Origin of the sequence: Vibrio sp. M260112, from assembly GCF_036533775.1 — a bacterium.
Classification (GTDB): domain Bacteria; phylum Pseudomonadota; class Gammaproteobacteria; order Enterobacterales; family Vibrionaceae; genus Vibrio.
The window spans coordinates 1-115,343 of sequence record NZ_JATABH010000006.1 but is presented as its reverse complement, the minus strand read 5'-3'; the positions used below and the strand labels follow the sequence as shown (position 1 = coordinate 115,343).

Here is a 115,343-nt window from a genome sequence, read left to right as displayed (position 1 = left end):
GAAGTAAAAACGCTGTCACGGTTCGAAAGGTACACGCTCGCTATGCCCTGCTTGGCTAGCGCTTCTTTAACCATGCGACCTTCGCTACCTGTGCGAACTAGAACCGCTATATCACCGGCCTGTATCAGATGCTGCTTATCGCCATCAACGAAGTAAGCCCTCTGCTCTTGCGCCGCCGTTAGTACTGACTGTATCTGGTCAGCCGTCGCTCTGGCCATAGCTTGCAAATACTCACCTTTCGGTAGCGGTTTATCGTCAGCGTCTTGCAGCCAATAGGTCAGCGCAGGTTGCTTTTGGTCACCGATGAACCAAGTGCGATTTTGAGCATTAGGACTATGATTAACCGCAAGGAACGGAATGTCCTCATCATAAATAAATGGACTGGTCGGTAGTTCAAAAATCTGGTTTACAGCCGCCACCATATCTGCGCTTGAACGCCAGTTGGTTCCGAGGGTAAAGTGAGACGAAACCTGCTTACGAGCCTTGATGTATGTAAAAATATCAGCGCCACGGAAACCATAAATGGCCTGCTTAGGATCGCCGATCATGAACAACCCACATTGTGGATGGTTCAAATAAATACGGCTAAAAATACTGTATTGCAGAGGATCGGTATCCTGAAACTCATCAATCATCGCAACCGGATATAGCGTCCGAATACGCTCCGCAAGCAATTCTGATTCATCGCTATCAATGGCAGCAGAGAGATTAGTTAACAGGTCATCAAACGATAACCACTGTTTTTGCTGCTTCGCTTTTGCCAGCATAGAACGGCAATGCTCTATTGCATGAGCAAGAATCGGCGCTTTAAGAGTGATCGGATTGGCAACAAATTCTTCGATCGCCGAAAATACAAGATGCTCTGGCGCCCGCCCTTTTGGCGTTTTATCAAACAGTACCTGCTGAGAAAAACGCTCCAGCTTGTCTGGAGAGTCATAGCCCGTGGTATCGGACGCAGCCCAATGGTTGACCTCTTCCAGCCACGCTGGCAGGGATTTTTTGGTGTAGCTGCGTTTATTCACATCAGAATCATTGATGATGGCAAAAAAGTCATCCTGATGGCTTCGCCACAACTGTTTCAACTCATCAATACGTTCAAGATTTTGCTTATGCAGATCCGCCAGCGTGCCACTCATCGCTTTAACCGAAAGGCTTAACGGTGCTCCCGTTAAATAATTACTGATATCGCGCAGCAGGTCAGAAGGAGCGTTCCATAGTCGACGAACTTCACCCGCCAAGTTCAGTGGCAGTGGATAAAAATTTCGCCGCCAATAGTCAGCAACCACTTGTGCTTTAAGGTGGCTTTCATCCGTGACAAACTCATTATTAAATCGACTGCCTGACTCAAACGCATTTTGGGTCAGCATACGCTGACAGAAACCGTGAATGGTATAGACCCCGGCTTCATCCATTTGCCTCTCGGCTTGAAGCAAGATATCAGCCGCCTGCTTATGATCATGAACCTCTTCAAGCAGAGGTTGGATCACAGGGTCATGACTTGTCCCTCGAGCAAACGCCAATCGTGCATCATGAATCCTCGCTCGGATACGATCGCGCAATTCTGCCGTAGCCGCTTCCGTAAAAGTGACCACTAAAATCTGATCAACAGTTAAAGGGACTTGGTGCTTGGTTTCTGGATCACCATGACCCAAAAGCAATCTGAGGTATAAGCCAGCGATGGTAAATGTCTTACCCGTACCCGCCGATGCCTCGATAAGCCGGGCACCGTGCAAAGGAAAAGTCATGGCATTTAGCGGGGTCACCATCGACGTTGCTGTCATAAAAATTCTACCTTTCTAATCAAAACCCAAGATCCAAGTGTGATCTAGACTTAAAAATGATTGTAATTACGTTAAACGCCTAAATAGTTAGGACTTTATGGGATCTTTCTCACGGCAGAAGATTGTTCTAACCGCTAGTATCCGCGAAATGTGTTGAACAAGTGACGTTAACTTTGGATTTAACCGCACTTGTGAACAACCAACCGAATCATGGTCCCTCTGACCTGTGGCCGTACAGCGAACGCCCTACACAATAATGATTTACTGGCGGCCACCTACTTTCCTCATACTATCAATCACTCAACATCTTCACGATTTTTTGCGGTTAAGCGCGGAGCCTGAAGCACCAATGCACTCATCATTCGTACTTGTGCTGCCAGCTCGTCACTCCAGTTCGGCCAAACTCGCGCGATATAAGGATTATTACCTTCACCAGCAGCCATAAAGCTGTCATTAAATGTTTCCGCCATTTTTTTCAGCGACTTCTCTTCATCGTCTACCCAATTACCACGGCTAAAACCCGCTTCAACACACGCTAAGGCGGTTTTAGGGAAATAGCACAACGGCTGCGTCATACCCTGATAGAACAGACGGATCAATTCAGCTAATAGTGACTTAGCATATGTCGAATCATTGACGGCTGGGTAAACCAGATGAACCACGCCCTCTTTACGATCGTAGCCAATCATGTGAGTGGGCTTATTAATACCCATCGCTGACATTGAGAGATGATCAATCCACGCGGCGAGGTAGTCTTGAGCACGAATGCTTCCGCTACGGTAGCGAATCAATCCAGATTGATAGTGTTGGGTCAGCCAGCCAGTAAGGTTGACGAGTTTATCCTCTCCCAGCACATCGAAGCTGAGTTTGATTTCCAAATCCTCCTGCTCAGCACCACATAAGAAAGTTAATTTCTCGACCAATTCTTCAGCCTGAACGCGATTGGTTTCAAATTCAATATCACCGAACGCACCTACTGGCAGCTTGCCTTGAGCACGTTGTTGTTCAACAAAGCGTTTTATAACGGTTTGTGAATCTTGTTCACCTGCCAGTCGGTGCTTCAGCAAACTATCGAGCAGACCATCACGCATCTGATAGCTTTGCAGACCATTCAGTACGAAAGGCTCGTCATCTTCCATAACAGGCAGTGGCGGTTCAAATATTACTTTCAAACGGCGATTGAAAAAATACTGAACAGGTAAACGCCAAAAACGCTGCAACTCAACCAAATCCAATTCCAACGGATAAGTGGCATCGAGCAGATAATCCTCAAGCTGACGGTTAAACTCACCACCGCTTTGACCTTGTCTATTTGCAGCGGGCAGCCACTCTTTGGCATAGCTTGGCTGTTGACCGACAAATGCACTGGCGCTAAATGGCACCATAGAATGGCGGTGAATCAACCGACGAAGTAACCCATCTCCAGACGCATCACTAGGCAACGACTCATCGCCCTCCAAACAATAGTTTTGCTGACAATATTCTGTTAACTCAGACACCAATACCGACGGGACGCGCTCAGTATTGTCCTGAATCGAACGGCCAACGTAGCTAATGTAAAGCGTTTGCTGCGCTGAAAGTATTGCTTCAAGGAACAAATAGCGGTCATCGTCACGACGAGAACGATCGCCTGGTTTGGTTCGACCATTCATTAGATCGAAACCTTCTGCGGGCATTGAACGAGGATAAACACCATCATTCATCCCCAACAAACAGACAACCTTAAATGGAATTGAGCGCATCGGCATCAAGGTACAAAAATTGACTTGTCCAGCTAAGAAGCGCTGACTGACTCTCGTCCCTGCGAGTTTATTGTGTAGATACTGAGCCACGATCGTTGGCGCTAAGGTTTGCTCAAAGGCGGCATCAGTAAGTTGCTCTTTAAGATTGGCCAAAGTATCTCGAATCGATTTCAATGCTGCCTCACCTTCCAACTCGACCAAGAAAAAATCATCGAGCAATAAGGTGAGGACTTCACGCCAGCGATCAATTGACTGGGTGAGTTGCAGTTGTTGGCGATAATCGCTGATGGTTTCAATAAAGTGTGCCAGCTTACCCGCTAGCTCGGCCCCCATGCCCTGAACTTCATTATAAGGGGCGATCGTTCCTGATTGAGATTCAAACAAACCAGCGCTATTCGGCATCGCGTAACCAAGTAACATACGCTCAATGCCGAATTGCCATGTATTTTGTTCGGTTGCCGGCAATTCAAATTCCTCACTCGTTGAGGCGTTCAATCCCCAACGAATACCTGATTCCTCAACCCACTGCTTAGCTAAAATAAACTCATCTTCGCTTAATTCAAATCGTGCTAGTACTGCTGGAGTTTCGAGTAATTCCAACAGCTCTGACGCCAAACAACGAGTATTCGGTAAGTTAACCAACTGCATAAAGGCATTAAGGATTGGACTTTCTTGATCTGCGGTTCGGTCGGATATTGAGTAAGGAATAAATCGTTCGCCCGGTGCATTCCCAAATACCGCCTGTATCGCAGGGCTATAGGCATTAATGTCCGACACCATAACAATAATATCGCGTGGTTTGAGCGCCGGATCCGAATCGAACATCGCTAATAGCTGGTCATGAAGCACTTCTACCTCACGCATCGGGCTATGACAAGCATGCAAGGTCAACGACTTATCTTCCAAAACAATGACTTGCTTGTGTGTACTGGTCTCTAGTTGCTGGTCATTCTGGTGTTCTTCCAGATTGAGAATATCCGCTTGTAGATGGTGAAGTAGGCTATCTCGTTCGATATCAACAAAAGCTTCGATCTCGTTCGATTCAAGCTGTGACAACAAATACATGTTATCGCGCCCCAACTTACCCATAGAAGCCAACAGGCTATTGCCAACCGCGTCGGTATGCAGTTCGTCGATGACGTTCTCTTCTAAACCGCCTTTTAACTGTTCGCTTTCGCCATGCTGTTCGGAGTGATCCTGATTCCATACCACATGCTTACGATGCTTAGCCGCTAAACGAGCAAGGAATTTTCTATCTCGCACTTCTCCCCAGTAGTAACGACAAGGATTGGTAAACATCAGATGAACGTCGATATGCTCACCAATAGCTTTTAACGCATCCATATAGCGCGGAGGCAAAGAAGTGATACCAAACACAAATAAGCGTTTTGGCAGATGATCAAAACTCGCCTGGCTGCTCTCTAAGGTATCAATAAAGTGCTCATAAAGATTGGCACGATGGTAAGGCGACTGACCAAGAGCGACCGTATGATCATAAAGTGCCTGCCATAGGATAGGCTGCCACGGATGTTCGTCCTCGAGTTCAAACACCGTCTGCCCAGCCTCCCAAGCGGCTATCCATTCTGGACGATAGACGAGATAGCCATCAAAAATATCGGCTATTTTTTCAGACAACTGATAGAGCTTAGATTTGTCATCATCTTGCTCTAAATAGTGTTTGAGTGGTTCAAACTCCTCGCGCCCGAGTAACTCAGGCAAAATCAGCATCAATTTCCAAGTCATTGACTCTTTGTTGAATGCACTGCGTTTGGGTACGTCAGGTAGAACCTGAGTAAACATATTCCAAATAAAAGTAGCTGGCAGAGGGAACTCGATATTCGCTGCCACTCCAAACTCCTTGGCTAGCTCCATCTTTAGCCACTGAGACATCCCCGGGCTCTGAACTAAGATCTGCTCTTGCTCAAATGGGTTTGACAAAGGGTTAAGCCGTACAAGCTCGACAAGTAAGGATTTTAATATATCCACTTGATTGGAATGGTAGACAGTAAACAAAACACACTCACACTATTAATGCCGCAACTAGGGTGAGACTAGCACATGCAGCTAAATTTCGAGAGTGTTATAAGCGTATGATTTGGCTCGAATCAAAATACCCGCTCAAGCCTTAGACAGACAAGAGCGGGTAGGAGGGAGAAATTATCAACTCATTGTTAGAGAGCTAATTATTGAGCGATGAGATCTTTGTAAGCGATCGTTTTGCCTTGTGGCTTTTCATTGGCCAGCTTGGCTTTAGGCGCACCAGGTTGCGACAACCAGTACTGTGGATCTTTCTTCTCATTCAGTTTCGGACCACACTCACCTTGTGCACCACTACGCTCTAGACGCTGTAGTACACGGTCTTGTGCTTGCGCTAGACCATCCAATGCTTCCTGAGGCGTTTTCTCGCCACTTGCCGCTTCAGAAACGTATTGCCACCATAGCTGTGCTAGCTTCGGATAGTCAGGAACGTTGGTTCCCGTTGGCGTCCACTGCTTACGTGCATCACTGCGGTAAAACTCAACCAAACCGCCGAGTTTCGGCGCAACTTCTGTCATAGCATCAGAGTTGATGTCTGATTCACGAATTGGAGTCAAACCAACCAGCGTTTTCTTCAAACTCACGGATTTCGATACCACAAACTGAGCGTATAACCACGCTGCCTGACGGCGGTCAAGTGGTGTGCTGTTTAGGAATGTCCAAGAACCTGCATCCTGATAACCCAGCTTCATGCCTTCTTCCCAGTAAGGACCACGTGGCGAAGGTGCCATACGCCATTTTGGCGTACCATCTTCATTCACGACCGGTAGTCCAGGTTTGGTCATGTCAGCAGTAAAAGCGGTGTACCAGAAGATTTGCTGAGCAATGGAACCTTGCGCCGGAACTGGACCTGCTTCACCAAACGTCATGCCCTGAGCTTCTGGTGGCGCGTACTGCTTGAGCCAGTCTACGTATTTGGTTGTCGCATACACTGCGGCTGGGCCATTGGTTGCACCGCCACGAGCGACATCTGAACCGACTGGTTTACAGCCTTCAATACGAATGCCCCACTCGTCAACCGGTAGACCATTTGGAGTACCCTTATCGCCAGCACCAGCCATTGAGAACCATGAGTCAGTGAAACGCCAACCTAGAGAAGGATCTTTCTTACCGTAATCCATGTGTCCGTACACAGGCTCACCATCGATAGTCTTCACTTTATCGGTGAAGAACTCTGCAATATCTTCATACGCAGACCAGTTCAATGGAACACCGAGTTCATAGCCGTACTCTTTTTTAAACTTGGCTTTTAGATCTTCGCGCTCAAACCAGTCCGCACGGAACCAGTATAAGTTCGCAAACTGCTGATCAGGAAGTTGATACAATTTACCGTCAGGCCCCGTTGTGAAATCCAAACCAATAAAATCAGGCAAATCCAAATATGGGTTAGTAACGCTTTTTCCTTCACCAGCAATGAAGTCTGAAATAGGTACAACTTTTCCGTAACGAACGTGAGTACCAATTAAGTCGGAATCGTTAATGTAGCCATCATAGATGTTACGGCCAGTCTGCATCTGAGTTTGTAGTTTCTCAACGACGTCACCTTCTTGAATTAGGTCATGATTCACCTTAATTCCGGTAATTTCATAAAATGCTTTCGCCAAAACTTTCGCTTCATACTCGTGCGTTGTGATGGTTTCAGAGGCAACATTAATTTCCATACCTTGGAAAGGCTTAGCAGCATCAATGAACCACTGCATCTCTTGCGTTTGTTCCTCTTTCGACAGTGTCGAAGGAGTAAACTCTTCACTCATCCACTTTTTCGCTGCTGCTATATCAGCCAATGCAGCTGGAGAGATTGCAGCAAGCGCAAATGTCAGCGCCAAACTACGTGCAAGGTAAGACTTTTTGATATCCTTTTTCATTCTTGTGTAACTCCAGTTATGAGTATTCTGTCTCTTACGTTATTGATTACGCTCATGACCCTGTGACTATGACTTACTGTCAGCTTGGTCAGGAGCACATGTCAGTCAGTTGTTGTTATCCCCATTTCAAAACCGTACCCAGCCAAACTACGCAGATCGTAAATGGCACCCAAATTGTCAGTTCAGTAAACCCAATAAATCCCAAGTGGATAAAAGCGGAGCTTAATAAACCGATAAACAGCCGATCACCACGAGTGGTTGTGATCGGAAGGAATCCTTTGCGCTCAATACATGGTGTACGAATTTCTCGAACCGTCATCGTGAGCAAGAGCAGAGCTATTCCTAGGAAGAACAGTGCTGAAGGTGTAGTCCATGCCATCCAAGCCATAATGTTTCTCCTATACTCGACCTAACGCGAAGCCTTTCGCGACATGATTTCTAACGAACCAGATAACCAAAATACCCGGTAAGATGGTCAGTACCCCAGCCGCAGCCAACACACCCCAGTCAATACCCGACGCGCTCACGGTTCGAGTCATAACGGCTGAAATTGGCTTGGCCTCTACGGATGTCAGCGTACGAGCAAGCAACAGCTCGACCCAACTGAACATGAAGCAGAAAAAAGCCGAGACCCCAATCCCCGAACGGATCATCGGCAAAAAGATTTTGATGAAGAACTTAGGAAAGCTGTAACCATCAATGTAAGCGGTCTCATCGATTTCGCGGGGAACACTCGACATAAAACCTTCCAGAATCCATACCGCAAGAGGCACATTGAACAGACAGTGCGCCAATGCGACCGCAATATGGGTGTCAAATAAACCAACCGAAGAGTAAAGCTGGAAGAATGGCAGCAAGAACACGGCTGGTGGTGCCATACGGTTGGTTAACAGCCAGAAGAACAGGTGCTTATCACCGACGAACTTAAAACGAGAGAACGCATAAGCAGCAGGCAACGCAACCGTTAAGGTAATAACCATATTCATCACTACATAGATGATCGAGTTGACGTACCCCATATACCAACTAGAGTCGGAGAAAATGGTCTGATAGTTCTTAAACGTCCAGTTCTCAGGAAAGAAGCTCAGGCTTCCTAATATCTCTTGGTTTTCTTTAAAAGACATGTTGAGCAGCCAGTAAATTGGCAGCATCAAACAGATGATGTAGAACGCTAGCCCGACGATCTGTGTGTATCGGGTGTATGTTGATTTTGTCATCGCCATTGTTGTTTCCTTACTTGCTTTCACCGTGCGTCATTGCGGTGTAGAACACCCAGCTCACCAATAGGATGATCAGGAAGTAGATGATCGAGAATGCCGCAGCCGGACCAATATCAAACTGACCAATCGCCATTTTGGTGAGTGTCTGACTGAGGAATGTGGTTGAGTTACCAGGGCCACCGCCAGTTAAAACAAACGGTTCGGTGTAAATCATGAAGCTGTCCATAAATCGGATCAGAATGCCGATCAGAAGAACGCTCTTTAACTTAGGTAGCTGAATGTAACGAATGATTGACCATGTCGATGCTCGGTCGATATTCGCAGCTTGATAGTACGCATCCGGAATCGCGCGCAGCCCCGAATAACACAGGAGTGCTATCAATGAAGTCCAGTGCCAGACATCCATCAGAATCACGGTCAACCACGCATCAATTGGATTGCCTGCGTAGTTGTAATCCACCCCCATACCATTGAGAGCCCAACCAAACAGACCGATGTCTGCACGGCCAAAGATCTGCCAAATGGTCCCTACCACGTTAAGCGGGATCAGCAGAGGAATGGCCAGTACAATTAGGCAAAAAGCAGACCAGCGACCTTTGGTTGGCATGGTCAAAGCAACGATGATACCTAGCGGTACTTCGATGAGCAGAATGGTAAAAGTGAATCCAAACTGGCGCACAAGTGCACCGTGCAACCTTTCATCATTGAGAATCTCACGATACCACTCCGTGCCGACGAAATAAGCCGTATTGGCGTCAAAGATATCTTGTAGCGAGTAGTTCACTACGGTCATAAGAGGAACAATGGCACTGAAAGCCACCAGCGCAAACACTGGCAGGACAAGAAACCATGCTTTATTGTTTGAAACCTTATCCATTACTCTTCCCCTACATTGACTAAAAATTCATCGACATACAGCATGGTCCATTGCTCTGGGAAGCTGATATAAGCGTGTTTATCAGGCACCGGCTGATCTTCTTGTAAGCGTGCTTTGATCTGCTTAGAGCCCAATTGCAAGGTGACGATTTTGTAGGTACCAAGGTCTTCGACATGGAGCACTTCACAGCTCAACGCCGACTCATTACCTTTCTCCCATACGTGGACAAACTCAGGTCGAATGCCGATTTTGATGTTATCGCTCCCTGCCTGAGAGATGGCGTGGCGGTAAGATTCAGATAGTGGCACTTCTACATCATCAAACCGAACGCCATTTTCCGTTGGAGTGACTTCCATTAAGTTCATCCCCGGGCTACCAATGAAGTAACCAACGAAGGTGTGATTTGGTCGTTCAAACAACTCACGCGGCGTTCCAAACTGAACAATCTGACCGTTGTACATCACGGCAATTTCATCAGCGAAAGTGGACGCCTCAAGTTGGTCATGAGTCACGTAGACCATAGTGATATTGAACTGCTGATGAATCTGTTTGAGCTTGCGGCGCAGCTTCCATTTCAGTTGCGGATCGATAACCGTTAACGGTTCATCAAACAGAATCGCCGAAACATCATCTCGAACTAAACCACGCCCCATAGATACTTTCTGTTTTTCATCCGCCGTGAGATGCTGGGCTTTTTTAGACAACACATTAGTCAGCTCCAGAATCTCTGCTATTTCAGTCACCTTGGAATGTATTTTGGCTTTATGAACCTTCATATTGCGCAGTGGGAATGCAAGGTTGTCGTACACCGTCATGGTGTCGTAAATCACCGGAAACTGAAAAACCTGAGCAATATTGCGATCTTGAGGACGAAGTTCGTTCACCCTCACATCATCAAACATCACATCCCCTTGAGATGGGCTCATTAAGCCAGAAATGATGTTGAGCAAAGTGGATTTACCACAACCAGAAGGCCCTAGTAACGCGTAGGCTCCTCCTTGTTTCCAAACATGGTTCATCTCTTTGATGGCATAAGTCGAAGAAGACGTGGGCTTCTTATCATAGGTGTGAGCCAGTGAATTAAGTGTAATTTGAACCATGAACGCTATCCCCTAACATCACGAATCGGGGCATGGATGAGATTGTTATCCATACCGAAGACATAAAATTTGTGGATTGGAATGTAGATTTTGATCGTCTCATCAACGTCGTAGCTATGAACGCCCGGTAAATGCAGTACCATATCGAGATGAGCGTTGCGCACATGAAGGAAGGTTTCAGAGCCACTGATTTCCGCCACTTCAACCTGAACGGTGAGCTCAACATCATCATCATTTTTAGGCAGTAAGCTCAGATGACTTGGCCGAATCCCAAACTGGTAATGACCCATTTCCAATTTACTTAGTGACTGATTTAACGGGAAATGTGCACTTTGATCGAACGTCACTTCGTTCGAGGTTATTTCCCCAGAAATAAGATTGATCGGCGGTTCACTAAATAGGGCCGCGGAGTCCACATTGTCTGGGTGATGGTAAACAGAAGCGGTTGGACCAGACTGAATCACTTTTCCTTCATGAAGAATGGTCGTCGTACCTCCTAGTGCAAGTGCCTCGTTCGGTTCGGTCGTCGCGTAGATAGCAATCGTATGTCTGGTCTGAAATAGCTCGCGCATCTCCTGACGTAACTCTTCACGCAATTTGTAGTCAAGATTCACTAATGGCTCATCGAACAGAATGATCTCTGCATCTTTTACCAAAGCTCTTGCCATAGCCGTACGCTGTTGCTGACCACCTGATAGCTCTAGTGGGTACTTGTTTAAGTGTTCAGTTATGCGCAACATTTCTGCTGTCGCATAAACGCGTTCCTGAATTTCTTTATCTGCCATCCCTGCAAGTCTTAGAGGCGAAGCTACGTTCTCAAACACAGTCAGGTTGGGATAATTAATAAACTGTTGGTAAACCATTGAGATGTTACGGTCGCGTACCGACACGCCCGTCACATCAATACCATTGACTAAAATCTTCCCAGAAGTCGGACGATCCAGCCCTGCAATGAGCCTCATTAAAGAGGTCTTACCCGCTAACGTACGTCCGAGCAACACGTTAAACGAGCCCGGCTCAAAAGTGAGGTTGACATCAGAGATATGCATATCTCCGTCAACATATTTGCTTACCTGCTCAAGTGTTAATGACACTAAAAACTCCTTACCATTCGAACAACAATCTTTTTCGATATTGCTCACTACAGCGAGAGTCGTGCCAACTTACACAAATAAGCAACAAAAAATTCACATATCGTCTTACAGCCCTTTAAACATAAAGATATTTTGATGAACAAGTCAGTAAGGCACTTGGTTTATTAGCAATTTCGCATATGAGACCCCTGTAACATTTGTTAATAAAATGTGTTCAGTTGATGTTCAATGTGTTCATGAAAGTGATATGTTAGATGAGCGTTTGTGAACATTAACGTTCACATACGAACAATTAGAATAATGACTTAATTCAGGCCAATTTAACGCTGCAAGTGGTCAAGACCATGGACAAAACACATCTATCTATGATTGAGCGATCCTGGCAAAGGTGCCGGGAGGCGGGGCTCGTTCACAATAGTCATCCAATAATTGAAATGGAGACCGGTCAGGCCTTTAGCCATACCCTTGAAGAGCATTCAGGGCTATTAACCACTACCCAGCAAAAGGTATTGCCCTTCTATGACAGCTTACTCGCCAACAGCAACTGCCTGATCACATTAGCGAACACCAATGGACAGGTGTTGAACAGTTGGGGTGAACAGCGTTTCTTCTCGCAACGGCAGCCTCAAGTCTTTCAGAATGGCGTTAACTGGCAGGAAAACCTGATTGGCACCAACGCAATTGGTACAGCACTAGAGACAGGTTCCATTGTTCAAGTGTTTCACGATGAACACTTCTTAACGTCTAACCGCTTTATGACGGGCTCCGCTGCCCCATTATTTGATGCAGACAGAAAAATGGCCGGAGTGCTCTCGATATCCAGTGACGCCTACATGCCAACCGCGCACACTCTAGGTATGGTAAAGCTGATGTCACAGGCGATTGAAAATCAACTAATTGCGTCCAAGTTTCAAGCAGAACACTATCTTTTGTGGTTTAACACTTCAGCGGAAAATATTGATAGCCAGTGGTCTTCCCTCTTGGTGTTCAATGAACAAGGTGTGATCATTTCTGCCAACCGTCGAGCCGAAGTGGTCTTAGGGCAAGATCTGGCACTTCAGCGTTTAGATCAGATCTTTGATATAAGGCTGGAGCAGTTACTATCCCACCCGCCTTTTAATCCAGCAGCAATCACAACCCACTCTCGCTTTAGCTTTTTTGGCATTATTACACCGCCTAAAGTGCCTAAAGGACGTCAACTCGATTATCGTAAATCGGCTGCCAAAAGCGATCTCAAAAACGCCAAAGCACCTCTTGACTTAGAGCGACTCAATATGGGCGATCCAAGGCTGGCGAAAGCCATCACTCAATCGAGCCGTATTCTCAATACCGACATCCCTATCTTGATTCATGGCGAAACGGGCGTCGGCAAAGAAGTATTCGTCAATGCGCTTCACTTATCCAGCGAACGTAAACATGCTCCGATGATTGCAGTCAACTGTGCCGCAATTCCTGCCGAGTTAGTCGAATCAGAGCTGTTTGGCTATGACAAAGGCGCCTTCACGGGAGCGAACAATAAGGGCTATATAGGCCTGATCCGCAAAGCCGATAAAGGGACACTGTTTTTAGATGAGTTGGGCGATATGCCTATGAATGTTCAGGCGCGCCTGTTGCGTGTTCTTCAAGAGCGTAAGGTAACACCTCTTGGTTCTACGATCTCTTATCCTGTCGACTTCAAACTGGTCTCTGCCACTAACCGCAACCTCAAACAAGATGTTGAAAGAGGCACTTTCCGACAAGATCTCTACTACCGAGTCACCGGATTGAACCTCTCATTGCCTTCACTAAGAGAGCGAACAGACAAAGAAGCCCTAGTGAAGTTTTTACTGGCTAAATACGCCCTAGATGGTGAGACACCTAACATCAGTCTCGAAGTGTTGTCGATGTTCAAATCCCACCCTTGGCCAGGAAATATTCGCCAGATGGTTAGTGTCATTCAGATTGCGCTGGCGATGGCTGGCGATGAAACCATTAGCGTAGAACATCTTCCTGATGATTTCTTACAAGATTTGCAACCGTCTCAGCCCGAAGTATTTTCTCCACCAGACCATCATATCGCTCTGCCTTCTAGCCGCAGCCAAGAAACCATAATCAGCGAAGATTGGATGGCGGTTTATGAACAAAACGGTCGCAATGTCTCTGCGACCGCTAAGGATTTGAACATTAGCCGCAATACTTTGTATAAGCGGCTAAGAGAGCAAGGAGTACGTTAATCAGTGAGAAACCAAACCTAATGCGTGACTCACTGGTTTGTAGAAAGCGAGGTATCTTAGTGCAACGTAACCAACGACAACTGTTGCAACCACTAGCTCTAAACCCGCAAGCCAGTAAATTTGGGCAACATACTCACTGGCGATACCGACGCTCTCCATCCACACACTGAGTTTAAATAGAGCGGTAGAACCAATCACCATTGGGAAGGTGAACGCGGCATAACCTGGACTAAATGGCAGTCTAAGTAGTTTGATAAATGCCAGATAGATAATCGCTGTCATCAAGACTGCAATACCAAACAAAAGACCAATGATAACGGGTGATGGCTCAGCCGTGACCGTCAAGTAACCCGCAAGTGAAAGGCTGGCAGGTGCTGCCATAATCGCCATGGTTGGTTTCGCAGCATCAGGAATTTCATGCGTGAACATCAAACGATAGATCATTAGAGGTAGCATAATCGCATATGCCAACATACCAAAGATAAGCGCACCCATAGCAATTTGAGTCAATGCTGGATTGCCCGAAAAAGAGACATCAGCAACGATGATTCCCACGGGTGGAACGAACCAGCTTGGTACCATATGGTGAAGCTCAAAATCCTGCATGCGATGGTAAGCAAAGCTGGTAAGAAACACGATATGTAGCCCTACTGCAAATAGCCATAACATGTCGCCCGCTAGTGGAATAAAATGCCCCAAAGAGTTCGATACCACCATAGTCGCCATCGCGAAGGTAGGTACCACACTGCCCACAACTGGGTGAGCAAGGTCTTCACGTAATAGGTGGCGATGAAACAAGAATTTTACCGCGAGGACCAACAACAATACGCTGGCAATTAAGGCTCCAGACCACTGCGCGTAACCGTTAAAAGGGGCGGCATTTTCCCAACACCAACCTAAACTGGCAATCCCTAGAGCTAAGCCCGCCATAGGAGTAGGCGCACCCATCACTTTTGCTTTTGCTGCTTTAATCATTATTGCCTCACAATCTCTTTAATTCGAGGTCAGTTTACGCTTGCCAAATGTTCGAAACTATCTAATTATTTAGAACACACGTTCAGATAAACTAAACACGAAATTATGGCCGCTAACATCTCTCTGAAACAACTAAAGGTCTTCATCGCCATCACTCAGCATGACACCCTGACGGCAGCATCTGAAGCGCTGTTTTTGTCTAAAGCGGCCGTAAGCATGGCACTCTCTGAACTTGAAAAACAGATCGGTCATTCACTATTTGATCGAGTAAATAATCGACTTATCCTCAATCAAGAGGGGCAGAAACTACTGCCTTTAGCGGATGAAATCATTGAGCGTGCGCAAGATATTGAACAGCTGTTCGATAATAATCAGGCATTGTCAGGCCAATTAAGAATTGGAGCCAGTGACACCATAGGCAACCAACTTGCCCCGTATCTACTCAGCGACTTTCGCCGCGAAACCCATCACCTTGCACAAAGCCTATTTATCTCCAACTCAGCACTCATCTGTGAAAAACTGGTCGACTATGAACTCGATCTGGCACTGATTGAAGGGAAAACACTGCATCCTCAGTTAATTTCAACTCAGTTCAGCGACGATGAAATGTGCGTCATTTGTGCACCGAATATGCCTTTTGCACAGCAAGGAGTCATCACCGTTGGTGAGCTAGAGAATAGCCATTGGATCCTACGCGAGCCAGGATCCGGTTCCCGTGAGTTTTTTCTACGAGCCATCGCCCCAAGAATTGAACATTGGCAGGAATCATTCCAACTCAACACCACAGAAGCCTTGATCAATAGCGTCTCTGCTGGATTGGGATTAGGTTGCCTCTCCAAACTGGCTGCAGAGCCAGCATTAAAAGATGGTCGCGTGGTGGAACTCCAGTTACCTCTCGATATGAAGCGCCGCTTCTGGCTACTGGTTCACAAAGAAAAATACCAAAGTCCCCTGCTGAAAACCTTTATTGAGTATTGTCATCAATGGCGCAAAGACTAGCCACTTGGATCTCAGAATTGGTCAGTAACCTAGACTTAATCGGTTAAAAACTGTATAAACAGACAGTAAATATTTTCAATAATTTGAGTTAGAGGACCAACCATGGCTGTAATCGTCAAGTACGTGGTAGAACGCAACGGAGAAGAGAAAATGACTTTTACCTCTAAAGCGGAAGCTGACGCATATGACAAGATGCTCGATATGGCTGATGAGCTTTTTGAGCTATTGGGTAAAAGTGAACTGCTAGAAGATGATGGCAAGCAAGAAGACTTGGCCATGTTCCTAGCACAAAACAAAGAAGAAGTGCTCTATGCACTTGGTGCAAAGCGTAAACCAACACCAAAGCAATCAAAAAAGATTGAAGCTGTTGAAGATAGCGAAAAAGCGCAAGACGACGCAGCGTAACCAAGCGATTCCGATTTGAAACCTCAGCCTCAAGCTGGGGTTTTGTTTTTTAAGGGGAAGTAAAAACTTCCACGTTTACCCTAATATGTTGCAATGGCACTGCTAGAATGACCTTACCTTTCCAAATGAGCAACAGCCATGAAATACCATATCGAAGTCTGCATTGATAATTTAGAATCCCTCCATTACGCCATCAATGGCGGTGCTACCCGCATTGAACTCTGCTCATCACTCGCTTTGGGCGGTCTCACGCCTAGTTTCGGCCTGATGAATAAAGCGGCTCAAATAGCCTCGATTCCGGTTTACGCTATGATTCGCCCTCGACAAGGAGACTTTGTTTACGAGCAAGATGATATTGACTCTATGTTGCTGGATATCGAAGCCGCAGCAGAAGCAGGATTACAAGGAGTGGTGCTTGGAGTCCTAACTCCTGAAGGCAAGATCGATATGCTCGCGGCTCAGCAATTAACCGACAAAGCTAAAATCTATGGACTCGGAATCACTTTCCATCGTGCTATCGACCAATGCGTTGATTGGCAACAAGCGATAGAAGACATTGTTTCACTAGGCTGCGAACGTATTCTCACCTCAGGTTTGGCAGCCAATGCCGAACTTGGAATCGACGTTTTAAAACAGATGGTAACCTTGGCTGATGGACGTATTTCCATCATGGCTGGCGCTGGGCTAAACGCAGAAAATGCTCAATCCATCGTAATGCAAACCCGAGTTAGAGAAGTCCACCTATCCGGAAAAGCGACTCGCCCTAGCAAAATGCAAACCCAGAACAATCAGACCAAAATGGGCAATCAAGATACCGATGATTACCTTATTCCCGTCACAAGTAGCGAAGCTATTGAAAAGGTAGTGAAAGCTCTCAGTTCTTAGCCATATCACTCTCATACAGATAAAACTAGTGCTAACCTTTTGATAACAAAGGAGTGCATTATGGGCGACGGTAAACTAACTAAAAAATACTACGAGAACGAACTTCAACGATTGCAAATAGAGTTAGTCAAACTGCAAGAATGGGTCAAGCAGGAAGGCCTCAAGGTCGTGGTTATCTTTGAAGGTCGAGATGCAGCAGGGAAAGGCGGTGTGATAAAACGCATCACTGAGAAACTCAATCCTAGGGTATGTAGGGTTGTCGCCCTACCGGCCCCTACAGAAAAAGAAAAAACTCAGTGGTATTTTCAACGCTACGTTGCCCATCTACCAGCAGCAGGCGAAATCACTCTGTTCGATCGAAGCTGGTACAACCGAGCGGGGGTTGAAAAGGTGATGGGGTTTTGTACTCCCGACCAGTATGAAGAGTTTCTAAGATCTTGCCCTGAGTTTGAACGCATGCTGCAACGTTCGGGCATTATTCTACTCAAATACTGGTTCTCAGTTTCCGATGAAGAACAAGAGAAACGCTTTTTAGGACGTATAAATACGCCAATCAAACGCTGGAAATTTAGTCCAATGGATCTCGAGTCTCGCAACCGATGGGCAGAGTATTCAGAAGCAAAGGATCAGATGTTCGCTTACACTGATACCAAGCAGTGCCCTTGGTGGGTCGTCCCTTCAGATGATAAGAAGCGAGCGCGACTTAATTGTATCAGCCACTTGCTTGAACAAATTGAGTATCAGGAAATTTCCTACCCGAAGATCGAGCTACCAGAACTAAACAAAGAAGGCTATATTCGAGCTCCACTTGAAGAGCAAACCTTCGTTCCCGAGAAATACTAAGACATAGCATGGCAAAAGATCTGTTTTACAGCTTAGATTTAAACCTGTTGCGGACATTTCTCGTTCTGTCGCAAGAACTGAATATGCGTAAGGCCTCGCAACGTCTGTTTGTCTCACAGCCTGCCATCAGTTGGCAAACGCAATCACTCCACATCTTGACGGGCTGGCAAAGGTGCTTAATCAGGTCGATACGTTTTCTCTGGTGCATTGTTTCTGCGTTTGAGAGAGCAAAACACTGTTGGGGACGCACTGGTCAGCCACTTTTTCCACTGGGGTCATTTTACACTTTTAACGCAATGCGTCGTCAATGCTTTGTTCGCCCAAGTGGCGAACATCTTTGCCTTTAACAAAGTAGATGATGTACTCACAGATATTCTGACAACGGTCCCCCACACGCTCAATCGCACGAGCTGACCACATAACCTGCAGAATATTAGGAATGTTTTTTGGGTCTTCCATCATATAGGTCATCAGTTGACGAATAACCGCTTCATATTCCGCATCCAACTTATCATCGAGCTTGTACACTTCCGCTGCCGCATCAACATCCATACGAGCAAAAGCGTCCAACACTTGGTGCAACATGCTAATTGCGTGGCGGCAAAGAGGTTCTAGTGAGACATGGAACTGACGTTCTTTCGTCGTTGGCGATTTAATTGCTGCATGCGCAATTTTAGCCGCTACGTCACCGATACGTTCGAGATCAGTAATGGTTTTGATGATCGCCATAACAAGACGCAAATCTTTCGCGGTTGGCTGACGCTTAGCAATGATGCGAGTACAAGCTTCATCAATAGACACTTCCATCGCATTCACTTTGTGATCATCTCGAACCACTTGTTTAGCCAGTTCGATGTCATCCTTATACAGAGCCTTCATCGCGTAAGAGAGCTGCTGCTCAACCAAGCCGCCCATGGTTAACACATGAGTTCGGATCGATTCTAACTCGACATTAAACTGACCTGAAATATGACGTCCAAAATTCATAGAATCTCCGTTAAAACTGCTTAACCATATCGACCAGTAATGTAGTCTTCGGTCTGTTTTTTCAATGGTGAAGTGAAGATAGAATCCGTATCAGAATACTCAATCAATTTCCCCATATGAATAAATGCGGTGTGATCACTCACTCGTGCGGCTTGTTGCATGTTATGTGTGACGATTACAACGGTATATTGAGTTTTCAGCTCGTTAATCAACTCTTCTATCGTCAATGTAGAGATGGGATCGAGCGCCGATGTCGGCTCATCAAGTAGCAATACTTCCGGTTCAATCGCAATCGCGCGAGCAATCACCAGTCGCTGCTGCTGACCACCAGATAGTCCAAACGCATTCTCGTGTAAACGATCTTTCACTTCATCCCAAAGCGCTGATGCTCTAAGAGCTCTTTCTACCGCATCATCAAGTGAGCGACTATTTTTAACACCTTGCAGACGCAGACCGTAAACCACATTCTCGTATATTGATTTAGGAAATGGGTTGGGTCTTTGGAAAACCATCCCTACACGGCGACGTAAGGTTGCAACGTCTACATCTGGATCATAGACGTTTTTTCCATGAAGTCTGACTTGTCCCTGCACTTGGCAGCCTTCAACCAAGTCATTCATTCGGTTTATACAGCGCAAAAGCGTGGATTTCCCACATCCTGACGGACCTATGAATGCAGTGACTTTCCCCTTAGGGATTCGCATCGAGACGCCACTCAATGCCTGCGAACTCTTGTAGAACAAGTTTAAATCCTCGATCGCAATCGCCGTTTGCTCATCGCTCAAATTGTTCACATCTAACGGCGCGTGGTAGCCGAGTGTTTGATTGACAGAAAACATGTTTAATCTTGTCCTAATGTTCGATATTTTTCGCGCAAATTATTACGAATACTAATCGCAGTGAGATTCAGCCCTACAATCACTGTCACTAATAAAAAAGAGGTCGCATAAACCAGCGGTCTTGCACTTTCAATATTAGTGGTTTGAAAGCCAACGTCATAAATGTGAAAACCTAAGTGCATGAATTTACGTTCTAAATGCAAAAATGGGAACTGATTATCAACCGGCAGACTCGAAGCTAGTTTCACTACCCCGACTAACATTAAAGGAGCGACTTCTCCTGCCGCCCGCGCCACCGCCAGAATCAGGCCAGTGATGATTGCGGGACTCGCCATCGGCAATACAATTCGCCACATGGTTTCAAATTGCGTTGCGCCTAACGCCAATGAACCATGACGAACTGAGTTCGGAATTCGAGTTAAACCTTCTTCCGTTGCAACAATCACAACCGGTAGCGTTAACACGGCCAACGTCAGTGCAGACCATAGTAGCCCAGGCGTACCAAATGTCGGTGCTGGCAAACGCTCTTGGTAAAAGAGTGCGTCTATTGAACCACCTAAGCTATAAACAAAGAAACCAAGGCCAAAAACACCATACACAATGGATGGTACCCCAGCGAGATTAATCACAGCGACTCGAATCAAGCGAGTGAAAGAATTGTTCTTAGCATACTCATGAAGATATATCGCTGCAATGACACCAAGCGGCATAACGATAACAGACATGATCAGTACCAATAACACGGTTCCGAACATTGCAGGAAAAACCCCGCCTTCCGAGTTTGAATCACGAGGGTCTTCTGACAAGAACTTCCATACCTGCTTAGCCCAACGAGCTAGCTTTTCCAAAGTACTCATCTGATTCGGATACCAAATATCTAAGACTTGGTTCAACGGAATCATCACTTGTTGCCCGGTCATATCTTCGACAATCATCCCCTGATTTGCCAGCTGACCGCGCAAGTAATCGAGTTTATTTTCGGCTGCTGCTAGAGCTTCAACATAACGACCACTCTGAGTTCGGTAAAGCGCTTCAAACTCATCATCTAGATTTCCATTCAAAGTGCGTTTGCGCTTTTCTAGTCTTAGTCGCTCAGCTTGAGCACTGATCACTCGGACATCGCCTTCAATTAGACGTTCAATCTCTTCGCGTAACTCATTGGCAAAATCCAAGCGGTCGCGAATCTCACTGGTTAAATCCGTTGATATTGTTCCATCTGGGTATAGATAGCCGATAGGATTCGCATAAAAATCACCATCGCGAACTCTCTCGATGACGGCCCACTTAGCGGGGGTTGCTGGCTCCTCAAGATCTATAGAAAGCAACGAAACAAAATCCGCATCGTAGAGATCGCGGTTAGCCACCTTAATATTTAAGCGCTTCACCACCCCCTTATCGATAGTTTCCTGAGGCAGTGCAACGTTCATCTCGGTTAAGTGACTAACTGGCACATATTCAGTCGCATAGATTTGCCCAACTAGAGTATTCCCCTGCGGAGTCTGCCACTGATACAAAGGCGCAGGCCAGAAATAGGAAAGTCCTTTCCAACCAATCAGCAGCAATAGCCCCAACACAGAAAGCAGGCTGACGCTAACTGCACCACCTGTTAACCATATCCATGGAGAGCCTGATTTAAACCACTTAATCACGTTGAACACTTCCTAAATTTTGATCGTTATAGTGAGCGATACTTTTCACGTAAACGTTGACGAACATATTCTGCTAAAGAGTTCACCGCAAAGGTAAATACCAACAATATCAGCGCCGCTAAAAACAACAAGCGATAGTGCGAACTGCCGACTTCAGACTCCGGCATCTCAACGGCAATGGTTGCTGATAACGTACGCATCCCTTCTAAAATATTCCAATCCATGATTGGTGTGTTACCTGTCGCCATTAACACAATCATGGTTTCACCTACCGCACGCCCTAACCCCATCATAATGGCAGAAAAAATACCTGGGCTGGCGGTCAATAACACAACGTGTATCAGCGTTTGCCATGATGTCGCCCCCAGAGCCAAAGAACCATCGGATAGATGTTTAGGTACAGAGAAAATCGCATCCTCCGCAATGGTAAATATCGTTGGTATCACCGCAAAACCCATCGCGAATCCCACCACGAGTGCATTTCGCTGGTCAAAATCGATACCATGCTCGGCAAGATAAACTCTAACATCACCTGAAAACAGTAACGCCTCGATGCTGCCACTTTGAGACAGAATAACCACAGTAAGGATAACAATCGCGGGCATTAGAATTGCGGCATGCCATCCATTAGAGAATCGTCCAGTCAACGCTTTAGGAAGACCATGCCAAACCAAACCAATCACTACCGTCGATAGAGGTAAGAAAATCATCAAGGCAACGACTGCGGCTAAGTGACTTTCGACAATAGGAGCAAACCACAAGCCGGCAAGGAAACCGATAATAACCGTCGGCAGTGCTTCCATCAATTCGATCGACGGCTTAACGATTCTACGCATTCTAGATGTCATGAAATACGCAGTATAGATGGCCCCCAATACTGCAATCGGCACAGCAAATAGCATCGCAAAAGCGGCAGCCTTCAACGTCCCAAATACAATCGGAACCAGACTAAATTTCGCTTCAAACTCTTCACTCGCCGACGTGGTTTGCCACACAAACTCCGGTTGCGCATAACTTTCATACCAGACTTGCTGCCACAGTGACGATAACGAAATTTCTGGATATGGGTTATCCACTACCGCAAGATCTAATGAACCGTCCGTTAGCGCAATGAGGTAAGTCTCATTGTTTGACATCGCGGCTATTTGCGGGGCTTTTTGATATGCACGCTCAAACATCACCAGCTTTTCGCTGGTCGTGTAGTGGCTCTGCACCGTACCGTTTATATAGAAGCTATAAAACCCTTTGCGATAACTATCTGGCAAAAGAAATTGCAATTCTGAGGCAAGGTTGAACTGGCGAATAAAGGTAAGTGAACGCTTACCTTCATTAATCACGTCGAACCACTGAGAGACCAAACCATCGCGGTAAGTAACCAGCAACGAGTATGCCCCAGAAAGTAAGTCAATATTCATCACTGAATGTTGAGGATTTCCCTGACTCAAGTCGACCACTTCACGCACTGCAAAATTTTGTGACTGACGAACCGCCACAATCAATTCAGAGCCAGAACGGAGGTAAAGAGTTTTACCATCTGGAGTTAGTATCAACTGTTCAAGGCTGGATATAGGCGATAGAAACGTAAACGACTTAACCTCGCTGCCATCTTGCCATCGGACCATAACCGTTTGGTCATCGTACCAACCAGCCAAGGTAAGGTCGTCACTATTCGCGAAGGCAAACTTTTTAAGATCATTCCCTTCGCGGTAAAGATTGAAGGGTAGAGACAACTCCGTCACGCTTGGTGAGAATTTACGGTTACCTTTTTGCAGCTCAAAATCTAAGTTAGGCTTGAACAGAGTCACTTCCCCTTGCTGGGAAGCATAAGCAAACCACCCAAGCACATGGATGGTTTTAGCAAACAGATCACCCGAGTGCCCAAGTTGTTCAGAGAGTACAGGTTTCCGTTCAGAATCGGTTAACGACCAGAAATTGAGCTTACCTTGTGACGACAAGACAAAAGCATTTTCACCATAATCATCGACACCCGCCGCAAGAGCTTGCGTTGCTTGTATCTTTATCGACCGTACATTAGGTGTGAATTTTGCGTCACTAAACAGTGGCAAAACCATCATAGCAAGATAGACAAAAATCAGCACCAGTGCGGCAAGAACACCAACGCCACCAGCAGATACAGTGAAACGAACCAATCGATCTTTTATCAATCGCTTTCGATCACGTTCTCGCAAAGAAAATTCTGCCTGTGTCATTCCTGTCTCATACCTATTTTTATCCTAGGGTATAATATTTCTATAAGGTGACAATTATATTACAGTTCCCAATAAACAACTGAAAACAATGCAATAAAAATGTCATATAAACCCCTTAAGTTGCTATCCAAAGTGAGTGAGGAGGAGCTTCACTCGAGTCCGTCAAGTAGGTAATAGGGTAAGATCATGAGCACAGAGAAGCTGTATATTGAAAAGGAATTAAGTTGGCTTTCTTTTAACGAACGGGTCTTGCAAGAGGCGGCCGACAAACATGTGCCCCTGGTCGAACGAATTCGATTTCTTGGTATATTTTCCAATAACTTAGATGAATTCTATAAAGTACGATTTGCCGATGTCAAACGCCGAATTTTGATCAACCAAGAACGTGGCGGAAATGACAACTCCAAACATCTATTGACCAAAATGCAAACCAAAGCGCTGCGCCTTAATGAGCGCTTTGATGAGCTCTACGCGGACTTGATTCGTGATATGGCTCGAAGACGCATATTTCTTGTTAACGAAACTCAACTCAGTGAAGCGCAGCAAGTCTGGGTACGAAAATATTTTCGTCATCAGGTTCTGCCCCACATCACGCCCTTGATGCTTCGTGATGATATTGACGTTTTGCAGTTTCTCAAAGATGAATATGCCTATATCGCCGTTGAACTCGCACAACAGGAGCTCAACCAATACGCACTGATCGAAATCCCAACCGATCACCTGCCTCGTTTTGTGATGGTGCCTGAGCAGAAAGGAAAACGGCGTAAAACGATCATCTTGCTCGATAACATCATCCGATATTGTCTAGATGAGCTTTTTAGCGGATTTTTTGAATATCAGAGCCTCAATGGCTACGCGATGAAAATGACTCGCGATGCAGAGTACGACTTGAGTCATGAGGTTGAATACAGCCTACTTGAACAGATGTCAGAAGGCGTAAGCCAACGTTTAACCGCTATGCCTGTGCGCTTCGTTTACGAAAGAGAAATGCCTAAGGAAATGCTCGATTTCTTATGCGAAAAGCTCAAAATATCAAACTACGACAGTTTGATTCCCGGTGGTCGTTATCACAACTTTAAAGACTTTATTGCTTTTCCTAACGTCGGCCGAGACTACTTAGAAAACAAGCCGTTACCGCCAATGGAGTGTGCGGACTTTGAAGGGTACGCCAACAAATTTGACGCCATCAAGGCGCAAGATATTTTGCTCCACTACCCTTACCATACCTTTGAACATATCAGTGAATTGGTACGTCAAGCATCGTTCGACCCGAAAGTGCTAAGTATAAAGATCAATATTTATCGCGTCGCCAAAGACTCGCGTTTAATGAACTCGCTTATCGATGCCGTACACAATGGAAAAAGCGTTACGGTAGTCGTCGAACTTCAAGCGCGTTTTGATGAAGAAGCGAATATCGAATGGTCACGCGTTTTGACGGATGCTGGCGTAGAAGTACTCTTTGGTGTTCCAGGCCTGAAAATTCACTCCAAGCTGCTACTGATAAGTCGTCGAGAAGAGGACGACATTGTGCGTTATGCGCATATTGGTACGGGTAACTTTCACGAGAAAACCGCTCGAATCTACACCGATTTTTCGCTATTAACCGCCGATCCAGAACTCACCAACGAAGTGAGTAAAGTCTTTGGCTACATTGAGAACCCGTACCGACCTATTAGGTTTAATCACCTCATCGTCTCGCCAAGGAACTCCCGTAAACAACTCTATCGCCTCATCGATACCGAGATAACCAACGCTCAAGAGGGCAAAAAGGCTGCGATTACGCTCAAAGTCAACAATCTGGTAGACAAAGGCTTAGTCAATAGACTCTACGAAGCCAGTTCAGCAGGCGTTGAAATTAAAATGATCATCCGCGGAATGTGTTCACTTGTTCCTGGTGTCGAGGGAGCCAGCGACAATATCAGAATCATCAGTATCGTTGATCGATTCCTTGAGCACCCTCGAGTGCTGATCACCCATAACGCTGGTGATCCTCAGGTCTACATCTCATCCGCTGACTGGATGACGCGAAATATTGATTATCGTATAGAGGTCACAGCGCCAGTCCGTGACCAACGACTTAAACAGCGCATTATTGATATCATTAACATCCATTTTACCGATACAGTAAAAGCGAGATGGATCGATAAAGAGATGAGCAATCACTATGTGCCGCGTGGAAACCGCAAGAAAGTACGCTCGCAGATTGCCATTTACGACTATCTTAAACAGGTAGAAAGACAAACTAGGAATCAGAAACGCAAAGCACAGTTACATACCCAACTTGAGCAGTAGCTTTGCTGATGTTGGTAAGGGCCCCATCACTCTATACACGCAGTGAAGGGGGTAAGCGCCAAGTGTGTACGCGACTTATTTAGGTTGGAATAGAATGACTCAGAATCCGGAAATACGAGATGTTGCTGCCATTGACTTAGGCTCAAACAGCTTTCATATGGTCGTGGCAAGAGTAGTTGAACAGGATTTGCAATTAGTCAGCCGCCACAAGCAAAGAGTTAGACTTGCAGCTGGGTTAGACGCACTTAAAAACTTAGATAACGCCTCAATGCAACGCGGATTAGAATGCCTCGCAATGTTCGCTGAACGTATCCAAGGCTTTGATCCTGATAACGTTCGGATTGCCGCCACTCATACTCTGCGCCAAGCCAACAACGCACATATTTTTCTTCAACGAGCTCGAGATGTTCTGCCCTTCCCAATTGAGATCATTCCTGGTGTTGAAGAAGCGCGTTTGATTTATCTGGGGGTGGCTCACACTCAACCAGAATCAGACTCCAAACTCGTGGTTGATATTGGTGGTGGCAGTACAGAGTTGGTTATTGGTAAGGGGTTTGAACCCGAACTGATCAACAGTAAACAAATGGGCTGCGTCAGCTATACCAAACGTTTTTTCACAGATGATAAGTTATCCAGTAGCAATTTCACCAAAGCGACGCTGTTGGCTGAGCAAAAGCTTGAATCTATCGCTCATCGTTACCGCCGCACAGGCTGGGAAGTCGCGTTCGGATCTTCAGGAACCATCAAAGCGATCAAAGAGGTTCTGATTGGTCTTGGTCATGAAGATGGAATCATTACCAGCAAGCGTCTATCAAAACTGACTGAAACATTGTGCCAGTGGGAAACCATTGATGAGATCGAACTATCAGGGTTAACACCTGAAAGAAAACCCGTTTTCGCCGCAGGTGTGGCAATACTTAGCGCTGTCTTCCAAAGTCTGAAGATCAATGAAATGCACTTCTCAGAGGGTGCACTACGTGAAGGTTTGCTCTTTGAGATGGAAGATAGTTTTAAACGCTCAGATATTCGCATGCGCACGACGGAAAATCTCGCCAGTAAACATCTGGTTGATCTCGAACACGCGGCTAAAATTAAAGGCCACGCGAGTGAATTTCTCCAGCAAGTACACAAACAGCTCGGCATAAAGAAAAGCAGCGAGTTGTTTGACCTACTCCAATGGAGCGCACTACTGCATGAAGTGGGATTAAACATCAGCCTACAAGCTTTTCATCGTCACTCAGCATACATTCTACGCAACACTTACATGCCTGGTTTCAACCAAGAACAGCAGCGTGTTCTCGCCACTCTGGTACGTTTTCAGCGTAAATCGCTCAAGCTAAATGAGATGGAAGAGTTCACTCTGTTTAAGAAAAAGCACATTGTAGGTCTGATTCGTATCCTCCGTCTCGCCATTTTGCTCAATGGTCAACGAAACGACGATCCCCTGCCGAACCTTTCGATCACGATTGATGGAGAGCAATGGAAAATTTCTTCCACTAATGATCAATGGCTTGAAGAGAATAAACTGCTACACGCGGATTTACTGACCGAACAAGATTATTGGACGAGTGCAGGATGGGAACTAGTTTTCTAAACCTACTTTAGCAAGCTCTTTTTTGGCTATCAGTGGTGAAATAGGCACATAGCCTTCTTTTTCAACTAAAGCTTGCCCCTGACTGGAGAACATGAAACGAACAAATTCCCGTTCAATGGGGCTCAACGGTTTGAAAGGGTGCTTGTTTACATATACATAGAGGTAGCGCGAAAGTGGGTACTTACCAGAAAGAATGTTTTCTTGGCTCGCCTCTATGTAGTTGTCACCCGACTTAGCGATCGGTAATAGTTTCACACGCGAGACTTTGTAACCCACTCCCGAGTAACCAATGGTATTGATTGCCGAGCCGACAGACTGTACTACCGATGCCGAACCGGGTTGCTCGTTAACGCTATTTTTAAAATCGCCACCACACAAAGCATTCTTTTTGAAATATCCATAAGTCCCTGATACAGAGTTACGTCCAAACATCTGCATCCCTCGCCTACTCCACTGGTAATCCAGTCCTAAGTCAGCCCAAGTTGAGACCGACTCAGTCGCCCCACAGCGCAGCGTGGCAGAAAAAATACTATCGAGCTGATAAAAGTTCAGCCCTTTGATTGGGTTGTCACGATGAACAAAGATGCCGATGGCATCGATCGCGACTCTCAGTTCTGTTGGCTTATAACCATTTTCACGTTCGAAGGCCTCGATTTCCCGCTTTAACATCGGTCGACTCATGGGGCCAAACTGAGCAATGCGCTCTGTCAATGCAGGAGGGGCAGTTGAAGAGCCGGATGCCTGCACCTGACCATTGACACTTGGGTAGAGCGATTTAAATTCTTCAACCCATGACGTGGTCATTCCGGCCAAAGTGTCAGAGCCAACCGTCGTCAGTTCACCGGTAATTCCAGCCACCTTATTGTAATTAGGTAAAGCCGTACTCCCAGCCCAGCTAGGTACTGAACTGAGTAATGAAAGCCATGCAACGACAAGTAAGCTTCTCATCGTTTAACCACTAAACGCGATGGCAGAGTGAAAGAAAACTTACTGCCAACCCCAACCTCACTACTGATTTCCAAATGCGAATCATGGTGGCTCAAGGCATGCTTCACAATCGCAAGACCAAGACCACTACCGCCGGTATCACGTGACCGCGCTTTATCTACTCGATAGAAACGTTCAGTCAATCGGTGTAAATGTTGAGGTTCGATACCATCTCCACTGTCTTCAACTTCAAGGTGAGCACCTTGAGATGTCTTGTACCAACGAACATGAATATCCGCGCCCGCGGGGGTATACTTGACGGCATTGTAGACCAAGTTAGAGATGGCACTGCGTAGCTGATCATCGTCACCAAGTACATGTAATTCGCTATCAACGTCAAAAGAGAGCTTATGCCCGTGGTCACCGCTTAAACTAGCGGCCTCTTTTTCTAGAACTTCCAGCATCGCCGGAACGTTGACCACATCTTCAAGTTCAAGTGTCGAAGAGGCTTCAATTTTTGACAGAGTCAGTAACTGATTAACAAGAGTATTCATCCGATTCAACTGCTCAGTCATAACTCCATGGGCTTTGCTCCACATAGGACCGGCAACAATATCCGGATCTTCCGTCATTTCTAGATAGCCTTGTAGCACTGTCATCGGGGTACGCAACTCATGGGAAACATTAGCAAAAAAGTTGCGACGCATACCTTCTAACTGCTGCAACTGAGTAATGTCACGCACCACCATCAGATGCTCCCCTTCCATATATGGCACGATACGTAGTTCGATCATACGATCCACATTAAGCGGTGAGCGCATCTCTAATGGTTCAGAATAATCTTGCTTGTTAAGATAATGAATGAAGTCTGGTGTTCGGACTAAGTTAGAAATGGGTTGTCCTGAATCATCAGGCCAACGAAAACCAAGTAAATGTTGTGCAAGCTTGTTGCACCATACAATGTTGCCTTCACTACGAAAAACAACTACCGCATCAGGTAATGATTCAGCACCATTACGGAAACGACGGATTAATTTGGTTAGCTCTTTACGCTTTTTACGCTGCCGCTGTTGTAAGCGATAGATGCCGTTAAACAAAGATTCCCAGTTGCCTGTACCGGAGGGCGGTGTCAGACGTTTTTCATCCCACAACCATGCCGATAAACGCATTTGATTGTTTAAATGCCATACAAGCTGCAAAACCGTGGCTGCAAAAAGCAACCACGGCATATAACCGAAAATCCAGCCGACAATCACCCAAGGGGTGTAAAGGAAAACCAACTGCCAAGCTAATTTTTTCCACGTTAACCGTTCTACCACCTACATCTCCACCGGTATTGTATTTTACGCCTTAGTCGAGAAGCGATAGCCAGCGCCACGCACTGTCTGAATCAACTTGTCATGCCCTGCACTTTCCAAAGCTTTACGCAGTCTACGGATATGAACATCAACGGTACGGTCTTCAACGTAGACATTGGTACCCCATACGTTATTAAGTAGCTGTTCACGGCTGTAAACTCGCTCTTGATGGGTCATAAAGAAGTGCAGCATCTTAAACTCGGTAGGCCCCATATCAAGCGCTTGATCGTTAGCCATAACACGGTGGGATACGGGATCCAATTTCAGACCTTGGACATCAATAACATCTTCAAGCGCCGTCGGCGTAACACGTCGAATTACCGCTTTCAGTCTGGCAACCAACTCTTTAGGTGAGAATGGCTTAGTGATGTAATCATCGGCTCCAACTTCTAGACCACGCACCTTATCTTCTTCTTCACCGCGCGCTGTCAGCATCACCACAGGAATATTACGCGTTAACTCTTCACGCTTCATATGCTTGATGAAGTTGATGCCGCTGCCGCCTGGAAGCATCCAGTCAAGCAGGACGAGATCTGGGAAGGGTTCTGCTAGTTTAGTTACCGCAGTTTCGTAATCTTGCGCTTCGACTGTTTGGTAACCTTTCTGTTCAAGGACAAAGCAGAGCATGTCACGGATCGGTGCTTCATCCTCGACAACTAGAATCCTTCTAGACATAACTGTATAACCTTATATTAGTTGAGCTTTCTCAATAAGTAAGGCAGTGAAACCGCCTTCTGATGCATAGGCATTATTACTAGCAATTATGACACTTTTGTGACCTTTGAAAACTAATTTTCATATAACTTTCATTCCACTATTGCGTGTTTGCTGTAAGACAAATAAAGCAAAAGTCTTTATGATGAGCCGTCAAATTTAGCTATAGAGAAAAAGTATGTGGTTTAAGAACTGTCTAGTTTACCGATTTAATCGTGAAATCGAATTCAACGCTGACCAACTAGAGAAACAACTTCAAGAGTTTCGCTTTACTCCATGTGGCAGTCAGGACAAAACCAAATTTGGTTGGGTTACTGCGATGGGTAAACATGGCGATATGATGACGCATGTCTCTGAAAACCGTATTCTTATCTGCGCAAAGAAAGAAGAGAAAATGCTGCCAGCTTCCGTGATTAAAGATTCACTGAATGCCAAAATTGAAGCAATGGAAACTCAGGAAGGCCGCCCTCTCAAGAAGAAAGAAAAGGATAACCTCAAGGAAGACATCGTCATAGATTTGCTACCGCGCGCTTTCAGTCGCAGCAACTATACCAATGTCGTTATTTTGCCTAATGAAGGTTTTATTCTTGTTGATGCTAGTAGCTACAAAAAAGCAGAAGATGTCCTTGCTCTATTGCGTAAAACGATGGGCAGCTTACCTGTCGTCCCAGCCATTCCTGAGACCGCAGTAGAAACGACGTTAACAGAGTGGGTAAAAACAGGTAACACTCCAGCTGGCATTCAGATGCTGGATGAGGCCGAGCTAAAATCTGTGCTTGAAGAAGGTGGTGTCATTCGCTGTAAGAAGCAAGAACTGACCGCGGATGAAATTCGCAGCCATATCGATGCTGGTAAGGTAGTAACCAAACTGGCTTTATGGTGGCAAGAGCGCCTTGAATTTATTTTAGCGGAAGATGGCAGCATCAAACGCCTCAAGTTCTCAGATGAGCTAAAAGACCAAAACGACGATATTCCTCGTGAAGATCAAGCGGCACGTTTCGATGCAGATTTTTCACTGATGTGCGGCGAGCTAAGCGCTTTCCTACCCAACCTCTATGAATGCTTAGGTGGCTTACCTCACCCTAACGCATAACGTACTTTCTATAAACGCCCGACTCACAGGGCGTTTTTTAATTGCCTTTCTGAAAGCTTTCCCTAGTCACAAGTCACGTTTTGACGTAAAATTTGCGCCCCTTTACTTCCACTAGGTGGGAGTAACCTGACTTGAGATCAGACTAGAGAAAAAGACAATGACTACTGAGAAAGCATTCGTACCAGAGCTACTGTCACCAGCAGGCAGCCTAAAAAACATGCGTTACGCATTTGCCTATGGCGCAGACGCAGTGTATGCAGGTCAACCTCGCTACAGCCTTCGTGTACGTAACAACGAATTCAACCACGAGAACCTAAAAATTGGTATCGATGAAGCACATGCCCTAGGCAAAAAGCTTTACGTTGTATGTAACATCCAACCACATAACTCTAAGCTAAAAACCTTCATCCGCGACCTTAAACCAGTGGTCGAAATGGGCCCTGACGCACTTATCATGTCAGACCCTGGCCTAATCATGATGGTTCGTGAAGCCTTCCCTGAAATGCCAATTCACCTGTCTGTACAGGCGAACGCAGTAAACTGGGCAACAGTTAAGTTCTGGGCAGCGAACGGCGTTGAGCGTGTGATTGTGTCTCGTGAGCTTTCTCTAGAAGAGATCGAAGAGATCCGTGAACACTGTCCTGAAACGGAGCTAGAAGTTTTCGTTCACGGTGCACTGTGTATGGCTTACTCTGGCCGCTGCCTACTGTCTGGCTACATCAACAAACGTGATCCTAACCAAGGTACATGTACGAACGCATGTCGTTGGGAATACAAGGTTGAGCAAGGCAAAGAGAACGACACTGGCGATATCGTTGAGAAGTTCGACCCTGCTCAAGCACAAGCGGTTGAAGTCCAAGACGAGCGTCCAGAAACAACCATTGGTCGTGGAAAACCAACCGATGAAGTTGTGTTACTGTCTGAAGCGCACCGTCCAGAAGAGAAGATGGCCGCGTATGAAGATGAGCATGGCACTTACATCATGAACTCTAAAGACCTACGTGCGGTTCAACACGTAGAGCGTCTGACGAAGATGGGGGTTCACTCACTTAAAATCGAAGGCCGTACTAAGTCTTTCTACTACTGTGCACGTACTGCTCAGGTTTACCGCAAAGCGATCGATGACGCTGTTGCTGGCAAACCATTTGATGAGAGCCTAATGGGTACACTAGAGAGCTTGGCACACCGTGGTTACACGGAAGGTTTCCTACGTCGTCACACTCATGATGCATACCAAAACTATGACTACGGTTACTCGGTATCTGACGCTCAGCAGTTCGTGGGAGAGTTCACAGGTAAACGTCGTGGTGACCTTGCAGAAGTAGAAGTGAAGAACAAATTCGTTGTTGGTGACAGCTTAGAGCTAATGACACCAAAAGGTAACGTTATCTTCACGCTTGAAGCGATGGAAAACCGTAAATCAGAGCAAATCGAAGACGCAAAAGGAAATGGCCATTTCGTATTCATTCCAGTACCACAAGATATGGATCTGGAATACGGCCTGTTAATGCGTAACCTAAATGCAGGTCAGGATACCCGTAACCCAACGGGTAAGTAATCATGGCATTGCTCATTACTGACAAGTGCATTAACTGCGATATGTGTGACCCTGAGTGCCCAAATGGTGCTATTTCTATGGGTGACTCTATCTTTGAAATCGATCCTGATTTATGTACTGAATGTAAAGGCCACTACGAAAAGCCTACGTGTCAGTCAGTATGCCCGATAACAAAGTGTATCATTACTGACCCTAATCACGTTGAAACCGAAGAAGAGTTACTAGAGAAATTCGTGATTATTCAAGGTGTAGCCTAAGCAATAACCGATATTAATACGCCGCTCACATTGAGCGGCGTTTTTATATCAGTTAGATATTATCGAGCAATTGCTGACATTGAATCGGTAGCACCTTTGGCTTTATCTTCGTTTGAGTAGCTGCAACCTTTGGCGCTGCCGGTTTGGGCTGAGGCTTCCAACTGGTCAACTCTGATCCACAACCGTCTCCCACAGGAGGCTCAGGTTGCGACTGACAGTTTTTGCTGTCTTGCGGGCATTTCAGTCGTACATGCATGTGGTAGTGATGGCCCCACCACGGCCTTACCTTTCTCAGCCATTCTCGATTCTCAGTTTCTTCCGAGACGCACAGTTTTTGTTTAATCACAGGATGGACAAAGATGCGTGCAACTTGCTGATCGTTCGCGGCCAGTTTCATCAAAGTGAAATGACGTTCGTCCCAGTTATCTTGTAGCAGTTGGTACTGCTCAAGGTTAACGACACTTAACGGTTGTGGCTCGGATAACTGCTGAGATGACAACATTTCATCAGCCAGTTTTAACCAGATATCAATATCTAATCCAGTTTGATGGCTGGAGTGTCCTGAAGAGAAGCGTCCCCCCTGAGGCAGAGACATATCGCCAATCAGAATATTGGTTGAGAGTTGTTGTTGCGATTGAACCGCTAACCGCTCAATAAAGCGAATGGTTTCAGGATGACCGTAATATCGAGCACGTTGACTACGTAGCACCTGATAGCCTTGCCCCTCTAACGGTAGAGAAGCTCCGCCAGCCAAGCAGCCATTCGCATAGCTACCAATCGCTTGAGATGGTTGAATAGATGGGGATGAGACTTGCTCCCATGGGTTAGCTAGTAAGATAGTAGGAGCAAGCAGCAACAAAGAGAAAATAAGCACGCGGCATTTGGTGCTCTTATGGCGACTTCCCATCATAAACTCCTTGCTGCTTTGCACTCAGTGGAAACTAATAGTGTTCCCCGTTATCGTAGTAGCCTTGAGGGTTCAACGCGCTAAAGATCACTGCGACGTTAACATCTTCGCCGATAATACCGCGAACCTGAGCGGTAATGATTTTTGCGACGGCATCTTGCGTCTCTTGACCTCGATCGAACCAAAGCACTTCAACAAATGGATAAGCTGAGCTGACCTCTCCCTCATGGTAGAAGGTCGTGTAGATGTATTCAAAGGTAAAATCTTCACGAGGAGAGTCCATTAGAGGCTGAAGAGCGTCAATTAGAGATTTAGAAAGTGTTTGAACTGTTTGCGGTTCAACGGCGCGAAAACGTAAATGTGGCATATATTACCTCCTCAAAACTAATTTGCTCCATCATACCAAGTTCCAAAGAAATCTCTTACTATCAATCGTTCAATCTTGACTAAGCGTCAGCGTAATAAGCTCCCCATCGCTACTCAATCTAGCTCGCCACTCACCGTTTTGCCAGATTAACCTCCTATGGGTATGCTGCGGAAATCGATTTAAGAACACAATCAACGACCTATCGGCTTCGCATTATCTCTCCTTAATAAACAACAAAGCCGCTGAATAACAGCGGCTTTGATTAAGATCTTTGACTCAATACCTTATGGCATCTCATCGAACTCTGCACCTTCTTTTTCTACTTGAGGTGGCATTAGGTGTTCTTTGGTAATACCCAGTTTCAAAGCCAGTGCCGAAGCGACATAAATTGATGAGTAAGTACCAACCGTAATACCAAGCAGAAGTGCGGTTGCGAAGCCGTGAATCATAGCACCACCCTGAGTAAACAGAGCAATAACTACGAACAAGGTAGTACCAGAGGTAATCAAGGTACGGCTCAATGTTTGTGTAATTGAGCTGTTCATGATCTCTGATGGTTCACCCTTACGTATCTTGCGGAAGTTTTCACGGATACGGTCAAATACAACAATGGTATCGTTGAGCGAGTAACCGACAACCGTCAGCAAGGCTGCAACGATAGTCAGGTCAACCTCGATCTGCATCATCGAGAATACGCCAAGGGTAATGATAACGTCATGAGCCAGTGCCATTACCGCACCAGCAGCGAGACGCCATTCAAAACGCACTGAAACGTAAATCAGGATACAGATAAGCGAAACTAAAATCGCTAGACCACCAGCTTCCGTGAGTTCATCACCTACGTTAGGACCAACGAATTCGATACGACGCATCTCAACGTCTTCGCCAGTGCCCTGTTTGATCGCAGAAATAATCTGGTTGCCCAGAGTCTCACCTGCCATATCATCACGAGGACGTAGACGAACCATAACGTCACGTGCACTACCAAAGTTCTGAACCGTTGCATCGCCAAAGCCTTTTGCTTCCAGCGCACTGCGGATATCTTCAAGGTTCGCAGGCTGTTCAAAACCTACTTCGATTAGAGTACCGCCCGTAAAATCTAGACCCCAGTTTAACCATTTGGTTGATAGAGTGAAGATTGAAGCACCAATCATCAAAATAGAGAACAAGAATGCGAATTTTGACCAACGCATAAAGTCGATCGTTTTCTCTGCTTTTAGAATCTGAAACATACTAATTCCCAGCCTTAGATCGACAGTTTGTTGATACGTTTACCACCGTAAGCCAGATTCACGATACAACGTGTTCCAACAATGGCTGTAAACATAGAAGTTAAGATACCGATAGACAGAGTCACAGCGAAACCTTTGATTGCGCCGGTACCGACAGCAAACAGAATAATCGCAGTAATCAAGGTCGTGATGTTCGCATCGGCAATCGTACTGAATGCGTTAGCGTAACCTTGGTGGATCGCTTGCTGCGGGCTGCGACCATCACGTAACTCTTCGCGAATACGCTCAAAGATCAGTACGTTCGCATCGACGGCCATACCGACAGTCAGAACGATACCGGCAATACCTGGTAAGGTCATGGTTGCACCTGGGATCATCGACATAACGCCGATAATCAACACAAGGTTTGCCATTAAAGCGACGTTAGCAATCAGACCAAACTTACGGTAGTAAATCAGAGTAAAGAGCATAACTGCCACCATACCCCAAATCATTGCTTGGATACCCATGTCGATGTTCTGCTGACCCATTGAAGGACCAATAGTACGCTCTTCGACAATAGAAATAGGCGCGATTAGGGCACCCGCACGTAGTAATAGTGCTAGGTTATGTGCTTCAGCCGCAGAATCAATACCAGTAATACGGAAGTTACGGCCTAGCGCAGATTGAATCGTCGCTTGGTTAATCACTTCTTCATACTTAGTCAGAATCACTTTGCCTTCAGGAGTACGACGACCACTGTCTTTGTACTCAGCAAACACGGTCGCCATTAGCTTACCAATGTTCTGACGAGAGAAAGCCGACATCTTGTTACCACCTTCGCTATCTAGCGAGATGTTAACCTGAGGACGACCGTACTCATCAACACTTGAGCTTGCATCCGTGATGCTCGAACCGCCTAAGATGACGCGTTTCTTAAGCACCACAGGACGGCCGTCACGATCTTGTTTGATTTCACTGCCTGCTGGCGCGCGACCACTAGCCGCCGCAGCCAAATCAGCTTTAGCATCAACTTCACGGAACTCTAACGTTGCCGTCGCACCAAGAATCTCTTTCGCTCGAGCCGTATCTTGAACACCTGGAAGCTCAACAACGATGCGGCTTGCACCTTGACGTTGAACCAATGGCTCTGCAACACCAAGTTCGTTAACACGGTTACGCAGAATCGTGATGTTCTGCTCGACAGCGTAGTTGCGAATTTCAGTTAGACGTTGCTCAGTAAAAGTAGCAATGAGAGCAAAACGACCCTCAGACACGGAATCAGTAAAGAGCATGTCTGGGTGGTTTTTCTCAAGAATGCGCTGAGCTTCGGCTAGTTGTTCTTCATTGCGCAGTAGTACTTCAACCGCGTTCTTGCCTGAAGGGCGAATCGAACGATAGCGTACTTTTTTTTCGCGAAGTTCACTGCGGAAGGCTTCTTCCTGCTGACCAATCAGCTTTTCCATCGCAGCGTCCATATCCACTTCCATCAAGAAGTGAACACCACCACGTAGGTCAAGGCCTAGCTTCATCGGCGCAGCGCCAATGGATTCAAGCCAGTCTGGCGTTGCAGGAGCGAGGTTAAGAGCAACAATTATATCGTTGCCCATCGCTTCGCTGATAACATCACGAGCACTAATTTGTGTGTCAGTGTTATTGAAGCGAACAAGGATGGATCCATTTTCTAGAGCAATGGATTTATGAGATAAGCCCTGTTTATCAAGAGCTTGAGTGACAGAATCCAGCGTCGACATATCTACAGAGGCGCCACGCGCCCCTGTAACTTGAATTGCCGGATCTTCACCGTAGATATTCGGAAGTGCATACAATGCTGCGATAGCGATGGTAAACACCACCATCAGGTACTTCCACAACGGATAGCGGTTAAGCACAGCGAGGATCCTTAAGCTGTTTTATAGAGATTTCAGCGTACCTTTTGGTAGCACTGCTGTAACGAAGTCTTTTTTGATAACAACTTCGTTATTGGTGTTTAGCTCGATCGAGATGTAGTCGTTGTCTTCAGCGATCTTAGTAATTTTACCGACTAGACCACCGCTGGTTAGAACTTCATCACCTTTACCCATCGACGCCATTAGGCTTTTATGCTCTTTTACACGCTTAGCTTGTGGACGGTAGATCATGAAGTAGAAGATCACCGCAAACATACCTAGCATGATTAGCATTTCGAAACCGCCACCTGCTGGTGCACCTTCAGCTGCTGCGTGAGCTTGAGAAATAAACATTAAAATATCCTCTATTATTATTTATTAATATCCAAGTTGGGCATTCGCGATTTAGTTTCAAGTCTGAGAGTAACCAATAGCGATCACTCTCTCAAAAATAGCTTGCGTTTGCCTACTTTATTAGCAAAAGCCTCTGGCATAATGCCAAAGGCTTTAATTCTTAAAATCCGTCGATTACTGCTCTTTCGCCAGTGGCGGTACTTCACGGCCACGACGCTCATAGAACTCTTTCACGAACTCATCAAAACGATCTTCGTCAATCGCGTTACGAATGCTTTCCATCAAGCGTTGGTAGTAACGTAGGTTGTGGATCGTGTTTAGACGGGCACCCAGAATCTCGTTACAACGCTCTAGGTGGTGAAGGTACGACTTAGAGTAGTTCTGACAAGTGTAACAGTCACAGTGCGGATCTAGCGCTGTTGTATCTGTTTTGTGTTTCGCATTACGGATCTTGATCACACCGCCAGTCACAAATAGGTGACCATTACGTGCATTACGCGTTGGCATTACACAGTCAAACATATCGATACCACGGCGCACACCTTCAACTAAGTCTTCCGGTTTACCAACACCCATAAGGTAACGAGGCTTGTCTTCTGGCAATTGAGGACATGTGTGCTCAAGGATGCGGTGCATGTCTTCTTTAGGTTCACCTACTGCCAAACCGCCGACAGCATAACCGTCAAAACCGATTTCAGTTAGACCTTTAACAGACACATCACGTAGATCTTCGTAAACACCACCCTGAACGATACCAAATAGGTTGTTTGGGTTCTCTAGTTTGTCGAAATGGTCACGTGAACGCTGCGCCCAACGTAGCGACATTTCCATCGATTTCTTCGCTTCATCATGTGTTGCTGGGTATGGCGTACACTCGTCGAAGATCATAACAATGTCTGAACCTAGGTCTTTTTGGATTTCCATCGACTTTTCAGCGTCCATGAAAATCTTGTCACCGTTTACTGGGTTACGGAAGTGAACACCTTGCTCAGTGATGGTACGCATCTTACCTAAGCTGAATACTTGGAAACCGCCTGAATCAGTAAGAATAGGACCTTGCCAGTTCATAAAATCGTGCAGATCACCGTGCATTTTCATCACTTCCTGACCAGGACGTAGCCATAGGTGGAAAGTGTTACCTAGCAGGATTTCAGCACCAGTGCCTTTTACTTCTTCCGGCGTCATACCTTTAACAGTACCGTAAGTACCTACTGGCATAAATGCAGGTGTTTGAACTGTGCCACGTTCAAAGGTCAGTTGACCACGACGCGCAACACCGTCTTTCTTTTTAAGATCGAATTTTAACTTCACGAAGCCTCCGGTTGTCAGAGAAACAGTCTGACATTAAGTTCAGAGCATTAAGCTCTATGAGGAGCGGTCGCCTTCCATGCGAGAGACAAAGCATCCTTCTGCTTTGCTTCCTAGCTTACTGCTAGCACTCGTAAATTGTTTAAGTCCCTAGATTTCAGTTTCTAGCGACTAGGAACTCGTAGCTAGTTTCTTTTTTATAAACATCGAATCACCGTAAGAGAAGAAGCGATACTTGTTCTCCACCGCGTGCTTATAAGCGTTCATTGTATTCTCGTAACCTGCGAACGCACTGACCAACATAATCAGTGTCGACTCTGGCAGGTGGAAGTTAGTAATTAAACAATCAACTAACTGATATTGGTAACCTGGATAAATAAAAATCTCAGTATCACCGAAGAAAGGAACCAGTTCAGTACCATTCTTAAGTGCATCTTGCGCGGCGCTTTCTAGTGAACGAACCGATGTCGTACCTACCGCAATAATTCGACCACCACGAGCTTTAGCTGCATTGATCGCATCAACCACTTCTTGCGGTACTTCAACGTACTCCGCATGCATGTGGTGATCATGAATATCATCAACTTTCACTGGCTGGAATGTACCTGCGCCCACATGGAGAGTCACGTAAGCAAACTCCGCACCTTTCGCTTTGATTCTATCCAGCAATGGTTGATCGAAATGCAGACCCGCCGTTGGCGCGGCTACAGCCCCCGGTTTTTGGTTATAAACCGTCTGGTAACGCTCTTTGTCAGAGTCTTCATCTGGACGATCGATATAAGGAGGAAGAGGCATATGACCAATCTCTTCCAATACCGCTAGAACATTTTGCTCTGAATTGAACTTCAACTCAAACAACGCATCATGACGCGCGACCATCTGCGCTGAAAACTCATCATTCTCACCAACAAAAATAGTACTTCCCGGCTTCGGTGACTTTGAACAACGCACATGAGCCAGAATGCTTTTCTCATCGATAACCCGTTCAACCAACACCTCAAGCTTGCCACCTGATTCTTTGCGGCCAAACATGCGCGCAGGAATCACTCGAGTGTTGTTGAAAACCACTAAATCACCAGGTAGTACTTGCTCCAGTACATCGGTAAATGTGCCATCAACAAGCTCACCCGTATTACCATCCATTTGTAGTAAACGGCTCGCAGTGCGTTCTGGCTGAGGATAACGAGCAATAAGCTCATCCGGTAAGTCAAAATGGAAATCTGATACTTGCATGTTACTAATCTTTTGTCGTGGGTTCTTTATGTGAGTCGAACTGATTCTGTCACAAACAGACGACGAGTTTTTCGCAGCCGAATAGTATATTCCGCATCAGAGCAATATCAAGAAAAGAGATGTGAATTATTGTAATCATTTACGTAATTACAGCTTCTGAGAGTGTTATTTTAGTGCTGAGTTATTCAATAATTGATTTACCACAAAAAAAGCAAGGTTATAACAATAAAGCGCGATTAGCTCTCATACTCACAGCGAGAAAATTACTATATTTATAAGGTAAAGAACAACTTCAGGAGGCAGCCATGATTAAAGTAGAAGACATGATGACGCGTAGTCCCCATACGCTTCTTCGCTCACATAATCTTGCTGATGCTAAAAACATGATGGAAGCACTTGATATTCGTCATATCCCCATCATAGACGCAGACAGAAAACTACTCGGAGTCATCTCTCAACGTGACGTGCTCGCCGCTCAAGAATCCAGCTTGCAACAGATTCCAGAAAATCAGTCATTCACTCTTAACACACCACTTTACGAAGTCATGAAAACCGGTGTGATGACCGTTGCGCCACAAGCGGGATTAAAAGAGAGCGCTATCTACATGCAAAAACACAAAGTGGGCTGTTTACCCGTGGTAGAAAAGGGTCAACTAGTCGGAATTATCACCGACAGTGACTTTGTCGCTATCGCAATTAACTTACTTGAATTACAAGAAGAAGTTGAACCTGAAGAGATGGAATAATCGCCCTTTATGCTCAACACTTTCCGGTGCTTACTCTCTGAGAGTAGGCACCTGATGCTACATCCTCTTTGGCTTACCGCTAATTCAGAGCAGGCTACATCTATCTGCCATTGAAAAACACCACATTCACAAACTGAAACTGACTTGTGCAGCACCGCTATACAGGGTTCGAAAAAGGGTACTTGAAACGAGGAATGTAGAAATTACAGGCAAAAAAAAGAGCGGTCTGCACCGCTCAAAAGCATGTCAAAGTTTATGCCTAAACAGAATATCTATACCCAAAGGCTAGTGAGTCAAAGCCTGCATTTCTGACTCACTAGGCTGGGTATTAATGGCTAAGGGATTAAAATTGGTCTTCTTCTGTTGAACCTGTCAATGCTGTTACAGAAGAATTACCACCTTGAATTGTGTTGGTCATCTTATCGAAGTAGCCTGTACCCACTTCTTGTTGGTGAGCCACGAATGTGTAGCCTTTCTCAGCAGCTTGGAACTCTGGACGCTGTACTTTCTCAACGTAGTGACGCATGCCTTCGCCTTTCGCGTAGTCGTGAGCAAGTTCGAACATGTTGAACCACATGTTGTGAATACCTGCCAGCGTAATGAACTGGTACTTGTAGCCCATGTCAGAAAGCTCTTGCTGGAATTTCGCAATGGTTTCTGCATCTAGGTTCTTCTCCCAGTTGAACGATGGAGAACAGTTGTACGCAAGTAGCTGCTCTGGGTACTCAGCATGAATTGCTTCTGCGAACTTACGCGCTTCTTCTAGACATGGCGTTGCTGTTTCACACCAAATTAAGTCTGCGTATGGCGCGTAAGCTAGACCACGAGAAATCGCTTGGTCAATCCCTGCACGTACACGGTAGAAACCTTCCTGAGTACGCTCACCAACGATAAAGTCTTTGTCGTATGAATCACAGTCAGACGTTAGTAGGTCAGCAGCGTTCGCATCTGTACGAGCGATAACGAGTGTTGTTGTACCAGCAACGTCTGCCGCTAGACGAGCCGCAACCAGTTTTTGAACCGCTTCTTGAGTAGGAACAAGAACTTTACCGCCCATGTGACCACATTTCTTAACAGAAGCAAGTTGGTCTTCAAAGTGAACACCCGCAGCGCCCGCTTCGATCATCGACTTCATCAGTTCGTATGCGTTTAATACGCCACCAAAGCCCGCTTCTGCGTCAGCAACGATTGGTAGGAAGTAATCAACAGCACCTTCATCGGCTGGTGATTTACCGTTAGACCATTGGATTTGGTCCGCACGACGGAATGAGTTGTTAATACGCTTAACGACTGATGGTACAGAGTCTACTGGGTATAGCGATTGGTCTGGGTACATTGTTGATGCAGTGTTGTTGTCTGCAGCAACCTGCCAGCCTGAAAGGTAAATCGCTTCAATACCTGCTTTCGCTTGCTGAACGGCTTGACCGCCAGTCAGTGCGCCCAGACAGTTTACGTAACCCTTCTTAGCATCACCGTTCACCAGTGACCATAGTTTGTCAGCACCACGCTGAGCGATGGTATTTGCAGGTACCATTGAACCACGTAGTTCAACAACCTCTTCAGCAGTGTAAGGACGTTTTACATTTTTCCAGCGTGGATTGGTTGCCCAATCTTTTTCTAGAGCTTCAATTTGTTGGCGGCGAGTTAAGTTAGTCATCGGTCTATCCCTCTATTGATGAGCGCTTCTTATGTTGAGTTAACGGGCGCTGTGTTTTCCTTTTTCTTTGGCAGTACATCCATCTCTGCCTTAGAACATTCACGTTATTGTTGTGGAGTTTGTTTCTAATCCAGGTAGTCGTAACCTGGAATGGTTAAGAAATTGGTTAATTGGTCACTGGTCGTGAGCTCAGTCATCAAGTCCGCAGCTTCTTCGAAGCGACCCGCTTGGTAACGCTCCTCACCCACTTCTTGTTTAACAACGTCAATCTCTTCACTCAGATACTGTTTGAACAGCTCGTTGGTGACGGTTTGCCCGTTGTCCAGCGATTTACCATGTTGAATCCATTGCCAAATCGAAGCACGCGAGATTTCTGCGGTCGCGGCATCTTCCATCAATCCGTAGATAGGCACACAACCGTTACCTGAGATCCACGCTTCGATGTACTGCAAAGCAACACGAATGTTATGGCGCATACCTTGTTCTGTGATGTCACCTTCACACGGTGCAAGAAGGTCTGCCGCTGTCACTGGTGCATCTTGTTCACGAGATACATTGAGCTGATTTGTTCTTGGTCCCAATGCTTGGTCAAATACAGCCAATGCCGTGTCAGCTAATCCAGGGTGTGCAACCCAAGTACCGTCATGACCATTGTTGGCTTCCAGTGATTTGTCGTTATAGACCTTATCCAGCACTTGCTGATTAGTTTGTGGGTCTTTCGCTGGGATAAAGGCGGCCATACCTCCCATAGCGAAAGCACCACGTTTATGACAAGTACGGACAAGTAAACGGGAGTAAGCGTTTAGGAACGGCTTGTCCATTGTCACTACCTGACGGTCAGGAAGAACGCGGTTAGGGTGTTTTTTCAGTGTTTTGATGTAGCTGAAGATGTAGTCCCAGCGACCGCAGTTAAGACCAACGATATGTTCTTTTAGTGAAAATAGAATTTCATCCATCTCGAACACAGCGGGTAACGTCTCGATCAGTACGGTTGCCTTGATAGTTCCAGTGTCGAGACCGAAGTATTCTTCCGTAAAGTGGAACACTTCACTCCACCATTTTGCTTCCGTGTGAGACTGAAGCTTTGGAATGTAAAAATAAGGGCCGCTGCCTTTTCTCAACAGACTGGTATAGTTGTTGTAAAAGTAAAGCGCAAAGTCAAACAGGGCCCCAGGGATAATCTGGCCGTTGAAAGTAACGTGCTTTTCTTTGAGATGTAGTCCACGTACACGGCAGATAAGAACCGCAGGATCGTCTTCCAACTGGTAGATCTTGCCATTGACTGGATTGGTGTAGCTAATATCACCATTTACCGCATCACGTAAGTTGACTTGGCCATCAAGCACTTTGTCCCACGCTGGAGCTAATGAGTCTTCAAAGTCAGCCATAAACACTTTTACGTTAGCGTTTAGAGCGTTTATCACCATTTTTCGGTCTGTAGGACCTGTGATTTCAACGCGGCGGTCTTGAAGATCTTTAGGGATCCCTTGGATTTTCCAGCTTCCTTCTCTGATATCTTGCGTATCTGTTAGGAAGTCCGGCAGTTCACCAGCGTCAATGCGTGCCTGCTTCTCCTCACGAGCAGCGAGCAGTTCATCAACTCGACCAGCGAACTTTTCACACAGTAGAGATAAGAAGGTTTGGGCTTCAACAGGGAAAATCGCCTGATGCTCTGGTGAAAGGGTACCAGCGACATCAAGCATGCCTTCTTTTAGTAGGGTTTCTTGGGCTTCTACTGTTGTTTTATCTCTTTCTGGTGTGTTGGCAAGCATAATTTCTTCCTTAATATCCTGCTGTATATGAAACCGTCACTGGTTAGCCGCACTTATCTGACACTGCGAACACTTCTGCCGAGCTCGTCACTGTCATTGCCAGCCCACCTCTGTATCGGGTCATTTCGATTCTCGAACGCCCCGATTACATTTGTAACTATCAAACAACAATCAAACTTCCTAACTGATCATTCTCTGAAGAGGTTTCTTGTTCTGTTGGCTGTTAGATTGAATCAGTAAAACATTCATTTCAATCTAGACATAAGTCTTACTGAGCCTTTATTTAACCTATACCAAACATGAGTAGAGTAAAAGTACTAAAGTAAACAAAACGTTAAATTCGAAGTTTTATTCCGCACGCACAAAAGTGGTGTTCGCACTCACAAAAACGTAACCAGTTACGTAATTTAATTACAGTGAAATTAACGATGTAAAATCGTTTCAAACACGCGTTTAATTCTATGCAGTGGGGATAAATCCTTTTTATCACTAGAGGTGAAGGTAATATGCAATCGGATTATCAAACAATGGAAAATCGTAGGGTTGTAAAATTCACACTGTGAAATTTCACAATTTAATGAAAGCTTCATCAAAATTTACTTGTAAAATTTTACAAGATAAAGTTTACCGACAGGATAAAATGCTAAAAAGCACACTAAAACTAGTGTGCTTTTGAAGACGAAATCGATTTCTTCGACTAATACTTATCGCTAAAGTAGCTCTGACACTACATCCGCTAATTGATTAAAAGTGTTTACACGCGACGAACTAGGTCGCCAAACCAGACCTATATGACGGTGAGCCTGTTGTCCGGGAGCATCGACAACAACCAGATTCTGATTATCAATCAAGCCATGATCGATCGCCATTTGGGGAATAAAGGTCGTTCCCATACCATTGGCAACCATCTGCACTAAGGTATGTAAACTGGTGGCGGAGAAAGGGTTAATCTTCTCTTTGTCTGTTAACTGACAGGCAGAAACCGCGTGCTCGGTTAAACAATGCTCTTTCTCTAAAAGAAAGACAAACTCATTGGGTAAGTCCGCATACTTAATTGGCGTTTGAATCGCATCAGCTTGATTGCGACTAATGATCATACGGAATGGATCACTCCCCACAATGCGGCTTTCCATACCTAATATGTCGACTGGCAAAGCTAAAATCAGCACATCCAATTCTCCATGACGCAACGCATCGAGCAAATTGGTCGTCGTATCTTCTCTTAATAACAGATTCAGTTGAGGAAAGCGGCGATTCACCTCCTGAACCAAATCACACAATAAGAAGGGAGCGATAGTAGGGATGCACCCAAGGCGCAGTTGCCCTTCCATTTCTCCGCCTTGGCACAAACGCCCAAGTTCAACGAGATCTTGTCCTTTTGCCAATAACTCTCGCCCCTGCTGCACCACTTGCTCGCCAGCCAAGGTAAAAACCAAAGGGCTTTTCTTGTCTTTCTTTTCGTATAAAGGGCAACCAATCAGCTCTTCAAGATTCTGGATACCTTTACTTAAGGTAGATTGACTGACAAAGCACTTTTCAGCGGCATCGCTAAAATGACGTGTTTCGTGCAAGGTAATTAGATAGTGTAACTGTTTGAGGCTGGGCCACTTATTCATAGATTTATCTATAACTTCCGACTGGATATTGACCAAGTTAATAAAATCAAACTTATCGCTTTTTTCGATTAACTTAATCTATTTAATTCGCTTTTTTACATACTACAATGTGTACTATAGTTTGTCCCGTACAAACACGGACCAAAGCAGAACAGATGTTTTGCATTGGAACTAACCAAATATTTTAGGAGCAAAAAAATGGTACTAGTAGGTCGTCAAGCCCCAGATTTTACTGCTGCAGCTGTTCTAGGTAACGGTGAAATCGTTGATAACTTCAACTTTGCAGAGTTCACCAAAGGTAAGAAAGCAGTTGTTTTCTTCTACCCACTAGATTTCACTTTCGTTTGCCCATCAGAGCTAATCGCTTTTGACAACCGTTTTGAAGATTTCAAAGCTAAAGGCGTTGAAGTTATCGGTGTTTCAATCGATTCTCAATTCTCTCACAACGCATGGCGTAACACTGCGATCGAAAACGGCGGTATTGGTCAAGTAAAATACCCTCTGATTGCTGACGTTAAGCACGAAATCTGTAAAGCTTACGACGTTGAGCACCCAGAAGCAGGTGTTGCGTTCCGTGGTTCTTTCCTAATCGACGAAGACGGTCTTGTACGTCACCAAGTTGTTAACGACCTACCTCTAGGCCGTAACATCGATGAAATGCTACGCATGGTTGACGCACTAAACTTCCACCAAAAACACGGTGAAGTATGTCCTGCACAGTGGGAAGAAGGTAAAGCAGGTATGGACGCATCTCCTAAGGGTGTTGCAGCGTTCCTATCTGAGCACGCAGACGACCTAAGCAAGTAATTGCTTACTATACCCAAGCTCAACGGGTATATGGTTGGTAAGTATATAAAAGCACATAGCGCATAAGCGCAACGCCAATCAGTTCTAAGTAAAGTCTTAATCAAAGCCCGAAGCATTGCTTCGGGCTTTTTTTTATTTCACTACCAAAGGCGAAATATTGATAAAAAGACAACACATCGCTAAAGAGACAAAAAATATCGTCTTACAGACTTTCTCGGATTCAGCCCTTTAAAGTCTGCATAGCTCTCTTTATGATGAATTTAACTTAATTTGAGACTGAGCATCATTGCTCTTTCTGGATGAATATAAACATGGAGATTTAAAATGGCTTACTTTTCTCTAGCCTTTGGTACAGCAACTAAAAACCGCGATGGAAAAATCATTGAAGCATTTTTTCCAAACCCAGTTCTAAACCCATCAGATGCACTGGTTGAAGCCGTTGCTAAAGTTGCAGGTTATGAGCAAGGTAACCAAGCTATCGAAATCTCTGCAGCTCAAAGTGCTGAGTTAGTTAGTGCCTTTGAAGCAAACGGGGATACAGCGAATGCATCTTTCGCTGCAAAAGCGGCAGAGTCTTCTCAACCTCTGGTTGTTGTGGTTCTAGCAACAGATGAGAAACCTGAGTCCGTTGCTGAAGGTTTCCTTAAACTGCAACTTATCTCTAACCGCCTAGTTCAACCACACGGTACTGTCCTAGATGGTATCTTCGGTCTGCTGCATAACATTGCATGGACTAACGAAGGTCCAATCGACTTGCCTGAGCTGGCTGACCGTCAAATTGAAGCGCGTCTTGCTGGCCGCTCACTGTCTGTTGACTGTGTCGACAAATTTCCAAAAATGGTCGATTACGTTGTTCCAGCTGGTATTCGTATTGCTGATACATCTCGCGTGCGCCTTGGTGCTCATGTGGGTGAAGGCACCACAGTTATGCACGAAGGTTTCATCAACTTCAACGCTGGTACTACAGGCGTGAGCATGGTTGAAGGTCGTATCTCTGCGGGTGTTGTTGTCGGCAATGGCTCTGACATCGGTGGTGGCGCTTCTATCATGGGTACACTATCAGGCGGCGGTACAGTAGTGGTGTCAATTGGTGAAAACTCACTACTAGGTGCGAATGCGGGTCTTGGTTTCCCTCTAGGCGATCGTTGTACTGTTGAATCTGGTCTATATGTGACGGCAGGTTCTAAAGTACGCATGTTAGATTCATCTGGCCAAGAAGTTGAAGTAGTGAAAGCTCGCGATCTCGCTGGTGTATCTGATCTACTGTTCCGTCGCAACTCAGTGACAGGCCAAATCGAATGTCTTGCGAACAAGTCTGCGGTAGAGCTGAACTCAGAGCTACACAGCAACAACTAGGCCAAGGCGAGTTGATAAAGCCGAGCTTCAATGCTCGGCTTTTTTGTTTCTTATTCCTCAGAAGTAAAGGTTATTATCCTCGTCAATCCCCTATATCCACTAGCGACAGGGGGGAGATTTACACCTTTTCAGTCAGACAATATATTCCGACTTACTGATATTTTTATGCTCAAACACTCATTTTTAGTGCTCGTTTATTTTCGAATTCGCCTATTTATGCAAAATTACTCTGCGTAAATAGGGAATACACCAATCTGCTGCTACCACACATCGAACTCGCTCAAACGATAAGCAAGCCAAGATTAGCTAAAATAGTAATAATAAGACAAAAGGATTCTTACCATGACTGAGCAAAAGTACATTGTTGCCCTAGACCAAGGCACAACAAGCTCTCGCGCGGTGATACTGGACCACGATGCCAATATTGTTAGCATCTCTCAACGTGAGTTCACCCAAATTTACCCTCAGTCTGGGTGGGTCGAGCACGATCCTCTTGAAATTTGGGCAACACAAAGTTCAACTCTCATCGAAACTCTCGCCAAGTCAGGAATCAGCAGCGACCAGCTTGCGGCCATTGGTATCACTAACCAACGTGAAACCACCATTGTATGGAATAAAGAAACTGGCAAACCTGTCTACAACGCCATTGTGTGGCAATGTCGTCGCACTGCAGAAATTTGTGAAGAGCTCAAAGCACGTGGCCTAGAAGAGTATGTCCGCGAAAACACCGGATTAGTACTCGACCCATACTTTTCCGGCACTAAGATTAAGTGGATTCTGGATAATGTCGAAGGCGCACGTGAAGACGCAGAAGCAGGCAAATTGTTGTTTGGTACTGTCGATACTTGGCTGGTATGGAAAATGACCCAAGGCCGAGTACACGTCACAGACTATACCAATGCTTCTCGCACCATGCTCTTCAATATCAATAACTTAAGCTGGGATCAAAAACTGCTCGACGAACTAGGAATCCCAGCTTCAATGATGCCTGAAGTGAAGCGTTCTTCGGAAGTTTACGGTCAGACCAACATCGGTGGTAAAGGCGGTACTCGTATTCCTATCGCAGGTATTGCCGGAGACCAACAAGCTGCGCTTTACGGTCAAATGTGTGTTGAGGCTGGACAAGCGAAAAACACCTATGGCACAGGTTGCTTCTTACTTATGAACACCGGCCAAGAGAAAGTAACATCAACTCACGGTCTTTTGACCACGCTAGCCTGTGGTCCAAATGGCGAGCCTGCCTATGCACTAGAAGGCGCGGTATTTATGGGAGGCGCTTCAATTCAATGGCTACGCGATGAGATGAAGCTACTCGCAGATGCCAAAGACTCAGAGTACTTTGCGACCAAAGTTGACTCTTCCAACGGTGTTTACGTTGTACCTGCCTTTACTGGCCTTGGTGCTCCTTATTGGGATGCTTGGGCGCGTGGGACCATTGTCGGTCTGACGCGCGGCGTCAGCTCAAACCACATTATCCGAGCAACGCTTGAAGGTATTGCCTACCAAACTCGCGACGTTTTGGATGCAATGCAAGCGGACTCCAACATTAACTTGGCTAGCTTAAGAGTCGACGGTGGAGCGGTGGCAAACAATTTCTTAATGCAGTTCCAATCTGATGTTCTAGATACAGAAGTTCACCGCCCTAAAGTCACGGAAGTTACCGCCTTAGGTGCAGCCTACCTAGCAGGTCTTGCCGTTGGGTACTGGAATAGTATTGATGAGCTGAAAGACAAAGCCGAGCTCGATCGCACCTTCCTACCTCATCATGATGAAGAAAAACGTAATCGCCGCTACAAGGGATGGAAGCGCGCCGTTAAGTGTGCGCAGGTTTGGGCAGAAATGCATAACGAGGAAGATTAAAGTCACAAACTCCTATTCAAGAGCGCCGATTATGGCGCTCTTTTTGCGTTATATCCCCTATTCCTTACATCGTTCTCTTCTCACAATGCGCTAATTCGAGCACAATAACGCGAGTTATTATTTTCGAAAATCAGTGTAATGAGCATATTGGCTCAATGCACAGGGAGCTGCCCGTGAAACAAATTCCAAGACATCAGCAAATAATTGCGTTGGTTCAAAAGCAAGGCTATGTCAGCACCGAAGAGCTGGTAGAGAAATTTAATGTCAGTCCACAGACCATCAGACGCGATCTCAACGAACTTGCCGATGACAATAAAATTCGCCGTTACCATGGTGGTGCAACCATTCCACTGAGTTCAGAAAACACCTCGTACACCGCGCGCAAGAGCATGAATTTCAACGAGAAGGATGTTATTGCAGAAGAAGTGGTTAAACACATTCCCGATGGGGCGACCTTGTTTATTGATATTGGTACCACTCCAGAGGCCATTGCACGAGCACTAAACAAAAATCACAAGCAACTACGTGTGGTTACTAACAATATTAATGTCGCAACCATCTTGCTGCAAAACCCAGAGTTTAAAGTCATCCTTGCTGGTGGAGAAGTACGCAATCGTGATGGCGGTATCGTCGGTGAAGCCACTCTTGATTTCGTGAAACAGTTCCGACTTGATTTCGGCATCTTGGGGATTAGCGGTATCGACTATGACGGTTCACTGCTTGACTTCGACTACCATGAGGTTCGTGTAAAGCAAGCCATTATCGAGAATAGCCGGAGTGTTTTTCTTGCTGTTGATCACTCTAAATTTGGCCGTAATGCGATGGTCAAGCTGGGCAATATCTCTCAACTCCATATGCTGTTTACTGACAAACAACCGCCAAAAGAAATACTGTCTATCCTCAAAGAACACTCAATTCCGCTTGAAGTAATTAACGACAGTAAATAGTCACAGCAATTTCAATCAAATTTAACCTTCAAGAAACCTTTATTCCCTAATAAAGGTTTTTTTGTGCATAAATCACACAAACGAGCACAAACGAAAATAAATAATGATCCAAAACGAAAGCTGCGTTAGGATTCTTTTATGGTCAAAAATGCTCGTTCGCTCAACAAAAGGTTAAATTCATGAGTATTTCAGCTAATGCTGCGCAATCAGACAAAACGTTAGACATAATCATAGTTGGTGGTGGCATTAATGGTGCAGGCATCGCTGCTGATGCTGCTGGCCGAGGCTTATCTGTCGGTTTATATGAAGCCCAAGACTTCGCCTCTGCAACCTCATCTGCCAGCTCAAAACTGATTCACGGTGGGTTGCGCTATCTCGAACACTATGAGTTTCGCTTAGTTTCGGAAGCGCTCGCAGAACGTGAGGTGCTGCTGAAAAAAGCGCCACATATCGCGCAACCAATGCGCTTTCGACTCCCACACCGCCCTTTCTTACGTCCAGCATGGATGATTCGCTGCGGTTTATTCCTCTACGACAACCTAGGCAAAAGAACGACGCTGCCGGCAAGTGAAAGCATCGACTTGGCTCAATCTGGCTTGCTCAAACCGGAAATGAAAAAAGGCTTCGAGTACTCTGATTGTTGGGTAGATGATGCGCGATTAGTATTGCTAAACGTGTTGGCTGCAAAAGAAAATAATGCTGAAATTCGTAACTACTGCCATGTAGAAGGCGCAATACGCGAAGGCGATATCTGGCGCGTGACCATTCGCGATGTCATGACAGGAGAAACCTTTGAGCGTAAATCGAAAGCGCTAGTGAACGCCGCAGGGCCTTGGGTCAAGCAGTTCTTTGATCAAGGGTTAGAAAACCTTTCACCACGTAATATACGTCTAATCAAAGGATCTCATATTGTGATTCCTCGCATTCACGATGAGCCACAAGCATATATCCTGCAAAACAAAGATCATCGAATCGTGTTTATGATCCCTTATTTGGATCAGTTTTCGATAATAGGTACGACCGATGTTGAATATAAAGGAGATCCAAGAGAAGTGGCGATCTCAGATCAAGAGGTGGATTATCTGATCGATATCGTCAATCAGCACTTTGTCCAGCAACTTTCACGTGAGGATGTCATCTGGAGTTATAGTGGCGTGCGACCTCTTTGTGATGATGAATCTGACTCTCCACAAGCCATCACCCGAGACTACACTCTGGAACTTGAATCTGAGTACGATCAAGCTCCTCTGCTATCAATTTTTGGCGGAAAATTAACCACATACCGTAAACTTGGTGAAGCGGCATTGGCAAAGCTCGCCCCATATTTACCTAATATGGGGACACCATGGACAGCCAACCACGCCCTGCCAGGTGGTAACTTTAGCTGCACCAGAGAACAACTGGCTGCAACGATCCATGCTCAGTACCCTTGGCTATCACAAGCGTTGCTACTGCGCTATGTCACTCAGTTTGGTACTTATACGTGGAAGCTACTTCAAGGGGTAACAAGTATTGAAGGTATGGGTGTCCCGTTCTCTGACTCTGCGCAAGGCGTTTATCAGCAAGAGATTGATTATCTAATTGAACATGAAATGGCTCTCACAGCCGATGATCTGCTGTGGCGTCGAACCAAACTTGGTCTCTACCTCAATCAGGACGAGATTGAAGCTGTCACCAAGTACATTTCAGGGAAACAACCTCAGCAGGTGATCAGCCTGTCTGAAGCTGGCTAACCACCTAAGTAAGGCAATTTATCATTAAAAGGCTTGGTTACGACACCAAGCCTTTTTAGCTCTAATCAAAACTGGCGATCAACCAGGATGACCATCGACCCTTGGGGTGACTAGCATTTTTCCAAACAGACCGACATACATGACAAAAGCGAATATCCACAACGCTGCACTGATGTTTAGCGCAGAAATCAGATACTGAGGGAAGAACGCCACCCCTATCCCACGTACAATTGCAGCCAATACCAAAGCACCGAAAGCTAGGTTCATATTTGGACCTTGGTAAATCGCACGACCAGTATGCCCCATTGTCACGCGAGCGATCATCGCCAAAATCACACCGCCAATGGCCCCAATCGCAAATAAATGCAACATGTTGTGGCTGGCAAATGGATTATCCAGCAAACCACGTAATAGCAAGCTCACTGGGATGCACAGGTAAGTAGCATGCAGTGACCAAACCAAAGGTTCGCTCAAAGTAAGCCACGGTTTCCAGCGTATGATTCGGATCAGATGCGCCACACCGGCTAACAACATCAATGGTTGACCAAGTTGAGCAAAGGTCATCGGGAAAAAACTTAATATAAATAAGCCGATCAGAGGTAGGTTTGCTAACCAGTCCAACCAGACTATTGGCTGAGGTTTTTCAAAGTTAAAACGACGAGCGGTAAAAAATGGGATAACACGGCTGCCCATAACAGAGAGCAGCAAAGTAAACCACCAAAGCATCGCCTGCCAAACCGCTGAAGCAGGAAATGGCGGCATACCTTTTACCGCCGCATAACTGGCAAAATTAGCCACGATAGCCAACAAAAATAACGGAATAAAAAACAGATTACGCCACCCTTTCGCTTTGACGACTCGGCTGCCGACTTCGTAGGCGACAAAAGCTAAAAACAAGGCTTCAAGGCTAGAAACCAGCCAAAGCGGCGTTGGAGTCCATAGCAACAATCGCGGCAACAACCACAGTGCCACTATCGCAGCTAAACGGTGATGCTTTGTACCATTAATTCCCGTCCAGTTCTGAACCGCGGTTAAGACAAATCCAGCCACAATCGCCATGGCAAAACCAAACAACATCTCATGAACGTGCCACCATAATGCAGGCACTTGAAGCATCGCGGGTTGTCCGCTTTGGAACATCCAAACCCATAAGCCAATAGCAATAACCGCGTAGATGGATCCTAATAGGAAGAAAGGTCTAAAACCTAAACGTAAAACGGCTGGGATCGCTTCTTCTACTTTTTTATCAGTAATATTGAGCACTAAGTGACTCCTAAAAGTTATAAAAAACTGAAATCTTCCTAGGCTATCGCAAGAAATGTTCCAACCCTTGTAACTCTTTTATCTCAAAGGCTTAGTGATATTAACAAGCCAAAAAAGAAGTCAAATTAACCCAATTTAAAAATGTCAAAAAGACACGATAGATACGATATGAACGACTTTCAATTCTCAGTGAAACTGGTTAGTTTAACGAATACTCCTATTTCACATCCAAGATGAGGTGACAACAGTGGCAAACTATATCTTCGGTTATGGCAGTCTGATGAATTCCGCATCACGCCAATTAACAGGGCAAACTTCGGCGGCAACCACCGCAACCGTAGAGGGGTTTAAACGCTATTGGGGCAAAGTGGATGAGAGTTATACGCTCTCACCCTTGGTGGTCGATAAAGGACACGGGTACGTTAATGGTGTTTTACTCGAAGTAAGTGAATGCGGTCTTAAAGAATTCGATATTCGTGAACGAGGCTACCATCGCGTTCGAGTCCAAGTGAATCAAGTTGAGTCACAGTTGCCACTTAGCGACAACGATCAAGTTTGGGTTTACATCAAAGACAATCCTGAGCCACCTTGTACACTCAGTCCAATAATGCAAACTTATGTGGATACTGTTCTCGTTGGGTGTCTAGAAATATCGGAACAGTTTGCCAAACAGTTTATTGAGCAAACGATAGGCTGGCATTTTCCGCTCGAAAATGATCGCCATGAACCAAAATATGGCAACCTAGCAGGAGTAAAACCAGAGCACCACAAGCAAATTGATGCTCTGGTGGCTGAAGTAAGAGCCTGAAAACCCTCAGCCAAAAAGAGATAAGTTAAATGGATCACCAAGCCTTCGAGCTTGGTGTCTACCTTTAGACAATACGAATACCAGCTGGCATCGAACGCTCAGGAGTCAGCAGTACACTTTCCGATTCATCATCTGTTTCTGCACACAGCAGCATGCACTCTGATGTTTCACCGCGCATCTTGGCTTTTTCCAGATTGCACAGCACAACCACCTCTTTCCCCATCAGCTGTTGTTCTGTGTAATAAGGCACAAGGCTGGTCACAGTTTGTAGTGTTTTATCACCAACATCAATTTGCACAATGTATAGCTTATCCGCGTTCTCATGGCGGACAACCTCAATGATTTTTCCTGTACGAATTTCCAATTTAGCGAAATCTGAATAAGCGACTTTTTCCATGTTAAGATACTGGTAAAATTTTACTAAAAGACAACGTTTACACTATCAGCAATCACTTATATTGCAAGTGGTAAAGATCTCAATTTAAAAATGTATTCATAACAGTATTTGCCTTATTTACATCAACAAGGTTAAATAACTCCATTCGTATTTTTCGAGGTCAAATATGGCAACCATAAAAGATGTCGCCAAGGAAGCTGGCGTATCGATTGCTACAGTATCCAGAGTGATCAATAAGTCTCCTAAAGCGAGCAAAGCATCGATAGAATCGGTCTCAAAAGCGATGGCAAAACTAGGCTACCGACCCAATGCCGCCGCCAAAGCGCTTGTTAGCCAGAGCAGCAATACCGTTGGCGTATTGGTTGGTGATGTGTCCGATCCCTTTTTCGGAGCCCTCGTCAAAGCAGTGGACAATGTCGCTCACGAGCATGGTAAACATATACTGATCGGAAATGGTTACCATGATGCTGAAGAAGAACGCAAAGCGATTGAACTGCTTATCAACAATCGCTGTGAGGCTCTGGTCATCCACTCAAAAGGCTTATCTGATCAAGAGCTCATCGGCTACGCGAAAGAAGTCAAAGGTCTGGTGCTCATAAACCGATTTATTGAAGAAATTGCGGAACGCTGCATCGCACTCGATAACTTCAAAGGGGCTTATCTAGCGACTGAATACCTGATCCGTCATGGACACACTAAAATTGCTTGTGTAGCGTCAGCTCACGAAATAGAAGACTCTTCGCAACGAGTTGCAGGGTATCTCGCGGCGCTAAAAGACAACAATATTGAACTGCCTAGCAGCTATATCGAACGTGGTGAGCCAAACAACGATGGTGGGGAAGTTGCTATGACCACCTTACTCACCAAATCACTCGATATCACTGGTGTGGTCGCCTATAACGATTACATGGCTGCGGGAGCACTGTCTGTACTCGATGAAAATGGCATCAAAGTGCCAGATCAAATCTCTATGATGGGATTCGATGACGGTCTGATTGCTCGTTACATCAGCCCTCGATTGACGACGATTCGTTACCCTATCGCTATGATGGCAGAGCGCGCTGCGCGACTAGCATTAAATCTCGCCAAACAAGAAGCAACTAACAACGAAGCCATCATGTTTACACCAATGTTAGTACGTCGTAACTCGGTTGCAAAAATTGCCAAGTAGCCAACAAGCGTAACGGTATTTAGGGGGGCTCAAACTAGAGCCCTCTTTTGATTCAGGTAGTTACGCGACACCATGACCTTTCGATGCAACCCAGATGCGGTACCACTGTTCATGTGTCAACTCCAGCTGTAATGCGCCGACCGCTGTCTTCACGCGCTGGATGTTACCGCTACCAATGATAGGAACTGGGCGCGCAGGCATTCTCATCACCCAAGCAAAAATGACTTGGTCAATACAGTCGGCTCCAATTTCTTGGCCAACTTCAGATAATGTGTCACGTAGACGGCATGCCTGTTCACTGCTATCGCTAAATATTCGACCACCAGCAAGACATGACCAAGCCATCGGCTGAACTCGCTGCTTTTGTAACTGCTCCAGCGTACCATCTTCCGTCACTTGTAAGTTCACCGGATTAATTTCAATCTGATTGGTGATAAGTGGTACATCAAGGCGAGATTGAAGTAACGCGAACTGAGCTGGGGTAAAGTTAGACACACCAAAATGCTTTACTTTACCAGCACTGTTTAACTGTGCGAACGCTTCGGCGGCTTCATCGGCATCCATCAGCAGATCTGGACGGTGCAATAGCAAGACGTCGAGATGATCAGTATTCAAACGGCGAAGAGATTGTTCAGTCGATTCGATAATCGCAGCCTTGCTACTGTTGTAGTGATTGACCTGCTTGCCTTCGCCACGGTAAATACCACATTTTGAAACGATCTGAATCTGGTCACGCAAGCGACTATCGAGTGCCAGCACCTGACCAAACATTTTCTCACATGCAGAGTCTGGTCCATACACTGGAGCATGATCAACCGTGGTGATACCCAACTCAAGATGTTGCTGTACAAACGCATGCTGTTGCTGAGTATTCATACCCCACTCTGCCATGCGCCAGTAACCTTGGATCATCGGTGAAAAAACCGGGTGTGACTTGTTCATATTTGTCCCCTGAAAGATGCAATTTATCAGCGATACTTGCGCTGTTCTGGATTCAGTATACTGCCAGCCAGCAGGACGATTAAGACCATAAAGACGAAAAGATAATTCGGTATAACGCACAATTAACTTACTTTAATTTTCTATATTGAACGATATAATCAACAGCAGATTTCGAATTATAGGTTTGTGTTGATGCATAAAATGCACAAGCGTTTCGAGCGCTACGCACTATTTGGCGAGGTAGCCAAACAACTTAGCTTTTCTAAAGCCGCAGATAATCTCGGCATTTCGAGGAGCTATCTCTCATCGCAAATACTCCAGCTAGAGCAGGAGCTAGAAACCAGCTTATTAATCCGCTCTACGCGCAGTGTTCGCTTAACAGCCGCAGGGGAAAAGATTCTAGCAAAAATGCAAGGTATCAATGCGTCAATCCTTGAGTTAGAAAAGGAACTCGATCACACCAAGAGTACCGTCGGCGGACTGCTACGAATTACCGCCCCCACCATTTTCAGCCACCGCTTTCTGATCGAGATTTGCCATCAATTTCAACTGCTGCACCCTGACATCGAATTTGACTTAGACATTGGCTATACCAGAGAAGACCTCACCAAAAGCAACTTCGACCTAGCCATCCGTGCGACCAATACCCCACCAGAGAATATGGTGGCGAAAAAACTGATGCCGTACCAACACATTTGCTGTGCCTCACCAGACTATTTGGCTCAAAACGGCATCCCGACTCATCCGCAAGATCTCACTAAACACAACTGTTTATCTGATCCAAATCTACGTAAATGGCCATTTTCCACAAACGATAATCAGATGATTGAAGTGGCAACAGATGGCGATATGCTCATCAACGATAACCTTCTACTGCTTGATGCGGCGTTGAAAGGCAAAGGTGTGATCAAGATGCCCTGTTATTTAGTCAAGCCCGCGCTGGATAGCGGCAAACTGTTGCAAGTCTTACCTGACTATGTAATGACTCAAAGCAACATCTACCTGATCTTCCCTCCTCAGCTTCGTCGTAGCACCAAGCTGTCAGCCTTCATCGATTTTGTCCAACATTGGTTTGAGGAACTCTAAGGCATGTTGTCCATCACTCTCAACAGTTTCGTCCACCGAGTTGCTGACAAAACAGCGGTGATCAAGTGTGCCAACCAGCATGGTTGTCAGTTAAAGCGAATTCGACGTTCAAGGCATTGGCAGTTGAGCGGACACGAACAGCAATTGCGCTCATTGATAGAAACTCTAAAAGATGAGGATCAACAGTGGATAGTTGCAGCGATTGGCAAATCCTTGCCCGAACCTGACGTCGATTTGTCTCAAATACTGCTCAGCAATCCCGCCATGACCGTTAGTCAACTCGTGCAAGAAACAGGTTGCTCGATGAGTGAAGCTCGCGTTGCAATTGACCAGCATGAAGGATTCTAAACGGCGTAGCTGACGCTTCCTTAAATAATAAAAAGCCAGTCGTGTGACTGGCTTTTTCAATCTGGCGATTATCGCGAGCGGGAAAATTGGAATGTCGTTTGATAACGATATTCCTCTCCCGGACGTAGAATTACACCTGACTGCGGCCATTGTGGGTGATTGGGCGAGTCCGGCAAAAACTGCGTTTCTAGGGCTAATCCCGCATAATCTGCATACTCTTTTCCCGCTCTCGCTGGCGTACCCGCTAACCAATTGCCGCAATAGAGTTGCATCGCGGGTTTGTCAGTTATCACCGAAAGAGACACTTGCTGATCCTGACTGGTCAACGTCGCTACAGGCACACTGGTATCACGTTGTGGATCAAACCAGTAGCTGTGATCATATCCCTTAGCGGCTTGTTGTTGTTCATCCGCTAATAAGTCTTGAGCGACACTTTTGACTCTACGGAAATCAAAACCAGTACCTTGGACACTGACCAAATCGTCAAGTGGGATACCATTCTCATTCGTCGGCAAGTAGTAATCTGCTTCGATTTGCAGTTGATGTGAACGGGCATCCAACTCACTCTCAGTACCATTGAGATTAAAATAAGCATGATTGGTCAAATTTATCGGCGTCGCTTTGTCACAATGAGCGATGTATTCAATATCGAATCGTCCATCATCATGGAGCTGATAGCGCAGTTGAACATCAAGATTCCCAGGGAAACCTTGATCCCCATCGGCTGAACTCAAGCCAAAAATAATGGTATTGGTTTGCTGTTCGACCACTTGCCAGCGCCGCTTATCAAAACCCGAGGTGCCACCATGCAAGCAGTTACCAGCCTGGTTCACAGACAACTGATATGACTGCCCATCAAGCGTAAAAAGCCCATTGGCAATGCGGTTCGCATAGCGGCCAACCGTTACCCCCATGTAACTAGGCTGACGCTCAAAGTCTGCCATGGTCCCTACACCTAACAAAACTTCACGTAGCTCACCACACGCCAAAGGCAAACGACAACTGAGCCATGTTGCTCCGATGTCCATCAACACAATGCGAACCCCACTCACATTGGTTAATTCAAATAACTGAGCGGGCTGACCGTCATAGGCAAGCTGCTCAGTCATGGTGCGAAAGAGAGAATTTTCCATCAACAGTCCTTAGCACATTTCAATCAGGCCGGCGCCATCTTTGGCCTGACAAACGTAGATAGACTCTTTTAATCCGGTTGCGACTTGATATTGCTCAGCAACAGCTGCTTTGACTGGCTCGACAAGTTCAGGCGGCATTACTGCAACAATACAACCACCAAAGCCGCCCCCCGTCATACGTACACCGCCTTGCTCGCCAATAACCGCTTTAACAATATCCACTAAGGTGTCAATCTCTTTGACGGTAATTTCAAAATCGTCACGCATAGAAATGTGCGATTGTGCCATTAACTGCCCCATACGCTTGAGATCGTTTGCACGCAATGCTTGAGCGGCTGCAAGTGTTCGCTCATTTTCGGTGATTACGTGACGAGCACGCTTGGCGACCACTTCATCAAGTAGATCTGCTTTCGCTTCAAACTCAGTCATAGTGACATCACGTAACGCTTTAACACCAAAGAGACTGGCCGCTTGCTCGCATTGTTGACGGCGAGTGTTGTACTCACTGTCCACCAGACCGCGTTTTTTATTGGAGTTGATGATCACGACGGACATATCAGCAGGCATAGAGACAGATTCGGTTTCCAAGCTTCGACAATCTAGCAACATTGCATGATTTTCTTTGCCTTCAGCGGAAATCATCTGATCCATAATGCCGCAATTACAGCCAACAAATTCATTTTCTGCCTGTTGACCATTGAGCGCAATCTCCGCCTGAGAAATCTCTAGCTGATAAAGCACTTTAAAAGTTTGACCTATCACGACTTCTAGCGCAGCAGAAGAACTCAAGCCCGCGCCTTGCGGTACGTTACCACTCACAGAAATATCTGCACCGCCAAACTCATAGCCTCGGGCGAGCAAGCACTTGACCACACCGCGGATGTAGTTGGCCCACATTTTATCCTTAACAAAAGTGATCTCTTGGGTGATATCAAACTCATCGGTTTGGTTTTCGTAATCAACGGCAACAACTCGCACAATACTATCGTTACGTTTCGCCGCAGCAACGACCGTTTGATAGTCGATCGCACATGGCAATACAAAACCATCGTTGTAGTCGGTGTGTTCACCAATAAGATTGACGCGCCCTGGAGCCTGAATGATATGGCTCGCTGCGTAGCCAAGTACTTGGCTAAATGATGCTTTCACACTGTTGATTAGTTCTGACATAAAGCCCTCTAGAATTCTGTTAAATTTTTCATGCCAGCGCTTGCACCGCATTGCTGGCTAAAATGGTTGGTTACTTCTGCTCTTTGTAATGAACATCACTCAAGTCACGAAGACGTTGCGCAGCTTGTTCTGCGGTGAGATCACGTTGGCTTTCGGCCAACATTTCGTAACCAACCATAAATTTTCGTACTGTGGCACTGCGCAAAAGTGGTGGATAGAACAGTGCATGAAGCTGCCAATGTTCAATATCCGTCCCCTGTTCAAAGAAGGGGGCATAATGCCAGCCCATTGAGTAAGGGAATGAGCATTGGAACAAGTTGTCATAACGGCTGGTCAACTTCTTGATCGCCACGGCAAGATCATCGCGTTGTTCGTCAGTCAATTCACTCATACGGCGAATATGCGTTTTAGGCAGTAACAGTGTTTCAAATGGCCATGCCGCCCAATATGGCACCAAAGCTACCCAATGCTCGGTTTCCACCACAACTCGTGAACCGTCTTTCAATTCAGCATTCACATAGTCCACCAGCAAATTGCTGCCGTGTTGTTGGTAGTAGGCTTTAAGATTCTGCTCTTTGCGTTCGATTTCATTCGGTAGGAAACTGTTCGCCCAAATCTGACCGTGTGGGTGAGGCTGAGAGCAGCCCATGGTTTCCCCCTTATTTTCGAATGCCTGAACCCAGATGTAGTGCTCACCTAACTCTTCGATCTGACGGTTCCAAGTATCTATCACACCGCGGATCTGAGTCACAGAGAGTTCTGGCAAGGTTTTGCTGTGATCAGGAGAAAAACAGATAACTCGACTCAGCCCTCGAACGCCTTGTGTTTTGAACAATGGATTGTCTGATTCAGGTGCATCTGGTGAATCTGGCATTAATGCAGCAAAGTCATTACTAAACACATAAGTGCCCTGATAATCTGGGTTCACATCCCCCGAAATACGTTGGTTTGTTGGACATAGAAAACAATCTGCTTGATATTCAGGTAGTTCATCTACAGCCGCTTTCTCATCAGCGCCACTCCAAGGTCGCTTAGCTCGATGTGGCGATACAAGAATCCACTGCCCAGTTAATGGGTTGAATCGGCGGTGTGGATGATCCACAGGGTTAAACTCAATCTTCGACATCGTACTTACTCAACTACTTAAACTATTTTCAAATCAAATATGGTGTTAGGCGGAATAACCCTGAGGGTTGTTTGACTGCCAATTCCAAGTATCAGCTGTCATTTCATCGATACTGCGCAGCGCGCGCCATCCCAACTCTTTTTCAGCCTTTTCAGTGCTTGCCCAGCACTCAGCAATATCACCAGCTCTACGAGGGCATATTTGGTAAGGAACGGCATGTCCACAGGCACGACTAAACGCCTCCACCATCTGCAATACACTCGATCCTTTCCCCGTGCCTAGGTTGTAGACATGCAAACCATGTTGACTCCCCACAGAGTTCAGTGCCGCGATATGCCCGTCAGCGAGATCCATGACATGTATATAGTCGCGGATACCGGTACCATCTTGTGTAGGATAATCGTCACCAAAAATAGACAAGCGCTCACGTCTCCCAACAGCAACCTGAGCAATGAATGGCATCAAGTTATTTGGAATACCTTGGGGATCTTCCCCCATCGTTCCAGAAGGGTGTGCTCCAACAGGATTAAAGTAGCGTAACAACGTGATGCTCCAGTCCTGCTCAGCAGCAAACAGATCACTGAGGCACTGTTCAACCATATATTTGCTGCGACCATAAGGGTTTGTCGTCGCTCCAGTTGGCGACTCTTCGGTGATAGGAACTTGTTGAGGATCGCCATAAACAGTGGCAGAAGAGCTGAAAACAAGGCTTTTGACACCCGCTTTACGCATCGAACGAGCAAGAACCACTGTGCCATTAACATTGTTGTCATAGTATTCGAGGGGCTTTTCAACAGATTCACCAACCGCTTTTAGCCCAGCAAAGTGGATCACCGACGTGATGTCATGTTTCGAAAATACAGAATCGAGAAATGCTTCATCACGGATGTCACCCAGATAAAACGTCGGTGTTTTACCAGTCAGAGCATCGATACGAGTAAGCACCTCTTCTTTGGCGTTGCAAAGATTATCTACAATAATGGGTTCAATACCTGCTTCAATCATCTGCACACAAGTATGACTGCCTATGTATCCCATACCGCCGGTAACAAGAACTTTCACTATTCGATCTCCATCAATCGGTGAGCAATACCATGCTCAAATCTCTTCGATGGCAAAAGTCTATCAATCAACGACGTCCAAGATCCGTGATCAATTTCGCGTTATGTAAACGTTTCCATAAAATTAGCCATAAATGACCTTCAAGATTAGTGTGATAAATGGTTTAGTTAATCAAAGTTGATGACCGATTGGCCTTAGTAAACAGATTACCGTTGAAGCTTTTTCCATTCAGCATTCGAATAGATAATAATGTTTGCTATTTTTTACTAAAAATCGGTACTTGATCGGTGTGATTGTTTACAATACTTGGCATAGTTAGATTGCCTACGTAAGCGCAACAAGTAATAAAGGGACGTAATAATTAATGGCAACATTGAAAGATATTGCGACGGAAGCGGGGGTTTCCTTAGCTACCGTATCAAGGGTACTTAACGACGATCCAACATTAAGTGTTAAGGAAGAGACTAAGCACCGCATTTTTGAGATCGCAGAAAAGCTAGAGTATAAAACCAGTAGCTCCAAGAAAGCGGCGCTAGCTAGAAAACAAAATCATCACTTTATGGCGGTATACAACTACCCTCAGGAAGCGGAAGTCAACGACCCCTATTACCTTTCTATCCGCCACGGCATCGAAACTCAATGCGATAAACTAAACATTGAGCTAACAAATTGTTATAACAATGAAATTGTCGCAGCAAGCAATAAGATAACGGGTGTTCTTTTGGTTGGACGAAGCAATCCGAACACCTTAGCCCAGTTGACTAAGATGACTGACAATATTTGCTATGTCGACTTCAGTGACTGTGACTCTGAATTCGATTCTGTCGACATTGACCTCAAACGAATCAGCAAACAAATCACCGATTTTTTCATCGACCAGGGCTTTAAACGTATTGGTTTTATTGGGGGGCAGGATAAACCCAATTGTGCCGACATTCGTGAAATTGCCTTCGCTGAATATGGGCAACTTAAAGGCGTAGTGTCACTTGATGATATCTATCGTGGCGAGTTCACCAGCTCATCTGGCTATAAGCTTGCTAAAGAAATGCTGGCAAAACCGGACTTCCCTAGAGCGTTATTTATTGCCTCGGATTCAATTGCGATTGGGGTGTTAAGAGCCATTCATGAGCACGGGCTTAATATCCCTGAAGACATTTCGCTTATTAGTGTGAACGATATTCCTACCGCAAAGTTTACGTTCCCATCCCTGTCTACGGTGCGAATTCACTCAGAGATGATGGGCATTCAAGGCGTTAACCTTCTCATTGAAAAAGTTCGTGATGGTCGCGCCCTACCATTACAGGTTTATGTTCCGAGCAAGCTAAAACTAAGAGGCACCACTCAATGACTCCAGAGCAGTGGCTAGCCATTCTCACTCCGCATCTTGAACAACGATTCAAATAAAATCAATCAAACAGCATCTCTAAGGCACTGAATTTAAGTGCCTTTTTTATTATTTAAAACTCAAACCCATGCAGCTACTCCCCCCTCACCCAGCAATAAGATGTGGTTAAACATTATTCTTTAATCGTGATCACAGCTTTCACCTACCGACTCGAATAAATCGTGATCCAGTTAAAGTAAAACGTTTTCACCAATTTATTTTAGTAAAAGTTTTACTAAAATCTTTCCCATAAGCTCACTGAGCATTTTTTAACAGAACGTCGGCAGTCATCAGACGCTTTAAGCCGAGGGAGAGCAATCGTGAACAATTGGGAAAACTTCCTACACCTACATGAGAACCGCATGGCACCACGTGCCTATTTTTTCTCATACGATTCCGTCAACAGCGCACAAACTTTTCAACGCGAGCTCAGCAACCACTTTATGCTGCTAAGCGGACAGTGGCGTTTTAACTACTTCACAAACCCGCTCTTGGTTCCTGAGGAGTTTTACACTGACAAGATGGAACAGTGGGGCCAGATTACGGTTCCAAATATGTGGCAAATGGAAGGCCATGGCGATCTTCAATACACTGATGAAGGTTTTCCTTTCCCAATTGATGTTCCTTTTGTGCCAAGCGATAACCCAACTGGCGCTTATCAGCGTAATTTCACTCTGAGCGAGAGTTGGAATGATCAACAAACCATCATCAAATTTGATGGTGTGGAAACCTACTTTGAAGTCTATGTAAATGGTCAATATGTCGGTTTTAGCAAAGGGAGCAGACTTACCGCCGAATTCGACATTTCAAAATACGTAGTACAAGGCGATAACCTTCTGTCAGTGCGCGTGATGCAGTGGGCTGACTCTACCTACATCGAAGATCAGGATATGTGGTGGACCGCCGGCATCTTCCGTGATGTTTACCTTGTGGGTAGACCACAAACCCATGTGCAAGATTTTACCGTCCGCACTGACTTTGCCGACGACTACGTCGCAGCAACGCTCTCTTGTCAGGTGGAACTTGAGAACCTTAGTAACCAGCAAGCGCATGGCTACTCACTAGACTACGCTCTGATGGATAAAGGTCAGGTTATTGCTCAAGGCTCATGCAGTAACCTGACTATCGACCAATCTGCTCAGGCTCGCTTTAACATCGAAATGACCCATCCAGTTCACTGGACCGCTGAAAATCCTTACCTTTATCAACTTCTGATCACTCTGCGTGATAATCAAGGCAACATCTTGGAAGTGATCCCACAACGAGTTGGCTTCCGTGACATTAAGGTGCGTGATGGCCTGTTTTACATCAACAATCAATATGTAATGCTCCACGGGGTTAACCGTCACGACAACGATCATCTAAAGGGTCGCGCTGTGGGAATGGATCGCGTCGAGAAAGACATCGTGTTGATGAAGCAACACAATATTAACTCTGTGCGTACAGCTCACTACCCTAATGACCCTCGCTTCTATGAACTGTGTGATATCTATGGTCTGTTCGTTATGGCGGAAACCGATGTAGAAACTCATGGTTTTGCCAACGTGGGAGATTTGAGCCGAATCACGAATGATGCCGCGTGGGAAGCTGTGTTTGTCGAGCGCGCCGAACGCCACATCCACGCACAAAAAAACCATCCATCCATCATCATGTGGTCGATGGGCAACGAATCAGGCTACGGCTGTAACATCCGCGCGATGTGCGCGGCAACCAAAGCGATTGATGACACTCGCCTCGTCCACTATGAAGAAGACCGTGACGCGGAGGTTGTTGATGTCATTTCAACCATGTACTCACGTGCACAATTGATGAACTATTTCGGCGAGTTCCCGCACGAAAAACCGCGCATCATCTGTGAATACGCCCACGCTATGGGTAATGGCCCAGGTGGTCTGACTGAATATCAAAATGTGTTCTACAAACATGATCACATCCAAGGTCATTATGTTTGGGAATGGTGTGACCATGGCATTTTAGCCCACGATGAGAAAGGTAAGTCTTTCTACAAATACGGTGGTGACTATGGCGACTACCCTAACAACTACAACTTCTGTATGGATGGTTTGATCTACCCTGACCAAACTCCAGGCCCAGGCTTAAAAGAGTACAAGCAGGTGATCGCGCCAGTAAAAATCCGCGCTATCGACCCACAAATGGGTAAGTTTACCATTGAAAACAAGCTGTGGTTCTCAGACATCAACGATTACACCATTACCGCAGATATTCGCGCCGAAGGTGAGACTTTACGCACCGTTCAATTCAAAGTAGCTGACTTAGCCGCCAACTCTGAACGAGACATTGAGATTGCGATCCCTGAATTGGATCAACGTGAAGTCTTCGTCAACTTTACCGTGCGTAAAGATAGCTGCACTCTCTACAGCGCGGCTAACCACGATATTGCGGTTTACCAATACCCAATCAAAGCAAATACGGCAACCACTACAACTTATAGTAACGCCAACGCAACCAGATTAAATATCGAGGAGAGCCGTCTTGGTTATTTGATTGAGGGCCATAACTTTGCAATTAACTTCTCGAAAGTCAATGGCAAGCTAACCTCGTGGTTGGTCAATGGTGAGGAGCTGATCAAATCTGAACCGAAGCTCAACTTCTTCAAACCAATGATCGACAACCACAAGCAAGAGCATGAAGGATTGTGGCAACCTGCCCACCTTCAAATCATGCAAGAGCACTTCCGCACCCTCAATGTTGAGCTGATTGATGGCAAAGTCGAAATCACCACGACCAGTATCATCGCGCCACCAGTATTCGATTTCGGGATGCGTTGTAGCTACCGCTACCAGATCAACGCTGAAGGACAACTCAACCTAGAACTGAGCGGCGAACGCTATGGCAATTACCCGCATGTCATTCCTGTGATCGGTTTAGATCTTGGGCTCAATGGTGAGTTCGAACAGGTCAAATACTATGGTCGTGGCCCAGAAGAAAACTACCAAGACAGCAAGCAAGCCAACATGATTGATGTTTACCAGACAACCGTCGCTGATATGTTTGAGAACTACCCATTCCCTCAAAATAACGGCAACCGTCAAAACGTTCGCTGGGCAGCTTTGACTAATCGCAATGGCACCGGTTTGTTAGTAAAGCCTCAGCAAGAGATCAACTTCAGCGCTTGGTTCTACACCAACCAAAATCTACATCAAGCTCAGCACACAATTGAGCTTGAGAAAAGTGGTTACATCACTCTGAATCTCGACCACAAATTGATGGGACTTGGTTCCAATTCTTGGGGCAGTGAAGTGCTCGATTCATACCGTGTCTACATGGATGAGTTTTGCTATGGCCTGACACTAATGCCACTGCAAGCGGGTGACTGTAACGCCCAAGCACTGGCTGCACACAACTTTGGTGACGCCTTCTTTAAGAACAAGCGTGTCACAACAACTGATATAAACGAGGCATAACCCATGATCGTGTTAGAAAGCTTAGAGCAATTCAAACAAGTGTACCGCAATGGTCGTAAATGGAACCGCTGTGTTGAGGCGATTGAAAACTGCGTCAACATCAAAGATGGCGTAATGCACTCCATTGGCGACTCACTGGTGTACATGATTGAAGATGGCATTTCACTGAACAATGACACTTTTATCGGTAACCGCCGCTACTTTGATGTGCACTACTATCTGGAAGGCAAAGAATCAGTAGAATTTGCGGATAAGTCTCAGCTACAACAGCTTGAGGCGTATAGCGATGAAACGGATCGTGAATACCTGATAGGTAAAGGGCAAGTACGTGAACTGAGCGCAGGTCAGTTGGCTATTTTTGACAATAGCCAAGGCTATTGTTTCTTAGGTGACAACCGAGTGCGCAAAGTGGTGCTGAAAGTAACCATCGAAGATGGCTACTTCCTCAACAAGTAACCAAGACATTCATACCAATAACAACGAGGGGCGATGCCTGTCGCATCAGCCTCTCGATAAAACCCTACAAACACGTGACTCTTCGGAGATATAACAAATGTCTGATACCAAACGTAACACCATAGGCAAGTTTGGCTTGCTGTCCTTAACCTTCGCTGCCGTATTCAGTTTCAACAACGTCATTAACAACAATATTGAAATCGGTCTAGCATCGGCACCAATGTTCTTCTTAGCGACCATCTTTTATTTCATCCCTTTCTGCTTAATCATCGCTGAGTTCGTTTCTCTCAACAAAGATTCAGAAGCTGGGGTTTATGCTTGGGTAAAAAGCTCACTCGGTGGTCGCTGGGCATTTATTTCTGCTTACACTTACTGGTTCGTAAACCTGTTCTTCTTTACCTCACTACTGCCACGCGTTATCGCCTACGCTTCCTATGCTTTCCTCGGCTATGAGTACATTCTGACACCATTCGCGACCACTGCTCTCAGTATGATCCTGTTTGCGTTCGCAACTTATGTGTCTACCAACGGCGCAAAAATGCTGGGGCCAATTACTTCCGTCACTTCATCATTAATGCTGTTACTGACTATCTCGTACATCTTGCTTTCTGGCGCTGCGCTACTTGGCGGCGTAGAACCGGCTGACCCAGTAACTGTTGAAGCAATGATCCCTGATTTCAGTTGGGCATTCCTTGGCATTACTACATGGATCTTTATGGCTGCGGGCGGTGCTGAGTCTGTCGCGGTTTACGTCAACGACGTTAAAGGTGGTTCTAAGTCTTTTGTAAAAGTGATCATTATTGCAGGTATCTTTATTGGTGCGCTTTACTCTGTCTCTTCTGTACTCATCAACGTATTTGTCTCTAGCTCAGAGCTAAAATACACAGGTGGCTCAGTTCAGGTATTTGAAGGGCTAGCAAGTTACTTTGGCCTACCTGAAATCCTGATGAACCGTTTCGTGGGCTTGGTTTCATTCACAGCCATGTTTGGTTCTCTACTAATGTGGACTGCAACACCTGTAAAAATCTTCTTCTCAGAAATTCCTGAAGGTATCTTTGGTAAGAAAACGGTAGAGCTTAATGAAAATGGCGTTCCAGCACGTGCAGCTTGGGTACAGTACGCCATCGTATTCCCACTAATGATTATCCCAACCTTAGGCTCAAATACAGCTCAGGATCTTATGAATACGGTGATCAATATGACCGCAGCGGCTTCAATGCTCCCACCGCTGTTCATTATGCTGGCTTACCTAAACTTGCGCCTAAAACTGGATCATCTAGAACGTGATTTCAAAATGGGTTCACGCATGACAGGAATTGCCGTGGTTTCGATTCTGATCGGTATCTTCACTGTGGGCTTCCTAGCGTCAACGTTCCCAACAGGCGCAGACATCATGACCATCATTTTCTACAACGTTGGCGGCATTGTTATCTTCCTAGGTTTTGCTTGGTGGAAGTACAGCCAATACGAAAAGTCACTCAATGATCAAGAGCGCTTACAAGAGGCCGCGCCTGCCGTTACCCTAAAATAATAATAACAACCCCTTTTGGGCACCCTAGTGGTGCCCTTTTTTGTTTTGTCTATCACTGTCAACTACGACCTTCACGAACAGAAAAGCGTCTTTTCGGATCATTTATCCAGCTCAAGACCAGATATAGTGATCAGCAAGGTGCGCGGCCGCCACTTGCTCGTTCTGTCATATCAACAATAAGGTTAATCACAATGACTAAACTCAATACCATAGCACCCGTGTTATTTCTGGTGATGTGGAGTAGTGGTGCGGTGATCGTTAAGCTCGGCTTGCAGTTCTCTTCACAGTGGAGTTTTCTAGCCCTGCGGGCTCTGATTTCTCTGCTCTCTGGATGAGCATTGTTGCCTCTGTAGGAGCCTTGCTATTGCTGATGTATATGGTCAACAAAGAGAGCTCGGACAAAGTCAGCGTATTGTTTTATGCAGTTCCGGTACTGACTTACCTATTTGATCACTTGCTGTTTGGCACGGCATTAAGCAGTACGGCCTTGTTCGGTATGGCTTTGGTGTTATCGGTGCTTGGATGGCGATTGCACTCGATGAGTGGTTCCGAGGTTTAATCATGGCGAGGCGCTGGCGTTCAAAAGTCTGGACACGCTTCACCTTGAGTTAAGTTTAAGGGCGCACAATGCGCCCTTAACTATTTATATCGCCTCAATGCTAAGCAATAAGCAAGCTTCAGGGTCAAGGATAGGCAGACTGAGACCAACTGTGGCTAACCACTCACCTTTGAGTGTAATCTCTCCCTCATGCCACCAGGTTTCACCCTCTTTCATCAACTGAGCGCTGGATTGGGGGTAATCCACCAGACGAACTATATAGCACTTTTGTGGTTCCAAATGTTCAATCAATAAAGGTTCCGGCAGGGCATAGTCTGGCATCGCTTTTTGACATACTGTAATCAGGGTTTGCTGAGCTTTTGTCACCCCATAGGCCAAACGGGTCTGGTCACTGCTGTCGAGATAAAAACTGTCACCGCTATGCAGCAGCTCTCGATACTGTTTATGCAACGCAATATACTTGGCAAAAGCCTGTTTCTCTTGTTCACTCTCTTTAACCGGGTCAAGTTCAACCCCCATATGACCATTGAGAGCTGTCAGACCGCGCAGGTTAATATCATGACAGCGTCTTGTGGTATGGCTGTGGGACGGCCCGATATGCGCCCCCATCACCTCGGGTGGAAAAAAGATCCCCATGTGCTTTTGGATAGTTTGCCGTTCAAGTGCATCGTTGCAGTCGGATGTCCAGAAACGACAGGTTCGTTTAAGGATTTCATAATCAACCCGACCACCACCTGAGCTACACGACTCAATTTCAACATTAGGATGAGCGGAAACCAGCTGGTCAATAAGTCGATACAGAGCTTTGGTCTGACCATGTACTGCTCCACTCCCCTGATGAGTCGCCTGAACCAGCTCGCGGTTCATGTCCCACTTAACATAGCCAATGTTATGCTCACTGAGCAGGGTATCCAGACTGTTAAATAAATACTGAAAACAGTCACTGTTTTGCAGATTCAGGACATATTGATAACGCCCGGTCGGCTGCTGATACCCCTCGGCTCCAAGCAACCAGTCTGGATGCTGGCGAAACAGGTCAGAATCTGGGTTAACCATCTCTGGCTCAACCCAAATACCAAACTCCATGCCCAAAGAGTTAACATGTTCAATCACTGGCTCCAGACCATTTGGGTACTTGCTTGCATCCAATATCCAGTCTCCCAATGAAGACTTGTCATTGTTGCGGCCTTTAAACCAGCCATCGTCAATGATGAAACGTTCAACCCCCATCTGAGCTGCCTGAGTCGCCATTTGGCATATATAATCAGGGTCATGGTCGAAGTAAATCCCTTCCCACGTGTTAAGGTGGACGGGGCGCAACTTGTGACTTTCAAAAGGTAAAATCTGCTGTCGAACGTAGCTATGGTTTGCTTTGCGAATACCATTGATACCTTTTGGACTATAGGTAGCCAAAAGCTCTGGAGTGGTGTAACTCTGCCCTTGTTTAAGAATCACTTCCCCGGGAATAAGCCACTCACCTGCCTGCAGTAATCGACGGCCATCACTTTTCACATCTGCGCGCCAATGATGATTACCACTCCATGCTAAATGAAATCCCCACACTTCACCGGCTTGATCAGAAAACCCTACTGTACCCAGCAGGCAACCGGGAAAGTATTCATGGGAAGTGCGACCTCGACGGTTTTCCACCAACCAGGAACCGTGGTTGATGGTCTGGCGCTGAGACTGAAACTCCCGACTCCAGCGACCATGATAACTTTCCAACTCCGAAGCTCTGAATGGTAGCGGAAGTGTCAGCGCCAGTTTGTTTAACGTGTACTCCTGTTGGCTGACGTTGCTCAGGCTCATCTGTTTACTCAACACCCCTGTACTATCGAGCTTAAGGCAGATTGTTAAGATAAGTTGGGCCAACTCATCCTGACAAACAATCTCAACCTCATTGCCAGATTGAGTGTGACTGAGATAATCAAGTCGAGGCATGCTCGCCAGACCATTGCGATGCCCTTCAATCGCCGAAGAGCCAAAACTGCCCCGCCCTAACTCAGGACAAAGAGTTAAAGGAACATCATGATCCAAACGTGCCTGAGGCACCGCACGCAACTGACTTTGTGCCAGAGAATCAAACTGCTGAGCATCTAAGCAATTAATAGACATCCCCCAATAGAGCACTTCTGGAGCAGGGCTAAGTTTGATCACCAGTGACACATTATCACTGTGTAGTTGTACGAACTGATTCATCAATCGCTCCTTAAATGACAAAGCTTAGCGTGAGCTGATAGCGATAACGCTTTTCAAGTAACTGGTAATGCTGATGGACACTTGGCGTCCATGAATCATCACCACCAACCCCCATATGGAAACCATCAAGGCGGACATAAATGCTATCTTGCTTGACCAGTTCATTGGTGTGTTTGGCTGTAGCCAGATTCTCCTGACTAAACTCACTGACCGCAAAATGGAAATTGCCTCGTATAAAGAGTTCCCCCACCTGCGCTTGGCTAACATCACAACGTAAGCCATTCTCTGACGGGAAAATGTAGTCGGTATGCATCAGCTCTACAGAAGAGTGATAACGGCCAAAATGGGCGGAAAGCTTTCTGTCAGGATAGTTCTCATGCGGACCACGACCAAACCAACGCACAGGTTGCTGATGTTCACTCACACCATGGTCATACAGCGCCAGCTCCATACCTATCCTTGGCAATGGGGGAAGTCCATTAGCCAGCTCGACATCGACATCTATCGAAACATCACCACTTTGCGAAATCTGATAGCGCCAGGTAGAAAGTATTAAAACTTTACCCGCTTGCAGATAGGTCGCTTTAGCCACAACCTGCACACCTGCCTTGTTTTCACTCCATTCAAAATCAATCGATTGACGCTCAAGAGAGGCCAAGCCAATAGCCTGCCAACGAGCGAACCAAGAGTTGGGGTCGAGTCGATCCGCTTCGCTAGTACCAATATCATTGTCTAACGGGGCGCGATAGAAGTTATCCAAAACAGGCTGAGTCAGTTTTTCGTTGTCGTTTACTTTCCAACTGCAGATAGCACCGAGCTGCTTATCGAACTCAATAGCAAAAAGATCACTGTAGACCAACAGCTTTTCAGGACTATCAGAGACATTAGCCAGCCAGGCTGGATTGGCGTCTGGTAGTACTAACTGAGCGTCGACCGATAATTCAAACTGTTCACTAGCCGTGATATGTCCAACCTCCGCCCATGGTGTTGCCTGGTTAAGCACTACATCAAGATTAAGGTGATAACGAGCGCCTGCTTTGTCGCGTGCAGCGCTGTTTTCCAGTACCAGTTCAACGCTTTGCTGACGGTCAATCACCAGCTCAATCTGACCACAATCAACCACAACCCCATCCTCTAACACTTGCCATTGAAGTGTTTCTCCTAGTGAGGAGGTAAATAGTTTTTCGCTGCTAATGCGCAGAGTAAGCGGTGCCTGATCGATTAGATTAAACTGATAAAACTGCTGTGCTTTCTTCACTTCGAACAGCGTCGGATGAAGGGTTCGATCCGGGAAAATAAGACCATTGATACAGAACTGGCGGTCATTGATTTCATCACCAAAGTCACCTCCGTATGCCCAGTATTGATTGCCCTGCTCATCAACCTTAGTCAAACCCTGATCGACCCAATCCCAGATAAAGCCCCCTTGCAGACGAGGATGATCGCGAAAGGCCTTCCAATAATGACTGAAACTGCCTAAGCTGTTGCCCATCGCATGAGCGTATTCACACAGAATCAAAGGCCGTTGTTCGTCAGGTAAGGCGATGGACTTTTTGATTCCTACTCGCGGTGTCACATGTGGCTGGTGAGCAACAACAGGTAGATCCCAGTCCACACGGGCATACATAGGGCAGATAATATCTGTCGCAGCGGTCATTGCACCGCCCCCTTCGTACTGTACTGGTCGTGACGGATCACGCTGCTTAACCCATTGATACATAGCATGATGGTTGCTGCCGATGCCAGACTCATTACCTAACGACCAGATAATCACTGATGGGTGGTTCTTGTCACGCTCGACTAAACGCGTCATACGACGCATATAGGCATTGAGCCACTCACTATCGTCAGACAAGCGGCACATAGGAAACTGACCGTGAGTTTCGATATTGGCTTCATCGACTAAATAGAGACCATACTCATCACACAGTTGGTACCACAACGGATGGTTAGGGTAATGAGCGGTGCGCACTGCATTGAAGTTGTTTTGTTTAAGCAACTTGATGTCGCGAAGCATATCTTCACGCGTCATCACATGACCTAATTCAGGATGGTGCTCATGGCGGTTCACACCACGAATCAACAACGGCTGCCCGTTGACCTTGAGCTGCCCCTGACTGATCTCAACCTGCCTAAAGCCAACGTCATAGCTTTCGCAGTCCACTAACTTACCCTGCTCATCCAACAAACTAATCACCACTCGATACAGGGTCGGTGATTCTGCGCTCCATAACTGTGGGGCATTGATATTTAAGCTATGGTTGACTTTGTCACACCATGGGCCTTTTTCGTCGACAAACTCGACTCCAGCACTGGTATCCTGAGTAATGACTAACTGCTGTTGAGCATCATAAAGACTAACTCTAACCACATGCGGTAGATTCTTTTTTGACAAGGTCGTCGCGACCTTCAGTCTGGCATCGCGGTAACTGTCGTCTAGCTCAGTCACTACCTCGACATCTTTAATATGAATGGCAGGTTTACTCAGTAAGGTGACGTCTCGAAAGATACCGCTAAGCCACCACATGTCCTGATCTTCGAGATAGGAGCCATCGCTCCACCTCAACACCATCACGGTAATTTGGTTGTCACCATCAACAAGCAAGTGTGACAAATCGAACTCTGCCGCCAGTCTTGAGTCTTGCGAGTATCCTACCCAATGACCGTTACACCACAAATGAAAGGCACTATTCACTCCGTCAAACGTAATGGTGGTTTGCGCTTCACTGGCGGAAAAATCAAAATGGCAGCGATAAACACCGGTGGGATTGTGCTGTGGCACCAACGGAGGCGTGTCAGCAAACGGATATTTCACATTGGTATATATAGGTTTATCAAAACCTTGCAGCTGCCAGTTTCCCGGCACCGTTATTTCACTCCATTCACTATGATCAAAACTCTTATCAACACACTCAGCGGGCACATCTTCCGGCCTTTCGAACAGCTCAAAGTGCCAACAACCATTGAGGCTAAGCTGCTTCTCCGATTGAGACTTGGTTAAAGCGTTCTGTTCGCTTGAATAAGCATGAAGAGGAGCGTGCGCGGGTAAAACATTATGGTGAACCACATGCTGGTTCTCCCATTCTCGCGCCGCTATGATTTGGCTAAAAGTTCTCATCACAGCACCCTAAAGATAAGAGAAAAGAGAGCGCCCCCATTTGGCAAGGCAGTGCTCTGAAGGTAACACCACCCCAAATAGAGTGGTGCCATCCTCTACTTGCTACTAACCAGTAAATAGGGAACGTCAGTAGCAAGTAAGGGAAGATTTATTGCTGAATTACTTAAACGTACGCTGACGTACTTTTTCTAGTTTTTTCAGAATATTGTCGATACGTTCAGGTTTAACCATAAACTCCTGGAAACCCTTCATACCTTCTTTAGCCATCGCTGGATCGGTATCGCGATCGTAGAACTGAGCCGTACCCTGAGCGCCAGCAAGCATCTGAACACCTTTGTTGAGGAACTCATCATCCGCTGCTTTAGCTTTGTTGTTGGTCGGGATTTGTAGGATAGATTCATTGATCAATTGCTGAATTTCAGCCTGTGCGACAAACTCTAAGAACTTACGTGCGTCCTCTTTGTTCTTCGCTTTGGTAGGGATATGAATAGTATCCATTGGCGCATCTTCTGCTACAGGAACTGAAGCATCAATAATTGGGAACTGGAAGAAACCCATTTTACCTTGCATATTTTCAGGGAAGTTTGGCGTAATGAAGTTACCAATCAGGTACATAGCAGCTTGACCGTTGTATAGGAATGGCTGCGCTTCTTGCCATGAGTAAGATGCATGGTTATCAAGGAAGTAGCCCGGCTCAACCAGTTCAGCCCAGTTGGCAAAAGTTTTCTTCACACGCTCATCAGTGTAAGGGATCTTGCCGTCCATAAGGTCAATGTGGAAATCAAGACCGTTAGTACGCAAGTTGATGTAATCGAACCAGCCAGCTGCTGTCCATAAGTACTTAGTACCGATAGCAAAAGGAGCAACATTGTTCTGTTTCAGCGTTGCTGAGGCGGCTTTCAGCTCCTCCCAAGTTTTAGGTTCTGCAATGCCATACTGCTCAAAAATATCTTTACGGTAGTAAACACCCCACTGGTAATAGGTGTAAGGCACACCGTATTGCTTGCCGTTAACCGTCATTGCCGGAGCTGCAGCCGCAAAGTCCTGCTTCATATTTTTATCAGCCCAGATATCGCTTACATCTTCAAACAGGCCACGATCAACAAAAGTTTTCATACGGTTACCCGCATACCAGAACACCACATCTGGTGGTGATGTCACCAGCCAGTTACGAATCGTGGTTTTGTAGGCTTCTTTATCATACAGGTTGTACTCAACCTTGATGTCTGGGTTTGCTGCTTCAAAGCGTTTAACAATCTCTTGCCAGGCGGCTTTGGGTGCAGGGTCAGCCTGATCTGAGTTAATCACTAGAGTTCCGGCCCAAGCGGTAGTCGAGAGTGTTGCCCCGAGAACTGCAGAGGCAGCAAGATGTTTCACGTATTTCATATTCAGGTCCTTGTTTGTGAGCAGATGCTCATGGGTCCAATAGTTATATTTATTAACGACATAAAAGAGCTGACCAGCCAGAGAAGAGTGACTGGCAAGCTGTGAAAACTAACCTTTGGTCGCACCAAGAGTTAAACCAGCGATAAAGTGACGCTGCATAGTAAAGAACAGCACCACGGGAGGAATTGCAGCAACAATGGCGCCAGCAGAGATAAACTGCCACGATGCCAGCCACTGACCTTTAAGTGAACTTAAGCCTGCGGTAACAGGTCGCACTTCGTCGCTTTGCACCAGCACCAGAGCCCAGAAGTAATCATTCCAGATAAAGGTAAATACCAGCACAGCCAATGCCGCCAAAGCAGGGCGAACCAATGGCAAAACAACATGCCAGAATATTTTCCACTCGCTGACCCCTTCAACTCGTGCCGCCTCAATCAATGCATCCGGAATACCGACAATAAAGTTGCGCATAAACAGCGTGCAGAAGCCGGCTTGGAAGGCGATGTGGAACAGAATCAATGCCCAGTGAGTATCGTATAGGCCAAAGCTAATGGTCAGGTCACGAACTGGGATCATCAGGATTTGGAAAGGGACAAAGTTACCGGCGATAAACAGCGCAAAGATCCAGACATTGGCTTTGAACTTGTACTTAGCCAAAGCGAAACCAGCCAAGGTAGACAGAGCAACCGCACCCGCTACCGCAGGTAGAGTGATCAATAAACTGTTAAACAGATACTGACCCATCGACGTTGAGGTAAATACCTGAGTGTAGTTCTCGACCAACTGGAACTCACTTGGCCATCCCCAGTAGTTACCAGTATTGATGTCTTCGATGCCACGAATAGAGGTCATCATCACTGCGATAAGAGGCAGTAGCCACATCACTATCGCAATAGGTAGCGCGACGCGGTAGCTGATATTGGCAAAGCGTCCCGCTTTTTGAATCGGTTGTGGGTACATTATTTTTCACTCCTCAACATACGCCATAAGAAGTAAGCGATATACACATCCATGATGAGGAACAACACAACAGAAACAGATGCGCCATATCCCATTCGGTAGTTGAAGATCGACTCTTCATACATTTGGTACGCCAGAACTGTCGAACTGCCCCACGGACCACCAGCGGTCATAGTGGCAACTAAGTCAAATGAGCGCAGCGCGCCAATGACAGTCACGACAATAGCAATAAAGGTAGCTGGACGAAGTTGAGGGATAACCACATACCAAAGCATGCGCCATTTCTTCGCTCCATCAAGACGAGCAGCTTCAATTTGTTCTGGGTCGAGATTGTTTAAACCTGTCAGATACAAAATCATGCAGTAGGAGATTTGTGGCCATAGGCCTGCTGCGATAATGCCGTAGGTGACATAATCTTCATCAGCAAGAATTGAAATAGGTTCTATGCCAAACGCGCCAAGCACCATATTGAACAGACCAAACGACGGATCATAGAACCATGCAAACACCAAACCCACGACCACTTGAGAAATAACAAATGGGAAAAAGAACAACGACTTAACTACGCGAATCCCTTTTACCTGTTGATTAAGGAACAGTGCAATTGCCAAGCCGATGGGTGGCGCCAGCATAAAAAACACCAGCCACATAGTATTGTTCTTTAGAGAGGTATAAAACGCTTCAGAGTCAAACAACTCACGGTAGTTATCTAAGCCAACCCAAACTTTGTCCCCCAGACCATCCCACTCATAGAAGCTAAGCCAGATACTATCTAAAATTGGATAGATAACGTAAATAGCAAAAATAGCCATTGCTGGGGCTAAAAACAGCCATGGTGAAAGCTTTGCGCTTACCCTTGCTTTACGTCTTGCGGAAGGAAGACGATTTTCGGGGTATATCGTTTTCACAGATTGCTCCATTTCGTGTGACTCCTTGTCACATCCTTTAGTTATATCCACTTCAATAAACGCTATTAAAAGTAGACAGAAAGTTACTAAAGGATGAAGTTTTATCTAATCTACAATTACATATTAATAACTATGATGATTAAATACATACCGACAAATCATTTTTGTAAACGTTTCCACAAAAATGCTCATTTTCCACTAAATAACCATGATCACGATCAACTATTTCCCTTTACGAGGTAACAAAAATCTATCAAGCGAGTATGTTTTATACATCAGGCGATATTTGTGCTGTTTTAACGCGCATGATTCGCTCACTAGAAAAGTATTTTGAGCCATAAGGCAAGGAGTAACTATGGCTGACATCAGCTTAAAACAGGTCATCAAACGCTATGGGGATGTGCAGACCATTCATGGTGTTGATCTGGAAATAGAGAACGGTGAGTTTGTTGTCTTCGTTGGGCCATCAGGTTGTGGCAAATCGACACTTTTACGTCTTGTTGCTGGACTAGAGGAGATCTCAGGTGGAGAGATCCATATAGATAACCAACTGGTCAATGATGTAGATCCCGCCGAACGCGGTGTTGCCATGGTGTTTCAGTCCTACGCTCTCTACCCGCATATGACAGTGGAAGAGAACATGGGCTTTGGCCTCAAAATGAACGGTCAGCCAAAAGCGATGATCGATAAACAGGTTCAAAGCGCAGCGAAAACTCTACAACTTGATCATTTACTTAAACGCAAACCAAAAGAACTTTCTGGTGGTCAGCGTCAACGTGTTGCTATTGGTCGCGCCATTGTCCGCAACCCGAAAGTCTTCCTGTTTGATGAGCCACTCTCAAATCTGGATGCCGAGCTACGTGTCGACATGCGCTTGCAAATTGCCAAGCTGCATCAAGATTTGCAAAACACTATGATCTACGTAACTCATGATCAGATTGAAGCCATGACTCTGGCCGATAAGATCGTGGTATTGCGTGACGGACGTGTAGAACAGGTTGGCTCTCCACTTGAGCTATACCATAAACCACAGAATGAGTTTGTTGCCGGGTTTATAGGTTCTCCTAAGATGAACTTTATCCCAACCAAGGTTGAGTCTTCTAGTGGTCAAGGTTTACAACTGGTTAGTGAGGATGGTTCCGTGTTCACCTTGCCAGCAGTACAGCGCTCTTTGTCTGCAGGTGACAGCATTACATTAGGCATTCGTCCGGAACATTTGGAACTTGAACTGTCTGGGGATGTTCATTTTAACTTCCAGAGTGAAGTGGTAGAAAGGCTTGGCAACAGTACCTATATGTTTGGTCAGGCTTGCGGTGTTGATGGCTTTAAGGTCCATCTGCCTGGCGATCAGGAAGTGACAAAATTCCAGACAATGGACTTAAGCTGTAAACATTCAGATTGCCATCTTTTTGATCAACAAGGTCTGCGGGTGGAGTAACTGTGTTGATTTCAGTGGCTGAAGTTAGATCTCAGTCACTGAGTCATTAAATATTGTCGTATTGCATGTTCTATACTTGACTTAAAGCTATGTGAAATCATTACTTTATATGCAAATACTGACGTCAGAAGCACGGACTCGCCACTGGCAACAAATTAAGCAGGCCTTTTATCAAGACAAGCTCCTTTATGGTTACGTCCTGTTTACGACCATTGCTTTGTATTTGATGTCGCTAATGTTTAGCTACGCTTCTCACATCGAGTACAGCGCATTTACTTACCTCAGCACCCTGATTCGAATCTGCTACATCACCTTTCTCACATGGAGCAGCGCCTATTACCTTTATCTTCTTTATCACCGTCGACCTCATCCGATACAAGTCTATATCAAAACCCTGATCGGTTTCTTTAATCCACTTTCAAAGGCGATAAGCTTTATTCTGTTGGTATTAGCGCTGAATCTCACTTACTCATGCTATTCGTATCTTAAGTCTGTAATACCGGACATCAAACCATTTCAGTATGACTTGGCTTTCTATGAATTAGATAAGTGGCTTCATTTCGGAGTTTCACCCTGGGAGATCACTCATGGGATCTTCTCTTCCCCCTTTGCGACCTATGGGATCAACTTTCTCTACCACCTATGGTTTCTGCTTATGTGGGGGATGACATTGTTTTTTATCGTTCGTCGTGACCTAACTCATCTTCGCAATCAGTACTTGATCGCTTATATGTCAAGCTGGCTTTTGATAGGTGGTATTACCGCCACTCTGCTCTCTTCTGCAGGCCCTTGCTATACCCACTTACTCAATCCCGAGCATACTCACTATTTGCCGTTGATCGATTTGCTCAACGATCAAAGTCGCATCATGGTTGAGGCGGGATGGTTTCCCGTCTGGGCCTTAGATGTACAGGATACCCTTTGGCTTAACTACTTAGGTCGCGAGGGAGGCATTGGAGCGGGTATTTCGGCGATGCCGAGTATGCACGTCTCCGTTGCGATGCTGATGGCATTAGCCAGCTACCAGTACAACAAGAAACTTGGCTTACTCATGTGGGCATACATGATTTTCATCCAAATAGGCTCTGTCCATCTTGCATGGCACTACGCGATTGATGGCTATCTAAGCATCATATTGACGTTACTCATCTGGAAAGGCTGTGGTTGGATATCTCATCGACTCACTAGCGAACCGTCTCAGTAACGATTTGTCGAATCCAGCAGTTCTTTTCTTCATACTGATTGGCTTTGGCAAACAATAGGCGAATATCAAAATCAGGGATCTCAATCGGGCTAGTGATCGCTTGCAGATCATGTGAATACATTTCCATTTCAGCAAAACGTTTCGGCACAATACACAGTAATTTCCGACCTAGTAACAAGCGTCTGATAGTAAGAAAGTTGCGTGATGCCACACCTACTATTCTGGTATATCCGAGCTTATACAATGATTTATCAACTTGAGTTTGCAGACTACCATCAGGGCTAACTAAGGCATGTTCTACTGCGACAAACTCCTCAATCGACATCGTATCACCTGCTTCAACCGTATTAGGATCGAATAAGCACAAGTGTTGCTCTGTATAGAGCAGCTCAGACAGAAAACGTCGATTAAGGTTTTCGATACTTCCAATCACGATATCCAGCGCTTCGCTCTCAACGATATCTACATAATTGCTGCGATTGACGTTAAAAAAACTGACCTGTGAATTTGGTGATTGGTGTTTGATCGCGTCGTACAACGCTGGCGCAAAAAGCTGCTCAGCGTAATCCGTTAGTCCTATTTTCCATACGCCAGTATAGCTTTGCGGAGCAAAGTGCTTCTTAACCAATAAGTCATTCTTAATGCTACCAAGCAGCTTATCGATCACTGGAGCAATGTCTTGAGCGTGCCGAGTCGGCTGCATCGTCGCCCCCACTCGTTCGAATAAAGGATCATCAAATAGCGCTCGCATTCTCTGCAACGTATGACTCATAGCAGACTGACTGACAAAGCACTGTTCCGCCGCTAGGCTAACACTGTTGGTTTGGTAAAGAGCTTGAAACGCCACCAGTAAGTTAAGGTCGATCCCTTTCCAGTTAAACTCCTTCATGAACCTATCCTGTTTAATTCATAGTTTGTATTAAGAATATCAATTTGAGTCATTTTAGTTCATTGAGTAGAGTATGGGCAGTATTTGTTAGACGAGTAACATGGCAATGTTGTCGATTTTTAAAACCTTCTTTTGGCTTGGTTGGATAAGTTTCGGTGGTCCAGCGGCTCATATTGGCTATTTTCGTAATACCTTCGTCGAGAAACTCAAATGGCTTGATGACAGTGAATATGCTCAAATCGTCGCACTGAGCCAATTCTTACCCGGTCCCGGTTCAAGCCAGGTGGGCTTTGCTCTAGGTTACAAACGAGGTGGCCTTGGCGGCGCGTGTATGGCGTTTATTGGCTTTACACTACCTTCCGTACTTATCATGCTGGCGTTAGCTATGTTAAGTAGCCAACTGACTGAAACCACCACCTTTCATAATGTGGTTCATGGTTTGAAATTACTTGCGGTTGTAGTGGTTGCCGATGCAACTTGGGGGATGTACAAAAACTTCTGCAAAGAGAAGCTATCGGTGGCACTTTGTTTGATAACGGCTGTCGCACTCTTACTTTTACCTGGTATTGCGACCCAAATGGGTGTCCTGATTATGGCTGCTTTGATCGGTGTAAAATATTTAGGTAATGACGACGCGCTCAGCACCAGCAAGTTTGAGCCTTCTATTACGCCTCTTGCCCTGTTTGTTGCTTTGCTTGTTGGACTGCCGTTTGCGGCGCAAGTATTACCCGCACTAGGTCTATTCAGCGACTTTTTCCAAGCAGGTAGTTTGGTCTTCGGTGGCGGCCATGTGGTTCTTCCACTGCTACAAAACATTGTCGGTGATCAGCTAAGCCAAGATGCCTTCCTAACAGGCTATGCGGCAGCACAAGCGGTTCCTGGGCCTATGTTTACCTTTGCAACTTACATAGGTTATGAGTTGATGCCTTCAGCCCCGATTACGGGTGCGTTAATGGCGACTTTAGCGGTTTTCTTACCGGGCTTTTTATTGCTACTTGGAGTACTAAAGAACTGGCAATCACTGGCTAAAAATCACAAAGTTTCTGGCGCCGTCAACGGAGTAAATGCTGCGGTTGTGGGGTTACTGGTCGCCGCTTTATACCAACCGGTATTTACCAGCGCAGTGATGAATCCACTTGATATCTCGCTGGTTCTCGTCGGCTTCTATTTACTCAAGCAACAGAAACTGCCGATTGTTTGGATGGTCGCATTCTTTATGCTGGCGGGGTTCGCAACTGGCTATATCGCTTAACAAGAATGCGGGTAGAGAAAAGGGGGGAGCGTGCTCCCCCTTTTCTATTGATCTTGTCTAGCTTTCTCCTCCCTAACCATAGCAAGGGCTTTTTCTAGATTCTCATTAGCGACTTTGTAGTAAGTCGGTCTCGAATCAATCGCCTGCTGGAGATATGGAATCGCTTGTTCTGGTTTACCCTGAAGGGTAAGGAAATAACCCACATTATTTAACGCTTCTGGTTTCGTCATATGCTGAGAAAATACGTTCAGAGCACGATTAATCTCACCTTTAGCTAGATAAATTAACGCTAAATTATTCAAAGCTTTATCATTATTGGGCTCGTTATCCAATGCCTGTATAATGAAACGCTGGGCTTTGCGATAATCCCCTGCCATATAGAAAGAGTATCCAACATTGGTCAAGGTTTTAACCGAGTCAGGATCAATACTGAGCGCCTGCTTATAGAAGGCTTGAGCCAATTCGTGGTTTTTGTCCAAGTCAGCGATGACCCCCAACCCCATTAAGGCATATTCAGGCGAGTAACTATCAACCTGAAGCTTATTGACGGCTTCCACCGTACTTAGGTCAGTGTTACTCAAGGTCTTGTTGTTATTAAACCTCACCTGATCCGCATTGACTGCTCGCATAAAATAGCTGGTACCCTGCTGAATATCTCCATTGCGACTGTAGAGGATACCAAGCTGTTCAAGGACTTGGATATTGTTGGGATTCTCCTCAATCGCAATCAGATAGGCTTTTTCAGCCAGCGCTAAGTTCCCTCTAGATTGGTGTATACGACCAATGTTGAACAGTGAACGATCTCTATACTGACCGTTTTCAAACGAAAGAGAGCGAATGTATTCATACAAGGCTAAATCGGTGTTTCCGCCACTCAGCGCCTTGTCACCCCGTTCGATGGCCTCTTTCTCTGTCGTCGGTGGTTCTTCTGACGAAAGTGAGTCGATAGGTTTACCATCATAGAGAGAAGTGTCTAAGCTCGACTCTTTAGAGGCACATGCGGAAAGTAATATCGCAGATAAAGCGAATATAACCAGTTGAATTCCTTTCATAGTCCGTCCTTATTTTCCCATAGATGCAGTGAAGAGCAGCATTGACGGACCAATTGCAACGATAAAGAAGCAAGGCCAAATAAAGATCAACAGAGGAAAAATCATTTTCGTTGGAATCTTAGCTGCAACCTCTTCGATTTCTTGATTACGCTTGTCTCGATAGTCTTCAGTATACTCACGTAACGTTTGTGACAAGCTACCGCCTATTCTTGATGCATGAGCCAACATAGTCACCAGACCAGCGATCTCTTTCAGCCCCGTCCGATGAATCAAGTCATTAAACGCATCCGACAATTCGACCCCTGCTTTTACTTTGACACATACGGTATCCAGTTCATCAGCAAATTCAGGGTGCGATATGGTCAACTCATCCGCGACTCTGCGAAGAGCAGCGTTAAACCCTAACCCAGACTCAGTACACACAACCAATAAATCTAAGGCGTCTGGAATCCCACTGCGAATCTTTGATTGCCGCTTATCAACCATATATCCGAGCACAATATGCGGTCCATACATGCCGACACCAACGCTAACAATCATGGCAAGGTTACGCATTGGCATATCTGGAGCAAAGAAGAAGAATCCTGCCGCCATCAGTAGCCCTACCACTAACGACAACGCTTTAATTGCATAAAAGATAGTGAGCGCACTCGCATCAAGATAGCCCGCATGCATCAGCTTTTCACGAATGCTTTCACTCTCTTTAGAGTTGGAAGGTTTCATGGCTGGTGCAAGCGACTCTAAAGTATTCTCTAAGCGTTTTGTCCGCTGCTTTTCGACACCACTAGTACTTTTAAGTTGGCTAAGTTTGGCTTTTAACGGCGATTTTGAGCCGACGAGTAACAGCGATAGAGTGAAAATGATCAACACGGTTGCCAGTAGGATCAAGCCTAAAAAAACAGTCTGTTCATCAAGGTTAAAGGATGAAATAAAGGTCAGTACAGAGTCCATATCACACCTCGAAGTTAATGATTTTTCTGATCCACAGTGAACCAAAAAATAGACTAACGACACCCCCACTCACAAGTTTCATTCCCCTTGGGTCGGTATAGAGCGGCTCGACATAGCCAGGGTTAATCACACTGAGGAAAATGAACAGAACAAAAGGTGAAAGAACCAATATCCACGCCGACAGGCGGCTTTCCGCTGACAAGGTTTTGATTTTTCTTTGCAGTTTAAAACGTGCCCGCAGCACTCTTGATACTTTCTCAAGGTTCTCCGATAGATTACCGCCAGTTTCTTTTTGCAACAAAACCGCACTGGAAAACGCGAGCATGGAAACCGTTGGTGTACGCTCCGCCATCTGCATGATCGCCATCCGCATGTCATAGCCGTAATTGAGTAAGTTGAACGTGTTTTTGAATTCAACTCCGATTGGTGCAGGCATTTCCAACCCCACCTCATTAAAGGCCTGGGTGACCGGCTGACCCGCTTGTAACATACGACGCATGATATCTAGGGCTTCAGGCAACTGTTCTTCAAAGGCCGCCAAGCGATCTGAAATCTTCTTACCTAACCAAAAATATAGACACATCCAAACCGCAATAATCGCTGCGATCCCGACATAAAGAGGTTGACCAATAAACAGCGCGATAAAAAAACAACAAACCGACGAGATAGATGTAATGAGTAGGGTTTGAGTTAAACTCCAGTCATATCCAGACAGCTCAATCATTTTCTTGAGTGACGACAGTGCCTCAATTTTTACTAAACGACGATCCCAAGGGGTCAGGCTTTTTAAGTAATGTTCATGAAGCAGTGAACGTGCCTCTTCATCTAATTTAGACTGGGACTCCTTTAATCGTTCTGATAACTCTTTATGCTTTGCTTTACTCCCTGCTGCAGGCAGAATCAGCGCCTGCGAAATAAACACCACTGCGAAGAAAAGTAAGACAAAAAAGAGTGTCGCATCCTGCTGCATAATGCCCCCTTCTATGAGTGTGACTCATTAAAAATTTCGAAAGGAAGATGAAGGCCTTTTTTAGAGAGCTGGTCATGACATTGCGGCACGACTCCCGTCGCCGTAAAGTGTCCTAAGACATTCCCTTCTTCATCCATTCCTCTACGTTGGAACTTAAAAATCTCCGACATGGTAATAATTTCACCCTCCATGCCGTTGATCTCACAAATGCTGACCATACGTCGCTTACCGTCTTCCTGACGTTCCATTTGCACAACCAAATGAATGGCCGACGCAATTTGAGAGCGTAGGTTTTTGGCGGTCATATTCCAGCCCGCCATCGCGAACATATTCTCTACCCGAGAGAGAGCATCGCGCGGCGTATTGGCATGTATTGTCGCTAACGAACCATCGTGGCCAGTGTTCATCGCAGCTAACATATCAACCGCCTCAGCACCACGAACCTCCCCCAGTACAATTCTGTCGGGGCGCATACGCAGTGAGTTTTTCACCAAATCTCGCTGGGTGATCTCCCCTTTGCCTTCAAGGTTAGCGGGACGTGTTTCTAGTCGAACGACATGAGGTTGTTGCAATTGAAGTTCTGCCGAGTCTTCTATCGTCACAATACGATCATCAGAAGGAATAAAGTTCGAGAAGATATTAAGTGTGGTGGTTTTTCCTGAACCGGTACCACCTGAGATGAGTACATTCATCGCCCCACGCACCGCTGCTTCAACAAACTGAGCCATTTCGGGAGACAGAGAGTTATAGTTGAGCAGGTTATCCATATTCAACTTCTCTACCGCAAAGCGGCGAATCGACACCGATGAACCATCAAGCGCAAGAGGCGGAATAATGGCGTTTACACGTGACCCGTCAGTCAGACGAGCATCGACCATAGGTGATGCTTCATCAATACGTCGACCGACCTGACTCACGACTCTATCAATAATGTTGCGAAGATGTCGCTCGTCAAGAAAGGTGTAAGGAGTTAATTCCAACTTACCACGTCGCTCAACAAAGACGTGCTTAGGTCCATTCACCAAAATATCCGACACAGTCGGGTCTTTGAGCAGTGGCTCAAGAGGACCTAAACCAAAAACCTCATCTTCGATTTGTTGTATTACCCGTTTACGTCCTTCCGCACTCAATGCGTGCGTTTGGTCTTCCGCCATTAGCTGTACAACGGCGTCGTGCAACTCAGACTTAGCACGTTCCTTTTCCAAGCTCGCCAACAAGCCTAAGTCGAGCGTTTCAAGCAACATTTGGTGATAATAATGTTTAACCGAAAGCTCTAGCTCGAGTTGCTTCTTCTCTTCTTCAACGGCATGACCTTTCGCTTCAGCCTCGCGACGTTTTCTTTCTTGAAAAGATTCAGCAGCCTTTTCTTCTACCACTTGACTTGTTTGTGGCTCTGTAGTCACAGCCTCTTGTCGTTGATTCGCTTGCTGGATTTGACGCTCCTCAGCTTCAACCACTTTCTTTTGTAGCTCCGGGTTTATGTTTTTCCTTTTAAAGAACATATTAGCCCCTTGTTATTATCAAGCTTTGTTAGGAGAACATTTTCTTAAACCAACCTTTCTCACTCTCCTTATCCGGAACTAAAGAGTGTGCTAATCGTTGAACTGACTTGGAAATTGCGCTGCCTTTTTTGGACAGAATAAAAGGTCGGCCTAAGTTGGCACTTTCAAGCGCAACTTTAAATTCATTAGGTATGGTGTGAATTTTCATGCCACCTATGGTTTCTTGAATATCTTTTAATTTGATCGACTGTCGCTTCTCATAACGATTGACGATAATTTCCATTTGATCTCTAGAGACACCAAACTCGAACGTCAGCACTTTGATAATCTGCGTCGTATTTTTAATCGCGACTAAGTTTTGTTGAGTCACCAAGAACAGTTTCGTCGCGGGTGAGATAACCGAACCAAACATCCGATCAAGCCCGCGAGATAAATCGATCACAATGTATGGGTATCTTTCACGTAAGATAGGGATTAACTTATTGAGTTGAGGGGCTTTTTCGAAATTCTCATGGCTATTTTCACGTTTAAAACCGATAGTGTGCAGACCAGATTCATGCTTAGTGACTAACCCACCCAGAGAGACTTCATCCAAATCAGAAAGATTCGCGATGGCATCTGTGAGACCGTAAGTACAAGAAACGTTAAGATAATCTTCTATCACGCCAAACTGAGTATCTAGATCAACAAATAGAACATTATCTGGGTTCTGTTCTGCAATCGTAATGGCAGTATTGAGCGCCAACATTGATGCACCCGCACCACCTTTAGTATTCATAAATACAAGCAGCTCACCAAGGTTTCTGCTTGCCACTTTTTCTTCAGCAACATTCCTAAGTAGCGGAATCAGATCCCCCAAGGTCGCCTTGTCGGAAATAAAGTCTGCGGCTCCAATGCGTAAAGCGATTTTTAGTGCGCCATTGTCATTCTCATTGCCGAAAACAATCAACGACGCTTCATGGCCAGTAGCATGCTCTGGCCCCTCATACTGTTGAAGCTCAACAATTTTTTGTGCCCAATTCGGCCCCGTCTCTACAAAAATAAGATCAGGTGGAGAGAAGTGTGCAAGATTACCTACCACCAGACCATGGAACGAAATCATTTCAAAGCTGACACTAGGGCACTTTGACAACTCATGACTGATATGAAGGTGAAAGGCGTCAGATAAATAGAATACCCAAACAGTTAAGTTTGTTTTCAGTCTTATGGGTTGGTCACCATGAGTCGTTAGCGTCACTGCTTCTCCCATCTCGTTCTCCTAGCAGTCCGTGCTATTTTCTTCATTAAAGGGGGTCTCTCTGTGATGACCTAGGTTTTCCCTTGGTCGAGTCGTTTCAAACTCCGGAACAGACAGACCTCCTGTCAAGTTGATGAAACTGAGCAAGCCAGTAAATTGATATTCAAAATCAACGACTTTAGCCCTCACATATTCAATTGTAGGAAAGATTGCATCATCTGTCAGAGTTCCTTGAATAACATTCCCCGAAGCATCGAGATACTCAATGGTCAGATTGCTAGCAGAGAAACCATACGGCGCTCCGCTGACTACCGCTAAGGCTGGAATATTGGCTTTATCCTCAACTTTACAAACAACCGCCAAACGCGCGGCGATTCGTGTCATGTCATTAACCATCTGCAATGAATAGATGTAACGCCCTACCTCAATCACAGCAAAAATTACCAATAACAACGCGGTTGAGACCAAGGTAAATTCTATGATCGATAGACCTTTTTGCTTCTTCATGGTGCAGTCCTCATCATTGCCGAAGCATTTAAAGGCACTGCAAAATTGAGCGTCGAGCTAAACTCAGTAATAACCGGAACATAAGTATGATTAATCGTGACTGTGACATAACCATTCTCATGTAATACAGTGACGTCTGACGTGTCTATGCCACTCATCAAAGATACAGCCCCGTCCCCCACAACAGTTTTACCGTAAACGACCATGTTTTTAATTTCATCGACATCGGCGATTTGGTCATAGCTTGATGTACCAGTTACACCAGCCGTTGCATAACGAATTCCGCTCTGAGCCATTTTGGTTAAGTTTGTATATTGAACAAACGCATTACCAAACTCAGTAATCGACATTAAAATCATCATTAATACTGGCAGAACAATCAGCATTTCCACTGCTGCCAATCCTGTTGTTCGGGAGTGATTCCTATCGCGTTTGTTCATGATTCATCCCCTCCCGGATCCTTATACAAGACAATGGTATAAGGACCTTCATTACTAGAATCTTGACCTGGATTCCCGCCCGACGCAGTACAGTCAGAAATAAACTCCCCAAACACGGCTTCTTTACCGCTATTGGAGGTCGGTGCTTTTTGCAGCATAAAGAAGCACCCTAATGCAGTAACGGTAAAGCTGCTTGTCCCACCACTGGCTCCCGTGCAGTCCACAATTGGAACGACCAAAATACGTCGATCATGCTGTCCGCCTGAGTCCATTTTGCAGTCAGGATCGCCTGAGCAATCCGGCAACGCATCGTTATAATCTTCGTATCCCCACGGCTCACCTTCAACACTCTCATCGTTGTAAACGATATTGCCATCATTATCTAAAGTCGCTTTGGTGTCCGGTTCCTTTACGTAGATGTCTGAAGGAAAATCACTGGCAGATAGCCCACCACCGCTATAAGCACCAAAACGCGTGTTTAGCCCCTGGCCTACCGGACCTATCGTATTGCCGGGTTTGGTTATAACGGTATCACCTACCCCAACACTTCCTTCATAACCACCAGCGAGAGCTTTTCTCACCGTGTCTGCACCAGAACCAAAGTCAAGCAGTTGATAATTACCCGATCCCATATCACTCTGATTCTGTTCGGCAATTTTAAGTGCGTAGAGTTCTCCTGTATCGTAGCCAGTCGAACCTCCAGTGCCTGAATCACCTTCACATACTGCCATAGGCACAACATTGACCACATCAATACCCGGGCTTGGTCCTGCCACCGCGCTCGATACTAACTGTTTATCGACGCCAAATAGGTAAGCAAAGAAATTATCAAGCGAGTATGCACTTACAGTGACACGAACATAAGTATCCAAGTTCGCGTTATAGCCACTCGACTGAGGAAATATGGTGGGATCGTTTGAATACTCTACCGTGATGGTCGCATTGGAGAAGTCCATTTCGGAGTTGCCAGTAGCCGCGGCGACGTTATTCAATGTTGAGTTGGCCGCGGTGGTCGCTTGGGCATTTGTCCCTTCGCTATCCATGACAATGGCGGCAGCTAACGCAGCAGCATCGACACTGTTTTGCAATCTCGCTTTATTTAGCACAGCATGGCTTACATCAATAGACAAGGCAGCGACGCCTACCAAAGCAAGCATCGCTACCGTCACCATGACCAAAACCAAGCCCCTTTGTCGCGAATATTTACCTATTCGCTCTCTTGGCAACCTCATTGCGTCCATCCTTAGGGTCTAATTAGCAAACCCCTGCAAAACTTGACTATCAGTGCCTCCTAAGTCGGAGCTCTGTTTGCCTGTATAGACTTGATAGGCACTTTCCATTCGTTCACCACTACCCGAAGGAATGACTCCCAAGTTTTCTTGAGATGCATTTTGATTGTATGTTTGTTGTGTTTTTACCTTGGCCACATGGTGCCCTAAACGCGGTTTATTCGCGCAGCCGAGAAGCAGAGCGGAACAACAAACAACAATCGCTATAGTTATTACGTTTTTCATATCGCTCTCCTACAAACTATGTCCAAATGTGCCTTCAGTGCCGCCTTTACTTCGGTCAACATACTCTTGTTCATCGGTAGGTTGTGCTTTGGGTGTTTTCTTGACAGGCGCGATATACGAACCACGACCGAGTAAGTAGTACTTAAAATCATTGGGTTCGACAAAAGAGTCAGTCGGCAGAGTGACCTTGTTTCGGTCAATTGGCTGCGCGAGCCTTGGTGTCACTAAAATAACCAGCTCAGTTTCACCTGAAACATACTCTTGGCTATTAAACATTTGCCCCAAGATCGGAATATCGCCTAAACCGGGCATCTTGCTCGCCACATCACGTACATTTTCACTCAGTAGTCCAGCGATACCAATCGTCTGTCCATCCGCTAGCTCAAGAGTAGACGAAGCACTGCGACGCGTAATGGGAGGGATAACGTAGGTGCTATTGGTACTACCTGGAGACAAAGTCAGCGAAGAACTGTTGGCAATTTCACTCACATCCACCGCTAAGTTAAGATTAATTTTTTTGTCGCTTAACACGGTTGGGATGAACTTCAGACCCACACCATATTCTTTGTACTCGATCGTTATACCTTTATCATCCGGTACTGGGATTGGGAATTCACCCCCAGCTAGAAATTCCGCTTTTGAGCCACTCAACGCAGTCAAATTGGGCTCAGCCAATACCTTCGCAGTGCCGTTTTGTCGGGCGACATCGAGGGCGAAACTAAATAAGGTATTGCCATCAATAAAGGAGCCTAAAATCCCGTAATCACCAGATGTCGGTATCTCAAAAATTGGCGTCGCACCCGCGATACCAGCTGCGGTAGATGCCCCGCCCCATTTAAACTTAGAGCCGCTGGATTGGAAGAAAGCAAAGTTAGCATCAAACTTACGCACTAAGCTGCGCTGAACTTCAGCAACGGTAACTTCAAGCATGACTTGCTGCGCACCACCAATCGTCATCAGATTTATCACGCCAGTTTTATCAACTTGCTTACTCAGAGACTCATTTTCCTTGTCTGCTTCTCGTCCAGCGGAGTAGGTTTCTGCCACTCTCAAAGCAATATTCATTGCCGCTTGATTGCTTATCTGCCCACTCAGAATCAATCGGTTTTGGGCACTATGCACTTCAATGGTTTCATTGGGTAAAAACTCAAAGAGTTTGGCCTTGAGGCTGTTTAAATCATGAGTGACTTCAATATTGATGGATTCAATCAGTTGACCACGGCTATCCCAAGCCATCAGGTTGGTCGAGCCAAGCTTCTTACCAATCAAAAACAGCTCATCGGATTTGAGCATCACGATATCAAGCACATCCGGGTCACCCAATGAAACACGCTTTGCTTTGCCAGCTAATGTTACGTGTGTGGATTTATGGTGGGGAACTTTGACCACTTTCCCTGATTGTGAAGCCGCATAGGTAACACCACTGCACAGCAGCAAGATAAAAAACAGTGTTATTATTTTATTCATAGCTCACCTCAGTCCCTGACGCGGATATTGCTGGATTCAGTACCCTTAATAATGGTGACACTAGGGGCAACATATTTTTTGACCACTTTTTCCTCTTCATGAGGATTACGTAATGCTAACTGTATGTCTCCACGACTTTGGGCGGACAACAACTTTTCGGCCTGACTAGGTGTCACCTCTAACGTCACAGCCCGTACGATAATTGGTTTGTTTTCTTTGGTTCTCGCCGTTTGGTCAACAGCTAATACTTTGATTTCTTTGAGCACTGTTACGGTATTAGCCGAGTTTTTTCCGTATTTAATCGTATTTAACACATCCACCTTATTGCCCGGCAGCAAGAAGCCCGCAACACCAATGACATCGTTTACCCGAATAGTCACAGCACGTTTATTCTCTGGGATTAGAGATGCTAACGTTGAACCCTCTCCCTGATTGGCTAGACGGCTAACATGGATTATCTCGCCCGGATAAACATTGCTCGCAACAACTTGCCCGATCAACTCTTCAGCCGATGTAAATTGAGATTCAGAGCGCCACGCTTTTTCTAGCAACTTGTTGGTAATGTGTTGCTCCTCAATAACCGTCCCTGCGAGTATTTCCTGAGAGGCAATGATCACCGGCTCTCGCTCGACCACCTCTACTTCAGTTTGAGGCTGCAATTGGTTGTCCATCCACTTTTTGGCGAAAAACACGGCTCCTAAACCAAACGCAATGGAGAGTAAAAGAAGTAATATGACTTGATTTCGACTCATCGAGCACCTCCTCCTTTGCCATCAGCTGTAAAGTACACTTCCCACGCACGGCTTACGATTTCAGAGGAGATAACAGGTTCAACTTCTTCAAATACGATGATATCTCGGCTGATCCCTACAATGTCTTTTGGTAAACAAGGATAAAAGCCCACGTCATGCTGACGATGTAAGTCAAATAAAGTTTCAAAACACCCTTGGGTAAGGGTCAGATTTTTAGATTTCGCAATAATGCCCCACAGTTCGCGATACTCTTCTTCGAGTAGAGGACCAAACTGAATCTTGTAGCCAAGTCGACGTAAAAAAGCCGGGTCACTGATCTTTTCCGGATCTAGGTTCGTAGAAAAGGCAAGAGTGAGGATAAAAGGTATTGAGATCTGTTGACCATTGGGCAAGTTCAGATAGTCGTAGAAATATTCCATCGGTACGATCCATCGGTTCAGCAATGTATCAACTGGCATCGGCTGGCGGCCCAAATCGTCGATAATAAAAATTCCGTTGTTCGCCATCATCTGTAGCGGAGCCATCCATACCTTGTTGTGCTCGCTGTGGTTGACCTCCAGCATGTCCATGGTTAATTCCCCACCGACTTGGATACTGGGTCGTTCACAAAGGCACCAGCGGCGGTCAAATTGTTCTTTAAACGTGATGGACTGAATATCTGAGCTGGATACCCTCTTGTGATGCTGAGGCGAAAAGACTTTGATGATGTTACCCGCGGCGAAGACAGCGTGAGGGATGTAAACCGAAGTGTTGAGTGAGTTAAGAATTTTTGTCGCGACAAAGGTTTTACCTGAACCTGCACTGCCGTAAAGCAACAACGCCCGACCAGAATTAATCGCAGGCCCCAAAACCCCGACCATACGATGAGCGCCCAGCACATCCGAGAGTGCATATTCGACATCGGCTCGATTAACCATTTGAGCTCGAACGTCCTGCGCCTTGACCATTTCGCAATATTGATTCAAAGAGACGGGTACTGGGCCTAAATAGGCATCTTTTACAAAAGCGGTATCGGCTTCCTGCATGCCTGATTCTGACAAACCATAGCGCACATGTCCGGTAGATTGAGTGGAAAACGTTGAGGAAGCAGCTTGAAAAACCTCGACCATTGACTTTGCTCTTAGGCCTGCGATGACATCCTCAATCATATGACTATTGATACATAACAACTTGGTCAATTGGAGAATGTCAGACTTGGGATAGGCGGCAATGTGTTTGATGACCAGATTTTCGACCACCGCTTTGGGTATTCCTAAGTCGTCGAAGCTTGTTGGCACAGGGGGTTGCGGAGCTTGCGGCGTCAACTCTGTTCGATGTTGAACCTTGGACATTGCCTGAACCATAAACACTCCTTGTGATTAATTCAGAAAATAGAAATAAAGCGCTACTCCAACAACAACGACTGGCGCAAAAGGCATTTGATATCGTCCTCTGCTACCGTTTGGGCTGGTTAAAGCTTTACTGCCCGAAGAACCATACATGACATAGATCGAGTATTTGTTTAGTAACGATTTGAATTGGTTAGGTGACTCTGCGAGGCGAAGAAAGGCATAGAAGAGGCCAATAACTACGCTTGCAACTGCAATCCAATAAACCGCTCCCAAAATATGCCCACTGCCAAGCCAAAAACCCACGACACCCAAAAGTTTTACATCACCGGGAGCCATCACTTTTAAAAAATAAAAAACTAAAGCAACGCCAAAACATGTAATGCCACTAACAGATGACCAGAGTAGGAAATTATAGTCCTGAAGGACAACAGCCTTATTAATAAAGCTAACAAAAAGAACTACTAATAATAATGAGTTAGGTATTCGGTGCTCTTTTGCATCAGAAACGGCTATGGCAAATAGCACGATCCAAATAAAAACATCCATCTAACTGTCCCCAAAATTAGTCAGTCCTACTCACTAAATATAGACCCAAATTGTTGAGATAACAGTTCTCCGAACACAATAAATATCCCCGAAAAACCAACCACCAATAAACCCGCACCTACCACATACTCGACGACGGTTAACCCCTCTTAATCCCTAAAGAAACTAATGAAAGACATAGCCAAAAACCTCCAAGTTGAACAAAAGGAAGTTGCCCACAACACAGTTATGGGCAACTTAATTCTTAATCAACTATAGGCGAGGATATGCGTTTATGTCGGTATATTAGTTACCTGAACCATCTGGCGCATTATCAAGAACTGTACCTAGCTGTGCTTCTAGTGCAGAACTGAAAGTACCAAAAATACCTGCTAGACCGGCTACCAATAAACCTGCACCAACAACGTACTCCACAACCGTTAAGCCTTCTTCGTCTTTCATAAATTCAGAAATATTTTTAATAAGCTTGCTCATGATTTGTCTCCTTCCAAAGTTCATTAAGCCATTTCGCTTATTGATAATTTAGATTTATTTGAGCAATAACAGTTAGGATTATTTTGGCTATCTTTGGTACTTTTTTGCCATTAACTATCAGAAAAAATAAGTACATCCGCTCGTCAAATAAGCAAATTCTAAAATTAGGCTATTTATTCAAAGAATAGTCCTTCATATACTTTCTTTTTAATTTAATGCGCTTACAAAGCACTTTTTAGTTACTACTATATAGCCACTCAACTAAAGCCACCCATTCTCACTTTTGATACTTGACAGAAAGCCGACCACTGCACTTAAGTGATATTAATCACATTAAAACACCGACTAATCATTCAGTCGCCCAATAAGAAGCTTGGTTAATATCAATTAACATACTAAGCTAATTGGTACAGTTCGTGTGATTAAAACTAAAACAAAATAAGGACTTTACACAGTGGATGTGTTGCACAAAGGTTACTGGCTCGGACAATCGGTGACGTACATCGCCAAAGATATCGTTCGAGATCTGGAAAGATACTTTCATATTCTCGACTATGGGTATGATGTGTCTGTCCTTAGTGAATCTGAAATACATTTCTGTTTTTTCTGTTACGAAGCCTCTTTTCACTCACTGTTTCTGACTGCCGCAAAGCTTTGTCAAAACCTAGATAAAAATCTAATCGTGGTATACGACAATGGACTCCCCCAAGAAATTGCTGAATTGGATGTGGTTTATTCAACCTTTAACCTCAATCACGATGACTCTCGGGCTTGGAGTGATGAACTCAATAAGCAGGTCTACTACCAGTTTTCAAAACACCAAGAAATCCTTAATATCCATAAGTTAGTAGAGAACCATCAACAAAAACATATCAACAAAGATCTGGTTGAAATGCTGAGGTATATCGATAAGAACCTCTCAAGAACGATTAGAGAAGAGGACGTAGCAGAATACTGTCACTACTCAGTGACGTATTTTTCTAAGTTTTTTCACAAAACGATTGGAGTCAGTTTCCGGGATTACCTGACACTCAAAAGAATCAATTTCGCTAAGCAGCTGCTAACCAATGAGCGCAAAGAGAAAATATCTTTTATCGCTTTCCAGTGCGGCTATAACGATGTCTCTTACTTCTCCCGCATTTTCAAAAAAAAGACGGGGATTAGCCCTGCAGTCTATCGTCAACTTCACTAATCACGCGCTGGTCACAAGAAACTCCTAAACTTACTCTTAGTGCTTTCCTCCTATTTATTTACCATGCTAGAGTTAACAATCTATTAACAACAAAAATAACCATAATTTTGCCAATAACACGGAGTTAGAGAATGATTCAGCCTAACGAGTTAAGCAAACCAACCTGTGCTCTCCCACCACCCAACGAGATGATCCTAAAATGGGCAGCGGAGCGCCCTAATGAGGTTTATCTTAAACAAATTATCAACCGCCAGTTTATCGAGTTCACCTACGCGGAAGTTGCCGATCAAGCACTAAAGCTAGTCACAGCACTCAATAATTTGGGTATCCAGCCAGGTGACAAAGTTGCACTGGTATCAAAAAACTGTGCCGAATGGTTTATCTGTGATTTAGCCATGACGCTTGGTGACTTTGTCAGCGTGCCGATCTTCCCAACCGCGGGTGCTGATACCATCGAATACTGTCTGACGCACAGTGAAAGTAAAGCGCTGATTGGCGGTAAGCTTGATGATGCAGCAGCAACACAGCAAGTGATCGACACGATGCCTGATCTTATCACCATCGCTCTGCCGTATGACTCTGCACCAAGTTGCCAATACCAATTTAAACAGTTGATCGCTGATTGTGAACCAAGCCAGTATCGTCCTGAGCATTACGACGATAAATTGATGTCGTTAGTTTATACTTCCGGCACTTCGGGGGTACCTAAAGGCGCAATGCTCACTTATGGCGCGTTTAGTTGGTCGGTCCAACAACTCATCAATCACATCGGCATTCAAGAGAATGATCGTCTGTTCTCCTATTTACCACTCGCCCATATTACAGAGCGAGTCTATATTTTCGGTTCTTCGATCATGGGGGGAGTTCAGACTGCCTTCCCTGAGTCTCTCGATACTTTTATCGAAGATGTAAAAATGCAAAGACCCACATTGTTTATCTCAGTGCCTCGACTATGGACCCTGTTCCAACAGCGTATTCAAGATAAACTGCCGCAGAAAAAACTGAACATCTTGCTCAAAATTCCATTTGTTAACTCTTTGATTAAGAAGAAACTCGCAGATGGACTCGGTTTGGACAAAGCACGCGTGCTAGGTTGTGGTTCTGCCCCAGTGTCTCCGGCGTTACTTGAGTGGTACCACAGCGTCGGCCTGAACATCACAGAAGCTTGGGGGATGACTGAGTCGTTTGCCTACAGCACACTTAACTACCCATTCCGTGCAGACAAAATCGGTAGTGTTGGTAATGCTGGGCCCGGTATTGAACTGAAAATTGCCGAAGACAATGAAATCATGGTCCGAGGAAAAGGTTTATTCTCCGGCTATTATAAGAACGACATCGCGACTCAAGAGTCATTTAACTCGGAAGGGTGGCTACACACTGGTGATGTTGGTTCTATAGACAGCGAAGGATACTTAAACATTCAGGGACGTAAAAAAGATACCTTTAAAACAGCTAAAGGTAAGTTTGTCGCCCCTGTTCCAATTGAGAAAAAACTGTTCGAGTACAGCCGTATAGAAATGATGTGTCTGATTGGTCTGGGACTTCCAGCGCCAATTTTGCTTGTGGTTCCTCATGATTTCCCTAATTTTGATCGTGCCCGTTATGAGCGTACGACGAAAAAAGTCATCAAGAGAATGAACGCCGAGCTAGAGTCTCACGAACAGATAAAAGGCGTCTTAATGATCAAAGATCCGTGGAGCATTGAGAATGGTATCTTGACTCCGACTTTGAAAATTAAACGTCATGTTCTTGAGCAAAAATACCACGAGATTGGGCACAACTGGCCTAAAGGTCAGCTCGTCGTGTGGGAAGAGTAGTTTTGTACTGAGATTTAAAAGGAGAGCCTACGCTCTCCTTTTTACTTTTCGGCATAAAGTAAAGCGATTATGATGCTCACTTGCCACAAGAATACATAGGGACAGTATATGGATGCTAGGTTGCATCACCTGCCAGGATTGCGCTACTTTGAAGTCGCGGCAAGGCTCAATAGTTATAGCCGAGCAGCCGAAGAGCTTTTTATTAGTCAGGCTGCTGTGAGCCAAAAAATTCGCCAATTAGAGGATGGGTTAGGCTGTAAGCTATTTGTCCGTGATGGCCGAGAAATGCGTTTAACCGAACAAGGAAAAATCTTGTTTAAACATGTTTCTCAAGGCTTCGAAACTATTATCAGTGGTCTAAATCAAATCCAGAGCGAGCCTGTTGAAGGCTTGCTGTGCGTTAGTTCAACGCCGTCATTTGCGTCTCGTTGGTTACTACCGCGATTATGGAAATTCTCTACTCAATACCCAAGTATCCCTATTCGTATCATTACCAGTTGCGACGCTCCCAAGCTAAAACAGGGTGATGCCGACCTAGCTATATGGCAAGGCGATACTCTCGACGTCAGTGACAACCATAAGCTACATAAAGAGTTTCTATTTGAAGAAACGATCTACCCGTTTTGTTCTCCCCACCTAGCGAAAACAATCAACTTATCGACGCCCGAACAGCTACTTGGTTGCTGGTTGATTCACTATGAATCAGGAGGTTACCCATGGCGCGCTTGGTTTGCCGAAGCTGGTGTTGAGATGAACAAAGAGTCGGTGAGATGGATGGATGTCAGTACCTTCGATCATGCGATGAATGCGGTTATGGCTGGTCATGGCGCTTGTTTAGCCTCAGACTCACTCGCCGCCGACTATGTAGAGAGAGGGTTACTCATTAAGCCATTTGCTATTGGTATGACCCCAGGCATCCAATTCAACCTGTTCTACAATGATGAGTCCCCTCGACGAAATCGAATCGCTGCTTTTGCAAACTGGCTACATAGCGAAATAGCAGGCTAAGCAACAAAAAGAGAGCCATTCGTTAGGTTTAGGCATCATTGATAGCCGTAGCCCTAGGTAGGCTGGGAAACTAAGCGCTAGGAGCACGTTATCCTATATAAAAAAGCCCCAGTCTTGCGACTGGGGCTTTAAAGTTATTTAGCTAACAATAAGAATTACTTCTTAGCGTTACGCTCTTTAACTTCTGCGATTACTTGCTCAGCAACGTTTGATGGACAAGCTGCGTAACGTGCGAACTCCATAGAGAACTGACCACGACCAGAAGTCATTGTACGTAGCGTACCGATGTAGCCGAACATTTCTGATAGAGGAACGTCAGCTTTGATACGAACGCCAGTAGCACCAGCTTGTTGGTCTTTGATCATACCACGACGACGGTTAAGGTCACCGATAACATCACCAACGTGGTCATCTGGAGTATATACGTCAACGTTCATGATTGGCTCAAGAAGCTGTGCACCTGCTTTAGGCATTGATTGACGGAATGCGCCTTTCGCTGCGATTTCAAATGCGATTGCAGATGAGTCAACTGCGTGGAAGCCACCGTCAAATAGCTCAACTTCAACGTCTAGCGTAGGGAAGCCAGCTAGAACACCAGTTTGCATCATGCCTTCGAAGCCTTTCTCTACTGCAGGCCAGAATTCCTTAGGAACGTTACCACCTACAACAGTTGACTTGAACGTGAAGCCAGAGTTTGGCTCACCTGGTTTGATGCGGTAATCGATCTTACCGAACTGACCAGAACCACCAGACTGCTTCTTGTGCGTGTAGCTATCTTCAACTGCTTGAGTGATAGTTTCACGGTAAGCTACCTGTGGAGCACCTACTTCTAGCTCAACGCCGTAAGTACGCTTAAGGATGTCTACCTTAATGTCTAGGTGAAGTTCACCCATACCTTTAAGGATAGTTTCGCCTGAATCTTCGTCAGTCTCAACTTGGAATGATGGATCTTCTGCAACCATCTTACCAATAGCGATACCCATCTTCTCTGTAGAACCTTTATCTTTAGGTGCTACAGCGATAGAGATTACTGGCTCTGGGAAGATCATTGGTTCTAGAGTACATTCGTGCTTAGGATCACATAGAGTGTGACCTGTTTGAACGTTCTTCATACCTACAACAGCGATGATGTCACCAGCTTGAGCTTCAGTGATCTCTGTGCGGTCATTCGCTTGCATCTCAACCATACGGCCGATACGCTCAGTCTTACCTGTCGCAGCGTTAAGGATAGTGTCACCCTTCTTCATGCGGCCAGAGTAGATACGAATAAATGTTAGTGCACCAAAACGGTCATCCATGATCTTGAATGCTAGCGCTTTTAGTGGCTGATCAGCATCAACGATAGCTTTTTCGCCAGTTGGTTCACCTGTTTCAGGATCAGTTAGATCTTGAGGTTCAACTTCTGTTGGGCTTGGTAGGTAATCTACTACAGCGTCAAGAACAAGTTGCATACCTTTGTTCTTAAATGCAGAACCACAGAATGTTGGGAAGAACGCTAGGTCACGAGTACCTTTACGGATACAAGCTTTGATTTGCTCGATAGTTGGCTCTTCGCCTTCCATGTAAGCTTCCATTAGCTCGTCATCTTGCTCAACAGCAGTTTCAATCATTTCTTCACGGTATTGTTCTACATCGTCAACCATGTCTGCTGGAACATCTAGAACTTCGTAGTTTTCTGGAAGACCAGTTTCGTCCCAAACGTACGCTTTACGAGTTAGAATGTCTACAACACCAACGAAATCATCTTCACGACCGATTGGCAGAGTCATAACTAGTGGGTTAGCACCTAGTACTTTCTTAACTTGCTCAACAACGTTGAAGAAGTCTGCACCCATACGGTCAAGTTTGTTTACGAAAATGATACGTGATACTTCAGATTCGTTAGCGTAACGCCAGTTAGTTTCTGACTGAGGTTCAACACCGCCAGAACCACAGAATACACCGATACCACCATCTAGTACTTTAAGTGAACGGTATACTTCAACTGTAAAGTCAACGTGTCCCGGAGTATCGATAACGTTTAGACGGTGGTTTTTCCACTCACACGTTACAGCTGCTGACTGGATTGTGATACCACGCTCAGCTTCTTGCTCCATGAAGTCAGTAGTAGACTCACCGTCATGTACTTCACCAGTTTTGTGGATTTTACCAGTAAGCTTCAGGATACGCTCAGTGGTGGTAGTTTTACCCGCATCAACGTGCGCGAAAATACCAATGTTTCTGTATTTCGATAAATCTGCCATTGTCTTACTCTGTTAATAAGGTATAAATTGCGCGCAGAGTATATCACAATCTGTCAAGACTGATACCCTTGCGTGCGCTGTATGTAAAAAAAACTTGTCTCACCAATATTAGCAGTTAATTCACCAACTAAATGGTAAATTTGCTGGTATTGATTAAGCTTTCTCAGAATAAAAATGCTGCTCATTCGGTAACAAGCAGCACCTCATATTTTGCTATTGTCCTTAGCTTAGCGAGGACAAATCTCCGACTCTGGGAAGAAGAACTCGATTTCGCGAGCTGCTGATTCCGGACTATCTGAACCGTGAACAGAATTATAGCGCATGCTGACAGCGTAATCAGCACGAATGGTGCCACATGCTGCTTCTTCTGGGTTAGTTTTCCCCATAAGTTCACGGTAGCGTGCAATCGCATTTTCGCCTTCAAGTACTTGAACCATGATTGGTCCAGAAGTCATAAATTCTTTCAGTGCAGGGAAAAACGCTTTGCCTTCATGTTCTGCATAAAAGCCACTCGCCTGCTCTTCAGTTAGACGAACCATTTTAGCTGCAATGATCTGTAGACCTGCTTTTTCAATGCGGTGATAAATTTCACCAATGAGATTGCGTTCTACTGCATCGGGCTTAACGATAGAAAAAGTTCTTTCAAGAGCCATAAGGTATCCTTTCGTTTTATCTTTGTTTTAATAGAAGAGGCTCTGCGGCCTCTTAATGTTATTTGCTCGCTTGCTGCATGAGCAAAGCAGCCAAACTACGTACGCCTACGCCTGTTGCACCTGCGGCCCACTTATCTGTTGCCGCTTTACGATACGTTGCAGCGCAGTCGAAATGTAACCAGCCTTTCTTGTAATCTTGCACAAAATAAGACAGGAATGCCGCCGCTGTGCTAGCACCTGGTGAGTAGTCTCCACTACAGATGTTTGACAGGTCAGCAAAGTTAGATGGCAACATGCTTCGGTGAAACTCTGCAAGCGGCAGTGGCCATAAACCTTCGTTCTCTTCACGAGCGGCTATGAGTGCCTGATGAGACAGTTCGTCATCAAAGCTCATTAGCGCATGGTAATCATTACCCAAAGCGTTTTTCGCAGCTCCAGTTAGGGTTGCGCAGTCAATGATCAGTTGTGGGTTCTGTTCACTCGCGTAGATTAGTCCATCCGCAAGCACAAGGCGACCTTCAGCATCAGTATTCATGATCTCAACAGTCTTACCGTTTTTGTAAGTGATGATATCGCCAAGTTTAAGCGCACGACCAGAGATCATGTTCTCTGCACAACAAAGAATGAGTTTTACACGTTTGTTTAGGCCACGCATGATGGCTAAGCCTAAAGCACCTGTGATGGTACCAGAACCGCCCATATCCGCTTTCATCGCAGTCATTAAACCCGATGGTTTGATACTATAACCGCCTGAATCAAACGTAATCCCTTTACCAACTAAACAAGCAAATACAGGGGCGTTTTCATCGCCTGTTGGGTTAAAGTCAAGTTGAAGCATTGCAGAGGTTCGCTCAGAACCGCGTCCGACCGCATAAATACCTTGCCAACCTTCCGCTAGCAGATCTTTATCTTTTACGATACGAGCCGTTACTGTACCTTCTGGAGCAACAGATTTAATAAACTCAGCAGCCATAGTCGCTAACTGACGAGGCGCCACTTCTTCCGCAGTCTTGTTGATAATATCACGCGTAAAATCGGTCGCTTTGATACGCGCTTCTAGCTCTACTTTATCCGCCTGTGCAAGTTCTTGCCATGCAAGCTGGTTAATTTTTTTAGGGCCGCGGTAACCTTGGTGAAACGTCCAAACGTTTTCCAAGTTCCAACCTTCACCAGCGAGAGTTAAAGACGTCACGCCTTGAGCATCAAGTTTACGAGCCGCCTTTTGAATCGTGCCAAGATCGTCTTCTTCAACAAGGTGGATAGTCGCACCGTGATCAGAAAATGAAACGATCGCGTTAGCTCCCCATTGAGGGGCTGCAGCTTCTTGGCTTAGAAATACTGACATCTGTGTAGACATGGTTTCTCCTTGTCTTTACTGGCGTTGTCTACGCCTTCTTCTATTTACCACTGGATGTTAACACTTTAATGTGAAATTGATAAAAAAACGGACCATAAGGTCCGCTTTTTTTAGTAAATTTTGTTAACTGAAAGGGGTTTACCGCTAGGGTTAATCCATTTCATCCATCCAACATAGGATCACAGCTTCCAGTATCTTCTCATTCGAACGGTTTGGTTCATCATCAAAGTCATCAAGTTCCATGATCCACTGGTGCAAATCAGTAAAACGAACGGTTTTAGGATCTGTATCAGGAAACTTATCACATAACTCAATAGCAATATCGCGAGAATCTGTCCATTTCATTACTTACCTTCCTTACTATAGCGTTATGATGGGTGGTCGGGTTGAGACGATTAATGGTCTTCCGATGCATGGTTTAGTGTGTATTTAGGAATCTCAACAACTAAATCTTCATCAGCGACTTTTGCCTGACAACCTAAGCGCGACTCAGGCTCAAGACCCCATGCTTTATCTAGCATGTCGTCTTCAAGCTCATCACTCTCTTCTAAAGAGTCAAAACCTTCACGAATAACAATATGACATGTAGTACAAGCACATGATTTTTCACACGCATGTTCAATACCGATGCCGTTTTTTAGCGCAACATCAAGGACCGTTTCACCTGTCTTGGCTTCTAAAACCGCGCCCTCTGGGCACAAATCTTCATGCGGTAATACGATAATCTTAGGCATAACTCTATCTCTTAAATATCATCTACTGATTGACCTGACAGTGCAGCTCGAATCGATTTATCCATACGGCGAGAAGCGAAGTCTTGGCTCGCCTTGTCAGTATCTTTGATACCTTGTTCTATTGCATCAGCACTGTCGCTATTTCGTAGCTCAATGAGTGACTCAATCGCTTGAAGCAGTACTTGTCGTTCTTGCTCAGAAAGGAGTTCATCACCATCTGCCTGCATTGCAACAATCAAACCTTCAATCACGCGGTCAGCTTCAACACGCTGCTCTGCTAAAGCACGAGCCTGCATGTCTTCTTTCGCATAAGTCATTGATTCTCTTAGCATGGTGGCGACTTCATCATCACTCAATCCATAAGAGGGTTTCACTTGGATTTCCGACTGAACACCGGTGCTTTTCTCCATGGCGGTAACCGAGAGTAAGCCATCTGCATCAACTTGGTAGGTAACACGAATATGCGCAGCACCTGCTGCCATTGGCGGAATACCTTTCAAAGAGAAACGTGCAAGTGAACGACAATCATCGACCATTTCGCGCTCACCTTGTACAACATGAACACTCATAGCAGTTTGACCATCTTTGAAGGTCGTAAACTCTTGTGCTCGTGCAACAGGAATGGTGGTATTACGTGGAACAATTTTCTCAACCAATCCACCCATTGTTTCAATGCCTAACGATAGTGGAATAACATCCAGCAATAGCATTTCTGAATCAGGTTTGTTACCCGCGAGAATGTCCGCTTGAATACCAGCACCAATCGCTACAACTTCATCAGGGTTAATGCTTGTCAATGGCGAACGACCAAAGAACTCACCCACCATTTCACGAACCAGCAATGCGCGAGTAGATCCGCCAACCATCACCACTTCCAGAACATCATCGGTATCGACTTCTGCATCCTTTAATGCACGACGGCATGACATCAGCGTTTTCTTAACTAACGGCTGAATCAGAGCTTCAAATTCTTGACGACTAACCGTCCCAGTCCACCCCAGCACTTCAACATCAACACTTTCTCGTGCAGAGAAATCGATCTTTGCTTGAGTCGCTACGTTTAACACAATACGGTTGTGCTCGGCAGATAAAGGGGTCGTCAAACCTGCTTTTTCGATGAGGTAGTCAGCAAACAAGTGGTCAAAATCATCACCGCCCAACGCCGAATCACCACCCGTAGCTAAAACCTCAAAGACACCTTTTGATAAACGAAGAATCGAGATATCAAACGTACCACCACCAAGGTCATAAACCGCAATAACACCTTCTTGTCCTGAATCAAGACCGTAAGCGATCGCAGCTGCTGTTGGTTCGTTAAGCAGTCGAAGGACGTGTAAGCCAGCGAGCTTAGCCGCGTCTTTGGTACCCGCTCTCTGAGCATCATCAAAGTAGGCAGGAACAGTAATAACCACCCCTGCAAGCTCGCCACCTAATGTTTGCTCAGCTCGCTGACCTAAGGTTCTTAGAATGTCAGCAGAAACTTCTATTGGATTTTTGTCGCCGCTCGCGGTTTGAATGATAGGTAAACCACTGTCACTCGCTTTAAACTGGTACGGAGAACTTGGGTAACGATTTTTAATATCTTCTAGAGAGCGACCCAGTAAGCGTTTTACGGAGATGATAGTGTTTACAGGGTCCACTTCTGCTTTCGCTTTAGCTGCATAACCCACTTGAGGTGTATCTCCAGAATAGTTCACTACCGAAGGTAAGATACTCTGGCCATGTTCATCTTTTAATGTTGCAGCATCACCACTACGCACAGAAGCAACTAGCGAGTTAGTCGTACCTAAGTCGATACCAGCTGCAAGTTTATGCTCATGGGGCGCCGAGCTTTGACCCGGTTCTGCAATTTGAAGTAGTGCCATGGGTGGTCCTTTTTTTCACTAGCCGAGGAGTTTGTCTTCCACTAGTCCTATTTCGTTTTGAAGTTTGGCAATAAATTTTAACTTTCGGACTCGGTCAGCCGCTTGCTGCCAATCTGAGTCATTAAGCTCCTGCTCTACAGCTGTAAGCTGCTGCTTAAACATTTTGCTCACTTTAGATTCAAAGTCGAACAGAGCTTCTTCAGGATCCGAGCTTACTGAAATCTCTTCAAGTTCCTCACGCAATTCCATTTGTTCCATAAGAAACATAGGATCTTGCAGTGTTTGTTGTTCACCTCGAATCTCAACACCATTCTCCGCCAACAAGTACTCAGCGCGTGAGATTGGCTTTTTTAGCACTTGGTACGCATCGTTAATTTCAGCCGCTTTTTGTACCGCCATGAGACGATCTCGTTCTGAAGCCGTGGCAAAATTATCGGGATGGAACTGTTTTTGAAGTTCACGGAACTGTGAAGAAAGAAGGCTACCATCCAGTTGAAACTGACTTGGTAGCCCAAATAATTCAAAGTAATTCATGGAGAGTTCGGTCCTTGGCAATAACCCTGTGGGCCTGAACGCCCACAGGGACTATCAATTAAACGTTGAAGCTTTCACCACAACCGCATTCGCTTTTCGCATTTGGGTTATTAAATTCAAACCCTTCATTCAAGCCTTCTTTAACGTAATCCAATTCAGTGCCATCTAAATACACTAGGCTTTTTTGATCGATTATCACTTTTACGCCGTCGTGCTCAAAGACTGAATCTTCTTCGTTAAGCTCATCAACAAATTCAAGTACATACGCCATTCCAGAACAGCCTGTCGTCTTCACACCCAAGCGTAAACCAATGCCTTTGCCTCGGTTTTCTAAGAATGTTTTAACGCGACTCGCCGCGGTTTCTGTCATTGTGATGGCCATACTGCACCCTAGTTTGTCTATATTGCGAATGGAATAGGAGGATGAACCTCCTATTATATACCGATTACTTATTGTTGGTGTTTTTTCTTGTAGTCAGCTACCGCTGCTTTAATTGCGTCTTCCGCTAGGATTGAGCAGTGTACTTTCACCGGTGGAAGTTCTAGCTCTTCTGCAATTTCAGCATTTTTAATCGCCGCAGCTTCATCAATGCTCTTACCTTTAACCCACTCAGTAACCAGTGAGCTAGATGCAATCGCACTACCACAACCGTATGTTTTAAACTTCGCATCTTCAATAATACCTTCAGGTGTTACTTTGATTTGAAGCTTCATTACGTCGCCACACGCAGGAGCACCAACCATGCCGCTACCTACCGATGGGTCTTCTTTGTCAAATGAACCAACGTTACGTGGGTTCTCGTAGTGATCAATTACTTTTTCGCTGTATGCCATGATAATTTACCTCGAATCCTCTATCTATTTCCTGGGAATAACCTGCGATTAGTGGTGTGCCCACTCAACCGTATCTAGGTCAATTCCTTCCTTGTACATATCCCATAGAGGAGACATGTCGCGCAGTTTAATCACTGCAGTACGAATCTGTTCAATTGCGTAGTCAATTTCTTCTTCTGTCGTAAAACGACCAAATGAGAAACGAACTGAACTGTGTGCTAACTCATCGTTCAGGCCAAGAGCACGTAGTACATATGATGGCTCTAGGCTTGCTGATGTACATGCGCTGCCAGAAGAAACCGCTAGGTCTTTTAGCGACATAAGCAGTGACTCGCCTTCAACGAATGCGAAACTCACATTTAGGTTATGCGGTACACGTTGCTCTAAGTCACCGTTAACCGTTACAGCTTCAAGATCTTTAACGCCATCAAGTAGACGATTACGTAGCGCTAGTGCATGGTCAAAATCTTTCTGCATATCTTCTTTAGCAATGCGGAACGCTTCACCCATACCAACGATTTGGTGAGTAGGAAGTGTGCCTGAACGGAAACCTCGCTCATGACCACCGCCGTGCATTTGAGCTTCCAAACGAATGCGAGGCTTACGGCGTACGTACAGTGCGCCAATACCTTTAGGGCCGTAGATTTTATGCGCCGACATAGAGATAAGGTCAACCTTCATCTCTTGCACATCAATAGGTAACTTACCCGCAGATTGAGCAGCATCTACATGGAAAATGATCTTACGCTCACGGCATAGTTCACCGATTGATGCGATGTCTTGAATCACACCAATCTCGTTGTTTACATGCATGATAGAAACAAGAACCGTGTCTTCGCGCATTGCTGCTGCTAGCTTTTTAAGATCGATAAGGCCGTTTGATTCAGGCTCTAGGTAAGTAACCTCAAAACCTTCACGCTCAAGTTGACGGCATGGATCTAGAACTGCTTTATGCTCTGTCTTACAAGTAATGACATGCTTGCCTTTCTTCGAATAGAAATGAGCAGCACCTTTGATAGCAAGGTTATCTGACTCAGTAGCGCCCGAAGTAAATACGATTTCACGTGGATCTGCATTTAGTAGATCAGCGACTTGCTCACGAGCTGTATCTACCGCTTCTTCTGCCTGCCAGCCGTAACGGTGTGAACGTGATGCTGGGTTGCCAAACGTACCGTCCATAGTCATGTACTGAACCATTTTTTCAGCTACACGAGGATCAACAGGACAGGTCGCTGAATAATCTAAATAAATAGGCAGTTTCATTCTCTACTCCAATGTAACAGGCAAACCGCTTAAGAGCGGACGTTAACACCGATGGGTGCGGTGTTTGTATTTTTAGTAGCAAACCCATGATTAACGGCAAGATCGAGATCTTGTCGATCTGAAATTTCGATGACTTCGTTGTCTTTCATCAACTCACCTAACGTGATGTTGTTTAAGAAGTCACTGATACGTGAACTTAAATCTCGCCACAAGGTATGGGTAAGACAGCGTGAACCGCCTTGGCAATCTCCCTTACCATTACATTTGGTAGCATCAACAGATTCGTCCACTGCTGCGATCACTGTACCAATCGCAATCGAATGTGCATCTTCACCTAAGCGGTAACCACCACCTGGTCCACGCACACTCGCAACTAAACCAGCTTTACGTAACTTTGAGAAAAGCTGCTCTAGATAAGATAATGAAATACCCTGACGCTCTGAAATATCAGCCAGAGGCACTGGGTTTTGCTGTGAGTGCAGAGCCACATCTAACATGGCTGTCACTGCGTATCTTCCTTTAGATGTAAGTCTCATATAACACCATATCCACACCGTTTATGTGGTATGAATTCTTTCATACCTGAGTAAAATGGTCAAGTATTTAATTGACTAAATTACTCAAGTATTTATCCCTGATCATATTGTGGTTATAGACTACTGAGAGATACGCTTCTCTATCGCGGTAAGCACACCACGGAGAATATTCAATTCTTGTGCTTCCGGCCTTGCGCGGTTGAACAAACGTCGTAGTTTATTCATTACTTTGCCTGGCTGTTCTTCACTGATAAATTGGGTATCCTTTGCCACTTTTTCAAGGTGTGCAAAAAACAATTCCAGCTCTTTGTGTCTTGGGTACTCTAACTCTTCTTGCTTGGCGAACTGACTTTGCTCACGCTCTAAATACGCCATACGTATTTCATAGCTTAACGTCTGAACTGCCATTGCTAAGTTGAGTGAACTGTATTCAGGGTTGGCGGGAATACACACGTGATAATGACAAGTTTGAAGTTCATCATTTGTCAGCCCTGTACGTTCGCGACCAAATACCAGTGCAACGGGTGAGTTTTGACCTTCAGAGACAAATTTTTCACCGCATTCTCTAGGTTCAAGCATCGGCCACTCTAACGTGCGCGAACGTGCGCTAGAACCGACAACTAATGCACAATCAGCAACCGCTTCATTTAAGTCATCTACAATTGTGGCATTTTGTGCAATATCGGCTGCCCCTGCGGCCAAAGCAATAGCCTGTTCATCAACGCGACACTGAGGATCAACGAGAACCAGATTCGATAAGCCCATAACCTTCATTGCACGAGCAGCTGAACCGATGTTGCCAGAGTGAGATGTCCCAACGAGGACAACTTTTACGTTGTTGAGCATTAATGATTTCCAAGAGTAAAATTCGAGCCGCAAGATAGTACCATATACCTGAGTAAAATGGTCAGACCCTTTTCGCGATTAAAACTGAAAGTACAAAAACTAACCACTTCCATTTGGCTATTTATCTGGTATACTGCCGCCCGTTTTTCTGTTCTTTAACATCCGTTGGGAAATTAGTATGCATCCAATGCTTAATATCGCTATTCGTGCTGCACGAAAAGCTGGCAATCATATTGCTAAATCTTTAGAAAATGTTGAGAAGATCGAATCTACTCAAAAAGGCACGAATGACTTTGTTACTAACGTAGACAAAGAAGCGGAAACTATGATCATCGATACAATCAAGGCTTCGTACCCTGATCACAGTATCGTTGCTGAAGAAAATGGCGTCATCGAAGGTAAAGACCAAGACGTTCAATGGATCATCGACCCACTGGATGGCACAACAAACTTTGTAAAAGGTTTACCTCATTTTTCTGTATCTATCGCTGTTCGCATTAAAGGCAAAACAGAAGTAGCGTGTGTATACGACCCAATGCTAAACGAACTATTCACCGCTCAACGTGGTGCTGGTGCTCAGCTAAACAACGCTCGTATCCGTGTTAAGCAACTTAAAGACCTTCAAGGCACAGTTCTGGCAACTGGTTTCCCGTACAAACAGAAGCAACACTCTGAATCTTACCTAAAGATCATGTCTGCTCTATTCGTAGACTGCGCTGACTTCCGTCGCACTGGTTCTGCTGCTCTAGACCTATGTTACCTAGCTGCTGGCCGCGTTGATGGTTTCTTTGAGCTTGGCCTAAAGCCATGGGACATCGCTGCGGGTGAATTGATTGCTCGCGAAGCTGGCGCTATCGTTACTGACTTTGCTGGCGGTACTGACTACATGAAATCTGGTAACGTAGTTGCGTCAAGCGCGCGCGGCGTTAAAGGCATGCTTAAACACATCCGTGAAAACGGCAATGAAGCAATCCTGAAGTAATTATCTGTACAGCTGATATTTTAAAAACCACTCAATAGAGTGGTTTTTTTATATCTACAATAACCTGCTGAGTTCCATCGATTAACGGAATAATCTCAGCAGTGGTGGAGAGATTCGAACTCCCAACACGCGGATTTATAAAACCGCCTAACAACCTAACAAAACAAACACTTAGCATAGTCAAAAATAGACAAGTAACGTTATACGCACTCAAAATGACTTTGTTTGGCGCTAATGAGACGATAAAAAATGCGACTTACGTTAATTAAGTCGCCCTTAGAAAGGCGCATAAATATATTGAATTTATACAAAACTAGTAAAGGTATCTGAACGTTTGTTATATTTTAAGGCATTACAACTGTACTTCTACTCTGTTTCCGGTATCAACCATTGTAAAAGCCATTTTCTTTGAAGTTTCGTTGTACTTCAATTTCACTTCATCTTCATAGCGCCAACGACCCCAACTTTGGCTATCGATAATCCAAGCAGCCCATAGCATGCTCCCTCCAGAAACATCACAAACGTAACTCCAAGCTGTATTATCTGAAGCGCGAATATATCGAACATAGACAAGCCCCTCAGAATTTTTGTAGTTATCAATTCTAGCTGTTGGCTGATTAAAAATTTCTCCAATATACGCTTTGCAAAGGGCCGCTTTTTCAGAAGTCATGAGTTTTTTCTCTGGCTCACCGCCACCGAAAAGCCCAATTAAAAATAAGACTCCAAGTCCAGACCAAATAACATTCGACTTGGATTTACCATGTACAGGTAAGCTCACATTCTTAGGTTGATTACCTAATTCGACAAATGATTTGTAGCATGATTCGTATGTTTTCTCACTCATTGAAGAGGTAAATTTTTTCCCATCTGCTAACGAAAACTCTACGAAATGCTCCTTTTTAGTGATTTCTAATTTATTTAGTTCGACTACCTCAGAAAGAGGAATTTGCCTTACTTTATAAAACCCTATCTCAATTCGATCTTTCTCTAAGCTCCATGTTTCACCCGAGAAATCTCCCTTTATTATCTTAATGTTTTTCATTTTTTCATCCTAACCAAAATAAAATATAATGCCCGCTTAAGTGGTGAGCAACACAATACGATGCTTCCGCATACCACCTTAATCACTAAAATCAACATGCCACGCGTTGTGAATCCCTCTTAAATGCTTGTTAGTTGCGTTCTAAAGTTTGCGGACATTTTTCATGATGATTTTTGACTGATTTCAAGAATGAACCACAACCACTGCATCTTATTCTTCCCTGTAAATGAGTAGAAACGTCATTTAGTGAGATGTATTCTTGCCAACGTTCGTTATGGCTTTGACTAACATGTAATGCAATATCTACAACGAATTTTCCACAATACGTGCACTCGGTCTTTTGAGTGATACCTGCTTTTGTTTCACTACTTTTGGCTTTCGGAATGCTGACCTCATACTCGTACTCAATAAAGTCCAAGACTTCATCTAGTGCTCGGATAATGTGCAACTGATTTGCTCCAAAAGCGTAATACGCAGCCTTTAAATCATGCTCACTTACTTCACTATTTATACTACTTCGCGTACTTAAGCCATTAACTCTAATTGGATACCGGAATGATCGCCCTTCGCCTAGCCACTCTCCATTAGCTCCCCAGTTTTGAATGTTACCGTTGTAGCAACTAGAGCCTATGATTTTCTCGAGCTTAATAAGTAACTCTTTTCTTGTTAATTTAGCCAAATTTCCTCCTAAGCAACTAACGCTTATTAGACGATAAACTGTCGCCTTTCGGTTGCATATAATGCAACTTAATTCACACAAATACAACGAACAATCAACAAGTTAAGTCAGTAAAAGAAGATTAGACAGCAAACTGTCACCTAACACGATAATGCTGATTTAACGGATTTAGCTCTAACGCCTCTTCTAGATGGTCAGGGGCTATAACAATCAATAAGTCTGGATGAAAGTCAATAAGTTAAATCAGTGAAAGAAGATTAGACAGAAAACTGTCACCTAACACGATAATGCTGATTTAACGGATTTAGCTCTAATACCAATCTAAGTAAAAATATGATCTAATTGAGACTGTCATTTCTACACGAGAATGCCATGGATAACCTCGACAACATCGACTTTAAAAAACTCGCTAGTCAGCAGAAGTCTATACAAATGAAGATGCGTTTACTTGCTCTAGCACACTTTAAAGAAGGGCGGTCTCGAACACAGATTGCCAAATACCTGAAGGTAAGCCGCACTAGCG

Annotated in this window: 98 protein-coding genes and 3 pseudogenes (1 of these 101 running past the window's edge); 33 read left to right on the top strand and 68 right to left on the bottom strand. The window is 45.3% G+C overall.

All coding sequences use genetic code 11. The annotated features are described in order from the left end of the window. From recB to QTN95_RS04650, 8 genes are all read right to left on the bottom strand, one after another. On the bottom strand, positions 1–1,781 hold the start of the coding sequence (gene recB / locus QTN95_RS04685; protein WP_331416529.1) for an exodeoxyribonuclease V subunit beta. 1,837 nt of this gene lie to the left of the window's left edge; only the first 1,781 of its 3,618 coding nucleotides appear in the window; the start codon lies at positions 1,779–1,781; its stop codon lies beyond the left edge, outside the window. Between the two features lie 296 nt (positions 1,782–2,077). Beyond that, the gene (gene recC, locus QTN95_RS04680; RefSeq protein WP_331416528.1) at positions 2,078–5,536 is read right to left on the bottom strand and encodes an exodeoxyribonuclease V subunit gamma; all 3,459 of its coding nucleotides are present in this window, start codon (positions 5,534–5,536) and stop codon (positions 2,078–2,080) included. 170 nt (positions 5,537–5,706) lie between these two features. Continuing rightward, positions 5,707–7,425, bottom strand: coding sequence for an ABC transporter substrate-binding protein (locus tag QTN95_RS04675; protein ID WP_331416527.1), 1,719 nt, complete (start codon positions 7,423–7,425; stop codon positions 5,707–5,709). Positions 7,426–7,540: 115 nt separating this feature from the next. After that, on the bottom strand, positions 7,541–7,813 hold the full coding sequence (locus tag QTN95_RS04670; protein ID WP_331416526.1) for a DUF2160 domain-containing protein: 273 nt from the start codon (positions 7,811–7,813) through the stop codon (positions 7,541–7,543). Positions 7,814–7,823: 10 nt separating this feature from the next. Continuing rightward, positions 7,824–8,642 carry a carbohydrate ABC transporter permease gene (locus QTN95_RS04665; RefSeq protein WP_138970507.1) on the bottom strand — a complete coding sequence of 273 codons (819 nt, stop codon included), beginning with the start codon at positions 8,640–8,642 and terminating at the stop codon, positions 7,824–7,826. A 16-nt stretch (positions 8,643–8,658) separates the two neighbouring features. Continuing rightward, entirely contained in the window at positions 8,659–9,522 is an 864-nt protein-coding gene (locus QTN95_RS04660) for a carbohydrate ABC transporter permease (protein ID WP_269377628.1), read from the bottom strand. Further along, on the bottom strand, positions 9,522–10,622 hold the full coding sequence (locus tag QTN95_RS04655; protein WP_138970480.1) for an ABC transporter ATP-binding protein: 1,101 nt from the start codon (positions 10,620–10,622) through the stop codon (positions 9,522–9,524). Before QTN95_RS04655 ends, QTN95_RS04660 begins: the two co-directional genes overlap by 1 nt. A gap of 5 nt (positions 10,623–10,627) precedes the next feature. Continuing rightward, a complete protein-coding gene (locus QTN95_RS04650) occupies positions 10,628–11,716 on the bottom strand; it encodes an ABC transporter ATP-binding protein (RefSeq protein WP_331416525.1) in 1,089 nt (362 codons plus the stop codon). A 344-nt stretch (positions 11,717–12,060) separates the two neighbouring features. Between QTN95_RS04650 and QTN95_RS04645 the strand changes: the two genes are divergently transcribed. Continuing rightward, positions 12,061–13,929, top strand: a complete 1,869-nt coding sequence (locus QTN95_RS04645; protein WP_331416524.1) for a sigma-54-dependent Fis family transcriptional regulator — start codon at positions 12,061–12,063, stop codon at positions 13,927–13,929. On the opposite strand, the gene QTN95_RS04640 is transcribed toward QTN95_RS04645, so the two are convergent. Continuing rightward, positions 13,930–14,904 (bottom strand): TDT family transporter, encoded by a 975-nt coding sequence (locus QTN95_RS04640; RefSeq protein ID WP_331416523.1) that lies wholly within the window; start codon positions 14,902–14,904, stop codon positions 13,930–13,932. A 105-nt stretch (positions 14,905–15,009) separates the two neighbouring features. Here QTN95_RS04640 and QTN95_RS04635 point away from each other — a divergent pair, with 105 nt between their 5' ends. The 5 genes and pseudogenes from QTN95_RS04635 to QTN95_RS04615 all read left to right on the top strand — a co-directional run. Then, complete coding sequence (locus QTN95_RS04635; RefSeq protein ID WP_331416522.1) at positions 15,010–15,903, top strand: LysR family transcriptional regulator; 894 nt, start codon at positions 15,010–15,012, stop codon at positions 15,901–15,903. Positions 15,904–16,005: 102 nt separating this feature from the next. After that, a complete protein-coding gene (locus QTN95_RS04630) occupies positions 16,006–16,308 on the top strand; it encodes a YebG family protein (RefSeq protein ID WP_331416521.1) in 303 nt (100 codons plus the stop codon). Between the two features lie 138 nt (positions 16,309–16,446). After that, positions 16,447–17,193 (top strand): copper homeostasis protein CutC, encoded by a 747-nt coding sequence (locus tag QTN95_RS04625; RefSeq protein WP_331416520.1) that lies wholly within the window; start codon positions 16,447–16,449, stop codon positions 17,191–17,193. Positions 17,194–17,253: 60 nt separating this feature from the next. Continuing rightward, positions 17,254–18,036: a polyphosphate kinase 2 gene (gene ppk2, locus QTN95_RS04620; protein WP_331416519.1), complete on the top strand. Its 783-nt coding sequence runs from the start codon at positions 17,254–17,256 to the stop codon at positions 18,034–18,036. Positions 18,037–18,044: 8 nt separating this feature from the next. Further along, positions 18,045–18,185: pseudogene (locus QTN95_RS04615) on the top strand (LysR family transcriptional regulator); the annotation flags it as partial. A gap of 139 nt (positions 18,186–18,324) precedes the next feature. Here QTN95_RS04615 and phoU read toward each other — a convergent pair. Genes phoU through QTN95_RS04595 form a run of 4 tightly spaced genes read right to left on the bottom strand, consistent with a single transcriptional unit; the run spans position 18,325 to position 23,721 of the window. Continuing rightward, positions 18,325–19,023, bottom strand: a complete 699-nt coding sequence (phoU, locus tag QTN95_RS04610) for a phosphate signaling complex protein PhoU (protein ID WP_138970472.1) — start codon at positions 19,021–19,023, stop codon at positions 18,325–18,327. A gap of 20 nt (positions 19,024–19,043) precedes the next feature. After that, positions 19,044–19,862, bottom strand: a complete 819-nt coding sequence (pstB, locus tag QTN95_RS04605) for a phosphate ABC transporter ATP-binding protein PstB (RefSeq protein WP_138970471.1) — start codon at positions 19,860–19,862, stop codon at positions 19,044–19,046. 2 nt (positions 19,863–19,864) lie between these two features. Then, on the bottom strand, positions 19,865–21,511 hold the full coding sequence (pstA, locus tag QTN95_RS04600; RefSeq protein ID WP_331416518.1) for a phosphate ABC transporter permease PstA: 1,647 nt from the start codon (positions 21,509–21,511) through the stop codon (positions 19,865–19,867). Positions 21,512–21,537: 26 nt separating this feature from the next. Beyond that, a complete protein-coding gene (locus tag QTN95_RS04595; protein WP_331416517.1) occupies positions 21,538–23,721 on the bottom strand; it encodes an ABC transporter permease subunit in 2,184 nt (727 codons plus the stop codon). Positions 23,722–23,907: 186 nt separating this feature from the next. On the opposite strand from QTN95_RS04595, the gene ppk1 reads away from it, so the two are divergent. Together ppk1 and ppx are read left to right on the top strand one after the other, a co-directional pair. Beyond that, on the top strand, positions 23,908–26,013 hold the full coding sequence (ppk1, locus tag QTN95_RS04590) for a polyphosphate kinase 1 (RefSeq protein WP_331416516.1): 2,106 nt from the start codon (positions 23,908–23,910) through the stop codon (positions 26,011–26,013). A 94-nt stretch (positions 26,014–26,107) separates the two neighbouring features. Beyond that, the gene (gene ppx / locus QTN95_RS04585; protein ID WP_331416515.1) at positions 26,108–27,607 is read left to right on the top strand and encodes an exopolyphosphatase; all 1,500 of its coding nucleotides are present in this window, start codon (positions 26,108–26,110) and stop codon (positions 27,605–27,607) included. Here the strand turns inward: ppx and QTN95_RS04580 are convergent. The 3 genes from QTN95_RS04580 to phoB are packed head-to-tail and all read right to left on the bottom strand — an operon-like array spanning position 27,596 to position 30,567. After that, on the bottom strand, positions 27,596–28,555 hold the full coding sequence (locus QTN95_RS04580; protein ID WP_331416514.1) for a PstS family phosphate ABC transporter substrate-binding protein: 960 nt from the start codon (positions 28,553–28,555) through the stop codon (positions 27,596–27,598). The genes ppx and QTN95_RS04580 overlap by 12 nt on opposite strands. Further along, positions 28,552–29,853, bottom strand: a complete 1,302-nt coding sequence (phoR, locus tag QTN95_RS04575; RefSeq protein ID WP_331416513.1) for a phosphate regulon sensor histidine kinase PhoR — start codon at positions 29,851–29,853, stop codon at positions 28,552–28,554. The genes QTN95_RS04580 and phoR overlap by 4 nt, the downstream gene beginning before the upstream one ends. A gap of 24 nt (positions 29,854–29,877) precedes the next feature. Further along, complete coding sequence (gene phoB, locus QTN95_RS04570) at positions 29,878–30,567, bottom strand: phosphate regulon transcriptional regulator PhoB (protein ID WP_331416512.1); 690 nt, start codon at positions 30,565–30,567, stop codon at positions 29,878–29,880. A gap of 217 nt (positions 30,568–30,784) precedes the next feature. Here phoB and rdgC point away from each other — a divergent pair, with 217 nt between their 5' ends. From rdgC to QTN95_RS04555, 3 genes are all read left to right on the top strand, one after another. After that, entirely contained in the window at positions 30,785–31,699 is a 915-nt protein-coding gene (rdgC, locus tag QTN95_RS04565; protein ID WP_331416511.1) for a recombination-associated protein RdgC, read from the top strand. 157 nt (positions 31,700–31,856) lie between these two features. Continuing rightward, positions 31,857–33,257: a prephenate-dependent tRNA uridine(34) hydroxylase TrhP gene (trhP, locus tag QTN95_RS04560; RefSeq protein ID WP_269377660.1), complete on the top strand. Its 1,401-nt coding sequence runs from the start codon at positions 31,857–31,859 to the stop codon at positions 33,255–33,257. A 2-nt stretch (positions 33,258–33,259) separates the two neighbouring features. Continuing rightward, on the top strand, positions 33,260–33,514 hold the full coding sequence (locus tag QTN95_RS04555) for a YfhL family 4Fe-4S dicluster ferredoxin (RefSeq protein ID WP_331416510.1): 255 nt from the start codon (positions 33,260–33,262) through the stop codon (positions 33,512–33,514). A gap of 52 nt (positions 33,515–33,566) precedes the next feature. Here the strand turns inward: QTN95_RS04555 and mepA are convergent, their stop codons facing one another. The 7 genes from mepA to queA form a co-directional block, all read right to left on the bottom strand. Next, entirely contained in the window at positions 33,567–34,421 is an 855-nt protein-coding gene (gene mepA, locus QTN95_RS04550) for a penicillin-insensitive murein endopeptidase (RefSeq protein WP_331416548.1), read from the bottom strand. 34 nt (positions 34,422–34,455) lie between these two features. After that, the gene (locus QTN95_RS04545; RefSeq protein ID WP_331416509.1) at positions 34,456–34,788 is read right to left on the bottom strand and encodes a DUF1904 domain-containing protein; all 333 of its coding nucleotides are present in this window, start codon (positions 34,786–34,788) and stop codon (positions 34,456–34,458) included. Positions 34,789–35,072: 284 nt separating this feature from the next. Next, complete coding sequence (gene secF / locus QTN95_RS04540; protein WP_331416508.1) at positions 35,073–36,020, bottom strand: protein translocase subunit SecF; 948 nt, start codon at positions 36,018–36,020, stop codon at positions 35,073–35,075. Positions 36,021–36,034: 14 nt separating this feature from the next. Then, on the bottom strand, positions 36,035–37,891 hold the full coding sequence (gene secD, locus QTN95_RS04535) for a protein translocase subunit SecD (RefSeq protein ID WP_331416507.1): 1,857 nt from the start codon (positions 37,889–37,891) through the stop codon (positions 36,035–36,037). Between the two features lie 21 nt (positions 37,892–37,912). Continuing rightward, complete coding sequence (yajC, locus tag QTN95_RS04530) at positions 37,913–38,242, bottom strand: preprotein translocase subunit YajC (RefSeq protein WP_138970454.1); 330 nt, start codon at positions 38,240–38,242, stop codon at positions 37,913–37,915. A gap of 174 nt (positions 38,243–38,416) precedes the next feature. Beyond that, entirely contained in the window at positions 38,417–39,553 is a 1,137-nt protein-coding gene (gene tgt / locus QTN95_RS04525; protein ID WP_006877883.1) for a tRNA guanosine(34) transglycosylase Tgt, read from the bottom strand. Positions 39,554–39,721: 168 nt separating this feature from the next. After that, a complete protein-coding gene (gene queA, locus QTN95_RS04520; RefSeq protein ID WP_331416506.1) occupies positions 39,722–40,783 on the bottom strand; it encodes a tRNA preQ1(34) S-adenosylmethionine ribosyltransferase-isomerase QueA in 1,062 nt (353 codons plus the stop codon). Between the two features lie 305 nt (positions 40,784–41,088). Here queA and QTN95_RS04515 point away from each other — a divergent pair, with 305 nt between their 5' ends. Further along, positions 41,089–41,529 carry a CBS domain-containing protein gene (locus QTN95_RS04515; RefSeq protein ID WP_331416505.1) on the top strand — a complete coding sequence of 147 codons (441 nt, stop codon included), beginning with the start codon at positions 41,089–41,091 and terminating at the stop codon, positions 41,527–41,529. 343 nt (positions 41,530–41,872) lie between these two features. Here the strand turns inward: QTN95_RS04515 and aceA are convergent, their stop codons facing one another. From aceA to QTN95_RS04500, 3 genes are all read right to left on the bottom strand, one after another. Beyond that, positions 41,873–43,186 (bottom strand): isocitrate lyase, encoded by a 1,314-nt coding sequence (gene aceA, locus QTN95_RS04510; protein WP_138970451.1) that lies wholly within the window; start codon positions 43,184–43,186, stop codon positions 41,873–41,875. Positions 43,187–43,311: 125 nt separating this feature from the next. Next, the gene (gene aceB / locus QTN95_RS04505; protein WP_331416504.1) at positions 43,312–44,958 is read right to left on the bottom strand and encodes a malate synthase A; all 1,647 of its coding nucleotides are present in this window, start codon (positions 44,956–44,958) and stop codon (positions 43,312–43,314) included. 710 nt (positions 44,959–45,668) lie between these two features. Further along, a complete protein-coding gene (locus QTN95_RS04500) occupies positions 45,669–46,574 on the bottom strand; it encodes a hydrogen peroxide-inducible genes activator (protein WP_331416503.1) in 906 nt (301 codons plus the stop codon). 198 nt (positions 46,575–46,772) lie between these two features. Here QTN95_RS04500 and QTN95_RS04495 point away from each other — a divergent pair, with 198 nt between their 5' ends. The 5 genes from QTN95_RS04495 to glpD all read left to right on the top strand — a co-directional run bounded on the left by QTN95_RS04495 (position 46,773) and on the right by glpD (position 53,277). Then, on the top strand, positions 46,773–47,381 hold the full coding sequence (locus QTN95_RS04495) for a peroxiredoxin C (protein ID WP_269377677.1): 609 nt from the start codon (positions 46,773–46,775) through the stop codon (positions 47,379–47,381). Positions 47,382–47,705: 324 nt separating this feature from the next. After that, a complete protein-coding gene (dapD, locus tag QTN95_RS04490) occupies positions 47,706–48,737 on the top strand; it encodes a 2,3,4,5-tetrahydropyridine-2,6-dicarboxylate N-succinyltransferase (protein ID WP_138970447.1) in 1,032 nt (343 codons plus the stop codon). A 342-nt stretch (positions 48,738–49,079) separates the two neighbouring features. Further along, positions 49,080–50,597 (top strand): glycerol kinase GlpK, encoded by a 1,518-nt coding sequence (gene glpK / locus QTN95_RS04485; protein WP_138970446.1) that lies wholly within the window; start codon positions 49,080–49,082, stop codon positions 50,595–50,597. A gap of 173 nt (positions 50,598–50,770) precedes the next feature. Then, complete coding sequence (locus QTN95_RS04480; protein WP_331416502.1) at positions 50,771–51,544, top strand: DeoR/GlpR family transcriptional regulator; 774 nt, start codon at positions 50,771–50,773, stop codon at positions 51,542–51,544. 179 nt (positions 51,545–51,723) lie between these two features. Continuing rightward, positions 51,724–53,277, top strand: a complete 1,554-nt coding sequence (glpD, locus tag QTN95_RS04475) for a glycerol-3-phosphate dehydrogenase (RefSeq protein WP_331416501.1) — start codon at positions 51,724–51,726, stop codon at positions 53,275–53,277. A gap of 78 nt (positions 53,278–53,355) precedes the next feature. On the opposite strand, the gene QTN95_RS04470 is transcribed toward glpD, so the two are convergent. Then, entirely contained in the window at positions 53,356–54,540 is a 1,185-nt protein-coding gene (locus QTN95_RS04470; RefSeq protein ID WP_331416500.1) for an NnrS family protein, read from the bottom strand. Positions 54,541–54,787: 247 nt separating this feature from the next. Here QTN95_RS04470 and QTN95_RS04465 point away from each other — a divergent pair, with 247 nt between their 5' ends. Next, positions 54,788–55,348, top strand: coding sequence for a gamma-glutamylcyclotransferase family protein (locus QTN95_RS04465; RefSeq protein WP_331416499.1), 561 nt, complete (start codon positions 54,788–54,790; stop codon positions 55,346–55,348). A 64-nt stretch (positions 55,349–55,412) separates the two neighbouring features. On the opposite strand, the gene QTN95_RS04460 is transcribed toward QTN95_RS04465, so the two are convergent. Further along, on the bottom strand, positions 55,413–55,745 hold the full coding sequence (locus tag QTN95_RS04460; protein WP_138970441.1) for a tRNA-binding protein: 333 nt from the start codon (positions 55,743–55,745) through the stop codon (positions 55,413–55,415). Positions 55,746–55,911: 166 nt separating this feature from the next. On the opposite strand from QTN95_RS04460, the gene QTN95_RS04455 reads away from it, so the two are divergent. Continuing rightward, on the top strand, positions 55,912–56,916 hold the full coding sequence (locus QTN95_RS04455; protein ID WP_331416498.1) for a substrate-binding domain-containing protein: 1,005 nt from the start codon (positions 55,912–55,914) through the stop codon (positions 56,914–56,916). A gap of 60 nt (positions 56,917–56,976) precedes the next feature. On the opposite strand, the gene QTN95_RS04450 is transcribed toward QTN95_RS04455, so the two are convergent. Beyond that, complete coding sequence (locus tag QTN95_RS04450) at positions 56,977–57,858, bottom strand: aldo/keto reductase (protein WP_331416497.1); 882 nt, start codon at positions 57,856–57,858, stop codon at positions 56,977–56,979. A 192-nt stretch (positions 57,859–58,050) separates the two neighbouring features. On the opposite strand from QTN95_RS04450, the gene QTN95_RS04445 reads away from it, so the two are divergent. After that, entirely contained in the window at positions 58,051–58,944 is an 894-nt protein-coding gene (locus QTN95_RS04445) for a LysR family transcriptional regulator (protein WP_331416496.1), read from the top strand. Positions 58,945–58,947: 3 nt separating this feature from the next. Continuing rightward, positions 58,948–59,292, top strand: coding sequence for a ribosome recycling factor family protein (locus tag QTN95_RS04440; protein WP_138970437.1), 345 nt, complete (start codon positions 58,948–58,950; stop codon positions 59,290–59,292). Between the two features lie 68 nt (positions 59,293–59,360). On the opposite strand, the gene galM is transcribed toward QTN95_RS04440, so the two are convergent. The 4 genes from galM to galE all read right to left on the bottom strand — a co-directional run bounded on the left by galM (position 59,361) and on the right by galE (position 63,783). Further along, a complete protein-coding gene (gene galM, locus QTN95_RS04435) occupies positions 59,361–60,425 on the bottom strand; it encodes a galactose-1-epimerase (RefSeq protein WP_331416495.1) in 1,065 nt (354 codons plus the stop codon). A 9-nt stretch (positions 60,426–60,434) separates the two neighbouring features. Beyond that, positions 60,435–61,595 (bottom strand): galactokinase, encoded by a 1,161-nt coding sequence (gene galK / locus QTN95_RS04430; protein ID WP_331416494.1) that lies wholly within the window; start codon positions 61,593–61,595, stop codon positions 60,435–60,437. Positions 61,596–61,665: 70 nt separating this feature from the next. Beyond that, positions 61,666–62,721 (bottom strand): UDP-glucose--hexose-1-phosphate uridylyltransferase, encoded by a 1,056-nt coding sequence (locus QTN95_RS04425; RefSeq protein WP_331416493.1) that lies wholly within the window; start codon positions 62,719–62,721, stop codon positions 61,666–61,668. A gap of 45 nt (positions 62,722–62,766) precedes the next feature. Next, positions 62,767–63,783 (bottom strand): UDP-glucose 4-epimerase GalE, encoded by a 1,017-nt coding sequence (gene galE, locus QTN95_RS04420; protein ID WP_331416492.1) that lies wholly within the window; start codon positions 63,781–63,783, stop codon positions 62,767–62,769. Positions 63,784–64,147: 364 nt separating this feature from the next. Here galE and ebgR point away from each other — a divergent pair, with 364 nt between their 5' ends. The 5 genes and pseudogenes from ebgR to QTN95_RS04395 all read left to right on the top strand — a co-directional run. Continuing rightward, positions 64,148–65,131 (top strand): transcriptional regulator EbgR, encoded by a 984-nt coding sequence (gene ebgR / locus QTN95_RS04415; protein ID WP_331416491.1) that lies wholly within the window; start codon positions 64,148–64,150, stop codon positions 65,129–65,131. 356 nt (positions 65,132–65,487) lie between these two features. Then, complete coding sequence (gene ebgA, locus QTN95_RS04410; RefSeq protein ID WP_331416490.1) at positions 65,488–68,592, top strand: beta-galactosidase subunit alpha; 3,105 nt, start codon at positions 65,488–65,490, stop codon at positions 68,590–68,592. 3 nt (positions 68,593–68,595) lie between these two features. Further along, positions 68,596–69,048 carry a beta-galactosidase subunit beta gene (locus QTN95_RS04405; protein WP_331416489.1) on the top strand — a complete coding sequence of 151 codons (453 nt, stop codon included), beginning with the start codon at positions 68,596–68,598 and terminating at the stop codon, positions 69,046–69,048. 97 nt (positions 69,049–69,145) lie between these two features. Further along, entirely contained in the window at positions 69,146–70,579 is a 1,434-nt protein-coding gene (locus QTN95_RS04400; RefSeq protein WP_331416488.1) for an amino acid permease, read from the top strand. Positions 70,580–70,910: 331 nt separating this feature from the next. After that, positions 70,911–71,030: pseudogene (locus QTN95_RS04395) on the top strand (DMT family transporter); the annotation flags it as partial. A 192-nt stretch (positions 71,031–71,222) separates the two neighbouring features. Here the strand turns inward: QTN95_RS04395 and QTN95_RS04390 are convergent. From QTN95_RS04390 to QTN95_RS04370, 5 genes are all read right to left on the bottom strand, one after another. After that, positions 71,223–73,337, bottom strand: a complete 2,115-nt coding sequence (locus tag QTN95_RS04390) for an alpha-galactosidase (protein WP_331416487.1) — start codon at positions 73,335–73,337, stop codon at positions 71,223–71,225. Between the two features lie 10 nt (positions 73,338–73,347). Then, positions 73,348–76,455: a beta-galactosidase gene (locus tag QTN95_RS04385; RefSeq protein WP_331416486.1), complete on the bottom strand. Its 3,108-nt coding sequence runs from the start codon at positions 76,453–76,455 to the stop codon at positions 73,348–73,350. Positions 76,456–76,614: 159 nt separating this feature from the next. Next, positions 76,615–77,841: an ABC transporter substrate-binding protein gene (locus QTN95_RS04380; RefSeq protein ID WP_331416485.1), complete on the bottom strand. Its 1,227-nt coding sequence runs from the start codon at positions 77,839–77,841 to the stop codon at positions 76,615–76,617. Positions 77,842–77,949: 108 nt separating this feature from the next. Further along, positions 77,950–78,801, bottom strand: a complete 852-nt coding sequence (locus QTN95_RS04375) for a carbohydrate ABC transporter permease (protein ID WP_331416484.1) — start codon at positions 78,799–78,801, stop codon at positions 77,950–77,952. Continuing rightward, positions 78,801–79,721, bottom strand: coding sequence for a carbohydrate ABC transporter permease (locus tag QTN95_RS04370; RefSeq protein WP_331416483.1), 921 nt, complete (start codon positions 79,719–79,721; stop codon positions 78,801–78,803). The genes QTN95_RS04375 and QTN95_RS04370 overlap by 1 nt, the downstream gene beginning before the upstream one ends. 343 nt (positions 79,722–80,064) lie before the next feature. On the opposite strand from QTN95_RS04370, the gene QTN95_RS04365 reads away from it, so the two are divergent. After that, entirely contained in the window at positions 80,065–81,147 is a 1,083-nt protein-coding gene (locus tag QTN95_RS04365) for an ABC transporter ATP-binding protein (RefSeq protein WP_331416482.1), read from the top strand. Between the two features lie 109 nt (positions 81,148–81,256). Then, positions 81,257–82,351, top strand: a complete 1,095-nt coding sequence (locus QTN95_RS04360; protein WP_331416481.1) for a phosphatase PAP2 family protein — start codon at positions 81,257–81,259, stop codon at positions 82,349–82,351. Here QTN95_RS04360 and QTN95_RS04355 read toward each other — a convergent pair. Beyond that, entirely contained in the window at positions 82,332–83,240 is a 909-nt protein-coding gene (locus QTN95_RS04355) for a LysR family transcriptional regulator (RefSeq protein WP_331416480.1), read from the bottom strand. The two genes, QTN95_RS04360 and QTN95_RS04355, sit on opposite strands and share 20 nt — an antisense overlap. Before the next feature lie 106 nt (positions 83,241–83,346). Here QTN95_RS04355 and chrA point away from each other — a divergent pair, with 106 nt between their 5' ends. Further along, positions 83,347–84,492 carry a chromate efflux transporter gene (gene chrA / locus QTN95_RS04350; RefSeq protein WP_331416479.1) on the top strand — a complete coding sequence of 382 codons (1,146 nt, stop codon included), beginning with the start codon at positions 83,347–83,349 and terminating at the stop codon, positions 84,490–84,492. Positions 84,493–84,536: 44 nt separating this feature from the next. On the opposite strand, the gene QTN95_RS04345 is transcribed toward chrA, so the two are convergent. The 15 genes and pseudogenes from QTN95_RS04345 to QTN95_RS04280 form a co-directional block, all read right to left on the bottom strand. Continuing rightward, complete coding sequence (locus QTN95_RS04345; RefSeq protein WP_331416478.1) at positions 84,537–85,544, bottom strand: tetratricopeptide repeat protein; 1,008 nt, start codon at positions 85,542–85,544, stop codon at positions 84,537–84,539. A gap of 9 nt (positions 85,545–85,553) precedes the next feature. Then, entirely contained in the window at positions 85,554–86,495 is a 942-nt protein-coding gene (locus tag QTN95_RS04340) for a type II secretion system F family protein (RefSeq protein WP_331416477.1), read from the bottom strand. Position 86,496: 1 nt separating this feature from the next. Continuing rightward, a complete protein-coding gene (locus QTN95_RS04335; RefSeq protein ID WP_138970423.1) occupies positions 86,497–87,465 on the bottom strand; it encodes a type II secretion system F family protein in 969 nt (322 codons plus the stop codon). 11 nt (positions 87,466–87,476) lie between these two features. After that, entirely contained in the window at positions 87,477–88,967 is a 1,491-nt protein-coding gene (locus QTN95_RS04330; protein WP_138970422.1) for a CpaF family protein, read from the bottom strand. A gap of 28 nt (positions 88,968–88,995) precedes the next feature. Then, on the bottom strand, positions 88,996–90,216 hold the full coding sequence (locus tag QTN95_RS04325; RefSeq protein WP_331416476.1) for an AAA family ATPase: 1,221 nt from the start codon (positions 90,214–90,216) through the stop codon (positions 88,996–88,998). Positions 90,217–90,225: 9 nt separating this feature from the next. Next, the gene (locus QTN95_RS04320) at positions 90,226–90,711 is read right to left on the bottom strand and encodes a TadE/TadG family type IV pilus assembly protein (RefSeq protein WP_138970420.1); all 486 of its coding nucleotides are present in this window, start codon (positions 90,709–90,711) and stop codon (positions 90,226–90,228) included. Then, complete coding sequence (locus tag QTN95_RS04315) at positions 90,708–91,151, bottom strand: TadE/TadG family type IV pilus assembly protein (protein ID WP_331416475.1); 444 nt, start codon at positions 91,149–91,151, stop codon at positions 90,708–90,710. The genes QTN95_RS04320 and QTN95_RS04315 overlap by 4 nt, the downstream gene beginning before the upstream one ends. Next, positions 91,148–92,383 (bottom strand): pilus assembly protein TadG-related protein, encoded by a 1,236-nt coding sequence (locus QTN95_RS04310; protein ID WP_331416474.1) that lies wholly within the window; start codon positions 92,381–92,383, stop codon positions 91,148–91,150. Before QTN95_RS04310 ends, QTN95_RS04315 begins: the two co-directional genes overlap by 4 nt. An 18-nt stretch (positions 92,384–92,401) precedes the next feature. Continuing rightward, the gene (locus QTN95_RS04305) at positions 92,402–92,665 is read right to left on the bottom strand and encodes a hypothetical protein (protein WP_138970417.1); all 264 of its coding nucleotides are present in this window, start codon (positions 92,663–92,665) and stop codon (positions 92,402–92,404) included. Positions 92,666–92,674: 9 nt separating this feature from the next. Then, positions 92,675–94,132: a type II and III secretion system protein family protein gene (locus tag QTN95_RS04300; protein ID WP_331416473.1), complete on the bottom strand. Its 1,458-nt coding sequence runs from the start codon at positions 94,130–94,132 to the stop codon at positions 92,675–92,677. Between the two features lie 8 nt (positions 94,133–94,140). Further along, complete coding sequence (cpaB, locus tag QTN95_RS04295; RefSeq protein WP_331416472.1) at positions 94,141–94,884, bottom strand: Flp pilus assembly protein CpaB; 744 nt, start codon at positions 94,882–94,884, stop codon at positions 94,141–94,143. Further along, positions 94,881–96,227, bottom strand: coding sequence for an AAA family ATPase (locus QTN95_RS04290; protein WP_138970414.1), 1,347 nt, complete (start codon positions 96,225–96,227; stop codon positions 94,881–94,883). Before QTN95_RS04290 ends, cpaB begins: the two co-directional genes overlap by 4 nt. Before the next feature lie 15 nt (positions 96,228–96,242). Next, positions 96,243–96,761 (bottom strand): A24 family peptidase, encoded by a 519-nt coding sequence (locus QTN95_RS04285; protein WP_331416471.1) that lies wholly within the window; start codon positions 96,759–96,761, stop codon positions 96,243–96,245. 26 nt (positions 96,762–96,787) lie between these two features. After that, positions 96,788–96,940 (bottom strand): annotated as a pseudogene (locus QTN95_RS21240) (Flp family type IVb pilin). A 106-nt stretch (positions 96,941–97,046) separates the two neighbouring features. Then, positions 97,047–97,235: a Flp family type IVb pilin gene (locus QTN95_RS04280; protein ID WP_138970412.1), complete on the bottom strand. Its 189-nt coding sequence runs from the start codon at positions 97,233–97,235 to the stop codon at positions 97,047–97,049. A 454-nt stretch (positions 97,236–97,689) separates the two neighbouring features. Here QTN95_RS04280 and QTN95_RS04275 point away from each other — a divergent pair, with 454 nt between their 5' ends. The 3 genes from QTN95_RS04275 to QTN95_RS04265 all read left to right on the top strand — a co-directional run bounded on the left by QTN95_RS04275 (position 97,690) and on the right by QTN95_RS04265 (position 101,252). Further along, positions 97,690–98,427, top strand: a complete 738-nt coding sequence (locus QTN95_RS04275) for a helix-turn-helix domain-containing protein (RefSeq protein ID WP_331416470.1) — start codon at positions 97,690–97,692, stop codon at positions 98,425–98,427. Positions 98,428–98,558: 131 nt separating this feature from the next. Continuing rightward, positions 98,559–100,244: an AMP-binding protein gene (locus tag QTN95_RS04270; RefSeq protein ID WP_331416469.1), complete on the top strand. Its 1,686-nt coding sequence runs from the start codon at positions 98,559–98,561 to the stop codon at positions 100,242–100,244. A 108-nt stretch (positions 100,245–100,352) separates the two neighbouring features. Further along, on the top strand, positions 100,353–101,252 hold the full coding sequence (locus tag QTN95_RS04265) for a LysR substrate-binding domain-containing protein (RefSeq protein WP_331416468.1): 900 nt from the start codon (positions 100,353–100,355) through the stop codon (positions 101,250–101,252). Between the two features lie 155 nt (positions 101,253–101,407). On the opposite strand, the gene fusA is transcribed toward QTN95_RS04265, so the two are convergent. From fusA to trmJ, 12 genes are all read right to left on the bottom strand, one after another. Then, positions 101,408–103,495 (bottom strand): elongation factor G, encoded by a 2,088-nt coding sequence (gene fusA / locus QTN95_RS04260; protein ID WP_331416467.1) that lies wholly within the window; start codon positions 103,493–103,495, stop codon positions 101,408–101,410. Between the two features lie 227 nt (positions 103,496–103,722). Further along, complete coding sequence (ndk, locus tag QTN95_RS04255; RefSeq protein ID WP_331416466.1) at positions 103,723–104,148, bottom strand: nucleoside-diphosphate kinase; 426 nt, start codon at positions 104,146–104,148, stop codon at positions 103,723–103,725. A gap of 58 nt (positions 104,149–104,206) precedes the next feature. Then, positions 104,207–105,505: an aminopeptidase PepB gene (gene pepB, locus QTN95_RS04250; protein ID WP_331416465.1), complete on the bottom strand. Its 1,299-nt coding sequence runs from the start codon at positions 105,503–105,505 to the stop codon at positions 104,207–104,209. 150 nt (positions 105,506–105,655) lie between these two features. Next, positions 105,656–105,850, bottom strand: coding sequence for a Fe-S cluster assembly protein IscX (gene iscX / locus QTN95_RS04245; RefSeq protein WP_138970405.1), 195 nt, complete (start codon positions 105,848–105,850; stop codon positions 105,656–105,658). Positions 105,851–105,900: 50 nt separating this feature from the next. Continuing rightward, positions 105,901–106,239: an ISC system 2Fe-2S type ferredoxin gene (gene fdx / locus QTN95_RS04240; protein ID WP_269377734.1), complete on the bottom strand. Its 339-nt coding sequence runs from the start codon at positions 106,237–106,239 to the stop codon at positions 105,901–105,903. An 11-nt stretch (positions 106,240–106,250) separates the two neighbouring features. Then, positions 106,251–108,104: a Fe-S protein assembly chaperone HscA gene (gene hscA / locus QTN95_RS04235; protein ID WP_331416464.1), complete on the bottom strand. Its 1,854-nt coding sequence runs from the start codon at positions 108,102–108,104 to the stop codon at positions 106,251–106,253. An 18-nt stretch (positions 108,105–108,122) separates the two neighbouring features. Further along, on the bottom strand, positions 108,123–108,638 hold the full coding sequence (gene hscB / locus QTN95_RS04230) for a co-chaperone HscB (protein ID WP_331416463.1): 516 nt from the start codon (positions 108,636–108,638) through the stop codon (positions 108,123–108,125). Between the two features lie 58 nt (positions 108,639–108,696). Next, complete coding sequence (gene iscA / locus QTN95_RS04225) at positions 108,697–109,020, bottom strand: iron-sulfur cluster assembly protein IscA (RefSeq protein WP_038139847.1); 324 nt, start codon at positions 109,018–109,020, stop codon at positions 108,697–108,699. A gap of 68 nt (positions 109,021–109,088) precedes the next feature. After that, positions 109,089–109,472, bottom strand: coding sequence for a Fe-S cluster assembly scaffold IscU (gene iscU / locus QTN95_RS04220; protein WP_138970401.1), 384 nt, complete (start codon positions 109,470–109,472; stop codon positions 109,089–109,091). Between the two features lie 48 nt (positions 109,473–109,520). Further along, the gene (locus QTN95_RS04215) at positions 109,521–110,735 is read right to left on the bottom strand and encodes an IscS subfamily cysteine desulfurase (protein WP_331416462.1); all 1,215 of its coding nucleotides are present in this window, start codon (positions 110,733–110,735) and stop codon (positions 109,521–109,523) included. Positions 110,736–110,764: 29 nt separating this feature from the next. After that, complete coding sequence (gene iscR, locus QTN95_RS04210; protein WP_331416461.1) at positions 110,765–111,271, bottom strand: Fe-S cluster assembly transcriptional regulator IscR; 507 nt, start codon at positions 111,269–111,271, stop codon at positions 110,765–110,767. Positions 111,272–111,391: 120 nt separating this feature from the next. Next, on the bottom strand, positions 111,392–112,117 hold the full coding sequence (trmJ, locus tag QTN95_RS04205; protein WP_331416460.1) for a tRNA (cytosine(32)/uridine(32)-2'-O)-methyltransferase TrmJ: 726 nt from the start codon (positions 112,115–112,117) through the stop codon (positions 111,392–111,394). Between the two features lie 178 nt (positions 112,118–112,295). Between trmJ and suhB the strand changes: the two genes are divergently transcribed. After that, positions 112,296–113,099, top strand: a complete 804-nt coding sequence (gene suhB / locus QTN95_RS04200; RefSeq protein ID WP_331416459.1) for an inositol-1-monophosphatase — start codon at positions 112,296–112,298, stop codon at positions 113,097–113,099. Between the two features lie 352 nt (positions 113,100–113,451). Here the strand turns inward: suhB and QTN95_RS04195 are convergent, their stop codons facing one another. Further along, the gene (locus QTN95_RS04195; RefSeq protein ID WP_331416458.1) at positions 113,452–114,141 is read right to left on the bottom strand and encodes a hypothetical protein; all 690 of its coding nucleotides are present in this window, start codon (positions 114,139–114,141) and stop codon (positions 113,452–113,454) included. Between the two features lie 130 nt (positions 114,142–114,271). After that, positions 114,272–114,820 (bottom strand): hypothetical protein, encoded by a 549-nt coding sequence (locus tag QTN95_RS04190; protein WP_331416457.1) that lies wholly within the window; start codon positions 114,818–114,820, stop codon positions 114,272–114,274. Positions 114,821–115,343: the final 523 nt, after the last annotated feature.

Coding starts and splice junctions, on each gene's coding strand:
- QTN95_RS04675 (WP_331416527.1), bottom strand. CDS start 7,425: ATGAAAAAGGATATCAAAAAGTCTTACCTTGCACGTAGTTTGGCGCTG.
- QTN95_RS04670 (WP_331416526.1), bottom strand. CDS start 7,813: ATGGCTTGGATGGCATGGACTACACCTTCAGCACTGTTCTTCCTAGGA.
- QTN95_RS04665 (WP_138970507.1), bottom strand. CDS start 8,642: ATGACAAAATCAACATACACCCGATACACACAGATCGTCGGGCTAGCG.
- QTN95_RS04660 (WP_269377628.1), bottom strand. CDS start 9,522: ATGGATAAGGTTTCAAACAATAAAGCATGGTTTCTTGTCCTGCCAGTG.
- QTN95_RS04655 (WP_138970480.1), bottom strand. CDS start 10,622: ATGGTTCAAATTACACTTAATTCACTGGCTCACACCTATGATAAGAAG.
- QTN95_RS04645 (WP_331416524.1), top strand. CDS start 12,061: ATGGACAAAACACATCTATCTATGATTGAGCGATCCTGGCAAAGGTGC.
- QTN95_RS04640 (WP_331416523.1), bottom strand. CDS start 14,904: ATGATTAAAGCAGCAAAAGCAAAAGTGATGGGTGCGCCTACTCCTATG.
- QTN95_RS04635 (WP_331416522.1), top strand. CDS start 15,010: ATGGCCGCTAACATCTCTCTGAAACAACTAAAGGTCTTCATCGCCATC.
- QTN95_RS04630 (WP_331416521.1), top strand. CDS start 16,006: ATGGCTGTAATCGTCAAGTACGTGGTAGAACGCAACGGAGAAGAGAAA.
- QTN95_RS04625 (WP_331416520.1), top strand. CDS start 16,447: ATGAAATACCATATCGAAGTCTGCATTGATAATTTAGAATCCCTCCAT.
- ppk2 (WP_331416519.1), top strand. CDS start 17,254: ATGGGCGACGGTAAACTAACTAAAAAATACTACGAGAACGAACTTCAA.
- phoU (WP_138970472.1), bottom strand. CDS start 19,023: ATGAATTTTGGACGTCATATTTCAGGTCAGTTTAATGTCGAGTTAGAA.
- pstB (WP_138970471.1), bottom strand. CDS start 19,862: ATGTTTTCTGTCAATCAAACACTCGGCTACCACGCGCCGTTAGATGTG.
- QTN95_RS04595 (WP_331416517.1), bottom strand. CDS start 23,721: ATGACACAGGCAGAATTTTCTTTGCGAGAACGTGATCGAAAGCGATTG.
- ppk1 (WP_331416516.1), top strand. CDS start 23,908: ATGAGCACAGAGAAGCTGTATATTGAAAAGGAATTAAGTTGGCTTTCT.
- ppx (WP_331416515.1), top strand. CDS start 26,108: ATGACTCAGAATCCGGAAATACGAGATGTTGCTGCCATTGACTTAGGC.
- QTN95_RS04580 (WP_331416514.1), bottom strand. CDS start 28,555: ATGAGAAGCTTACTTGTCGTTGCATGGCTTTCATTACTCAGTTCAGTA.
- phoB (WP_331416512.1), bottom strand. CDS start 30,567: ATGTCTAGAAGGATTCTAGTTGTCGAGGATGAAGCACCGATCCGTGAC.
- rdgC (WP_331416511.1), top strand. CDS start 30,785: ATGTGGTTTAAGAACTGTCTAGTTTACCGATTTAATCGTGAAATCGAA.
- trhP (WP_269377660.1), top strand. CDS start 31,857: ATGACTACTGAGAAAGCATTCGTACCAGAGCTACTGTCACCAGCAGGC.
- QTN95_RS04555 (WP_331416510.1), top strand. CDS start 33,260: ATGGCATTGCTCATTACTGACAAGTGCATTAACTGCGATATGTGTGAC.
- mepA (WP_331416548.1), bottom strand. CDS start 34,421: ATGGGAAGTCGCCATAAGAGCACCAAATGCCGCGTGCTTATTTTCTCT.
- QTN95_RS04545 (WP_331416509.1), bottom strand. CDS start 34,788: ATGCCACATTTACGTTTTCGCGCCGTTGAACCGCAAACAGTTCAAACA.
- secF (WP_331416508.1), bottom strand. CDS start 36,020: ATGTTTCAGATTCTAAAAGCAGAGAAAACGATCGACTTTATGCGTTGG.
- yajC (WP_138970454.1), bottom strand. CDS start 38,242: ATGTTTATTTCTCAAGCTCACGCAGCAGCTGAAGGTGCACCAGCAGGT.
- queA (WP_331416506.1), bottom strand. CDS start 40,783: ATGCAAGTATCAGATTTCCATTTTGACTTACCGGATGAGCTTATTGCT.
- QTN95_RS04515 (WP_331416505.1), top strand. CDS start 41,089: ATGATTAAAGTAGAAGACATGATGACGCGTAGTCCCCATACGCTTCTT.
- aceA (WP_138970451.1), bottom strand. CDS start 43,186: ATGACTAACTTAACTCGCCGCCAACAAATTGAAGCTCTAGAAAAAGAT.
- aceB (WP_331416504.1), bottom strand. CDS start 44,958: ATGCTTGCCAACACACCAGAAAGAGATAAAACAACAGTAGAAGCCCAA.
- QTN95_RS04500 (WP_331416503.1), bottom strand. CDS start 46,574: ATGAATAAGTGGCCCAGCCTCAAACAGTTACACTATCTAATTACCTTG.
- QTN95_RS04495 (WP_269377677.1), top strand. CDS start 46,773: ATGGTACTAGTAGGTCGTCAAGCCCCAGATTTTACTGCTGCAGCTGTT.
- dapD (WP_138970447.1), top strand. CDS start 47,706: ATGGCTTACTTTTCTCTAGCCTTTGGTACAGCAACTAAAAACCGCGAT.
- glpK (WP_138970446.1), top strand. CDS start 49,080: ATGACTGAGCAAAAGTACATTGTTGCCCTAGACCAAGGCACAACAAGC.
- glpD (WP_331416501.1), top strand. CDS start 51,724: ATGAGTATTTCAGCTAATGCTGCGCAATCAGACAAAACGTTAGACATA.
- QTN95_RS04460 (WP_138970441.1), bottom strand. CDS start 55,745: ATGGAAAAAGTCGCTTATTCAGATTTCGCTAAATTGGAAATTCGTACA.
- QTN95_RS04455 (WP_331416498.1), top strand. CDS start 55,912: ATGGCAACCATAAAAGATGTCGCCAAGGAAGCTGGCGTATCGATTGCT.
- QTN95_RS04450 (WP_331416497.1), bottom strand. CDS start 57,858: ATGAACAAGTCACACCCGGTTTTTTCACCGATGATCCAAGGTTACTGG.
- QTN95_RS04445 (WP_331416496.1), top strand. CDS start 58,051: ATGCATAAAATGCACAAGCGTTTCGAGCGCTACGCACTATTTGGCGAG.
- QTN95_RS04440 (WP_138970437.1), top strand. CDS start 58,948: ATGTTGTCCATCACTCTCAACAGTTTCGTCCACCGAGTTGCTGACAAA.
- galM (WP_331416495.1), bottom strand. CDS start 60,425: ATGGAAAATTCTCTCTTTCGCACCATGACTGAGCAGCTTGCCTATGAC.
- galK (WP_331416494.1), bottom strand. CDS start 61,595: ATGTCAGAACTAATCAACAGTGTGAAAGCATCATTTAGCCAAGTACTT.
- QTN95_RS04425 (WP_331416493.1), bottom strand. CDS start 62,721: ATGTCGAAGATTGAGTTTAACCCTGTGGATCATCCACACCGCCGATTC.
- ebgR (WP_331416491.1), top strand. CDS start 64,148: ATGGCAACATTGAAAGATATTGCGACGGAAGCGGGGGTTTCCTTAGCT.
- QTN95_RS04405 (WP_331416489.1), top strand. CDS start 68,596: ATGATCGTGTTAGAAAGCTTAGAGCAATTCAAACAAGTGTACCGCAAT.
- QTN95_RS04400 (WP_331416488.1), top strand. CDS start 69,146: ATGTCTGATACCAAACGTAACACCATAGGCAAGTTTGGCTTGCTGTCC.
- QTN95_RS04390 (WP_331416487.1), bottom strand. CDS start 73,337: ATGAATCAGTTCGTACAACTACACAGTGATAATGTGTCACTGGTGATC.
- QTN95_RS04385 (WP_331416486.1), bottom strand. CDS start 76,455: ATGAGAACTTTTAGCCAAATCATAGCGGCGCGAGAATGGGAGAACCAG.
- QTN95_RS04380 (WP_331416485.1), bottom strand. CDS start 77,841: ATGAAATACGTGAAACATCTTGCTGCCTCTGCAGTTCTCGGGGCAACA.
- QTN95_RS04375 (WP_331416484.1), bottom strand. CDS start 78,801: ATGTACCCACAACCGATTCAAAAAGCGGGACGCTTTGCCAATATCAGC.
- QTN95_RS04370 (WP_331416483.1), bottom strand. CDS start 79,721: ATGGAGCAATCTGTGAAAACGATATACCCCGAAAATCGTCTTCCTTCC.
- QTN95_RS04365 (WP_331416482.1), top strand. CDS start 80,065: ATGGCTGACATCAGCTTAAAACAGGTCATCAAACGCTATGGGGATGTG.
- QTN95_RS04360 (WP_331416481.1), top strand. CDS start 81,257: ATGCAAATACTGACGTCAGAAGCACGGACTCGCCACTGGCAACAAATT.
- QTN95_RS04355 (WP_331416480.1), bottom strand. CDS start 83,240: ATGAAGGAGTTTAACTGGAAAGGGATCGACCTTAACTTACTGGTGGCG.
- chrA (WP_331416479.1), top strand. CDS start 83,347: ATGTTGTCGATTTTTAAAACCTTCTTTTGGCTTGGTTGGATAAGTTTC.
- QTN95_RS04345 (WP_331416478.1), bottom strand. CDS start 85,544: ATGAAAGGAATTCAACTGGTTATATTCGCTTTATCTGCGATATTACTT.
- QTN95_RS04340 (WP_331416477.1), bottom strand. CDS start 86,495: ATGGACTCTGTACTGACCTTTATTTCATCCTTTAACCTTGATGAACAG.
- QTN95_RS04335 (WP_138970423.1), bottom strand. CDS start 87,465: ATGCAGCAGGATGCGACACTCTTTTTTGTCTTACTTTTCTTCGCAGTG.
- QTN95_RS04330 (WP_138970422.1), bottom strand. CDS start 88,967: ATGTTCTTTAAAAGGAAAAACATAAACCCGGAGCTACAAAAGAAAGTG.
- QTN95_RS04325 (WP_331416476.1), bottom strand. CDS start 90,216: ATGGGAGAAGCAGTGACGCTAACGACTCATGGTGACCAACCCATAAGA.
- QTN95_RS04320 (WP_138970420.1), bottom strand. CDS start 90,711: ATGAAGAAGCAAAAAGGTCTATCGATCATAGAATTTACCTTGGTCTCA.
- QTN95_RS04315 (WP_331416475.1), bottom strand. CDS start 91,151: ATGAACAAACGCGATAGGAATCACTCCCGAACAACAGGATTGGCAGCA.
- QTN95_RS04310 (WP_331416474.1), bottom strand. CDS start 92,383: ATGAGGTTGCCAAGAGAGCGAATAGGTAAATATTCGCGACAAAGGGGC.
- QTN95_RS04305 (WP_138970417.1), bottom strand. CDS start 92,665: ATGAAAAACGTAATAACTATAGCGATTGTTGTTTGTTGTTCCGCTCTG.
- QTN95_RS04300 (WP_331416473.1), bottom strand. CDS start 94,132: ATGAATAAAATAATAACACTGTTTTTTATCTTGCTGCTGTGCAGTGGT.
- cpaB (WP_331416472.1), bottom strand. CDS start 94,884: ATGAGTCGAAATCAAGTCATATTACTTCTTTTACTCTCCATTGCGTTT.
- QTN95_RS04290 (WP_138970414.1), bottom strand. CDS start 96,227: ATGGTTCAGGCAATGTCCAAGGTTCAACATCGAACAGAGTTGACGCCG.
- QTN95_RS04285 (WP_331416471.1), bottom strand. CDS start 96,761: ATGGATGTTTTTATTTGGATCGTGCTATTTGCCATAGCCGTTTCTGAT.
- QTN95_RS04280 (WP_138970412.1), bottom strand. CDS start 97,235: ATGAGCAAGCTTATTAAAAATATTTCTGAATTTATGAAAGACGAAGAA.
- QTN95_RS04270 (WP_331416469.1), top strand. CDS start 98,559: ATGATTCAGCCTAACGAGTTAAGCAAACCAACCTGTGCTCTCCCACCA.
- QTN95_RS04265 (WP_331416468.1), top strand. CDS start 100,353: ATGGATGCTAGGTTGCATCACCTGCCAGGATTGCGCTACTTTGAAGTC.
- fusA (WP_331416467.1), bottom strand. CDS start 103,495: ATGGCAGATTTATCGAAATACAGAAACATTGGTATTTTCGCGCACGTT.
- ndk (WP_331416466.1), bottom strand. CDS start 104,148: ATGGCTCTTGAAAGAACTTTTTCTATCGTTAAGCCCGATGCAGTAGAA.
- pepB (WP_331416465.1), bottom strand. CDS start 105,505: ATGTCTACACAGATGTCAGTATTTCTAAGCCAAGAAGCTGCAGCCCCT.
- iscX (WP_138970405.1), bottom strand. CDS start 105,850: ATGAAATGGACAGATTCTCGCGATATTGCTATTGAGTTATGTGATAAG.
- fdx (WP_269377734.1), bottom strand. CDS start 106,239: ATGCCTAAGATTATCGTATTACCGCATGAAGATTTGTGCCCAGAGGGC.
- hscA (WP_331416464.1), bottom strand. CDS start 108,104: ATGGCACTACTTCAAATTGCAGAACCGGGTCAAAGCTCGGCGCCCCAT.
- hscB (WP_331416463.1), bottom strand. CDS start 108,638: ATGAATTACTTTGAATTATTTGGGCTACCAAGTCAGTTTCAACTGGAT.
- iscA (WP_038139847.1), bottom strand. CDS start 109,020: ATGGCCATCACAATGACAGAAACCGCGGCGAGTCGCGTTAAAACATTC.
- iscU (WP_138970401.1), bottom strand. CDS start 109,472: ATGGCATACAGCGAAAAAGTAATTGATCACTACGAGAACCCACGTAAC.
- QTN95_RS04215 (WP_331416462.1), bottom strand. CDS start 110,735: ATGAAACTGCCTATTTATTTAGATTATTCAGCGACCTGTCCTGTTGAT.
- iscR (WP_331416461.1), bottom strand. CDS start 111,271: ATGAGACTTACATCTAAAGGAAGATACGCAGTGACAGCCATGTTAGAT.
- trmJ (WP_331416460.1), bottom strand. CDS start 112,117: ATGCTCAACAACGTAAAAGTTGTCCTCGTTGGGACATCTCACTCTGGC.
- suhB (WP_331416459.1), top strand. CDS start 112,296: ATGCATCCAATGCTTAATATCGCTATTCGTGCTGCACGAAAAGCTGGC.
- QTN95_RS04195 (WP_331416458.1), bottom strand. CDS start 114,141: ATGAAAAACATTAAGATAATAAAGGGAGATTTCTCGGGTGAAACATGG.